This is a genomic window from Bradyrhizobium sp. I71 (genome assembly GCF_022354745.1).
GTDB lineage: Bacteria > Pseudomonadota > Alphaproteobacteria > Rhizobiales > Xanthobacteraceae > Bradyrhizobium > Bradyrhizobium liaoningense.
The window spans coordinates 4,919,830-5,033,891 of record NZ_CP059398.1 but is presented as its reverse complement, the minus strand read 5'-3'; the positions used below and the strand labels follow the sequence as shown (position 1 = coordinate 5,033,891).

The following is a 114,062-nucleotide window of genomic DNA, read 5'->3' as shown; positions in this document are numbered from 1 at the left end:
GAAGAAGCCTACCGCCGCAGGCAGGATGTAGGCGACCAGATAGATCGAGAAATGGCGGTTCAGCATGCTGGCACGGGACCGTTGGCGGCCATCAGGATTAACGAGACGTTAAGGCAGTTGGACTTTGGTGTGACAATCGGATTGCGCCGCTGGCATCGGCGAAGATAGCCGGACAAGCCTGCAAATCGGACCGCGAATGGAGCAAGCGCGCGGTTATCGCGCGTTAGCGTTAAATTTGCCCTGTCCTTGAAGCGGCCGGCGCGATCACGGAAAAGGAGCAATGATGGCGAAACGTCGCTCGACTCCTCCGATGCGCTGATGTGACAGACATGGACGTTGCCGAACCAACCCGGGTGAAACCGGCCTCGCTGCCGCGTCGCGGCACCAACGTGCCTGCGGTTCCTTCGGATGTCGGCGCAGGAGGCCGCGACGGGATGGTCCTCAACCTCTTTTTCGAAGAACGGGACGACCGCTGGTTTCCCGGCGACCGCCATCTCCGACCGCTGCTGCGACGCTTGCTGCTGGGCAAGTCCTTCGTCAGCGGCCAGCGGCGCGTCCTGCTCAATCTGTGCGCAGGCCTCGATCGGCTCGGCATCCGCTACCGCGTCAACGACTATCGCTACATCCAAAAGCACCCCGAGGAACTGGCCTGCATCATCGGCCGGCCGTTCGTGCTCGACTGGTTCAAGTGGAAGAACCCGCTCCTGCTCGGCGTCGCAATGTATGACCACCCGATCGATGCGCCGGAGAGCCTGAAGGATCTCGATGTGAGGCGCGTGCTGGTGCCGTGCGCCTGGTATGCCGACATGTTCCGTCCGCACTGGCCCCACGTCGGCGCCTGGCCGGTCGGAATCGAGACCGATCTCTGGACACCCGCGCCGGCGGATCGGAAGAGCGTCGACGTGCTGCTCTACGACAAGGTCCGCTGGGATCAGGGACGGTACGAGCGAGAGCTGATCGAGCCGATCCGCAGGCATCTCGAGGCAGGCGGACGTACCGTCGAAGTGATCCGCTACGGGCACTACAAGGAAGACGATTACAAGGCCGCGCTGGCGCGTTGCCGCAGCATGGTCTTCCTCTGCGAGCACGAAAGCCAGGGCATCGCCTGCCAGCAGGCGCTGTCGAGCGGCGTTCCCGTCTTTGCCTGGGATCGCGGCGGGCCGTGGCAGGATCCGAAATATTTCCCGGACAAGGTGAGGTTCGAAGGCGACGTGTCCTCGGTGCCCTATTTCGACGGGCGCTGTGGCATGACCTTCACCGATGCGAGCGGATTCACCGCCAGCTGGGACGGCTTCTGGTCGCGCGTCGGTGCGGGGGACTTCGCGCCGCGCGACTATGTGCTGGACCACCTGACGCTCGAGAAGGGCGCGCTTCACTATTACGAGATCGCGGAAGCGGCGATCCAGCGTCACGCGTGACCGGGCTCGACAGACGCGAATTTCTCCTCGGCAGCGCCGCGGCCCTCGCGGCGGGCTCATCCGCGTCCGCAGTACCGGCATCGAAACGCGCCCAGCGCCGGCCGGGCTATGGCGCTGCGGCGACGCTCTGGGACCTGCAAGCCGATCCCAGGCTTGGCGAGGCCATCAGCACCTATTGCACTCAGGTGGTGCCGGTGCTCGAGCTGAAATGGCCGATGCTGCGGCCGGACGCGCATACGTTCGCCTTCGAACGCGCCGACGCGATCCTGGATTTCGCGCGAGACAACGACCTGACGATGCGCGGCCACGCGCTCGCCTGGTATCACGACATTCCGGACTGGACCAAGCAGATCAAGGATTCCAAGGGCGTCGAGCGCGCGTATCGCGATCACATCGGCACCGTCGTCTCCTACTACAAGGACAAGCTGACGTCGTGGGACGTCGTGAACGAGCCGATTCCGGACAATCCCCGCAGTCCGAAGGATCGGCGTGACACGTTCTGGACGCAGCATCTGGGTCAAGGCTGGATTCCGTTGGCGTTCCGCACGGCAGCTGCGGCGGATCCCTTCGTCAAGCTCGCGATCAACGAATACGACATCGAGTCGGCAAAGGACTCGTTCATCGCCAAGCGGGCGGCCTATCGCAACCTCATCATGGACCTGCTCGACCAGGGCGTTCCGCTCCACGCCGTGGGCCTGCAATCGCATCTGCACGCCGAGCTCGAAATCGACACGCACGGGCTCGCCGAGTTCGTGGCCGAGCTGCGTTCCTGGGGACTCGAGGTGCTGGTCACCGAGCTCGACGTCGACGACCAGAAGCTGGCGGGCAATCCGGCAGAGCGCGACGCCATCGTCGCCAAGCGCGTCGACGACCTGCTGACGGCGATCTCGACCAGCGGCCCGGTGCGCTCGATCCTGACCTGGGGCATCTCGGACCGCTACAGCTGGATCAACGGCACCTTCGCCCGCAAGGACAAGCAGCCGAACCGCCCGCTGCCGCTCGACGGCGAGTTCAAGCCGAAGCCGTTCATGGACGTCATCAGCAGGTTTACGAAGGACGCCTGAGGCTTCACCTCTCCCATCGGGGAGAGGTAACCCGGGATCAACAGCTTGCAGACTTCAGCTCTGGCGCGTCTTGGGCACTTCGAACGCGGCAGCCTCGCCCATATGGTCGGGAGCCAGGCTCGGACTGCGACGGTCGCGCGAAGAGAGGCGGAACACGTCGCGGATGTCGTCGATCGAGGTCGACGAATAGGACTGGATGCAAAGCGCGACCTGCTCAGGCGAGGCCGTGCGCATCATGGCCTCGATCGCCGGGCGGTCGAGCGGCGTATCGTCCCAGTGCGAGACCGCGATGCTGTCTTCCGTGACGCGATGGGCCGCCAGATGCTCAGGCGAATTGGCGACGAAATTGCCGTACAGCAGATATTCCGAGAACTTCTTCTTCCGGCACAGCGCCAGCGCCCAGCTGAGGCCCGTCGCCGACTTGATGGCGTCGGTCATCGCACGCGCGGTGCCCTTGTCCCAGACCAGCGCGTTGCCGACATAATCGTCCGCCGGGAACGAGCGTTCCTTCATACCCAGAAGCTGATCGATGGTGCGGAGCCACACGCCATGCACCGGGTGATCCGCGCCGATCGCCCTGCGGGTGACGAAGAGCGGCGTCTTCTCACCGCCGGCATATAGGCCGACGTCGAATTCGCGGAAGAACAGATTGTCCGAATCCAGGATGCAGACGCGCTGCTCGGGCGCATTGAGGACCCCGGCGATCTTCAGGATCTGCTGGATGTGCCAGCCATGCACGGGTGACGACAGCAGCGAGAGCCAGACACGCCGGTTGCTGAGGAACTGGAGGGCCGGCGGCACCGCGAACAGCCATTTCGGCAGGTAGCGCGAGGCCGGAACGATGACCCGCCTGTCGGAGGCGAACCGCGCGAACAGCGGAACGTCCTCATCGTTAACGAGAACATAATGCCGCGTGTATCCCGAGAGCCAGGTATCGATGCTCTCGCTGAGCAGCGAAAAGCGCTCGATATCCTTGGCGTAGCTGGCAGTCAGCAGGGCAACGGAATGCATGGCGCGCGCTCGAATGGCAGTCAGGCCGCACTCATAGCGGCAATGTGGGGCGTTGGAAACCTGCGATCGCAATCAGGGTAAAATGAAACGAAGCATTAGCCATCCGCCGGCAGCCCCTGCGCGAGGCTGCGAAAGCGCAGCGGTGCCAGGGCTGATGCTCGCTGCCACCAGTCGGCGACGCGGTCGTCGAGGGCGGTCGTGCCGCGGCCCCGGCCGGGAAAGATCCGGATCTGCTGGATCGCCTCAGCTTCAAACCCCCTGCCCTTGCGCGTGATCCTGAGCGCGGCGCCTTCGCGATCCCGCTGCGTCAGCGGCACCAGAAGACGGCCGCGCGGACGGAGCGACTGGAGCCAGAGCGGGTGCGGCTGCGGGAAGCCGGCATGCACGATGATCACATCGGCGGGCTCGCCGACGTCCTTGCATCCGTCGCCGTTGACGACCGTGACGTTGCGATATCCGCGCAGGTGGCTCGCCGCTCGGGCCGCGAGCCGCTCGTCGCATTCGACCGCACGTACGCTGCCCCTTGGAGCGACCATCTTCGACAGCACCGCGGAGAAATAGCCAAGTCCGCAGCCGATCTGCACGACGCGGTCCTTCTCCCTGACGTCGAGAATGTCGATGAGATGCGCCCACAGGCTCGGCAAGCCGGTGTCGAGCTTGCGGCGGGCGTCGATCGCGACCAGCACATTGTCGTAGAGATGAACGGGATCCGCGTCGGGCGTCAGCCGGTAGCTGCGCGCCCCCTCGCTCTTGATGCGCCAGGGCCCCCTCGGCAGAAAATCCTCGCGCGGAACAGTGGCGAGCGCCTCGAGCAGGCGGGGCGAGGAAATCCGCTCGCGCCTGGCAATCCGCTCCACGTAGCGCGCACGCGCGGCGGCAAGATCGCGCATGTCACAGATCGGCCTGTTCGCGCGCGGGCGTGTCGGTCCCGAGCTCGGTCACGAGCTGCATCGCCTGCTTCAGGTCCGGTGTGTAAAAACCCTCGCTGAACTTGCCCACGACCGGCGCGAGCAGGAGACTTGCGTGCTCGCGCTTGCCGGCTTCCAGCGACAGGCGCGCGAGGCTGACGGCGGTGCGAAGCTCCCAGGACAACGCACCCTGCTTGCGCGCGGTCGCCAGCGACTGGGCGAACAGGTCCTCGGCCTCCCGCACCGAGGCGGGATCGCCATCCGACAGGGTGATCTCGCCTTGAAGGCGATAGACCTCGGCGAGGTAGGAATGATCACCGGTCCGCCGCGCGGTTGCGAGCGCGCCGTCCAGCGCGCGCAAGGCGGCATCGCGCATCCCGACCTTGGCGTAGGCTTCCGCGAGCAGGCAGCGGAACCAGCAGCCGGCGAGCCAGGAATCCATCGCCTCGTACTCGTCGAGGCCGAAGCGCATCTGGCTGAGGCCTTCGTCGGCCTCGCCGAGCTGCGTCAGCGCCCAGCCACGCAGGATCGTCGCCTGCTGCTTCCAGTGCAGGAAATTGTGCTCGCTGGCGATGATCATGGCGCGGTTGGCGTGGTCGCGCGTACCCTCGACGTCGCGCAAATGCTGGCAGAGATAGGCGCCGAACACGAGCGCGAAGGCGAGCGTGAAGGGATGGCGGATCTTCTCGGCATTGGCGATCGCCTGCTCGCTGTGCTGGCGCGCCGCGTCGGGCCGGCCGAGGAACCAGAGGAGATAGCCGAGATAGGACAGCGAGACGACGCCGGGATCGGTGCCGTGCCGCTCCATCAGGTCGGAGTGCAAATCGGGGCTGTAGAGATTGATACAGCGGTGCAAATGATGCTGCGAGGCGGCAAAGCGGCCGCGATAGAGCATGGTCATCGCGATCGAACGGTGCGCCTCGATCAGATACCCGGTCTGCTGCGCCGGCTGCGAACGCTCGCTCAGCCGCTGCCGCTTGGCGAATCTCAACAGCTCGACGCTGAGATCGTGCGCGCGGGTGAGATCGGCGCGGATGAAATGGCACACCCAGAGTCCGCGAGTGGCTGCGAAGACCTTTTCGTCGTCATCAAGCTGATGGCCGAGCTCCAGCGCGCGGATGTAGTTTTCCTCGACTTCCTGCACCGCATAGCCCTTGGCGGCAATCAGCGAATTGCCCAGTGCGATGCGCAGCTCGAGCTCCATCTCGTCGGCCCCCGGTATGCCCGCGCTGGCGTGCACGACGCTGAGGCCGCGGCGCAGATGGCCGATCGCCTCCAGATTGGCGCCGCTCCTCGCCGCCTGCTTGCCGGCCTTGAGCCAAAAGCTGGCGGCGCCCTCGCTCTGGCCGGATTCGGTCAGGTGATGGGCGAGCAGCTCCGGCTCGCGCTCGGACTTCTCCGGATACATTTCGGAAAGCACCTGGACGATCCGGGAATGCAGCTTGCGCCGCTCGCTGTGCAACAGGCTCGCATGCGCGGCGTTCTGGATCATCACGTGCTTGAAGGAGTAGATCGCGTCCGGTGGGTGGCCGCGGCGCATGATCAGCCCCGCGTCCTCCAGATGGTTGAGTGCCGCCACGATCTGCTCGGCCGGCGTGTTGGCGACGGCGCGCAGCGTCTCGTAGGAGAACTCGCGACCTATCGTGGCGCCGATCTGCGCGATCCGCTTGAACGGTCCCATCCGGTCGAGCCGCGCCATCAGCGAGTCGGTCAGGGTTGCCGGGATTGCTAGCTGCCGCCACGGCCCGGACAGCACATAGCGCCCGTGCCGCTCGGTCAGGAGGTCGGATTCGAGAACCGTCTTGGTCAGCTCCTCCAAGAACAGCGGCACGCCGTCGGTCTTGACGATGATCTCCTCGACGACCTCCTTGGGCAGCTCGCGTCCCGCAACGCGCTCGACCAGCGTCGTGCGCAATTGCCGGCTCAGGCGGTTCAGGACCACGGTGGTGATGTGCGAATGCGCGCTCCAGCTCGGCTGGAATTCGGAGCGCGCGGTGATGATGACCAGGATCGGCCGGTTCTGCACCCGGTCGACCAGAAGGTCGATCACCTCGCGGGACGTCGGGTCGATCCAGTGCAAGTCCTCGAACGCGATCACCAGCGGCATCTCGCGCGCAAGGCCGAGGAAATGATTGACCAGCGCCACGACGGTCGCATCCTTCTGCTGCCGCGGCGACAGTTCGAGCGGCGGATAGCGGTCTCCGGTCGGTATCGACAGCAGCGCGGCAAACAGCGGCATGACCTGCTCGATGTCGCCATGAGCGGCGGCGATCGCGGTCTCGAGGCTCGCCAGCGACAGCGCGGACGACTCCTCGCGATCGAGGCCGAGGGAGAATTTGAGCTGGTCGACGAACGGATGGAACGCCGTGGAGGTGTAGTAAGGCGAGCATTGGAGCGAGACTTGTCCATGGCGGTCGCCCGATATCCGCTCGAAGATTTCCTGGATGATGCGCGACTTGCCGATGCCGGGCTCGCCGAACTTGACCACGACCTGGCCGTCGCCGTCCTTGGCCTGCTGCCAGCGCCCCATCAACAGCGCGATCTCCTCCTCGCGGTTGACGAGCGGCGTCAACCGCGAGCCCCTGGCGGCGGCGAAGCGGGTCTCCACCCGCGAGGCGCGCACCACGTGCCAGGCCTGTGCCTTCTCGGGGATACCCTTCAGGACATGGACGCCGAGATTGCGGTAGTCGAACTTCCCCTTCAGCAGCGACTGCGTCGAGGCCGAGATCACCACGCCATTGGGCGGCGCCAGGGCCTGCAGGCGCGCAGCGAGATTGACGGTTTCGCCGACCGCGGAGTCGCGTTCTTCGGTGCCCTGGCCGACGAGGTCGCCGACCACGACGAGGCCGGTCGCGATCCCGATACGGACGGCGGGTGAATGGCTGAGCGCACCGCGCTGCTCGACCACGTGCGCCGTCGACAGCACCCGCACGATCTCGAGCCCGGCGCGCACCGCGCGCTCGGCATCGTCCTCATGTGCGGTCGGATAGCCGAAATAGACCAGGATACCGTCGCCGACGAAACGGGCGGCAAAGCCCTCGTAATGCTTGACCACGCGAACGCAGGTTTCGCGGAAGCCCGCAATCATGTCGCGGACGTCTTCGGGATCGAACTGCGCGGACAGCGAGGTGGAATCCACCATGTCGCAGAACATCGTGGTGAGCTGGCGCCGTTCGGCTCCGACCTCCGCCCGTGCTTGCGGACGCACCGCCTCGGTTGGCGCCTCCGCCGTTTCCGCTTGAAACAGCGCCGCCATCGCCCGCTGGATCCGCTTGCGATCGCCGAGCGGCAGTCCGAGGTCGACCAGGTCGGATTCGGTCAGGTCCCCGATCACGTCGAGATCGAGACGGTGCTGCGCGAAGAGATCGGTGTAGTGACCGAGGCCGATACCGTCGAGCCAGCGCTTCAGCTCGCCTTCCGTCCCCGTGCCCGGCTCATTCTCCAGCATGGTGATTCTGCCCGACCATCACTCCGTCGAAGGGCTCTGGGGCCCCTCAACCACAGATTTTGGGGCTCAAACTTCACCTCAGACTGGACGCGTTCCCCAACTTTTTGGAAGAATAGCCCAATCGGATCAAAAGGGAATGGCGTTGTCGGACATTGCATCCGGAGCAGACGAAGGATCAGCCGGTGCCACGGCCGAAACGAAGATATTCGCGCATATCAGCGGCCTTCTCGAATTCTACGCGCGCAGGACGCCGGCGGCGGCCGCACTCCTCGCCCCTGGCCGGCCGGTTCTCACCTACCGCGCCTTGGCCGACCGGACGCAGGATCTGATCGGCACGCTACGCGGGCTCGGCATCGCGCCTGCGGACCGCATTGCAGTTGCACTGCCGCGTGGCGCCGACAGCGCGTTGGCATTGATCGCGGTCGCGTCGGCCGCCGTATGCATCCCCGTCAGTCCGGATCTGACGGCGGACGAGCTGCAACGCTATTTCAGCGAACTGAAGTTGGCGGCGCTCGTGACCCGGGCCGACATGAATTCGGCAAGCCGCGACGTCGCCAGGGCGCTCGATATCGCGGTGATCGATTTCGTGCCGGGGCCGAAAGACGATCTCGGCGGTTGCGCGTTCATCGGCCCGCCGGTCGGGCCGGCAAGCACCAGTGGTCCCTCGCGCGGGGACGACGATGCGTTCATCCTGTTGACGTCAGGCACGGCGGCGCGGCCGAAGATGGTGCCGCTGACGCATCGCAATGTCTGCCTGTCCGCTTACAATGCCGGCCATGTGCTGTCGCTCACGTCGCGCGATCGCCTGCTCAACGTCCTCCCGCTGTTTCATGCCCATGGCTTGATCTCCGGCCTTCTCACGGCGCTGGCCGCTGGCTCCAGCGTGATCTGCACCGACGGCTTCGATTCTTCGTCCTTCTTCGGCTGGATGCGGGAGCTGCAACCGACCTGGTACACGGCGGTGCCGACCATTCATCGCGCATTGCTGACGGCGGCGGAAGCGAACCCGGACCGTGCCCGACCGTCGTCGCTGCGCGTGATCCGCTCGGCCTCGGCCTCGCTCGCGCCTGCGATTCTTCGAGGGCTGGAGGCGACGTTCGGCGTTCCCGTGCTGGAGACCTACGGGATGACGGAAGCGGCCTCGCAGATCGCGGCCAATCCGTTCGAGCTGCGCAAGATCGGATCGGTTGGCCGCGCCGCCGGCCCCGAAATCGCGATCATGGACGAGACGGGCCGCACGCTTGCAAGCGGCGCGCGCGGCGAGATCATGCTGCGCGGGCCCAACATGAGCCGCGGCTATTATAATGACGAGGCGGCGACGCAGGCTGCGTTCCGCAATGGCTGGTTCCGGACCGGCGATCTCGGCTATCTCGATGCCGGCGGCTATCTTTTCATCGTCGGCCGCATCAAGGACGTCATCAACCGCGGTGGGCAGAAGATCTCGCCGCTGGAAGTGGAAGAAGTTCTGCTCAGCCACCCGACGGTGCTGGAGGCCGGCGTGTTTGCCGTGCCGCACCCGAAGCTCGGCGAGAACGTCGCCGGCGTCGTGGTGCTGCGGCCGAATTCCGAGGCCACTTCCGATCAGTTGCGCCAGTTCGCACGACAGCGGCTCGCAGCCTACAAGGTACCGAGCCTGATCCGCAGCGTCGCGGCACTGCCGAAAGGCGCCAGCGGCAAGGTCAAACGCGGTGCGCTGGCCGGACTGATTGCGGCAGTGGACGGCCGTGACGAGACCCGGCTGCCGCGCAATGCGATGGAGACCCAGCTCGCCGAAATCTGGGCTGGTCTGTTGGAGCTGCCGCAGCTCGGCGCCGACCAGGACGTCTTCGCGCTCGGCGCGGACTCGCTCGCGGTGACGCAGATGCGCTCGCGCCTGCGCGAACGCTTCAATGTCGAGTTCTCGTTCGAGGACATCTTCGATTGCACCACGGTCGCAGCACTTGCGGCCCGGATCGAAACCGCCGCAAGCCGGCGCGAGGCGGCGCTGCCGGCCTGGCGCCACACTACGGGCGCAGACGCACCGCTGTCGTTCCAGCAGCAGCGGATGTACGTCCTCTCGCGGCTCGACCCGACCCGCTACAATTACAATGTCGTCGAAGTTGCGCTCTTCGACGGCCCGGTCGACGTCGCCGCGCTCTCTGCGAGCCTCACTGCGATGTGCACACGCCATGAGACGCTGCGCACAATCTTCATCGAACGTCGGGCGGAGCCGGTGCAGCTTGTGCTGTCATCGCCGCCGCAACTCGCGCGCGTCAAGCTCAAGCCCTGCCCTGCCGGCAAGCGGCTCGCGGTTGTCCGGCGCGAGGCGCTCAAGCTCGCGCAATATCCGTTCGACCTGGCTCACGAGCCGCCGCTGAAGGTCACGTTGCTGTCGTTCGACGGGAACAGCCATGCGCTGTTGGTCAACGTCCATCATCTCGTCACCGACGGCTGGTCGCAGCGGCTGTTCTGGGAGGAGCTCGCCGTCCACTACGCCGCGGCGCGCAGGAAGCACCCGGCCGCGCTGCCTCCGCCTGCCTTCCAGTATCGCGACTTCGCGCTCTGGCAGCAGAGCTGGGCGCAGACGCCGGCGGCGAAGGAGCAGCTCGATTATTGGAGGACCCAGCTCAACGGCGTCACCACGCTGCCGCTGCGAACGGACCGGCCCAGGCCGGAGGTCTGGAGCGGTCACGGCGCGCGCCACTATCTCGAATTTTCCAAGACGCTGTCGGGCGATCTGCGCGCACTGAGCCAGAGCCAGGGCGTCACACCGTTCATGACGCTGCTGGCGGCCTTCCAGTGCCTGTTGTTCCGTCACACCTCGCATGAGGATGTCGCGACCGGCTCGCTGATCGCCAACCGCAACCAGATCGAGAGCGAACGCCTGATCGGGCTGTTCGCCAACACCCTGGTCCTGCGCAACGATTTCAGCGGCGATCCGAGCTTCGGCGAGATGTTGCGGCGGGTGCGACAGGTCACGTTGGACGCCTACCGCAACCAGGACCTCCCGATCGAGGAGGTGTTGCGCACGCTCCAGATCGCGCGCCGCAGCGACGGCAATCCGCTGTTCCGGATCATGTTCATCCTCCAGAACGCCTCGATCGAGGCGGCACGCTTTCCCGGCCTGTCGGCACGGCGGCTGGAAATCGATCCGAAAGTGGCGCGCTTCGACATTACGCTCGAACTGGTCGAGGCCGATGGCCGCTTCAGCGGGTTCTTCGAATACGCCACCGATCTGTTCGACGCCGCGACGATCGCAGGCATGGCCGCCCAGCTCAGGACGTTGCTCAAGGCCATCATCGCCAATCCGGAACAGCGCATCTCGCGCCTGCCGCTGCTGACCGAGGCCGAACGCCGGCTGTTGCTGGCGAAAGGCCGGGGCGTGCCGGCCAATTTCACCACGCGCGGCAATTTGAGCGAACGCTTCGAGCGCCAGGCGAGGAAGACGCCGAACGCTATTGCGGTGTCGGACGGCCGCACGTCCCTGAGCTATCGCGAGCTGGCGCACCGCAGCCTGGCAGCCGCGCGCTGGCTGGCCCGTGAGGGTATCGGCGCCGAGAGCGTCGTCGCCTTGCTCGCGGAGCGCGGGCCCGACCTGCTCGCCGCGATGATCGCGGTGCAGCGCGTCGGCGCGGCCTTCCTCAATCTCGATCCCGACCAGCCGACGGCCCGGCTCACGACCATGCTCGGATCGAGCTGTGCCCGCGTGCTGCTGACCGGACGGGCTCAGTTCCCCATGGTCGAGGCACTGCTCGAGCCGCTGGTCGAACGCATGCAGGTGGCCGCGCTCGAAGACGCGATTGCCTCGGGGGTGACCAAGCCGGCTCGCGCCGCACCGCGGGCCGCCTCCAGCCTCGCCTATCTCGTCTATACGTCCGGCTCCTCCGGCGCGCCGAAGGGCGTCATGATCGAGCAGCGCGGCCTGTCGAACCACCTCGCTTCGCTCATCTCCGAGCTCGACCTCTCCGCCAGCGACGTGATCGCGCAGACCGCGCCGCAGAGCTTCGTCATCTCGGTCTGGCAATTCCTCGCCGGGCCGATGGTCGGCGCGCGCGTGCATGTCTGCGGCGACGCGATCGTGCGGGACCCGATCCTGCTGGCGCGGGAGATCGAGCGTGAGGGCATCACCGTGCTCGAGATCGTGCCTTCGCTGCTGCGCGTCATTCTCGATCGCCTGGACGAAGTGCCGGTGTTGCGTGCCTTCTCTGAATTGCGGCTCCTGATCTCGACCGGAGAGCCATTGCCCGTCGAGCTTTGCCGCGCCTGGTTCGCCCGCTGTCCAGGAGTGCCACTGATCAATGCCTATGGCGCGTCGGAATGTTCCGACGACGTCTCCCTGCATCGCCTGACCAAGGCTCCGGCGATCGCGACCGGCAACGTTCCGGTCGGCGCGCCGCTGCCGAACACCCAGCTCTACGTGCTCGACGCAAACCTCCAGCCGCAGCCGATCGGCGTGACCGGCGAGCTCTGCATCGGCGGTGCCGGCGTCGGCCGCTTCTATGTCAACGATCCCGCGCAAAGCCGGCAGCGCTTCATCCCCGATCCGTTCTCGCGCCAGCAAGGCAGCCGGCTCTACCGGACGGGCGATCTTGCCAGGCGCCGCGCCGACGGGACGATCGAATGCCTCGGCCGTGCCGACCATCAGGTCAAGATCCGTGGCCATCGTATCGAGCTCAAGGAGATCGAGAACGCGCTTGCCGATCATCCAGGCGTGCGCGCCGGCATCGTCGAGCCGCGCCGCGAGACGAGCGGCGATATCAGGCTGATCGCCCATATCGTCGCAAAGCCCGGCAGCCGGAGCAGCGCCAGCGAGCTGCGCGAATTCCTCAAAGCCAGGCTGTCGGCCCACGCCATCCCGTCGGCCTTCCTGTTCCTGGATCAGGTGCCGCTCAACGCCCATGGCAAGATCGACCGCTCCGCGCTGCTGGCGCCCGTCCAGCAGGAGACGTCCGGGCCGGACGCGGTCGTGCCGGCGCGGCGCTTCACCGAAAAGGTGCTCTCAGACATCTGGATCGACCTGCTGAAGCTCGAGAGCATCGGTGTGACCGACAATTTCTTCGATCTCGGCGGCCATTCGCTGCTGGCTGGCCAGGCGATGGCGCGCATTGCCCGCGCGCTTGGCGTGTCGCTGCCGATCAAGACCATCTTCGAGGCACCGACGATCGAGGAGCTCGCTCGGCGGGTCGACGAGGCCGTGGCGGCAAAGCCGCACAAGCCTGCCGCAAGCATGCCGCGATTGGCTGCGAGCGGGCCTCCCGCGCTTTCCATCGCGCAGGACCAGATGCTGCGGATCGAGCGGAATCTGCCGGAGTTGCCGTTGTTCAACCTGCCCTTCGCCTTCCGTCTGCGGGGCCCGCTCGATCCAGCCGCCCTGGCAAAGGCGATCGATGATGTCGTGCGCCGGCACGAATCGCTGCGGACCGCGTTCACCTGGAACGGCGAGGAGCCCGAAAGCCGCATCGTCGCGCCTCGCGCCCTTGGCCCCGTCATGACCGTCGAGACGATCGGCGACGGTCAGCCCCACAACAACAAGCGGCGCAGGGCGCTCGAACTCAGGAAGATCAATCTCCTGATCGAGCAGGAGACCCATACCCCGATCGACACCACGCGCGCGCCGCTGCTGCGCGCCCGGTTGTTGCGGCTCCACGACGACGACCACGTGCTCTTGCTGACGCTGCATCATGCCGTTGTCGACGGCTGGTCGATCGGCGTGCTGTTCGAGGAATTGTCGAGCCGGTATGCGGCGCTCGCCGGATATCCGTCGGTGCCGCTGCCGAAGCCGCCGGCGGCTTATTCGGCTGTCGCACGCTGGCAGCGCTGGTGGTGTGATACCGACGCCGCCCGCCGCCAGGCGTCCGACTGGACGGAGAATTTGCGCGGAGCGGGCCCGGTCTTCGACGGCGAAGCGCGCCCGGGCGCCTCCACCGGGCACCATCCGGTCAACGTCGAGCGTGAACTGGTCGGCCGGCTCACGGCGTTCGCCGGCCGGCACAATTGCACGCTGTTCATGTGCCTGCTCACCGGCCTGAAGGGCATGCTGCTGGCGCGGACGGGCCGCACCGACATCGCGGTCGCGACCGCCATGGCCAATCGGGCCCAGCCGGACACCGACCGCATCATCGGCCCGTTCGAGAACACGGTGATCGTCCGTACGACGATCACGCCGGAGCTGTCGTTCGCACAGGCCCTGATGCGGGTGCGCCAGAGCGTGCTCGACGCGCATGGGCGGCAGGAGCTGCCGTTCAGCATCCTGGCCGACCATCTGGAGCAGGAGGGGATCGATCCGGCCTCGCTGCTCCAGGTCTATTTCACGCTGCAGAATCCGCTGCGCCAGCCGCTCGATCTGCCGGATCTCGCGACAGGATCGATCGGCAACATCGCGCGCGAAGGCCAGCCGGTGCTGCCGATCGACCAGACCCGGCTGTCGCTGATGCTCAAGGAGCGGCCGACCGGCATCACCGGCTCATGCAACTACAAGCGCGAGTTGCTCGAGGGCCGAACGGTCGGCGAGTGGATGGACGATCTCGTCGCGCTGCTGACGGCGGCCGTCGCGCAGCCCAACACACCGCTCGGCCGGTTACTCGCACGCAGGGCAGCCTGAGCGGGTTGCGTCGCGGACAAGTACGGATTCACGCGCCGAGGCTGTGAATGATCAAGTTGCGTCTTGATTATTTGGCGTCGCCGCGCAAGATTATTCCCACGCTTCGATTTGGACGATTATTTTCAACCGGGGGAGTGTTATGGGTTTCATCAAATTTACCAAGGGCACCTCGTTGAGCGACAAGGACCGCAAGGCCCTCCAGAAGCTGCTGACCAACGAGAAGAAGAAGCTGCAATCCGCGCTGAAGGACGTCGACGCCAGCCTTTCGATGCTGGGTGGGTCGAAGAAGACCAAGAAGAAAAAGAAGTAAAATTCGCCGGCCGGGACGCCGCAGCAATCTTCAGACTTCAACGTTCGAGCTTCAGTTTTCGGACCTTGGATTTCAGTCTTTGACTTTCGGTCTTTAGTTTTCGGCCTTTAGTATTCGGTCGTAGGCCGCTCGCTGGTCGAGTTGGGGTCTCGCACAAGCTTGCGCCTGTAAACCGGCCTGCAAATCGACAAGAATTCGCCTGGGTGGGCCATTAGGAACGGTCCTCCTGGTGATTCTTGCTCAGTTGAATCTTCCGTCAGGACCGGGGATTTGGCCTCGCCTGACGTCATGGGCCCAAGTGATGGCGGACGACAGAATTGAACTCTTTGTCGGGCTGATCGAGGCCATTGACAGGCCGGGCGCGGTCGAGGCGTGCCGGCGTCTGCTCTCGGTCGACGAACGAGCCCGGGCCGATCGCTTCATGTTCGAGCGGCACCGGCGGCAATACATCTTCGCACACGCCATGTTGCGCCTCGCACTATCGCAGGTCGCGCGCAACGTCGCGCCCTCCGACTGGTCCTTTGCCGCGGGCCGCTATGGGCGGCCGTTTGTCGCAGCGCCGGTCAGCTCGACCGCGCTGCATTTCAGCCTGTCGCATGCCGACGGATGCGTTGCCTGCGTGGTGTCGCGGCATGAGGCGGTCGGGGTCGACGTCGAAACCGTGTCCCGGCGCGTCGCCCCGCTGTCCACCGCGCTCCGCTTCTTTGCGCCGGAGGAGGTCGAAACGCTGCGCGGACTGCCCGAGCCCGCGGCCATCGAGCGCTTCTTCGACTATTGGACGCTCAAGGAGGCCTATCTGAAGGCGAGAGGCTTTGGACTCAATTTGCCGCTCGACGCCTTCGCGATGCAGGTGTCGCGCGAGGCCATCGAGATCAGCTTCAAGCCCGACATCGCCGACGATCCGGACGGCTGGCGCTTCTCGCTATGCTCGCCATCGCCCTCGCATCGCCTTGCGATCGCCGACGGCTCCCGTGCGGACGGCGGCCTTCCCATCAGCCGCCATGCCTGGCCGCTCCAGCAAGCGGCTGAATGATGCCGCCGCGGCTGCGTGTCTTTCCGGCGATTTCACGCAACCGCGATCCCAAGGCCTATATCGGCGAGCTGATGCGGGTGGCCCGGTTCGCCGACCGCAACGGCTTCGAAGGCATCCTGCTGTTCGAAGGCAATGACGTGTTCGTCGAGCCCTGGGCGATGGCCCAGCACATCATGGCAGAGACGACGCGGAGCTCGCCGCTGATCGCCGTCAATCCGCTCTACATGCACCCGTTCACCGCCGCGAAATTCGTTTCGTCCTTCGCGCAGCTCTACGGCCGTAAGGTCTATCTCAACATGATCACGGGAACGGCGGTCAGCGACTTGGAGGGGCTGGGCGACGACCAGTCGCATGCCGATCGCTACGTTCGGCTCGGCGAATACGCCACGCTGATGCGCCAGTTGCTGGCAAGCCCGCGACCTGTCAATTTCGCGGGCCGGTTCTACCGCGCCAGCAATCTGCAACTTCGTCCGCACCTGCCCGCGGAGCTGATGCCGGAGTTCCTGATCGCCGGCCAATCCGAGGCGGCCCGGTGCGTCGCAGAGGAGACCGGCTGCATCAAGATGCAGATGCTGCCGCCCGACCTCGATCGCGGGCTCGACGCAGCAGGCATGAACTTTGGAATTTTCGCGCGCGCGGACCGCGACGAGGCCCGGCAGGCCGCAAAGGCGCGCTTCCGCGACAATCAAGATGATCGCGAGCTGCTCGCGCTCACGGTGGAGAACAGCGACTCCGTGTGGAGGCGCCGGCTCCATGAGGGGCAAAGCGGAGAGCTTCAGGACAACGGCTACTGGCTGCTGCCGTTCCTGACCTTCCAGGCCGACTGCCCGTATCTCGTCGGCAGCTACGAAGAGATCGGCGCGAGGCTGAAGCAGTTTTCGGCGAAAGGCCTGACCACGATCATGCTCGACATGGTCGCCGAGGAGTCCGAGATGCAGCACGTCCGCAAGGCGCTCGCGGCGAGCGGGATGTTCGATATCTAATTGCTTTAGGTTGAACCGATTGCGGATGCGGCTCGTTCACCTCTCCCGCAAGCGGGAGAGGGAGCGCACTTCCGTTGTCGCAATCAAGGCTGATCACATCACGCTCTAGATATTTGCGAGTGGCGCTCTCTCCGCTGTCTTGGTCAGGCCTGTCCCGGGCATAACGATCGACGCGGGGAGAGGCGAAAGAGACCTCATCGCGCTTCTTCGAATCCTGCCAGCACCGAGGTCAGGTTCGTGCCGAGGATATCCGAGAGATAGCCGCCCTCCTGCACGAACACGGTCGGCAGGCCCATCTTCGCGATGGCCTGGCCGATGCGGCGGAAGCCGGGCGTGGTGACGGCCAGTCCCTTCAGTGGATCGTGCTCGGAGGCATCGAGACCGAGTGCGATGACGAGGGCGCCCGGCGCAAACGACTCGATCGCCTTGCGCGCGAGGTCCAGCGCCTGAATGTAGCCGTCATCGCCGGTGCCGATGGCGAGGGGAATGTTGAGATTGGTGCCGAGACCGGGGCCTTCGCCGCGCTCATGCGCATAGCCCCACACGAAGGGGTAATAGACGGTCGGATCGGCATGGATCGAGATCGTGTAGACGTCGGGCCGGGCATAGAAGATGCCTTGCGTGCCGTTGCCGTGATGGACATCGACGTCGAGGACCACGACACGCTCGTGCTTGAGCCGAAGATGCGCGGCGGCAATCGCGCTGTTGTTGAGAAAACAGAAGCCGCCGGCCATGTCGCGATAGGCGTGATGGCCGGGCGGACGGCACAGCGCGTAGGTCGCGTCCTCGCCGTCCATCACCATCTGCGCCGCCGTGACTGCCACATCGGTCGCGGCACAGGCGGCCGCCCACGTGCCCGGCCCGATCGGCGCCGCGGTGTCGGCGGTGTGCCAGCCGAGCTTGCCGACGATGTGGGTGGGATAGGTCGCGGCATGGCGCACCGGATGGATGTTGCCGATCATCTCCGAGCCGGAATCGCCGAGCGCCGTCCAGGCGTCCCAGGCTTCGCTCAGGAACGACAGATATTCCGGACTGTGAATGCGCGCGCGCGGCCCCTGCCCGAAGCTGGTCGGCTCGACCAGTTGATGCTTTCCGTCCTTCAATCCCTTGAGCAGGCGGTCGGCGCGCTCGGGCTGCTCGGTGGTGCGCTTGACGACACCGCGAACCAGGAAGAATTGCGGATCGTGGCTGCGGTGCAGTTCGGTATGGACGGCTTTCACTCAAACACTCCGTGGTCGCATGCTCTTGAGGGGTGCCACAGATGTCTTGATGCCTGCGACCGCCCGATGCAAGCAAGAAGAATGCCGCACCCATCGCGCGGCTCTGCGCCGGAAGCAGATCGCCCGTGACGCTCAGCAACGCCCGCGCTGGAGGCAGTGCTCGCGCCCCTGCTGGTCGGTGCGGAAGGACTCGATGTAGCCACCCTGGCGCTGGGTGACGAAGACGGTCTTGCCGTCGCTGCCGCCGAAGGCGAGGTTGGTCGGCTCCTTGCCCTTCAGCGCGATCTCCCGCTCGACGGCGCCACTGGGTTTCACCAGCGCGATCGTGCCTTTGAGAATGCGCGCGACGTAGAGACGGCCGGCAACGTCGGTGCGCAGACCGTCGACGGTGTCGGGCTGAAACGACTTGACGAGTTTTGCGCCGGTGAGCTCGTTGCCGCTGATCGCATAGGACCAGATCTGGCCGCTGCTGGATTCGCCGACATAGAGCGTCTTGCCGTCCGGACTGAGATCGATGCCGTTGGTGGTGCCCATCGCGCGCGGCGCAGCCATGACCCGGCCCTGCACCGTGCCGTCGGCTTCCTTCGCGATGCGCCAGACGTATCCTTCGCGGCCCTTCCAGTTCGGATCGCTCGCATAGATCGTGCCGTCGCGGGCGATGGTGATGTCGTTGGGCTGGTTCATCTCCTCGGAGTGAAACCAGACGGCCGGCTTGGTCGCACCCTTCGGGATCGCGAAGATATTGTGCTTCTTGTAGTCGGCAATGAACATGGTGCCGTTCCGATCGAAACGGATGGCGTTGCCGACACTGCCTTCGGGAAGCACGGTGAACGGCTCCGACGCCGCGCGGCCGGCCGGCAGCCTGCCGATGGTGCCGGGCTTGCCGAGATTGACCACGAAGAGGTTGCCGTCGATGTCGGCGGCGGGCCCTTCGATGCCGAACGTGTATTCTCCCGCAGGCGTCACCTGCACGCTTTCGAACAGCTTGGTCTCGGCCCGGGCGGACGCGGTCGCAATGACGAGAAGAACGCTACCGCACAGGCACCAGAAATTCCTGCCGGATGTAATAGCCATCGCCGTCGGTGCACTCGCCACTCAGATAGGGATCGGCCGGCCGGAAGAAGCGGCTGAAGCCGGGTTTGTCTACAGCGCTCCTTTGTGTCACGACGACGACCTTGGCGGCCGGTATTTCGCCGCATTCCTTGTTGGTCCTGCCGTAGAACTTGCGCTGCGGTGGACCCGTCTTGATCCGCATCCGCGTGCCCGGAACCATGTTCGCGACGAGCAGATCCGCAGCGTCCAGCAGACGTTTGTAGCCGGGCTCGGTCTTCGGCAGGCTCTCGCCGCCCGGCGGCATCAGCTTCTCCGCGCCCAAGCCGCGCAGGCGCGTGCGCAGCTTGCCGGCGTCGGGATCGCCCGGATAGATCCAGCCGTCCTGCGACAGCATGAAGCGCAGCACGGCCCCGTCCTTCTCCGTCTCCGATTGCCCCGGCGCCAGACCGAAATCGGAGTGGCAGCCGACACAATACTTCTCGACGAGGCCCTTGCGCAGCGTGGTGAGACGGGCGCTGTTCTGCGCGTCCCTGGCGACGAAGGCCGCGAGCTGGTCGATCATGGCCTGGCTGCGCATGTCGCAGGGTAGCGGCTGAGGCGCATCGCCCGTCGCGCGATCGATCCGAATCACGGTCTTGTTCTTGTCTTCGACCAGCCAGATCGCGCCGTCCTCGGCGACCGTCATGCCGACGGGCGCACCTTGCGGCCGGGCGCCATTGACGCGGTGCCAGCCTGCAATCAACTCCTCGAACGGCGCCGCAGCGACCTCGCCGGCATCGGTCTGGAAGCTGCGGGTCGGGTCGGGGGCGCAACTCACGTGATAGCGCACCGGCGCCGGGGCAGGTTTGGGAAAGCCGTGATCGTCGACGTCATAGACGAGCAGGCGGCTGCCGGTCGGGCGATAGCCGTGCAGGCCGACCAGCAGCTTGCCTTCGAGTTCCGGGAATTTGCCGCCGTGATAGTACAGCATCGCGAGCGGCGCGCCGTGCGGCGGCAGCAGCGAGAACGGCGCCTTGTAGAGCGCATTGGCCGTGCAGAGCGATTTGTAAATCCCCGATTGCAGCACTCGCCTGAATTCGGGACTCGGCGTCGACAGGTCGTAGCAATAGGGCCAGCCATAGTGCCGGCCCTGCTCGACCGCGTTGATCTCCTCGTTCGGCTTGAAGATGTCAGGCAGATCGCGACCGTTCTCGCCCTGCAGGAAGGCGTAATCAGCGTCCGGAAACATCGGGTGCAGCACCAGCGCCATCGAATTGCGCAGGCCGCGCGCATAGACGGTGTGCGGCGGATCGGGATCGTTCGGCTTCAATGCCGGAAAGACGCCGCCCGGAGGCGGCGTGAACAGCCAGATCGATGCCAGCGCGGAGGCGCCTTCGGCGGCCGCGCAGGGCTTTGTGATCGGCGAGGGTGTGACGCAGTCGTCGCTGTGCGAGCCGACATTGACGAACAGCCGGCCGGTCCTGTCGAACACGAACTGCTTGAACGGGTGCGCACTCTCGCCGAGCCTGGTGCCATCCGGCAGCGTGATCCGCCGGCCGGGCATGTGACGGATGATGGTCTCCACCGTGCTTCGCGGATTGTCCGCAAGCGGATCGAACCGGAAGATCGCCTCCGCGGTCGAGGCATAGAGCTTCTTCTCCGGGCCGATGACGAGGCCGAACGGATACTCGATTCCGGTCAGCAGCTCCTTGAAACGCCGGTCCTGTCGCGCGTGCGGGTCGAGCAGCAGCAGCCGTCCATCGGCATGACCCCAGCCGCCCATGTCGGCCACGACGAACAGGTCGCGGCCGGGCACCTGGACGATTGAACGCGGAAATTTGAGATGGTCCTCTTCGCTGGCGACGAGCCCGGCGCAGAATCCCGCCTTCATGTCGATCTGGATCCTGGGAAAAGCGAGATCGCCGCTGCCGCAAATGTCCGTGCCGATCGCATAGCCGCTCTTCCTGACCGGTTCGGAAGAAGCCGGGGCGAAGGCGAGCAGCGCTCCGGCGACGACCGCCGCAAACACGCGCAAGCTTCGGCGTTCGCTCAGGAATGTGAACTCGTTCACGGCGCCCCCGGCTTTCCCGGAAGACTTGTTCCATGTCGCCGGAACGCCGTCCAGTTGATCATCACCCGCCTGTGATAAAACCTGTAGCGGCTTCCGCAGCGACCAATCTCCGTAGATTCCCTTACCGGGCTCGACCCGAATGTTTCGCAAATGCCTGGGGTGGTATCGATATGCCTTCCCAATCGCTTTCTAGGAGGCGTTCATGGTCCAGGTCTATTTTCACTGCTCCAACACCGAGGGCACGCTGATCGACCGCTACGGGGCCGCCGTCGCCAATCTGACCGAGGCGCGCGACCGCGCCGCCCAGATCATGAACTCGATGATCCAGACGCCCGGTGCCGAAGACTGGCGCGACTGGGTCATCCATATCAGCGACGATGACGGCGAGGAGATTTTCGATCTCCCGTTCACCGCCATTCTCGGCAAGCCGCATTGAGGTGACGCCATGCTGCTGTCGTCACTGAACCTGCTCCGCCAGCCCCTGACCTTCGTCACCACCAAATGGCAGACGCTGATCCGAGTCGCGGGCAACCCCTATCGCCCCGAGCTGCACTACATGCGCGGGCCCGGCCCGAAATGGCGCGCCAAGCATCAGGCCAGCCGGCTGGACCGCTCGCTCTGAGGACGCGGCCGTAGAAATCTCACTAATCGTCGTCATGGCCGGGCTTGACCCGGCCATCCACGTTTTCGGATGCGGATATGAAGACGTGGATGCCCGGGTCAAGCCCGGGCATGACGAGACTGGGGACATGTACCCACCTCACCGCCCCGTAAACCTCGCCTTGCGCTTCTCGATGAAGGCATTGCGGCCTTCGATGGCGTCCGCGCTTTTGCGGATCGTCGCCTGAAGCTCGATCTCGCGGCGGAACTGCGCCTCGTAGGTCGCATGCTCGCTCTCCTCGACCAGCACGCGCGTTGCCACCAAGGCGCGCGTCGGACCATCAGCCAGACGGCGTGCCAGCGTCAGCGCCTCCTCCATCAGCTTGGCATCGTCGACGACCTGCCGCACCAGGCCGATCTGCTGGGCGCGTTCCGCCGTCAGCGGCTCGTTCAGCAGCATCAGCTCGAGCGCGCGCTGCCGGCCGACCAGCCGCGGCAGCAGCCAGGTCGAGCCGAGATCGGGCACCAGCGCGATGCGGCTGAACACCTGGATGAAGCTCGCCGACCGCGCCGCGACGATCAAGTCGCCGGCCATCGCCAGACTGAAGCCGCCGCCGGCCGCCACGCCATTGACGGCGACCACGACGGGCACGCGGCACTCGCGCAAGGCCTTGAAGGCCGGCCAGTAGAAGCGCATGACGCCGGCGGCGATATCCTCGCCGAGCGCCTCCGACGCCTTCAGGTTCTGGCCCGAGCAGAAGCCGCGCCCGGCCCCGGTCAGGATGAGGGCGCGGACGTCATCGTCCTTCGTCATCTCGGCGAGGGCGGCGGCGAGCGCGCCGAGCAGGTCCGGCGTCATTGCGTTCAGGCTCGCCGGCTCGTCGAGGGTCAAGATCCCGACCGCGCCATCCCGCGCCTGTTTCACACCAGCCATGTCGCTCCTCCCTTTTGATGTTCTCGTTCTCCGCAATGTGCCATGGTCCGCGCGCTCCGCCAATTGCGGAGCCTCGATCTCAACGCAGCACAAGACGACATCATGCATCACCAGTTCAGCCGCACCCAAGCCATCCGCAAACCCGCCGTCAGATCCAAGGGCGGCATCGTCGCCGCGCAGTCGCGGCGGGCGGCCGAGGTCGGCGCCGAGGTGCTGGCGGCGGGCGGCGACTGCGTCGATGCGATCATTGCGACCACCTTCGCGCTGAACGTGCTGGAGCCCTGGATGAGCGGCATGGGCGGCGGCGGTGCGATGGTGCTCTACCGCGCCAAGGAAGATCGCTACGAGGTGATCGACTACGGCATGTGCGCGCCGCAGAGCCTGCGCATTTCCGACTATCCGATCACGGGACAGGGCGCGGCTTCCGACCTGTTTCCCTGGCCGCGGGTGAAGGACGACCGCAACATCCACGGGCCAGGCTCGATCGCGGTGCCCGGGGTCGTGGCCGGCATGGAGGAGGCGCATCGCCGCCACGCCCGGATGAAGTGGAAGGATCTGGTCGATCCCGCCGCGACGATCGCCGGTGAGGGCCTGCTGGTCGACTGGTGGACGACGCTGATGATCGCGAGCACGGCCGCCGATCTGCGCCGGTATCCCGCCAGCGCCGAGACCTTTCTCAAGGACGGCCTGCCCCCGAATGCGCCCTGGGGTATCAAGGCCGAGACGCGGCTGCCGCAGGACAAGCTAAAGGCGACGCTGGCTCACCTTGCCGCGGCGGGCGCGCGTGACTTCTACCAGGGCGACCTCGCCAAGAGCATCGCCTCCGACATCAAGGCCGACGGCGGCTCGCTCTCGGTCGAGGATCTCGCCGCCTTCCACGCACATCTGCGCGATCCGCTCGCGATCCCCTATCGCGGCGGCAAGGTGTTTGCGACGCCGGAGCTCACCGCCGGCCCGACCATGGCGCATGCGTTGCGCCTGCTGCAGCAGAATTTGAAGCCGGCTAGCACGCCGGACGCGGCCGCCTATGCCGAATATGCGCTCGCTCTGCAATCGGCCTATCGCCAGCGGCTCGACGACATGGGCGATGCCGACGGCAAGCGTTCGCTCGGTGCGGAATATCTCGCGCCGGCCTGCACCACGCATTTCTCGGTGGTGGACCGTCACGGCAACATGGCCGCGGTGACGCAGACGCTGCTCTCCACCTTCGGCTCGAAATACGTGACGCCGCACACCGGCATTCCCATGAACAACGGCATCATGTGGTTCGACCCGACGCCTGCTACCACCAACTCGCTCGCCCCCGGCAAGCGCTGCCTCACCAATTACACGCCGGTCATCGCCGAGACCAAGGACGGCAAGCGTCTCGCGGTCGGTGCCTCCGGCGGCCGTCGTATCCTGCCGGCGGTGACGCAGCTCGTGTCCTTTGCGATGGATTTCGGCATGGACCTGGAGGCCGCCATCCACCAGCCGCGCATCGACGCCAGCGAAGGCGCGGTCGTGATCGGCGATGCGCGTCTGCCGGCGGACGCGCGCAAAGCCCTCGCCGAGCGCTTCGACTATGAAGAGGCGCTGGTGCAATCCCTGCCGATGAAGTTCGCCTGCCCGAGCGTGGTGATGCGCGAAGGCGGCACGAATTTTGGCGCGGTCGAGATCTTCCAGCCGTGGGCCGAAGCGGTGGTGGAAAGCTGAGCGTTCGCCAGACAAGCGACAACGACGCGCGGATCAATGCGCGACGGCGCCAGCGCGCGTTGAGCCGATGCGCGATGGCGTATCTCCGCGAGCGTCACGACTCCTCCACATTTGCAGGAGACCTAGCTATGCGCCGTTCGTTCGCCGAACGGACAAATGCGCTCGCCCCATTGGAGGACACGATGAAGAAACTAGCGCTCGCCGCCTCGCTGATCGTTGCGGCCGGCCTTACGTTTGCCGGCCCCGCGGCCGCGAAGGGTGGACATGGACATGGTTATGGTCGCGGCCATGGCCACGCAATGGGCCATCATTACCATGGCACGCCGCCGGGATGGCACCACGGGCGCAAGGTTGGCTGGCGCGGCATGGGATGCCCGCCCGGCCTGTGGAAACAGGGCCGCTGCTGACGCCCGCTCTGCAATGCCTGCAAGGCGTCGCCCGCAACCGGGCGGCGCCTTTCTTCAAATGCCGAGCCGGTCCCGCACGCGGCCCGCAATCACTGCGGTCGTCACGCCGACCGGCCAGAACGCGTGCATCGGGATCGGCTTGATGGCCGTGATCGGCATGTCGATCTCCACCTTCGTCCCGCCGATCAGCCGACGCGCGAGCTGAGCGCCCATCGCGGTCGAGAGCGCGACGCCGCGGCCGTTGCAGCCGAGCGAGATCAGCACGCTTTCCGCAGGCTCGTGCACGTGCGGATAATGATCCCCGGTGATGGCGAGCCGGCTGTTCCAGCCGTGGGTCCAGGAAGCGCCCTTAAGCTGCGGCCAAAGCCGCTCGGCATAGCGGATGAGATAGGCGACGTCATACGGCGACTTGATCCAGCGCATCGGGCCGCGGCCACCCATCAAGAGACGGTTCTGCTGATCGATGCGGTAATAGACGGTGATGTGGCCGCTCTCGTAGAGCACGGGACGCGTCGGCATGATCGAGCGGGCGACCTCGTCGGAGAGCGGCGCGGTGGCGGCGATCGAGGAGAACACGGGCACGATAGTGCGGCGAAGCGCCGGCCAGAGGTCGTCGGTGAAGCCGTTGGTGGCGAGCAGCACCTTTTCCGCGTGCACCACTGCGCGCGGCGTCTCGATGCGCCAGCGCGTGCCGTCGCGGCGCAGCGACAATGCCGGTGTCTCGCCAAAGACCTTTGCGCCGGCGGAGATTGCTGCGCGCGCGAGGCCGCGGGCGTAGCTGAGGGGATGCAGATCGCCGCCGCGGCTATCCAGCATGGCGCCGATGTAGCGGTCGGTGCCGGTCATCTCGCGGAGCTGCTCGCGGTTCAGATATTGAACCGGCATGCCGCGGCGGATGCATTGCTGCGCGGTCTTCTCGATCGCCGCTGCGCTGGCCTCGTGATAGGCCGCGCGCAGCGTGCCGTTCTGCCGCGCCTCGCAAGGAATCTGATAACGGCGGATCAGGTCGTGGGTAAAATTCGTGGTGCCGTAGGAGAACTCGATCATGCGGCGACCGAGCTCCGCGCCGAAATCCGCTTCGATCTGATCGGGATCGTGCTTCAGCCCGGGATTGGTGTGGCCGCCATTGTTGCCGGACGCGCCCCAGCCCGGCTCCTGCGCCTCCAACACCAGCGCCTCGACGCCCTGCTCGGCCAGATGCAACGCGGTGGACAGGCCGGTGTAGCCGCCGCCGATGATCGCGACCGAGACGCTCTTGTCGACGTCGAGCGGCGGCGTGGCCACCGGTGCGACGGCGGTGTCGGCATAGAGCGAGGGCGGCAAAGGCAGGCGCGTCATTGGCGAAGACCGATCAGAGCGGATGCAGCACGCGGCGCAGGAAGTCCTGCGTGCGCGGGTGCTGGGGTTGGTTGAGCAGCGCCTTGGCCGGCCCCTGCTCGACGATGACGCCGCCGTCGATGAACAGCACGCGGTCGGCGACGTCGCGGGCAAAGCCCATCTCGTGGGTGACGACGACCATGGTCATGCCGTCGTCGGCGAGCTTGCGCATGACGCCGAGCACGTCGCCGACGAGCTCGGGATCGAGCGCCGAGGTCGGCTCGTCGAACAGGATGGCCTTGGGCTGCATCGCGAGCGCCCGCGCGATCGCGACGCGCTGCTGCTGGCCGCCGGAGAGCTGCGGCGGATGCGCATCGGCCTTCTCGGCGAGCCCGACCTGGGCGAGCAGCGCGCGGCCGCGCTCGAACGCCTGCGCACGCGACTCTTTCTTCACATAGAGCGGTCCCTCGACCACGTTCTCCAGCGCCGTACGGTGCGGAAACAGATTGAAGCGCTGGAACACCATCGAGACCTGGGTGCGAATGTCCACGATCGAAGGCGCGTCGCGGTTGACCCTCAGCCCCTCGACGCTGATCTCGCCGCGGTCGTAGCTTTCCAATCCGTTGATGCAGCGCAGGATGGTGGACTTGCCGGAGCCGGACGGACCGATGATGCAGACCACTTCGCCCTTCTGGACGGAGGCCGTGATACCCTTGAGCACCTCGACCTTGCCGAAGCTCTTGTGGACGTCGCTCAGCTCGATCATCGCTTGCCGGCCCGCTTCTCGAAGTGACGGACCAGCAGGATCAGCGGGATGCTCATGGTGAGATACATCAGCGCAACAAGCGTGAACACGCTGGTGTTCTTGAAGGTCGACGAGGCGATCAGCTTGCCTTGCAGCGCGAGCTCGGCGACCGTGATGGTCGAGGCCTGCGACGAGTCCTTCAGCATCATAATCATGACGTTGCCGTAAGGAGGAAGCACAATGCGCACGGCCTGCGGCAGCACCACGCGCCGCATGGTGAGCCACCAGCCCATGCCGATCGACTGCGCCGCCTCGATCTGGCCCTTGTCGATCGCCTCGATGCCGGCGCGGAAGTTTTCCGCCTGGTAGGCCGAATAGGCGATGCCGAGCCCGAGGATCGCGGCCTGCAAGGCCGACAGCGTGACGCCGAGATCGGGCATCACGAAGTAGAGGTAGAACAACAGCACGATGATCGGGATGCCGCGGATCACGTTGATCAGGCTGGCGCTGAGCATCGACAGCGCCTTGATGCCGGAGACGCGCATCATCGCCCAGAGCAGGCCGAGCACCGTCGAGAGCAGCAGCGAGCCGATCATGACGACGATCGTCAGCGCGACGCCGTTCATCAGGATCGGGAAGAACTCGACGGCGTCGTGCCAGAAGCCTTTCATCGGGCAGCCTTCGGTGAGCCGTTATCAGCCCTGGGCCTTCAGGCCCCATTTATCCAGGATCTTGTCGATGATGCCGTTGGCCTTCAGCTTCGCGAGCGAGGCGTTGATCTTGCCGAGCAGCGCAGTCTCGCCCTTGCGCACGCCGATGCCGACCGAGCCGACCGTGACCGGCTTGTAGCCGTCAACGAGGCGCACTTCGGGAAAGCCGCCCTGCTTCAGATTGTAGGCGAGGATCGGATAGTCGGCGTAGCCGGCCTTGAGGCGTCCGGTGTTCACGTCGCGCAGGATGTCGGGGATGGTGTCGTAGGCCTTCACCTCGGCGAACAGGCCGGATTTTTTCAGCGCGTCGACGAAGGCGGTGCCGACCTGGGCGCCGACCGTCTCGCCCTTCAGATCCTCCTGCGTGGCATAGGCCTTGGTGTCGGTCTTCGGCACCACGAGGCCTTCGCCGTAGCTGTAGATCGGGTCGGAGAAGTCGACGACCTCCTTGCGCGGCGGCGTGATGAACATCGCAGCCGCGATGATGTCGATCTTGCTCGAGGTCAACGACGGGATCAGGGCCGAGAACTGCATCGGCTCGATCTGAACGTTGAAGCCGGCATCCTTGCCGACCTCGGTGATGAGATCGACCATGATGCCCTGGATGGTGTTGGTCTTGGTGTCGAGGAAGGTGAAGGGAATGCCCGTCGGCGTCGAGCCGACCTTCAGCACCTGTTGCGCCGAAGCCGGCACCACGGTTGCAATTGCGAGTGCCGCGATCGCGGCCAGACCAAAACGCTTCATCGCATCCCCCTTTGGGCCCGGCCGGTGGCGGCGCTCGTGATCAGACGTTGCGAGCCAAGCCATTTCAGCCTATTTTCACCAATATGAAAATTTGGTCATACTTTCACGGACGATGCAAGCGGTTTTCATGCACATGAAGGAAGCGGTTTGACGTGAGCGGTGGCAAAAGAATGCGCAAACCGGCCGCCGCAAAGCCGGCGAAGCGGGTGAAATCCAAAGCCGCGACCAAACCGGCCGAGCCCGCGATGGACGTCGCCGTCGGCCGCCGCATCCGGGATCTCAGGCGCGTCAGGCAATTCTCGCTGGAGACGGTCGCGGCGCGCACGGAGCTTTCGATCGGCTTTCTCAGCCAGATCGAGCGCGGGCTGTCGTCGCCATCGCTGCGCGTGCTGGCAACGCTCGCCGACGTGCTCGGCGTCGGCATCGCCGCGCTGTTCGGCGCGAGCCCGAGCGCCGACGGTGCATCCGACCAGGTGGTGACGCGCGGCCTGCAACGGCCGGAGCTGAAGCTCTGGCGCACCGGCGTATCAAAACAGCTGCTGAGCCCGGCCAGCGCCGACAACAAGCTCAACCTGTTCCTGGTGCATCTGGAGCCCGGCGGCTCCACCGGCGACGAGCTCTACACCCATGACGGCGAGGAAGCCGGCCTCGTGCTCGAAGGCGAGATGATGCTGACGGTCGACAGCGAGACGTGGTCGCTCAAGACGGGTGACAGTTTTCGCTTCGCGAGCCGAAGGCCGCACCGGTTTTCCAATCCGGCGAACGATGCGAAGGCCGTGGTGCTGTGGGTGAATTGCGTGACGGGAGCGTGAGCCTCCCTCCTTCCACGCGCACACACTCTCAACCCGTCATCCTGAGGCGCGAGTGGCGCGATGCAATCGCATCGCGCAGCGAGCCTCGAAGGATGCACGGCCCGGATGCAGCCGGGCCGTCGCCCTTCGAGGGCCGCTGAAGAAGCGGCCACCTCAGGGTGACGGTGATAGATAAAGGGCGAGCCGTCTCAACACCCGTCATTGCGAGCGCAGCGAAGCAATCCAGAGTCCAGACGTGGAGACTGTCTGGATTGCTTCGTCGCTTCGCTCCTCGCAATGACGCGGGGAGAGGGTCTTACCCGAAGCGGTGATTATACCTGTCCACCGTCAGCGCACTGACGTCGATCTCCGGCTTCTTGCCCGACAGCATGTCGGCGAGCACGCGCCCAGAGCCGCAGGACATGGTCCAGCCGAGCGTGCCATGGCCGGTGTTGAGATGGAGATTGGCGTATTGCGTCGGGCCGATCACGGGCGGGCCGTCCGGCGTCATCGGGCGCAGGCCGCTCCAGAACGTCGCCTTGGCGAGATCGCCGCCGCGCGGGAACAGGTCCGTCAGGGAATGATCGAGCGTGGCGCGGCGCGCATCGTAGAGCTTGTCCGAGAAGCCCGAGATTTCGGCGGTGCCGCCGACGCGGATGCGATCGCCGAGGCGCGTGATCGCGACCTTGTAGCTCTCGTCCATCACGGTCGATTCCGGCGCGCCGGAGGCGTCCTTGATCGGCACCGTGATCGAATAGCCCTTCACCGGATAGACCGGCAGCGAGATGCCGAGCGGCGCGACGAGCCGCGACGACCAGCTGCCGAGCGCGAGCACGTAAGCGTCCGCCTGCAACAGGCCGGCGCTGGTCGCGACGCCGCTGACGCGGGCGCCCTCGGTGACGATGCGATCGATGCCGGTGTTGAACATGAAGCGCACGCCGAGCGCCTGGGCGTGCTTGGCGAGCGACTGCGTGAACATGTGGCAGTCGCCGGTCTCGTCCTGCGGCAGGCGAAGGCCGCCGACGAACTTCTCCTTCACGCCGCCGAGCGCCGGCTCGACCGCAATGCAGCCCTCTCGGCTCAGCACCTCGAAGGGCACGCCGTATTGCTTGAGCACCGCGATGTCTTCGCCGCTGCCGTCGAGCTGCGCCTGGTAGCGGAACAGCTGCAGCGTGCCCTGCGCGCGGTCGTCATATTGGATGCCGATGTCGCGGCGCAGGTCGCGCAAGCAATCGCGGCTGTACTCCGCGATCGGAATCATCCGGCTCTTGTTGACGGCGTAGCGCTCGCTGGTGCAGTTGCGCAGCATCTTGAGCAGCCAGACCCACATCACGGGATCGAGCTTCGGCCGGATCACCAGCGGGCCGTGCTTCATCAAGAGCCACTTGACCGCCTTCACCGGCACGCCGGGACCGGCCCAGGGCGAGGAATAGCCGGGCGACACCTCGCCGGCATTGGCGAAAGAGGTCTCCAGTGCCGGCTCCGGTTGACGGTCGACGACCGTCACGTCATGGCCGGCACGAGCGAGGTAGTAGGCAGAGGTGACACCGATGACACCGCTGCCGAGGATCAGAACTTTCACGCTTCGTCAAACTCCCGCGGCATCACGCTCGCCGCTGCAAGGAAACAACTCGCAACGGCGAGAGCAATTATCAGGCCACCCGCTTGATGGCGTCGCCCAGGATCGAGACGATATCGTCGATGTGGCTCTTCTCGACGATGAGAGGCGGCGACAGCGCGAAGGAGTCCCCGCTCATGCGGAAGTAGAGCCCGCGATTGAAGCAGTCGACCATGACGTCGTAGCCACGCGCTCCGACCGCGCCGTCGCGCGGCGAGAGCTCGACCGCGCCCATCAAGCCGCAATTGCGGATGTCGATGACGTTAGGCAGGCCCTTCAGCGAATGCAGCGCATCGCGCCAATATTCGGCAATCGAGGCACCGCGCGTGAGCAGGCCCTCGTCCTTGTAGATGTCGAGCGTCGCGATGCCCGCGGCGCAGGCGGTCGGGTGCGCCGAATAGGTATATCCGTGGAACAGCTCCATGACGTTCTCCGGGCCGATCATCATGGCGTCGTGCACCTTGCGATGCGCAAACACCGCGCCGCACGGAATGGTGCCGTTGGTGATGCCCTTGGCCGTCGTCATCAGGTCAGGCGTGACGCCGAAGAAATTGGCGGCGAACGGCGTGCCGAGGCGGCCGAAGCCGGTGATGACCTCGTCGAAGATCAGGAGAATGCCGTGCTTGTCGCAGATCTCGCGCAGGCGCTGCAGATAGCCCTTCGGCGGCGGCAGCACCGCGGTCGAACCGGGCACCGGCTCGACGATGACGGCGGCGATCGTCTCCGCGCCGTGCAGGGCGACCAGACGCTCGAGGTCGTCGGCGAGCTCGGCGCCGTGCTCCGGTTGATCCTTGGCGAAGGCGTTGCGGGTGAGGTCGTGGGTGTGGCGGATGTGGTCGACGCCCGGCAGCAGGGTTGCGAAGGCGCGGCGGTTGGCGACCATGCCGCCGACCGAAGTGCCGCCGAAGCCGACCCCGTGATAGCCGCGTTCGCGGCCGATCAGCCGGGTGCGGCTCGCCTGGCCGTTGGCGCGGTGATAGGCGAGCGCGATCTTCAGCGCGGTGTCGACCGACTCGGAGCCGGAATTGGTGAAGAAGATGCGGTCGAGACCCTTCGGCGCAATCTCGGCGAGCCGCTCGGCGAAGTCGAACGCCAGCGGATGGCCCATCTGGAACGACGGCGCGAAGTCCAGCGTCATCAGCTGGCGCTCGACCGCAGCCGCGATCTGCTTGCGGCCGTGGCCGGCATTGACGCACCACAGGCCTGCGGAGCCGTCGATCACCTTGCGGCCGTCGACCGTGGTATAGTGCATGCCTTCGGCCGAGGAAAACAGGCGCGGCGCCTTCTTGAACTGCCGGTTGGCCGTGAACGGCATCCAGAACGAGTCGGTCTTGATAGTGTTCGGAATCTGATGAAGGGTCACGGCCGCGCTCCTTTGCTGACCCAATAGCTGAGACACGGTTTCGGAACCGCAACAAGTCCTTTTCTGGTGACCTGCAAGCCATTGATTCGACTTGGCCCTCCGGTCCATATTTGTGCGATCCGCAACACCTGCAACAGGGGCCAGGGGGCATGAGCGTCGACATCGGTGGACGGCTGCGATTCATCCGGGCGCGCCACAAGCTGTCGCAGCGCGAGCTCGCCAAGCGCGCCGGCGTCACCAATTCGACGATCTCGCTGATCGAATCCAACCAGATGAACCCCTCGGTCGGGGCGCTCAAGCGCATCCTCGACGGCATCCCGATGGGACTCGCCGAGTTCTTCGCGCTGGAGCCGGAGTCGAGGCGCAAGATCTTCTACCGTGCCGAGGAGCTGACGGAGGTCGGCAAGAAGCCGATCTCCTACCGGCAGGTCGGCGACAATCTGTTCGGCCGCAGCCTGCAGATCCTGAAGGAGCGCTACGAACCGGGCAGCGACACCGGCCGCGTGCATCTCGTCCATGACGGCGAGGAGGGCGGCATCGTGATCTCGGGCAAGCTCGAGGTCACCGTCGAGGACGAGCGCCGCATCCTCAATCCCGGCGATGCCTATTATTTCGAGAGCCGCCGGCCGCATCGCTTCCGCTGCGTCGGCGGCAAACCCTGCGAAGTGATCTCGGCCTGCACGCCGCCGACGTTTTGAAGGCGATAGAATATCCGGACTCCTACGGAGTCACCGGTTTCTTACGGAGCTTGAGCCATCTCAATTTCCCCGGGCCGCACCGCTATATATTGCGAACCATCGCCGAACAGCCTGGCGCAAAAGGTGCTGAGGTTATCGCCCGGAGTTCCAGGCACGCCGGGGCCGCTTCGTAACAGGGCTCGCAGATGAAGATCACGCTCGCCAATGCAGAAGCCGCGCTCGACGAAGTCCAGCGCGACGCCGACAAGCTCCATTCGCGCGAGCTGCGCAAGGTCATCGCCGAATACATCGAGACGCAGCGAGAGGCGCTGAAGGCGCTCCGGAAAAAGCTGCATTGACGAGTTGCGGCGGAGCGAGAAGATCTCGCCCCGCCTTTTGCCTCAAAGCTGCGTCAGCAGCTCCTCGATCCGGATCGGAAAGCGGCGCACGCGCGCGCCGGTCGCGTGCCAGACCGCGTTGGCGACCGCGCCGGCGCTGCCGGTGATGCCGATCTCGCCGACGCCCTTGATGCCGAGCGCGTTCACATGCGGATCGTGCTCCTCGACCGTGATCACGTCGAGTGGCGGCACGTCGGCATTCACCGGGATGTGGTACTCGCCGAGATTGGCGTTCATGATCCGTCCGCTGCGCCGGTCGGTGATGGCCTCCTCGTGCAGCGCGAACGACATGCCCCAGATCATGCCGCCGAACAGCTGGCTCTGAACCATGCGCGGATTGACGATGCGCCCGGCCGCGAAGGCGCCGACCATGCGGGTGACGCGGACCTGGCCGAGATCGGGATCGACCTTCACTTCCGCGAACACCGTGCCGTGGGCGTGCATCGCATATTCCTCCATCGCGGCAGGGTTCGGCGCGCCGGTGCCGCGCGCCTCGACCTCGGCGACGCCGGCGCGCGCGAGGATCTCGGAATAGCTCTCGCCGCGGCTCTCGTCGTCACGACGGATCAGCCTGCCATCGCGCGCGATCACGCCGGCATTGCCGGCGCCGAACAGCGGCGAGCGTTCGTCATTGGTGGCAAGATCGGCAAGCCTGGCAATCACGGCCGCTCCGGCACTGTGGATCGCGGCACCGGCGGTGGCCGTGTGCGCCGAACCACCGGCAATGCCGGCATCCGGCAGGTCGGATGTCCCCGCCTTGAACTCCACGCGGTCGACCTCGAGGCTAAGACCATCGGCCGCGATCTGGGCGAGCGCCGTCCAGGCGCCCTGCCCCATGTCGTGCGCGCCGATCTCCATCACGCCGGAGCCGTCTCGGCGGATCGCCGCGCGGGCTTCGGCCTGGAACATCAGCGCCGGGAAGGTCGCCGTGCCCATGCCCCAGCCGACCAGGAGGCCGGCATCGTCGCGCATCTGCCGCGGCCGGAGCGAACGCTTCGCCCAGCCGAAGCGCGCCGCGCCCTGCTCATAACAGGCCCGCAGCGCTTTTGAAGAGAACGGCTTGCCGGTGATCGGCTCGATCTCGGCGTAGTTCTTCAGGCGGAAGGCCAGCGGATCCATGCCACAGGCCCAGGCCATCTCGTCGATCGCGCTCTCCAGCGCAATCGAGCCGGTCGCCTCGCCCGGCGCACGCATGAACAGCGGCGTGCCGGTATTGACGCGCACGGCGTCATGCGAGGTGCGAATCGCCGGCGCCGCGTAGAGCGTGTGCGAGGCATCGGCGGCGGGCTCGTAGAAATCGTCGAACGTGCTCGACACCGTCCGCGCATGGTGATCGAGCGCGGTCAGACGCCCCTCGGCATCGGCGCCGATGCGCAGTCGCTGCCGCGTCGGCGCGCGATGGCCGACCGGGCCGTACATCTGCTCACGGCGCAGCACCAGCTTGACCGGCTTGCCGACCAGCTTTGCGGCCATGATTCCCAGCACCTGCGGGCCGGCCATCAGCCCCTTGGAGCCGAAGCCGCCGCCGAGAAACGGGCTGCGGATGTGGATCTTGTCGTGTGCGATGCCGAACAATTCGGCGATGCGCGCCAGCGACAGCATCAGGCCCTGGGTCGGCATGTCGACCGACAGATTGTCGCCGTCCCACGACGCGACGATCGCATGCGGCTCCATCGCGTTGTGATATTGCGGCGGGGTCTCGTAGACCGCCTCGATCTGCTTCTCCGCCGCGGCAAGGCCCTCCTCGACATCGCCGTGGTGATGCGCCGCGGGGTTGCCGACACCGACGACCGGCGGCACGAAGCTCTCGCCGGCATCGAGGCCGACGAGCGCGGGCAGCGCTTCGTAACGCGGCGCCAGCAGCACCGCGCCTTCCGTCGCGGCCTCCAGCGTCTCGGCGATCACGACGGCGATCGGCTGGTTGGCGTAGCGGACCTCATTGCTCTGCAACACCTCCATGCGGAACACGAACGGATTGGTCTTGATGTCGGGATCGATCGCGAGCTGCGGCTTGTGGTCGGGCGTCATGACGTCGACGACGCCGGGATGGCGCTTTGCGGCGGCGACATCGAGCGAGACCACGCGGCCGCTTGCAACACTCGAGACGGCCATCACCGCGAACAGCATCCCGGGCGGATGATTGTCGGCGGCATAGGTCGCCCGCCCCGTGACCTTGAGGATGCCGTCACGGCGGGTCAGCGGCTGGCCGATGTTCGAGCCGTGCCGCAGATGGGCGGGCGCGCTGGTCAGGTTGAGCTCAGGCATGGATGGCTCCGGAAGTCGAGGCAAAGGGAGAGGCCGGCAGCGCGGGGATACGCGCAGGCGTACCGGCGGCGGCGAGTAGCAGCGCGCGCACGACGATGCGCCGCGCGAGTTCGATCTTGAAGGCATTGTCGCCGGACGGTTTTGCGTCGGCGAGCGCCCGCCAGGCCGCCTCCTGGAACGCGTCTGCCGTGGGCGCAACGTCCCTGAGCACGTCCTCCGCGGCACGGGCGCGCCAGGGCTTTGCGGCGACGCCGCCGAGCGCGAGCCGCGCCTCCGCGATCTTGCCGTTCTCGATCCGCAGCGCAGCTGCGGCCGATACCACGGCGAAAGCATAGGACGTACGCTCACGGACCTTGAGGTAGCGCGCGTGTGCGGCAAAGCCGCGCGCGGCGGGCGGCAGAAGCACGGCGACGATGAGGTCTCCGGGTTCGAGCACGGTGTCACGCTCGGGCGTATCGCCGGGCAGGCGATGCAGTTGATCCAGCGCGATCTCGCGCCGGCCGGCCCTGCCCTCGATCTCGACGACGGCGTCGAGCGCGACCAGCGGCACGCCGAAGTCGGACGGATGCGTGGCGATGCAGTCCTCGCTCCAGCCGAGCACGGCATGGCTGCGGTTCTCGCCGTCGCGGGCGTCGCAGCCGCTGCCGGCCTCGCGCTTGTTGCAGCGGCTGGCGGTATCGTAGAAATACGCGCAGCGTGTCCGCTGCAGCAGATTCCCGCCGACGGTTGCGGCGTTGCGCAACTGAGCCGACGCGCCGGAGAGCAGGGCCTCGGCGACGGCGGGATAGGACCTTGCGAAGTCCGCATCGTGCGCGAGATCTGCGTTGCTGACGAGTGCGCCGATACGCACACTGCCGTCGGCGAGACGCTCGATCCGATCGAGGCCATCGAGATGCGTGACGTCGACCAGCCGATCCGGACGGCTAACGCCGCCCTTCATCAGATCGAGCAGGTTGGTGCCGGCAGCGAGGTAAACGGCGCCCGGCAGAGCGGCGGCGGCAACGGCCTCTGCGACCGTGGCGGGCCTGACATAATCGAACGGCTTCATGCGGAGCGCCTCTGATTGGATTCGTCCATATGTCCTTGCGCCTCCAGCACCGCATCGACGATGCCGGCATAGGCGCCGCAGCGGCAGAGATTGCCGCTCATGCATTCGCGGATGCGTTCGGGATCGTTGCCGGCCTGCGCCTCGCTCATCATGCCGATGGCGCTCATGATCTGGCCGGGCGTGCAGAAGCCGCATTGAAAACCGTCATGGGCGATGAAGGCGGCCTGCACGGGATGCAGCTGGTCGCCGCGCGCGACGCCTTCGATGGTGAGGATGTCGGCACCGTCGTGGCTGATGGCGAGCGCGAGGCAGGAATTGATGCGCTTGCCGTCGACGAGGATGGTGCAGGCGCCGCACTGACCGCGGTCGCATCCCTTCTTGGTTCCGGTCAGATCGAGGCGCTCACGCAGGAGATCGAGCAGCGTGACGCGTGGATCGTCGAGGACGAAATCGCGCCGCGCACCGTTCACGGTGAGGCTGATGGAGTGGTTCATACAAGGCTCCGATCAGATATGGACATGAGTCATCGCGCAGCGCGCCACCTCCGTGGCCGCCGTCGATACCGCGCCGCCCGGACACGATGCGGGCCGACGCTCGAGCGAAGATACGGAGGCATCCTCCGCTTAACAAGGGTCGCCCGCAAATATTTGGAATTCGTCAAAAGCCCTTGCGCCACCAACGCGATGCGGCCCTTTTGGGTTCGACGAGGGTTCAATCTAACCAATTCGTGATCTACATTGCCGCCATGGACGACCACGCCGATCACACCCGCAAGCCCCGCGCCGATGCCGTGCGCAATCGCGAACGCGTGCTCGAGGCCGCGAAGGCCGTGTTCAACGCCGGCGGACCCGAGGCGAGCCTGGAAGCCGTCGCAAAGCGCGCCGGCGTCGGCATCGGCACGCTCTACCGGCATTTCCCGACGCGCGAGGATCTGTTCGAGGCGGTGTACCGGCGCGAGGTCGAGCAGCTCAGCGAGCTCGCCGAGCAATTGAAATACGCCAAGGACCCGGTGGACGCGCTGCGTCGCTGGCTGCGCTCCAACGTCGAATTCGTCGCCACCAAGAAAGGCATGTCGGCCGCGCTGGCGCTGACGTTCCAGAGCTCATCCGAGCTCGCGGCTTTCTCCATGGACCGGCTGACCAAGGCGATCGGCTCGCTGCTCGACCGCGCGGTCGCGGCGGGCCAGATGCGCGGCGATATCAGCCCGGAGGACCTGCTGCGGACGCTCGTCGGCATGTGCTACATGCACGACCAGCCCGGCTGGCAATCCTCGGTGCTGCGGATGCTCGACGTATTCGTCGACGGCCTGCGGATGCAGCCGGCCGGCAAGGCCAAGGCGCGCGTCGCCAAGCCAGCGAAGCCGGCCGCAAAGCGGAAACGATAGCCGAACGGAAACTGCGAGATCCGGCTGTTCGCTGCTGAAGGGGCAAAGTCGGCCTATGTCGCGAAACCGGGACCGGTCTTCGTCGCGCTCATCCGCGAGCGGATCAGCAGCAGCACGACGATGCCGATGTTCAGCGCATTCCACGCCACGCCGTTCGCGAACGCCGCGGCATAGGAGCCGGTCGCATCGAAGATGACGCCCGACACCCAGCCGCCGAAGGACATGCCGAACACGGACGCAAAGATCACGATGCCGACGCGCGTCGCCGCCTCGCTCGCCGGCATCGCCTCACGCACGATGATGGCGTAGCTCGGCACGATGCCGCCCTGGAACAGGCCGAACATCGCCGAGATCAGATACAGCGAGGTCAGGCTGTCGAAGAACAGATAGAACACCAGCGCGAAGCCCTGCGCCAGCGACCCGACCAGGAGCGTGCGGATGCCGCCGATCTTGTCGGCGAGATAGCCGGAGCCGATCCGGCTGACGATACCGCATGCCATCATCAAGGACAGCATCTCGGCGCCGCGCGCCACGCCATAGCCGAGATCGCCGCAATAGGCGACGATATGCACCTGCGGCATCGCCATGGCGACGCAGCAGGCGATGGCCGCGATCGAGAGCAGCACCGTCAGCGTGTTGGTCGAGAGCTTGAGATCGACTTGCGGCGGCGGCGCATTGGCGTGATCGCGAACCTTGTCATGGCCCATCTGTGCGCGCAGGACGAGGACCAGAAGCGTCATCGTGCAGACGCAGACCATGCCGATGCCGATATGGGTGTAGCGCCAGCCGATCTCCTGCGTGCCCCAGCTCACGATCGGCGGCCACATCGTGCCCGCGACATAATTGCCGCTGGCGACGATGGTCACGGCAAGTCCGCGGTAGCGCTCGAACCAGTGCGAGGCTTCCGCCATCAGCGGCGCGAAAGTCGCCGAGGTGCCGAGCCCGATCAGGAAGTAGGCCGCCACGAACTGCCAGAGATGGCTCGACAGACCCGCGAGCACGTTGGCGACGCCGAGAAAGGCGATGCTGATCGCCATGGCCGGTACGATGCCGAACCGGTCGGTGATCTTGCCGGCGATCACCCCGCCAAGCCCGAAGCCGAACATCATGAGGGTGAAAGCCAGCGACACCGCGCCGCGCGTGGCGCCGAATTCGGCCTGCACCACGGGAATCACCACCACGACCGCCCACATGCCGACGGCGCCGATCGAGCCGATCAGAAGCGCAATGATCAGCCGCGTCCAGGCCTGACGAGAATCAGGGCTGAATGATTGAGGCGTCTGTCCTGGATGATTTGGCGCGTGCACGGGCCGGACCATGGCCCGCGGCTCGCCACAGGGTCAAGCATTGTGGCGCGATATTGGGCATGCGCTGTGCACTGCGGTAAGAAGGAGCTTGGCGATCGCGCAATTTGCTACTAGTTTGCAATCCGCGTGTGCACCTTTGCCGCGCGGAGAGCATGCCGGCGGAATGTTGCTGCGATTGACGCGATCGATGCGGATCAGGGTGGGGCGGATCATCGCCCTCGCCTACCTGTTCTGCGTGCTCGCGCCCGCTGCGGCGCTTGCCTGGGGCGATGGCGCTGCGCCGTGCCTTGACGACGCACTCCTCGCAGACCCCGTGCCGGCGCATCACCAGATGCCGACGAGCCATCTGCATGGCGATGCCTCGCATGAACACGCGGGAACCCACGCTCACCCCCAGACGGCCGCGCAGGACGCGCCGGCTCCGCATCATCACGGCGGCAAGGGAACAGTGGGACCGTGCTGCGCGATGATGTGCGTGAGCGCGCTGCCCGCCGACCTGCCCAGCGTCGCCAAGCCCCTGCTGCCCGTCTCCGCCTGCGCGCCCGAGCTCGTGGCCAGCCTGCACAGCGCGGCGCCGCCCCTGCACTACCGCCCCCCCATCGCCTGATCTGACGCGACGATTTCGGGCCGAGCGCGCTTTTGCGCGCGCGAACCTGTGGTCTCCAGATCAGGGATGAATCATGTTTACGCTTTCCGGGGCGAAGCCCGCCGCCGCATCTGCGGTGGGTGAACGACAGTGCCGAACCAATTGGCTGCTGCTGGCCTTTGCTGCGCTGGCGCTGTCCGGCTGCATGCCGGCAACGACACGAATCGCCAGCGCCGATCCCGCCGATCCGGCGGCGAAGGTGGCGCGCATCGGCTATCGCTCGACCATTGCGCCCTATACCAGCCTGCGCCCTGCGACGCCGGCGCCATGGCGTGGCCGCAACGACGCGGTGACGCCGCAGCCGAAGCAAGACCGGTAGGAGCGCGCCATGACACGCCATCTTGCGCGGGGCCTGCTCGTCCTCATTGCGCTCAGCGTTTCCGGCTGCGCCGCGTTCTCGCCCGACAGCGGGATGACTGATGTCTCTGATCTGACAGGCCAGGCCATCAACAAGGACGTCGCCTTCGTGCGAACGGCCGAGGGCGCCAACGCGGTCGAGGCGCGCGTTCGCCAGCTGCTGTCGCGGACGCTGAGCGCGGAGACCGCCGTGCAGATCGCGTTGCTCAACAACAAGGGACTGCAAGCCGCCTATAACGAGCTAGCGCTGGCCGAGACCGATCTCGTCGAGCAGAGCCTGCCGCCCAATCCCGTCTTCGCGATCTCCCGCATATCGGGCAATGGCGCCAGCGAGATCGAGCGCCAGGTGGTCGGCGACATTCTCGCACTCGCCACCCTGCCGTTCCGCTCCGACATCGCCCGCGACCGATTCCGCGGAGCGCAGCTGCGCGCGGCGCTGGCGACGCTGCGGCTCGCCGCCGACGTCCGCCGCGCCTATGTCCGCGCCGTCGCCGGCAACGAGATGGTGGGGCTGCTGACCGACGCGAAGGCGACGGCGGAATCGACTGCGCAGCTCGCGGTCAAGCTCGGCGAGACCGGCTCGCTCAACAAGCTCGACCAGGCCCGCGAGCAGGTGTTTTATGCCGAAACCACCGCCGACCTCGCAACGGCGCGCCAGGCGGCGGCGAGCGCGCGCGAAAGGCTGGCGCGCCTGATGGGGCTGTGGGACGACGGTCTCGACTTCCGTCTCCCTGATCGACTGCCGCCGCTGCCGCGTCGGCCGCAGGCCTTGCCCTCGATCGAGGCCGACGCGGTGGCGCACCGCATCGACCTGCAGATCGCACGGCTGGAGCTGGCCGCGCTGGCGAAGGCCCTGAACCTCACCGAGGCGACGCGCTTCGTGACGCTGCTCGACCTCGCCGGCATCTCCCGCCGCACCCAGGATCCGGAAGGGCCGCCGTTCCGCGAACGCGGCTTCGACGTGCAGTTCCAGATCCCGATCTTCGACGGCGGCGAGGTGCGGGTGCGGCAGGCCGCCGAGACCTACAATCTCGCCTTCAACCGCCTGACCGAGCGCGCCGTGAATGTGCGCTCCGAGGCGCGCGATGCCTATCGTGTCTATCGCTCCACCTACGACATCGCCGGCCATTACCAGCGCGAGATCATCCCCTTGCGGAAGATCATCACCGAGGAGATGCAGCTGCGCTTCTCCAGCATGCAGGTCGACATTTTCGCGCTGCTCACCGAGGCGCGACAGCGTTTGGCTTCGCTGCGCGGCGCGATCGACGCAAGGCAACGCTTCTTTCTCGCCCAGGCCGATTTGCAGACTGCCGTCAACGGCGGCGGCGTGCCGGCGGCCGGCGGCGACAATCCAACCACCATCGCCGCGGCAGCGCCTGCCGGCGGCGGCCACTGAGATGGAGGCCAGCATGTTTTCCCGCCGAGGATTCCTGGGGACCGCCGCGCTTGCCAGCGCGTCGGCCATCAGCGGCCGCGTCCAGGCCGCTTCGATTCCGGAAGCACCCACCATGGACAAGGTGGTGATGCAGCCGCCGCTGCATCCGGTCAGCGGCCCCGACTATCGCCCCGTGGTCACGCTCAACGGCTGGTCGCTGCCGTTCCGCATGAACGGCGACTGGAAGGAATTCCATCTCGTCGCCGAACCCGTGGTGCGCGAATTCGCCGAGGGCATGAAGGTGAATTTGTGGGGCTACAACGGGCAATCGCCGGGCCCGACCATCGAAGCCGTCGAGGGCGACAAGGTCCGCGTCTTCGTCACCAACAGACTGCCCGAATACACCACCGTGCACTGGCACGGCATGATCATTCCGAGCGGCATGGACGGCGTCGGCGGATTGAACCAGCCGCACATCCAGCCGGGCAAGACCTTCGTCTACGAATTCGAGATGAAGAAAAGCGGGACCTTCATGTACCACCCGCATTCCGACGAAATGGTGCAGATGGCGATGGGCATGATGGGCATGGTCGTCGTGCATCCGCGCGACCAGAGCTTCCGGCCCGTCGACCGCGACTTCGTCTTCGTGATGAGCACCTATCGCGTCGACCCCGGCACCTATCTGCCGCATGTCAACGAGATGACCGACTTCAACATGTGGACCTGGAATGCGCGGGTCTTTCCCGGCATCGATCCGCTCCCGGTCAGGCTCGGCGACAAGGTGCGCGTGCGCATCGGCAATCTCAGCATGACCAACCATCCGATTCACCTGCACGGCCACAGCTTTGCGGTCACCTGCACCGACGGCGGCTGGATCCAGGAGAGCGCACAGATCCCGGAAACGACCACCGACGTCCCGGTCGGCGCTGTCAGGGTGTTCGACGTGCTCGCCGACAATCCGGGCGATTGGGCGTTCCACTGCCACAAGTCGCATCACACCATGAACGCGATGGGACACGACGTGCGCAATCTCATCGGCGTGTCGCGCAAGGATCTCGCCAAGGCCGTCGGCAAGCTCGCGCCCGACGGCATGGCCATGGGCTCGACCGGCATGGCGATGGGCAACATGGAGATGCCGACGCCAGACAACACGCTGCCGATGATGACCGGCACCGGCCAGTTCGGGCCGATCGAGATGGGCGGCATGTTCACGGTGATGAAGATCCGCGAGGGCCTCGCGCGCGACGATTACCGCGATCCCGGGCCGTACAAATTCCCGCAAGGCACCGTCGCCTACGAGGTTACGGCCCCGGCCGCAGAGCCTGCCCGGCAAAAACCAGGCAGCCCGCCGATGAAGAACATGAAGATGTGAGCGTTTCGATGAATGAACAACTGGAGACCACGATGAAGACCACTATCAGGCTCGGCCTCGCGCTGGCTGCGCTTTCGACCGCGCCGGCCTTTGCTCACGACAAGCACGGGCACGGAAATTTTTCCGCCGGCGAACCCGGCGATCCCAAGAAGCCCGCCCGCACGATCGAGATCCTGATGAGCGAGATGGACTACACACCCGCCCGGATCGAGGTCAAACGCGGCGAGCAGATCCGCTTCGTGCTGCGCAACGTCGGCAAGGAGGACCACGAATTCCTGCTCGCCACCCCTAAGGAAAATCTCGCGCATGCGGTGGAGATGAAGAAGCACCCGCACATGGAGCACGACGATCCCAACGGGGCCCGGCTCGCGCCGAACAAGACGGCCGAGATCCTCTGGAAATTCAGCAAGGCCGGCACGTTCGAATATTCCTGCCTGATTCCCGACCATCGCGACTACGGCATGGTCGGCCACGTCACCGTGAAGTAAGCAATGGAGACTCCCATGAACCGCCTCATCCGTATCACTGCTTCGCTCGCGCTTGCTGTCGGCCTTGCGACCGGAACCCTCGCAGCCGAGGGCGCTGCGATCAGCGGCGAGGTGAAGAAGATCGACGAAGGCGCCGGCAAGATCACGCTCAAGCACGGACCGGCCAAAAGCCTCGGCATGGAGGACCCCATGACCATGGTCTACCGCGTCAAGGACCCCGCCATGCTCAAGCAGGTGAAGGTCGGCGACAAGGTGACCTTCGAGGCCGAGGAGGCGGCTTCCGGGTATACGGTGACGAAGATGGACAAGGCGAAGTAGCTTCCACTGTCATTCGGGGCGCGCCGCTTGGCGCGAACCCGGAATCTCGAGGTTCCGGGTTCGGCTCTGCGAGCCGCCCCGGAACGACGGCGCCTGCGCCGCGCTGCCCCGAACTACCCTGTCCCGCCCCCTCCCCACCCTCCGTTAACCCTTTGCTAACCATACACCCGGCAAGAATTGCCGGGTGAAGTCGAGTGTCGTCAGCCGCGTAGAACGGGAGCTCCCGTGGACGCCAGTGCGGTGCCTCACTTTCGGAACGGCGGCCCGTCGGCCGCCGCGCAGACGTTTGGGGCGCGCGGACGGCAGTCGCGCGGGGAGGCAGCTACCATGGTCGACGTCACGGCGGGACAGGGCGTAGGCAGCGCGAAGCCCGGCATCCCCTCCCTCAACGAGATCGTCAACATCCTCAAGCGCGGCGACATCGCGCTGGCGCTCGGCATCCTCACCATCCTGGTGGTGCTGATCCTCCCCTTGCCCGCGATCGTGCTGGACCTGTTCCTGGCGATCTCGATCACGCTCTCGATCCTGATCCTGATGACGTCGCTGTTCATCCAGGCGCCACTCGAATTCTCGGCCTTCCCGACCATCCTCCTGATCTCGACCATGCTGCGTCTGTCGCTCAACATGGCCTCGACCCGCCTGATCCTGTCGCACGGGCACGAGGGCACGGCCGCCGCCGGTCACGTCATCGAGGCCTTCGGCAACTTCGTGATGGGCGGCAATTTCGTCATCGGCATCATCGTCTTCGCCATCCTGATCATCGTCAACTTCGTCGTCATCACCAAGGGTTCGGGCCGTATCGCGGAAGTCGCGGCGCGCTTCCATCTCGACGCCATGCCCGGCAAGCAGATGGCGATCGACGCCGACCTCTCCGCCGGCCTGATCGACGAGAAGGTCGCCAAGGAGCGGCGCAAGGAGCTGGAGGACGAGAGCGGCTTCTTCGGCGCCATGGACGGTGCCTCCAAGTTCGTCCGGGGCGATGCCATCGCAGGCCTCCTGATCGTCTTCATCAACGTCGTCGGCGGCATGATCATCGGCGTGGCGCAGCAGGGCATGTCCTTCGCCGACGCCGGCCGCACCTACACGCTCCTGACCGTCGGTGACGGCCTCGTCACCCAGGTGCCGGCGCTGATCGTCTCGACGGCGGCCGGCCTGCTCGTCTCCAAGGCCGGCGTGTCCGGCGCCGCCGACAAGGCGCTGATGAAGCAGTTCTCCGGCTATCCGCAGGCACTGGCGATGTCCTCGGCAGTGATGCTGGTGCTGGCGGCCCTGCCGGGGATTCCGACCCTCCCGTTCCTGGCGCTCGGCACCGGCGCCGGCGCGCTGGCCTGGAACGCCCGCAACCGCAACCGGGCCACCGCCAGGGCCGAGGAAGCCGCCAAGTCCGCACCCGCGGCAGGTCAGCCCGGCGCGCCGGGGGCCGCTGCGACCGAAGAGCCGATCTCGGCGGCGCTCAAGATCGACGACCTCAAGATCGAGCTCGGCTATGCGCTGCTGCCGCTGGTCAACGGTCCCGACGGCACCGATCGCCTCACCGAGCAGATCAAGGCGCTGCGCCGTTCGCTCGCGATCGAGATGGGTTTCGTGATGCCGGCGGTGCGTATCCTCGACAACGTCCAGCTCGAGGCCAACACCTACATCATCAAGATCAAGGAGGTCGACGCCGGCACCGGCAAGATCTGGCCCAACCAGTTCATGGTCATGGATCCCGGCGGCGGCCAGGTGCAGGTGCCCGGCATCCACACCACCGAGCCGACCTTCGGCCTGCCCGCGACCTGGGTCGATGCCAGCCTCAAGGAAGAAGCCTCTCTCAAGGGCTACACCGTGGTCGACGCAGCGACCGTGCTCTCGACCCACCTCACCGAGCTGCTCAAGGCCAACATGTCGGACCTGCTCTCCTATGGCGAGGTGCAGAAGCTGCTCAAGGAGCTGCCGAAGGAGCAGAGCGAGCTGGTTAAGGACATCGTCCCCGGACAGGTCACGGTCTCCGGCATCCAGCGCGTGCTGCAACTGCTGCTCGCCGAACGCATCTCGATCCGCGACCTCTCGACCATCCTCGAAGGCATCGCCGATTCGCTCGCCTTCTCGCGCAACCCCGCCACCATGGTCGAGCACGTCCGCGCGCGTCTGGCGCGGCAGATCTGCGCGCAGAACACCTCCTACAACGGCTATCTGCCGTTGATCGCGCTGTCGGCACGGTGGGAGCAGGCCTTCGCCGAATCCATCATCGGCCAGGGCGAGGAGCGCAGCCTCGCGATGCAGCCCTCGAAACTGTCGGAGTTCATGACCGCTGTGCGTGAGGCGTTCGAGCGCGCCGCCCGCGAGGGCGAAGCACCGGTGCTGGTCACCTCTGCGGCAATTCGTCCGTTCGTCCGGTCCCTGGTGGAGCGGTTCCGAGCTCAGACGACCGTGCTGTCGCAGGCGGAAATCCACCCCAGGGCGAGGCTGAAAACGGTCGGAAGCATCTGATTTGCCTTAAGAAGCCGTGTGTTTTTCAGCCACAGGCAAATGGTTTTTGAGTTCCTGGCGCCTTGTCGACCGAATGCTGCCGGGACGCCCAATCGGCGCATTACATCATTGAAATAATTACATAATTGCACGATTCAGGATCATTTTCGATCGCGACCTTTCACGTCCTGTCACGCTCTTGTGACCGCCTCTTGGGAACGAATCCCGCCAATACTAGGTTGTTGGGCACCGGAAGCATGAACCTGCCTTAACGGGCTGGCGACTACTTCGGGTAGATGGCGGCAGGAGGCTTCCATGAACCACTCGATCTACAGCGCTGATCGCTCGACCCACTTGAAAATCGTGGTCGTGGCCCTCGTCGCGGGGATCGCGCTGGCAGGCCTCGGCATTTCGGCGCGTTCGGGTTCGGATGAAGGTTTGACCCAGACCGCCCGCGTCATCAAGGCCGGCAAGCCGGTCGTTGTCACCAGTTCGGACGTATCCCTTGTTCGATAAGGAGATCTAGAGTTTCAGGAATTCACGCGGCTCTTTACCAGCCCCCCAAAGTCGCCACGTGGATATGTAGACGACCCCAACCCCAAGTCGACTACAGAAAGCGCCCGCCCCCCACGGGCGCTTTCTCATGTCTGGAGGTAGCTCGCGAGACGCTCAGCCGTCGTCCTCCAACCAGCATCAATCAGATTGTCACCGCCCCCCATAAGTCGGCGGCGGTGCCTGCACGGTCGGCGCTGCGGCAGCGAACAGCTCGTCCTTGCTGCCGGTCAGCGGCGGATAGATCCGTCTGCGGTTAATGGTCTCTTTGGTCGCCTTTGCGGCCGCGCCGGTGGTACGGACTTCGCGATCCCACCCCTCCGTATAGAGCGCACCCCAGCCGCCGAGATCGAGCACGGTGACGTACCAGTCGATCCGCAGCGGCAGCATGGGCAGGCCGGCGAGATCGGCCACCACGTTGTGGCCTGCGAAGCGGCCCATGGGACGGGCGAACTGACAGGACATCACGGTCGGATGCAACCCGTCGATCACGCTCGAGGCAACGTCGCCGGCCGCGAACACGCCGCCGACATCCGCAACCCGCATCAAGGGATCGACCAGAAGGCGCCCGAGGCGATCGCGTGCGCCCGGAAAGCTCGCTGCCAAGGGGCTTGCACGCATGCCCGCACACCAGATCACCGTCTGCGCCGCAATGAACTCGCCCGAGTTCAGGCGCATGCCAGCGGCCTCGATCGACACGACACGCACACCGAGCCGCGTGTCGACATCGAGCGAAGCCAGGGCCGTCTCGACGACGGGGCGCGCATGCGTGCCGATCGTGGCGCCGACCGCTGGATTGGGATCGACCAGGATGATGCGGCGGCTGCCGCTGATGCCCGCCCGCGCCAGCCGGTCAGGCATCTCGGCTGCGACCTCGATGCCGGTGAAGCCGGCGCCGACCACCACCACCGTTGAACGTCCCGGAGACGGCGCGCTGCGTCCAAGCGAAACCAGATGTTCTTCGAGGCGGAGCGCCGCGGCATAGGTGTCGACGTCGAAGCCGTGCGCGGCAAGGCCGGGAATGTCGGGGCGCATCACCTCGCTGCCGAGCGCCAGCACGAGGCGATCATAGCCCAGCGTCTCCTCGCCGCTGCTGGTGACGAGCGAGATCTCGCGCCGTACCGGATCGATGGCCTCGACCTCGCCGAGGCCGTGGCTGACACTGATCGGATCGAGCAGTTGCGGCAGCGGCAGCGCGACCTCGCCGAGATCGGCCTCGTAGTTGCGCACGCGGATATTGTGATAGGGGTTGCGGTCGATGACCCGGATCTCGATGTCGCGGTCGCTCGCGCCGATCTCGTCTCGCTTGCGCGCAGCACCGATGGCCGCCCACAGGCCTGCAAATCCGGCACCGAGCACGACGATACGCGCCATGTCCGCCTGCGCACCTTCCAGAGGATCCTGCGGTCTCCCCGCCCGGACAGACTAGCTCAACGGCCGGCGTCGACCAAATGCGGCAGCGCACGCGCAGCCGCACGAAATCGCGACTTACGCCTCACGCAGCTCCGACGGCGTCGCCCCGAAGCGCTTGCGAAAGGCGCGATTGAAATAGGACAGATCGGAGAAGCCGGACGAATGCGCGATGTCACTGATCTTGCGCGCCCTGGCGCGGGGATCACCGAGCAGCTTGCGCGCATGGAGCAGGCGCTGCTCCAGCACGAATTCGGTGAAGGTCGTGCCGGCCTGCTCGAACAGGCGCTGTGCCTGGCGCGGGCTCAGCCCCGAGCGCGTCGCGACCTCGGCCAGACAGAGATCGTTGCGGCCGAGTGCGGCCATCACGTCGGCGCGCATCAGATCGAGGCGAGCCGCCGCCTGGCCGCGGCCGCGTGCGCGGCTTGCATGCTCCGCATCGGTGCCGAGCAGGAGACCGACGAGATCGACCATATGCTGCGCCGTCAGGCGCTGGCCTACCGCATCGAGATGCGGCGCGTGGTTGGCGGCGAGCGTTTGGTAGCGGAAGATGGTCTCGGCGACCGCGCCGTCGCACAGCACCTGCGAGAGCTTGTCCTCGGCGCGCGGATTGATGTCGAGCAGCGCACGGCGCGGCATGCGAATGGTGGTGAAGCGGTCTTCGTCGGTGTGGCCGACGGTGCCGGTGATGCTCATGTCGACGAGCACCATCTGGGCAGGCGTGAGCTCCACGGTATGCCCATTCTGTCCGACGCGGACGAGCCCCGCATGCGCCGCGATCAGGACGAGGTCGTCGCTGCCGTCGGCGAGGTGGCTCTGCGTACGGGAATATTGCGCGGAGGCGCCTTCCGGAATGGCGAGCACGATGTTGTCGATGACGCTGACCTGGAGCCGGCAATCGATGCTGTCGCCATGGCTCGGCCCGATGTCGAGGCCGCAGCGACTGAAGGCCCGCTCGCGCCAGTCTTCGAACGCCGGGCCGTGCGGCAGCCCCGCATATTGGTGAAGGAAGATGCCCGGCGTTCTCGCTGCATCCATCTGATTCTCTCGCCCTCTCCGGCATCGCCGACTTCAAATTCCGGGGATTTGACGCCGCGGCTTGCGGGGAGGTTCAAAATCGGGGGCGGATTTGGCCGGGCTTGTCGAAATGCGACGACCGGATGGACCGCGGCGACAAGGCGCGCCCTTCCAGCCCGAATGGAGCGCAGCTCCATCCGGCCACGATGCTTCGATATTACTTCTTCGCGGGCGCCTGCGGCTGCGTGGGCGGCACGGTCTCGATCAGCTTGCCGGAAAACACCGGCGCCGATGTGGGCTGGCCGTCGGGTGAGCCGCCGGCCTGCTCGACGGTGACGGCGAAGGTGGCGCCGTTGACGACCTCGGCATCATAGGAGGCGAGCAGCGGACGGGCGGTGAAATCGCTGGCCCCGATGACGCCGAGCGAGCGCGGGCGCGGCAGCTTGTCCGAGATCAGCCAGAGCTCGAAACTCTTGCCGGGCTCCGGCGTCGCGCCGACTTTCCGCACCGTGAAATTCCGTGTCGCGCCGTCGATGGTGAGGATGAACGCGGGGCCACCGCCCTGGCCCTGCAGCAGCGCGACATATTGCGCGGAGGCGGCGAGCGGCGCGGCCGGAGTTTTCACCTCGACCGTCTGGATGCGGGGCGCAGGACGCAAGCCGCCCGGCAGCGCGTCGGGCAGGAATATCTGAAGCGACAGCGTCACGAGCAGCGCGGCCGCGAGCGCGCCGACGGCGGATGCAATGTTGCGCCAGCGCTTCACGCGCCCCTCGAGGCGGATTACGTCACCATCGACGACCGGCGCCAGCTGTGCGCGCAAAACACTGATATCCGGAGCATGGACCTGCGGAATGAATTGCGGCGCGATGTCCGGGATGGCATCGGGTTCGGGGCGCGACGACCCGGGCTGCTCCGCGGCGGGATGCGATGTTTGCGGGGGCCCGTTCTCCGCGGAAGATTCCGACGTCGCAGCTTCCTCCGCGGGCAGGTCCGGCATGGGCGCAGGCGGCGGCGAAGCTTCGGCAGGTGCAGGCGGCTCCTGCGCAAGCGTGGTGCGCGCGATTTCGGACTTGATGTTCTCCCACACGACCGGACGCGGCTCGACCGAGCCGACCATCTGGTTGAGCGCGCCAAGTCGATACGACCAGGACTGCACGATATCGGCGAACGCCTCGTCCTCCGCCATCATGGCCTCGACCTGCGCACGCTCATCGGCGTCGAGCGTACCGAGCGCGTATTCCGCGGCGAGCGCGATATGATCCTCCGTGTAGGCCATCAATTGCGGTCCAGAACCATCCTCATCATCAGGCCATCACAGCCCGAGGCACTCCCGAATATCCAGCATGCTGCGCCGGAGCCACGTCTTCACCGTATTGACGGGCGCGGCGAATTTCTCCGCCAATTGCTCGCGGCTCCAGCCGTTGTAATAGGCGAGAAGCACGAGCCTCTGACGGTCCGGCTCGAGCCGGCCGATACATTCCAGGAGCCGCTTCAGCTCCTCGGTCATCTCGCGGCGCGCCAGCGGATCGGGACTCTCGGCCGCGACCTCCATCGCCTGAGGCTCTTCCTCGATGGAGACTTCCGACTTCTTGCGCACGATGTCGATCGCACGGTTGCGCGCGATCGAGGCCATCCACGTGATCGGCGACGACAAGGCCGAATTGAACTGGCCGGCGCTGTTCCAGATCTTGACGTAGGTCTCCTGAAGGACCTCCTCTGCAAGATCCTGTCGGCGCAAGATACGGAGCACGACGCCATAGAGTTTCGCGCGCGTGGCGGCGTAGAGGCGCTCGAATGCGGCCTGATCGCCCTTCGCCACTGCCTCGATCAACTCGACCAGCTCTGCTGGCGTCAGCATTCAGCCCCCCAACGCGCGGCGCCGTCATCGCCTTCACCTCTCCCCGACGGGACGAGGTCGATTTGCGCAGCAAACCGGGTGAGGGGGCTCGGGGCTGACGGGAGACCGGAACCCCTCACCCCGCGCTCCGCGCCGACCTCTCCCAAGGGAGAGGTGGACGCCGCCGTCGCTGGCACAGCATTCATCGCGGCCACCATAGCGCGCGGCAAAGCCGACCACCAAGGGGCGCGGTGCCCCGCTGTGGACAGCACATACGAAAACCCGGACCTTGCGGGTCCGGGTTTGGCAAATTCCAACGTGGTCTGGCTGCCGGCCGGCTCAGGCTACCGCGCCGATGCGGGCCCGCATCAGGCCGATGCTGTCGAGGTCGGCCTGCTCACGGGCGTTTTCCTCGGCCCGCTCGCGGGCCTGGTCGCGCTCGTCGAGGAGCTCGACCTTCTTCAGCTCTTCGAAGGCCTCGGCCAGTGCGGCCTTGGCTTCGTCGAGCTGGCCCTTCAGCTCGTCGGCTGAACGGGTCAGGTTCTCGCGGCGCTGGATCGCGGCCTTGGCGTAGGTCGGATAGGCGAAGTGCGAGGGATCGTTGATCCCGGCACGGTCCTGCTCGGTCTGGATCTCGCGTTCGAGATCGACCGACATCCGCTGGAAATCGGCGATCATGGTCTCGATCTGGGTGACCCGGCGGCGCTTCTCGTCGACCTGAAACTTTTTCAGGCGGATAAGCGTATCTCGTGACTTCATCGACTCGTACTCCCCAGAAGTCCCCCCGCTGCACGTGGGACGGCACCGGTCGCCCCCCAGGCCCGATTGAGGCCAAGACCGGCTCTGCTACTCTGTGGGAACGGATGATGACCTGACAAAGTTAGCGTTCCGTTTCCAAATTGCCGAGGATCTGCGCCAATTGGCGGTAGCCGTCCGCCAGGGATGCATTCTCGTCCTTGCGCTGGCGCAGGAAGGCCTCCAGCGGCTCGTGCAGCCGGATCGCCTCGTCGACCTCCGGGCTGGAGCCGGCGCGGTAGGCGCCGAGCCGGATCAATTCCTCCATGTCGGCATAGGTCGCCATCACCTGGCGTGCCCGCTGGATGACGGGCCAGAACTGCGGATCCGCCGATTTCGGCATGGTGCGAGAGACGGATTTGAGGATGTTGATCGCGGGGTAGCGGCCGCGCTCGGCGATCGAGCGCTGCATCACGATGTGGCCGTCGAGGATGCCGCGGACCGCATCCGCGATCGGCTCATTATGGTCGTCGCCGTCGACCAGCACCGTGAAGATCGCGGTGATGGCCCCCTCCCCCAGGCCCGGCCCGGCCCGCTCCAGGAGCTTCGGCAACTCCGTGAAGACGGTCGGCGTATAGCCCTTGGCTGTCGGCGGCTCGCCGGCGGACAGGCCGATCTCGCGCTGGGCCATGGCAAAGCGCGTCACCGAGTCCATCAGGCAGAGCACGTCCTTGTCCTCGTCGCGAAAATATTCGGCGATCGCGAGCGTCAGATACGCCGCCTGGCGGCGCATCAGCGCGGGCTCGTCGGAGGTGGCGACCACCACGACCGAGCGCGCCAGGCCCTCCTCGCCGAGATCGTCCTGCAGGAATTCCTGAACCTCGCGCCCGCGTTCGCCGATCAGCCCGATGACACTGACAGCGGCATCGACGTTGCGCGCGAGCATCGAGAGCAGCACCGACTTGCCGACGCCGGACCCCGCGAAGATGCCCATGCGCTGGCCGCGGCAGCAGGTGAGAAAGGTGTTCATCGCGCGCACGCCGAGATCGAGCGGCGCGCCGACGCGCTTGCGCGAATGCGCCGGCGGCGGCGTATTGCGGAACGGCATCGGCGAAGAGCCCTGCGGCAGCGGCCCCTTGCCGTCGATCGGCTCGCCCAGCGCGTTGACGACGCGGCCGAGCCAGGCTGCGGACGGCCGCACCTGATTGGCGGCATTGGCAATGACCGCCTTGCAGCCGCGGCGCACGCCGTCGAGGCCGGCGAACGGCATCACGACGGCATTGTTGCCGGAGAAGCCGATCACCTCGCAGGGAATGGTGCGGTTGGCGCCGGTCTCGATCACGAGCCGTGCGCCGACCGACATGGCGTGAATCGGACCGGCCACCTCGACCATCAGGCCGCGGACCCCGACCACGCGGCCGTAAATATTGACGCCGTCGATGTCGCCGATCTGTTCGGCAAGAGCCTTCATTGGGAGCACGCCTTCATGTGAGAGCCTTCATGAGGTGATCGCCTTCGTGATGCCCGGGTCGCTCTTGTGATCCCCGGGTCGCCCTGGGCGATCCCGGGACGTCACGGTGAAAGCCTTAAGTTTCGCCACATTTCTGAACGGCGCTTAACCTCGTGTTTACCCGCATCATTAATCATTGCGTCACTGTCTTTGTGACTGAGCGTGACTTCCCTTCAGAAGAAGGCTGAGTCGCGGGAGTCGGTTAAACCCGTCTCTTAAAGTGGAGCTTGAACGGAATCGGGTAACGAAAGCTGCTTCATACGCAAGACCTTAGGGCGATTCGGCAAAAATTGCACCGTGGGGACTTGCGTTCCAGAATCAGAGTTTGTTAACCATCTGTCGTCAGGATCCGAATCAGTTGTTCAAAGGCGTTTTGTTGAGTGCCGCGAATGCGGCCGACCTGACGCCCAGGAGCGGCGACTATGGGGAACTGGCATGCGCGTTTTGCTGATTGAAGATGACAGCGCCGTCGCGCAGTCGATCGAGCTGATGTTGAAGTCGGAGAGCTTCAACGTCTACACGACCGATTTGGGGGAAGAAGGCGTCGATCTCGGTAAATTATACGATTACGACATTATCCTTCTCGACCTCAATCTGCCCGACATGTCCGGATACGACGTGCTCAAGCAGCTCCGGGTCTCCAAGATCAAGACACCGATTCTGATCCTCTCCGGCCTCGCCGGCATCGAGGACAAGGTCAAGGGTCTCGGCGTCGGCGCCGACGACTACATGACCAAGCCCTTCCACAAGGACGAGCTGGTGGCCCGCATCCACGCGATCGTGCGCCGCTCCAAGGGCCATGCCCAGTCGGTCATCCAGACCGGCGACCTCGTCGTCAACCTCGACACCAAGACGGTGGAAGTCGGCGGCCAGCGCGTGCATCTGACCGGCAAGGAATATCAGATGCTGGAGCTCCTCTCGCTCCGCAAGGGCACGACCCTCACCAAGGAAATGTTCCTCAACCATCTCTATGGCGGCATGGACGAGCCGGAGCTGAAGATCATCGACGTCTTCATCTGCAAGCTCCGCAAGAAGCTCGCCAACGCCTCCGAGGGCCGCAATTTCATCGAGACCGTGTGGGGCCGCGGCTACGTGCTGCGCGAGCCGCACGAGCACGAAGAGCGCATTCCCGCCTGATCTCCTGGGTTACGTCGCGAGCCTCGGGGCTCGCTCCTCCCAGCCTGGACCCCGCCGCAAATGGCGGGGTTTTTGTTTTTGGGCACGTATTCTCCCTCTCCCGCTTGCTTGCGGGAGAGGCGCGACAGCCGCTGTCGATACGACTTCATCCCTCCCTAACGTTTGAACCACTACCCTTCCCCTGCCGACGAATGGTCGCTGCACGATGGGGGAACGATGATCCTGCAATCACTCTCCGGCCTGCCCGCCTTCCTGGTCTATTTCTGCACCGGGCTGATCGCGATCGTGGCCTATCTGTTCGTCTACACCCGCATCACGGCCCATAACGAATTCCAGCTCATCCGCGACAACGAGCCGGCGGCGGCGATCGCGCTCGGGCTCAGCCTGCTCGGCTTCGTGGCGCCGCTGGTGAGCGCCATCGCGCATTCGGCCAACGTGCTGGACTGCCTGATCTGGGCGACGATCGCGCTGGTCGTGCAGGTCATCGTGTTCTTCCTCGTCAAGGTCCCGGTCCCCAAGCTTTCGGAACGGATCTCCGCCGGCGAGCTTGCCCCGGCGATCTGGCTCGGCCTGTCCTCGCTCGCCGCGGGGCTGCTCAACGCCGCCAGCATGATCTACTGACATGGCCGACAGACCTACCAAGAAGGAGTTCGGCAAGCGCCGGCCGGTGGCCGAGCCAGCGCCGCGGCCGCCGGTGAAGCGCTCGGGCCATGTCGCCCTCCTCGTGATGGGCACGATCGCGGTGGGCACCACCGCCTACACGCTGATGCCGCGGCAGACTTGCGAGCCCTCTCCCGGCGCCATACCGGGCCAGACGACGACGACCTGCAGCAGCAGCGGCAGCAGTTCATCAGGCGGCAGCGGCTCGCGCTGGTCGTCGCGATCGAGTTTCTTTAGCAGCGATTCCTCGAGCCATTCCTCGTCGGGAACGTCGTCCGATTCGGGCTCCCATAGCGTGAGCCGCGGCGGCTTCGGCTCGTTCGGCCATGGCTTCTCCGGCGGCGGCTGATCCATGCAGCGCATCGCCTGTCCCGAGCGCGACGACTGGCGGCACACCGCCGAGCAATGTGGCTTCGTCTTCCACACCATCGACGGCGAACGCTATTGGGACGAGAGCGCCTATTACGGCTTCACGCTCGACGAGATCGAGCGCGGCATCGAGACGCCGACCGGCGAGATCGACGCGATGTGCCTGGAGCTCGCCGGCCGCGTCATCGGCGACGAGCGCTGCCTGCGGCGCTTGAAGATACCGGAAGCGTTCTGGAGCCTGATCGCCGAGAGCTGGGAGCGCGACGACCGCAGCCTTTACGGCCGGCTCGACCTGAAGTTCGACGGCAAGGGTCCGGCAAAGCTGCTCGAATACAACGCGGATACGCCGACCTCGATCTTCGAGGCCGCGGTGTTTCAATGGACCTGGCTCGAGCAGGCGATCGAGCGGCGCATCATCCCGTCGCGCGCCGATCAGTTCAACTCCATCCATGAGCGGCTGATCGCGGCGTGGAAGGAGATCGCGGCCGGCCACCACGTCCATCTCACCGGCATCACGGGCAACGAGGAAGACGCCGGCACGCTCGCTTATCTCGAAGACACCGCGCGCCAGGCCGGGCTCTCGACCAGGCTGCTCGACATCGAAGAAGTCGGCTGGCGCGACGAAGGCGGCGGCTTCGTGGATCTCGACGATGGCGACATCGCGCTGGCCTTCAAGCTCTATCCCTGGGAGTGGATGTTCCAGGACGCGTTCGGTGCAAAGCTCAAGGATGCAACCACGCGCTGGATCGAGCCGCCGTGGAAGGCGGTGCTCTCCAACAAGGGCATCCTGCCGCTGCTCTGGGAGATGTTTCCGAACCATCCCAATCTGCTGCCGGCCTTCTTCGAGGACGATCCGCGCGCCGCGGAGCTCGGAACGTCCTATGTCCGCAAGCCGCTGCTGTCGCGCGAAGGCGCCAACGTCACGCTGGTGTCCGGCGGGATGCCGCTCGACGAGCAGGCGGGTCCCTACGGCGCCGAAGGTTTCGTGCGCCAGGCATTGTCACCGCTTCCGAACTTTTCGAGCTTCTATCCGGTGGTGGGAAGCTGGCTGGTGAACCACGAGCCGTGCGGCCTCTCGATCCGCGAGGACGAAAGTCCGATCACCGGCAACCGCTCGCGGTTTCTGCCGCATGCGATCTTGTGAGATGCGCTCGCGACCTCGTCGGAACGGGACGCGAGCGCACATGCTGACCTAGGGTGTCTTGACGATGAATCTTCCATCGTACAGGAATGCGCCCTTGAACCCGCTTTGAACACTTTCGAATCCGCCGGTGCCCGTCGCGTTCGCGTACGTACCAGTGCCCGACAAGATCGTATATTCGCCCTTCGCTTTGCCGTCCTTGACCGCGCCGGCGTAGCGCGCCGTGATCGAGGAGCCATCGTCGAAGGTGTAGGTGCTGTAGCCAAAGATAGGTCCTGAGCCCTTGAGCAGGTCGGAGGAATTGACAAAATCTTTCACGGCAATGCGTCCATCCTTGAAGAAGGCAACGCCAAACATTTTGCCGGACATGACCATCTGGCCTTCGACGTTCGCGACCTCGGTGACTTTGACATCCATCGGCTTGGTGACGAGCTTGAACTCGAGCACCTGCTCACCGGCGAGAGCAGTGGCGGGTAACGAAAGCGCTGCCAACAAGAAATACGAGGCACAAGACATTCGCATGGTATGTCCTCCCCAGTATGGTTCATGATGGAATGGAATCCCGCCTCGGTTCGGCGGGACGATCGGCAGCATAGCACAACCGTCAGAGGTTGATCAGGGCCGCGATTGCATTGCATCGCGGCACGCCCCTCCTGTTGCGCCGGTAGCTGAGTAGTCTGCAATGCGCAAACGCGTGGGAAGCGCCTCGCGCATGATCCGGAAAAGTGCGCAGCGGTTTTCCGAAAGGATCATGCTCAAACAACAGCGCGATGACGATTCATCCTAATCCCATCGCGCTTTAAGGCGAAGCGATGTCCGTCAGTTGTTGCCGATCATTTGCAACGACAACGCTCGGTGAGATCGCCTGCCGTTCGGCCAATCACCTCGCCGCTGCCACCTTCAATGTCGGCGGCATCAATCCGCCCATCGCCCGGCCGGAGCGCGCGGGGTTGAGCTGATAGAGACCGCGACGGTCGGTCATGGGGCGGAACGCGTCAGTGATGCCGACGACGGACTCGGCAGCGCCAAGCAGTAGCGTGCCGTCGGGCTCCATCGCCTTCGCCATGCGCTCGAAGATCACCGCCTTGGTGTCCTGATCGAAATAGATCAGCACGTTGCGGCAGAAGATCACGTCGAACGTGCCGAGATGCGAGAAGTCCTGCAGCAGGTTGAGCTGGCGGAACTGCACCATCGCGCGAATGTCGGCATTGAGCTGCCAGAGTTCGCCGACTTGCGTGAAGTACTTCATCAGGTGCTGGATCGGCAGGCCGCGCTGCACCTCGAACTGGCTGTAGACGCCGGCCTTGGATTTCTCCAGCACCTCCTGCGACAGGTCGGTGGCGACGATCTCGATGCGCCAGCCGGCGAAGGCCGCGCCCATCTCCTTCACGCACATCGCGATCGAATAGGGCTCTTGCCCGGTCGACGAGGCCGCCGACCAGATGCGCAAGCTCTTGCGCGCCGCGCGCGCCTGGATCAGGCCCGGCAGGATGGTCTCGCGCAGATGGTCGAACGGAATCTTGTCGCGGTAGAAGAAAGTCTCGTTGGTGGTCATCGCTTCGACCACGTCGGTCGCAAGGCGGCCGTCGCCGTTCCTGATCTTCAGCACGAGGTCGGGGATGCCGGGAAGGCTTGCCTTGCGGGCGAGCGGCAGCAGCCGGCTCTCGACCAGGTACTGCTTGTCGGCCGAGAGATCGAGGCCGGAGCGCTCCTTCAGGAACTTGCGCAGGTAGTCGTAATCCGTCGGCGTCACGAGCGGTCTCCCGCGAACAGGCGATTGACCTTGGCGCCGATCTGATTGAGCGGCAGGATCGCCGCGCAGATGCCGGCATTGGCCGCCGCCCCCGGCATGCCCCAGACCACGCTCGAGGCTTCGTCCTGTGCGATGACGCTGCCGCCGGCGGCGACGATGTCCTTGCCGCCGCGCATGCCGTCCGAGCCCATGCCCGTCAGGATCACGGAGAGGATATTGCCATGCCAGACGTCGATGGCCGAGGTGAAGAGCGGATCGACCGCGGGTTTGCAGAAATTGACCGCCGGCCCGTCATCGAGCGAGATCGCGGCATCCGCACCGCTGCGCACGACGCGCATATGCTTGCCGCCGGGCGCAAGGTAGATCCGTCCGGCCTTCACCGGCTCGCCGTCGACTGCCTCGCTCGCCGGCCGGCGGCTCGAACGCGCCAGATGCTCGGCAAGGATGGTGGTGAAGGTCGGCGGCATGTGCTGGGTGATCAGCACCGGGAAGCGGTCGATCACCGGGCCGAGTTCGGTGACGAGCGACATCAGCGCCTGGGGACCGCCGGTCGAGGAGCCGATCAGCAGCACCTTCGGCGCCTGGGTCGAGAACGGACGCGTCGACAGCGGTCCTGACGACGGGGCATGCACGGCCGGAGTGGGCGCAGGCACGGCAGGCCGCGCAACAGGACCGCGCGCGGCCGGAGCCGGGCTTGCGGGCGCCAGCGGCGGGCTCGCAACCGCAGCCTTGCGACGCAGCCGCGCGCCGAGATGGCGGATCTTCTGGATCAGGTCGTGATGAAAGATGTCGGCCGCCGATGCCTCGCGCGTCGATTCCGGCTTCGGGATGTAGTCGGCCGCGCCGAGCGACAGCGCCTTGAAGCTGATCTCCGCGTTGCGGCGGGTCAGCGTCGAGGCCATGATGATGACGAGATCGCGCTTCTTCGCCAGCAGTTGCGGCAGCGCCGAGAGGCCGTCGAGTTCGGGCATTTCGATGTCGAGCACGGCAACGTCGGGGTTGATGCGTTCGATCTGGTTGACCGCCTCGAGCCCCGTGCGCAGCGAGGCCGCGACCTCCATGTCGTGCTCGGCGCCGATCCAACGCGAGATCAGACCGCGGATGACGACGGAGTCGTCGACGACCATCACCCGCAGCGGCCCCGCTTCGCGCGACGGCGTCGTGGTCGAATTCCCTGCGAACGCAACACTCATTACTCACCAACTCAGACTGAAACGGTATGGTTGAAAGCAGGCGCCGAAGGATCCGTTCAGCCTCCGGGCGATCGCTCAGATAAGGCCGACTTCCTGGAATTTCGCCGTCACGATGTCCTTGTCGAACGGCTTCATGATGTACTCGTTGGCGCCGGCATGCAGCGCGCGCGCGATATGAGCGACGTCGTTCTCGGTGGTGCAGAACACCACCTTGGGCTGATCGCCGCCGGGCATGCGCCTGAGATGGCCGAGGAACTCATAGCCGTCCATCACGGGCATGTTCCAGTCGAGCAGCACCGCATCGGGCAGGCCGCGCTTGCAGGCCTCCAGCGCCTTCTCACCGTCCTCGGCTTCGAGGATCTGGAAGTCGAGGCCCTCCAGGATCCGCCGCGCAACCTTGCGGATGACGCTGGAATCATCAACGACGAGACAAGTGCGCATGTGAACCTCTGCTTCCTCCCCTTTTGCGGGGGCACTTCCAATTGCAAGTCCGTCGGCGACGATGCCGCCGTATCAGGCCGCCATCATCTCGGGTGCGAGCTCGAGGACGCGATCGACGTCGAGGACGACCATGAGCTGGCCGTCGAGGCGGTGGACGCCGCCGGCGAGCTTGGCCATGCGGGGGTCGAGGTTGACGGGGTTCTCTTCCATGCCGGCCTCGGGCAGGCGCAGCACCTCGCCGATCTGGTCGATCAGCAGGCCATAGGATTCGCCGCGCAGGTCGACGCCGACCGCCATCGGCACCTTGCCGTCCTCGGCCTTGGGCAGGCCGAGACGGGCGCGCATGTCGACCACGGTGACGATGCGGCCGCGCAGGTTCAACACGCCTGCGATCTCGCGCGAGGACAGCGGAACGCGGGTGACGCGCTCGGGCATGAACACGTCCTGGACGCGGGAGATCGGCAGGCCGAACAGCTGGCCGCCGATCATCGCGGTGACGTATTCGACCATGGCGCCTTCGCTGGACTGGGTCTTGTTGCTGGCCATAAGCCTATCTCCTGATCCCCTGGGTTACGCCGCGGCCCGGCTCAGCTCGGAAGCGCCGGCGGCGCCCGCGGTCTGCTCCTTCAGCGCCGCGATCAGCCCGGGACGGTCGAACTTGGCGACATAGTCGTGGAAGCCGGCCTGACGGCCGCGCTCGATCGCCGCCGGCGACACCAGCGCCGACAGGCCGATGATCGGCGTCGCGGCGAGGTTGTTGTCGGACCGGATCACTTCGGCGAACTCGAACCCGTTCATGTCGGGCATCTCGATGTCGGTCAGCACCACGTCGAAGCTCTGGGCGCGGAGCGCAGCTAAGCCCTCCTGCGCGGTCGGCGCGGTGCGGACGCGGTAGCCGGCGGCCTTGAGCACCGGAGCCAGCATGTTGCGGAAGAAGGCCGAGTCGTCGACCAGCAGCACCGACTGCGAATGCATCGACGGCTTCATCTCCTTGCGGGTGAACCAGTCGGAGAACGCCATCGGCAGGAAGTGGCCGACGTCGATCACCTCGGTGGCCTGGCCCTTGATCACGGCCGAGCCCAGGATGCCCGAACTTGAACCGCCGACCTCGATGTTGAGCCGTTCCTCGACGATGTCGATGATCTCGTCGACGACGAGGCCCATGGAGCGGCCGTCGTCGGCGAACACCAGGATCGGCTGGACGCCCTGGCTGGCAATGGTGACGCCTTCCATGGCCACCAGCGGCATCAGCTGCTCGCGGTACTGCACCATGTAGCGGCCGTTGCTGAACTCGATCTTGTCGGCCGGCAGCTCTTCCAGGCGGGTGACGAGCCCGAGCGGGACCGCCTTGGGCTGGGACGAGCCGGCGCGGAACACCAGCAGCGAGGTGGTCTGCTCGCCCGAGCCGATGTGATGGCCGGCCGCGTCCTCGCCCATGTCATGAGCCGAGGAGCCGGCGGCGCCGAGCGCCTTCGCAATGCCGTTGGGATCGATGATCATGATCACCGCGCCATCGCCCAGAATGGTGTTGCCGGAGAACATGTCGATGTGGCGCAGCTTGGTCGACATCGGCTTGACCACGATCTCCTCGGTGTGGAACACGCCGTCGACCACGATGCCGAAGGTCTGGCTGCCGACCTGGGTCACCACGATGAAGCCGTTCTCGGGATCGGAGGCCGCGCCGTCGTCGATCTTGAGCAGCTTCTTCAGGTGGATCAGCGGCAGCAGCTTGTTGCGCAGCCGAAGGACCGCGGTGTCCTTGATGCGCTCGATGCGGTGCTCGGAATTGGCGCGGGCACGCACCAGCTCGACCACCGAGAGCTGCGGGATGGCGAAGCGGTCGCCGGCGGCTTCCACGATCAGCGCCGAGACGATGGCGAGCGTCAGCGGGATCTTGATGGTGACGCTCGAGCCTTCGCCGGCCACGCTCTTGATGTCGATGGTGCCGCCGATCTGGTCGATATTGGTGCGCACCACGTCCATGCCGACGCCGCGTCCCGACACCGAGGTGATGGCGGCCGCGGTCGAGAAGCCCGGCGCGAAGATGAACTTGTGGATCTGGGCTTCGCTCATCTTCTCGAGCTCGGCCTCGGTGACGAGACCCGAGGAGATCGCCTTGGCCTTGATCTTCTCGGTGTTGAGGCCGCGGCCGTTGTCGGCGATGCAGATGATGATGTGGCCGCCCTCGTGATAGGCGGACAGGCGAATGGTGCCCTGCTCGCCCTTGCCGGCAGCCAGCCGCTCGGCGGGGGTCTCGAGGCCATGATCGGCGGAGTTGCGCACCATGTGGGTGAGCGGGTCCTTGATCAGATCGAGCACTTGGCGGTCGAGCTCGGTGTCGGCGCCGTGCATCTCCAATTCGATCTGCTTGCCGAGTTCGCTCGACAGATCGCGGACGATGCGGGGCAGCTTCTGCCAGGCATTGCCGATCGGCTGCATGCGCGTCTTCATGACGCCTTCCTGCAGCTCGGCGGTGACGTTGGAGAGGCGCTGCAGCGGCACCTTGAACTCGGTGTCCTCGTTGCGCCTCGAGATCTCCAGCAGCTGGTTGCGGGTCAAGACCAGCTCGGAGACCATGGTCATCAGGTGCTCCAGCGTATCCACGTTGACGCGGATCGACTGGTTGGCGATGCGGTCGCCCTCGGAGGCGCCCTCGTCGGCCATCGACTTCTTCGGCGCGGCCTTCTCCTTGGGCGCCTTCTCCTTGGCGGCTTCCTTCGCAGCAGGAGCCGGGACTTCGGCAGCCGGCGCGGGCTCGGCCTTGACTTCAGATTTGGCAACGGGCGCGGGCACCGGCGCTTCGATCGCGGTCTCGCGGAAGGCGCGCTCGAGCTCGTCGAGCGAGACTTCGCCCGGACGCAACGGACGCTCCAGCGTCTGCTCGATCAGCATGCCCGTGGTCAGCTCCTTGGTGGGCGCAGGCGCAGCGGCAGCCGGGGCTTCCGGCACCAGCGGCGGAGCCTCAGTGACGGGAGCAGCAGCACCGGCCGACGGCATCGGTTGCGCCGAGCCTGCCGCGATCGGCGAAGCCGACGCTGACATCGCCGCCATGCCCTGCTCGACCATCGCTTCCAGCTTGTCGATGAGGTCGCGGTCGTTGCCCTCCGGCTCGGCTTCGGTCGCCTCCAGGCCCGCCAGGATCTCCTTGATGCGGTCGATCGAGGACAGGATCACCGTCACCGCCTGCCCGGTCACCGGCATGCCGTCACGGAACTTGCCCATCAAGGTCTCGCCGGCATGCGCCAGCGCTTCGAGCCGGGGCAGGCCGAGGAAGCCGCAGGTGCCCTTGATGGTGTGGACCAGGCGGAAGATGTTATCCAGGATCTTGGCGTTGTTCGGCTCCTGCTCGAACTTCACCAGCTGATTGTCCACGGTGTCCAGGCTCTCGCTGGTCTCCGTCAAAAACTCCCGCAACAGATCATCCATGAAAACAGGCCTTCATACAGGAAGGGCGCGCACGAGGCGTGATGCGCCATTTCGGAATGGGACCAGCTTCACCGCAAAGCGTTTAATATTGGTTGAGTATGTGCAAAAGAACGGGACCAACAAAGAGATAAGGCGCCCCGGACAAGCCGAGGCGCCTCGTAAAGATTCGATTAAGAAGCCGGGCGCGACGCGTATGTTTACGAAGCGGAAACGATGATGGCTTCGCCTTCCGGCTTGAGCGTCACCGTGAGCCCGCAGGCCTGCGCGAGCAGCCGCGTATAATAAGGCTGGATCGCATGCGCATCCGCGGCGGGGCCACGCTCGCCGCTCAGGAGCTCGGCGATGTTCTGCGGCAAACGCGCATTGTGTCCGGTCGCAGTGATGCGAAAGCTCATCGTCTCGCCCTCGCCGATCGGGTCGATCGTCAGCATGCCGCCGCGCGGGATCGTATGCTGGGCGACGACCAGCATGTTGAGCAGCAGCTTGACGCGATTCTTCGGCAGCAGCAGCCGCGGCAAATTCCAGGTGATCGCGCACTTGCCGTCCTCGATGTGGCCGCGCGCCATGGTCTGGGCATCGCCGAGATCGATCTGCGCGCCGGAGGAGCCGGCGGCGCCGAAAGCAAGGCGGCAGAACTGGAGGCGGGCCGAGGCGGTCTTGGCGCTCTTGCGAATCAGATCGAGCGCGAACTCGCGGTCTTCGGGCTTGGGATCGTCGTCGAGCACTTCGAGCCCGTTGACGATGGCACCGACGGGGCTGATGAGATCGTGGCAGACCCGCGAGCACAGGAGCGCTGCGAGTTCGAGCATATCGGGAGCAGTAACGGGCGCGGGCGACGAGGCGTCAGACATATAAAGGGGTCCTGGAGGGTTCCTGGAATTGCACGGCGCTGGAGCCGCGAATCACGCATGCTTGACGGATGCTGTGGGTTCTAACATTCGCAAGCCCGCGGCAGCTAGCTTGCGATCGGCTCGGGGAGGCCATAAAGCGAATCAGTGGACGGGGAACGGAATTGCCGATGAATGAGGCATGCAGGTGATGCGGATCATCGACGGGGCGGCCGCATCCGGCCTGATGGAGCCGCTGACTGCGCTGGTGGTGAAGGCGGGCCAGGCGATCCTTGCCGTCGACCGCGCCGCCATGCGGATCGAAGGCAAGCAGGACGGCTCGCCGGTGACCGAGGCCGACCTTGCCGCCGACCGCATCATCGCCGACGGCCTGGCGCAGCTCGCGGGCGACGTTCCGACGCTGTCGGAAGAGCGGGCCCAGCTCGCCTCCCCGCCGTTTCAGGGCAGCTTCTTCCTGATCGATCCGCTCGACGGTACCAAGGAGTTCGTCGCCGGCCGCGACGAGTTCACCGTCAACCTCGCCCTCGTGACATCGGGCGAGCCGCTGCTCGGCATCGTCAGCGCGCCCGCGCTCGGCCTGCTCTGGCGCGGCATCGTCGGCCGCGGCGCCGAGCGGATGAAGGTCAACGGCGCAACCCTCGGGGCGGCCGAGCCGATCCAGACCCGCAAGCTGCCGACGCGAGGGGAGCCCTGGATCGCGGCGGTGAGCCGCTCGCATGGCGATCCCAAGAGCGAGGCGTTCATCGACGACAGGCCCAATGCCGTCCGAAGGACTATCGGTTCAGCCGTGAAATTCGGCCGGATCGCGGAAGGCAGCGCCGACATCTATCCCCGCTTCGGGCCGACCTCGGAATGGGATGTCGGGGCCGGCTGCGCGGTCGTGACCGCGGCCGGCGGCAGGGTGACCGACGGCAAGGGCGGTGAGCTCCGCTTCGGCCAGCGCAGCGACACCGGCTTCATCGTCCCCGAGTTCATCGCCTGGGGCGATCCGCAGGCGGTAGGCTGCTACTGACCGAGCTGTTCCTGGAGCGCCGGCCAGCGCTTGCCCACCTCATAGAGGAAGCGCTCGGGATTGGCGATGAAGGCGTCGCGATTGGCTTCCCGGCTGAACAGATAGAGCCGCTGCGCCACGATCGCGAAGAAATAGGGATTGCCGGCAACGGTGACGCCGCGGGCGATGTCCGCCGGGTCATAGCCGCCGAATTGCGGTCCGTAGATCTCGGGATGGGCCAGGAAAGAGGCGCGGTTGCCCTCGTTCCGGAAGCGCCAGACGGCGCCCCAGAGATTCGCCTCGAACTCCGCCCTCCCCTGCTCGGCCGTGCCCGTGACGAAATAAGCGACGGGGTCGAAGCCCTCGATGGCGACGCCGGTGAAGCGGTTGACGACGATCCGCTCGGTGGTGGCGGTCCATGCCGGCGCCCCCGAGCAGATGATCCAAATGCCGGCCAACAGGCAGACGCGGCGGCCGATCAAGGCAATTCCGGGGCGCAAAGGGCTATCTTCCTGCCGTTGTGCCGTCATAGTTGCTGCGGATAACATCCGAGTCGAGGGGACATCCGGCGCAACCTAGAGCCGTGCCTGTTGGCGTCAGGTTAAGGAAGCGACCGGATTCGGTACCAGGGGTTCTTTATGACTTTCGCATCACGCCTTGCTGCGCTCGCGCTTGCCGCGATGGTCGGCTGGATCGTGCCGGCTTCCGCCCAGCAGGCGCCGCCGCCCGACCTGCCGCCGCCGCAGCGGACCCCGACGCCCAGCACCTATGGGCCGGACGAACTCGTCACGGCCGGCCACCGATTCTTCGGCAACGTCTCGCGCGGGCTCGCCTCGATCATCGAGAAGGCGGTCAGCCAATGGGGCCTGCCCAACGGCTATATCCTGGGCGAGGAAGGCTCCGGCGCTTTCGTCGCCGGCCTGCGCTACGGTGAAGGCACGCTCTACACCAAGAATGCCGGCGACCTCAGAGTCTACTGGCAGGGCCCCTCGCTCGGCTTCGACTGGGGCGGCGACGGCGCCCGCACCATGACGCTGGTCTACAACCTGCCAGCCACCAACGCGATCTACCAGCGCTTCGGCGGCATTGACGGCTCGGCCTACATCATCGGCGGCTTCGGCATGACGGCGCTCACCGCGAACAACATCGTGCTGGTGCCGATCCGCTCCGGCCTCGGCCTGCGGCTGGGCGCCAATATCGGCTATCTCAAATTCACCCCGCGGGCGACCTGGAACCCGTTCTAAGGTCCACTTCCTCCCATCCACCTAGGGATCAAGGTTAACGACAGGCCAGGGCTGGCTTTTTGCCGGCCCCGCATGCATTGTCGTTGGTAAATTTTTCCTTAGCTCTGGGAGTTCTGGCCCATGGTCGAACCGATCATGTACCTGGCGATCGGTTTCCTGCTTTCGATGCTGTGCGGGCTCGCGATCGTGCCGCTGGTGCATAACCGCGCCGTGCGCCTGACCACGCGCCGGCTCGAGGCCGCCACCCCGCTGTCGATGGCCGAGATCCAGGCCGACAAGGACCAGCTCCGCGCCGAATTCGCCATGTCGGCGCGGCGGCTCGAGATGAGCGTCGATCAGCTCAAGAACAAGACCACGAGCCAGCTCGCCGAGCTCGGCAAGAAGAGCGACGCCATCAACCGCATGAAGATCGAGCTCGGCGAGAAGAACGCCACGATCTTCGCGCTGGAGGCGCGCGAGAGGGCGGTGAAGGAGCAGCTGCGCGCCACGGAGGAGGAATTCAACGCCAAGACCGAAGCCTTGCGCGCCGCCGAAATTGCGCTGGCCGACAAGCAGGCCGAGCTCGCCAAGATCAACTCCGAACTGTCCGACCGCTCGATGATGGCGGAGAGCCGCCAGGTCGAGCTCATCGCGGTGCGCGCGCAGATCGAGGAATTGAAGAGCCGCGTCGGCGATGCCGAGAAGGAATTTGCCGCCACGCAGGCGCGCCTGGCGCAGGAACGGACCGAATCCGAGACGGCCTCGCGCCAGCTCAGCGAGGCCCGCGGCCGCGTCGAGAATCTGAGCCAGCGCGTCACCGAGCTCGATCGCCAGCTCATCGTGCAGGTCAAGGAAGCCGAGATGCTGTCCGGCCGCGTCGCCGACCTCGAGGGACGCCTCGCCACGCAAGGCAAGCTGCTCGCCGAGCGCGACTATGAGAACAACCAGCTGCGCCAGGCCAATGAGAGCAACGAGCACACCATCAAGGAGCTGCGCGTCGAGATCGCCGCCTTGAGCGGCGGCAAGTCGTCGGCTGCAATGGAGTCGCTGCGCGCCGAGAAAGCCGCGCTGGAGGAGCAGCTGCGCACCGCACGCGACGAGCGCGCCAAGCTTCAGCGCGACATCAACGCGATCCAGCAGCAGGCGGAGAGCTCCTGGGCCACCGAGCGCATGGAGAACGCGCTGTTGCGCGAGCGCATCAACGACATCGCGGCGGAAGTCGCAAAACTCGCGATGCAGCTCGAAGGCCCGAACTCGCCGATCGAGGCCCTGCTCGCGGCCGAGGCCGGCCAGCCGGCGAAGCCGGCACCGCGCCCGGCCAACGACGCCAAGACGGGCGGCGCTCCCGCGGCCCGCCTGCCCGAAGGCGGCGGAACGCTCGCCGAGCGCATCCGTGCGCTCCAGTCCCATGCCTCCCGCGCCCGCCAGCAGGGCGCGTAACCGGCCCAGAATCCGGCTTCCGTTGCGGATCGCGTGACCTGCCGAAGGTTTTCCGCGCCCGCGGCGCCTGAAAACTTGACACCTTCGGCCCGCACTTCTAAATCGCGGGCTCCGATGTGACGGCCGGCCGAAATCCGGCCGCCTGCATGATGGTCCCGGGCGCATAGCTCAGCGGGAGAGCGTTCCCTTCACACGGGAGAGGTCCAAGGTTCGATCCCTTGTGCGCCCACCATCCATCTTCCTGCCACCCTGCAGTATCGAACGATCCCGGACAGTTGACGGGCTCAGTTTGCGCTTGCCGAGAGCGTTCCTGCAAAGTCGAAAAACAACCCCATGCACAGTAGGCGGCACCAGCCGGATCAATGGGTTACGCCTTTTCCGAATTCGAATTTGACTTGTCGGGCAAAACAGGGGCAGGATGGCATGATCAGGGGAGAGGGTCACCGGGCGGTCGATCGTGCCTGAACGGGCCACTCGCCTGCAGACCTAGCGGGCCAATTTGCATCGCCCCGCATCAACGCTCGCGGAACGCCCGGGCAACCTGGTCCAGGAGGGGTTTGGTGAAATACGACAGGATGCTGCGATCGTAGGTCTTGGCAAAGACTTCCGCCGGCATGCCGGGCACGAGCTTGACATTGCCGAGTCGCGCCAGCTCCTCGGGCAATATCGAGACACGGATGGTGTAGAAGTTCTGGCCGGTGCGTTGATCCGGCATCACGTCGGCGGAGATGCGGCTGACCTTCCCCTCGATCTCCGGCGTGGTGCGCTGGTTGAAGGCAGAGAACCGCAGGCTTGCCGATTGACCGACGTAGAGCTGGTCGATGTCGGCCGGAGAAACCTTGGCTTCCACCATCAACAGGTCGGCTTCCGGCACGATCAGCATGACGGGGTCGGCCGGGCTTACCACGCCGCCCACCGTATGGACGTTGAGTTGATGAACCACGCCGGCTTGCGGAGCGCGTATGTCAACCCGCTTCAGTTGATCTTCGGCCGTCACCTTGCGCTCGACGAATTCGCCAATCTTGCCGTCGATCTCGCGCAATTCCTTGGCAACTTCGCTGCTGAGGTCCTGGTCGATCTGCAGGATCTGCAGCTCGATTTCGGTGACCTTGCCCCGGACCTGGGCCGTGGAGGCGATCGACTGCGCCAGCTCGCCCTTGAGCCGCGCGGCTTCGCGCTCCAGGAGGGTGAGACGGTTTATCTGGACGAGATTCTTCTCCCAGAGCCCACGCACTCCGGTCAGCTCACGCTGAATCAATTCGATCTCTTCCGCCTTGGCCTGCTGCAAGGCAGCATAGCCGCGGATCTCATCCTCGAGCTGCGCGATTCGCTGGCGAAGCTGGGACTTCTGGCCGCGACGCGCGGTGGCGCGCAACTCGAACAGCTTACGTTCGCTGCCAAGCGCAACAGCGAATTCCGCAGAAGCGTTATCCAGCAGCTCCTGCGGAACGACGAGATGGTCGGCACCGTCCCGCTCGCTGGCAAGACGAGCCTTGCGGGCGCGCATCTCGTCCAATCCCTTCGTATAGATGGCGAGGCCGGCACGCAGGGCGGTTTCGTCGAGCCGCACCAATGTCTCACCGGCGCGGACATGGTCGCCTTCGCGAACCATCAGCTCGCCGACGATCCCGCCGGTGAGGTGCTGGACTTTCTTGACATTGGAGTCGACGACCACCGATCCAGCGGCGGTGACCGCTCCCGACAGCTCGGTTGTCGCGGCCCAGCCGCCGATGCCGCCGGTCAACCCTGCCGCCAGAATGATTCCGGCAAGCAGATGATGACGCATGCTGCGATCTTCGCCGTGTATCGCGGTGGTCATGTGGATGCGGCCGATTGAGGGACAACGACCTTGAATGGCGCGGCCGGCGGCCCGGCTTCCCGCCTCGCCAGCAGCGACTGCACTTCTTCCTTGGGCCCGAAGGCCTGCTGCCGGCCATGGAACATCGTCATCACAAAGTCCACGGCAGCCAGCGCGCTGGAGCGATGTGCGACGATGACGACGACACCGCCTCGGGCCCGAACGGCGAGAATTGCGCGCGTCAGCGCCTCTTCGCCCTCGATATCCAGGTTGGAATTTGGTTCGTCGAGCACGACCAGGAAAGGATCTCCATACAGCGCCCGCGCGAGCGCCACGCGCTGTCTCTGGCCCGCCGACAATAGTGCGCCCTGTTCGCCGATCTGGGTGTTGTACCCATCGGGCAGGCTGACGATGAGCTGGTGGATGCCGGCGGCATTGGCAGCGGCAAGGATCTGCTCCATCGAAGCATCAGGAGCAAACCGTGCGATGTTCTCGGCGATGGTACCCTCGAACAATTCGACGTCCTGAGGCAGGTACCCGATATGATTTCCCAGTGCGTCAGGCGACCATTGCTCGAGCGATGCGCCGTCGAGCCGGACAACGCCGCGTGATGGCCGCCATGCGCCGACCAGGGCGCGCACCAACGAGGATTTTCCCGAGCCGCTGGCGCCGACGATGCCGAGCCCGCTGCCTGCCTTCAGATGAAAGCTGACATCGGCAACAAGGAGCTTTTCCGATCCAGGAGCCGGGACGGACAACTTGTCCACGACGAGGAGCCGTTCCGGCGGCCGCAAAGGCAGCTTGTCGGCTGACGCCGGCAACGCCGACATGAGCCCGGTGAGGCGCTGCCAGCTTTGGGCAGCTGCGATGAAGTTCTTCCAGTTGCCGATCGTGACGTCGACGGGCGCAAGTGCGCGACCCGTCAGGATAGAACTGGCAATGATGATTCCGCCGGATGCTTCCTGTCGTATGACGAGATAGGCCCCGACTCCGAGCACGGCCGATTGCAGCATCATGCGCAGTATCCGTCCCGTGACGCCGAAACCTCCCGAGATATCGTTGGCGATCCTTTGCTGCCTGCGATGAGCATCGCCCAGCTTGCGCCATCGCTCCAGAAACCGAGACGACATCGACATTGCGATCAGAACTTCCGCGTTGCGACGACTGGCTTCCGCAAGGCGATTGCGTGCGGCGGCATAGCTCGACGCTTTTCGGACGGATTGCCGCGACAGTCGATCGGTGACCAGCGTCAACATCACCAGCACGAGTGCACCGCCGAGCGCCGTCACGCCAATCAGCGGATGGAAAGCAAAGCAGATGGCGAGGTAGAACGGCAACCAAGGCAGATCGAACAGGGCTGGCAAGCCAGGGCCCGACATCACCGATCGAACGGTGTCGACGTCGCGAACCGGCTGCAGCCCGTCTCCGCCGCCGCGTGTGCGCAGCGGAAGGCGAACCACCAGATCGTAGATGCGGTCACTGATGCGCCAGTCGATCTGGTTCCCGATGCGAACCAGCATACGGCCGCGAACCACTTCCAATGTACCCTGAAAGACGAACAGCAGGGCCGCAATGATCGTCAGGCCCGCCAGCGTGGATACGCTTCGGCCAGGCAGCACGCGATCATACACCTCCAGCATGTAGAGGGAGCCGGTCAGGCTGAGGATATTGATCAATCCGCTGAACGCTGCAATGCCCGCAAGGGCCGTGCGGCACGATCGAACGGCGGCACGCAGTTCCGATCCTGCATCCGTGGAAGGGCCTGCTTGCGTAGCCAACATCACACGCAATTACTCCGCGGCTTACGATGAGGTGATTGTCCCGAACCGATCGCCCTTCACCGAAGAAGCGATAAAACTGCTCCTAACTGTCGATGATTCATGACAGCCGTTTGACAATGACAGAGGTGCCGGCCGGGGAGCCGACACCTCCGCATTGAGCAACATCCTCGTCGGGCGACTGGCGTCAGACGAGATATTGGTGGATCAGTTGCAGCTGGCCGCCTTCGACGAGCTCCCCTCCCACGTTGAGGTGAGACTGGGTGTCGATCAGGTAGACGTTTTCCCCGGCGCTCCCGAGGATGTGCGAGACGTCGATGACGCCCGATGCCTCTTCGTCCTGGGTCTGGAAGTTCGCAGCTCCCGTAACGAAACGGCTCGGATCGTGCTCGGCAAGCTGTGTGAGCGAGTCGGTCGCAGGATCGTATTGCCAGACCTTGCCGAGGTGGGCGTTGTTGCCGACGTCCTCGGACAGAATGAGCTTGCCGTGCGAATCGACGGCAATGTTGTCGAGCATCTTCTGACCTTCGCTGCCGTTGAGCAGCAGCTTGATGGTGCCGCCGAGCTCGGGGTGCGACGCGTCGGTGAAGTCCAGCGCCCAGAGCTGGCTCGGTGCGTTGAACGCATTCGTCGACACGAAGTAGAAGCGGTTCGGGTTGAGTGTATCCCATGCGCCGTCCTCCGGCCGCAGGAAGCTCGTTACGCCCGCAGTCTCGCTGTCCGCGTCGATTTGCGCGCCGGTCTTGCCGCTGACGTCGCCGAGATCGATCATGGTGAAGGCGGACTTCTCGTCGGTACCCAGCGCACTGGTGCTGCTCGGCGCATTGTTCGCGGAACCTTCGAACTCGCCGACGTGAATTCCGAGCAGATGGCCTCCGGTCAGACCGGCCTTTTCGACGACATTTCCGGTCGCCTGCTTGGTGCCGGAATAGAAGTAGACCTGGCCGTTCTGGCCGTCATCCATCATGGCGACGACGGTCTTGTCCCCGGTATGCGCATTGGCGACCACGTTCTCGTAGGCCATGTTGCCGAGCCAGGCCAGCTCGTAGCTGTTACCGTCCTGGGAGCCGCCGACGACGTGAGCGAAGGCCCGTCCCTCGACACCCCCCTCTTCACCGGTGAGATACAGCCTGCCGTCGAAGCCGAGACCCGTCTGCGCATTGTAGAACGCGCCGGAATCGGCAAGGTCTGCCGAACAGAACCGGTTGAACGTCACCGGGCTGTTGCCGGCGTTGTGGTCGACATAGGTGCCGCCCTCGTACATCCAGACGTCATGGATGAGGTCCTTGCCCGAGACGACCTGCAGCGTCGTCTTGTCAATGACCCACTCCGACACGAACGAGCCGGTGCCGCCATGCGCCCGGGCAATTCCGGCCGCTCCGGGAAGCTCATGGTTCATCAGGACGGTGAAGGTGCCGTCGCCGTTGTCGAACGCGCCGAGGCCGTCGGGAATGCCGGCCATCTTGTAGCCGTTCACGCTGTCGCCGGTCGTCAGCAGCGACTCGGTATAGACGTGCGAATTGCTGCTGAGCAGGTAGGGCGTCTGTGAGCTCGAGGCGCCCGTCACCTCGTTGGAAAGAATGAACTGCTCGGCGTGAAGATCGGAAATGCGGGCATGCTCGATGATCAGCGTGTCGCCATGGCCGAGATCGATCTGCACGTGATGACCGACCTGGCGCGCGGAATTGATGATCGTCTGAAAGGATGGAATGCTGAAGTCGCGAACGTCGATGCGATCGCCCGCTTCAAGCCGCTCGATCGTGTCCACGCCCATGCCCTTGCGGAGCAGGAACTTGTCGTTGCCGTCGTCGCCGCTCAGATGATCCCGGCCTGCGCCGCCAAGGAGCAGATCCCGGCCGCGGCCGCCGTGCAGGCCGTCATTGCCATCGCCGCCGATCAGGGCGTCATTGCCGCTTTCGCCGAACAGCGCATCGTTTCCCTTGCCGCCGTCGATCCAGTCATTGCCGCGGCCGCCGAAGACGATGTCATTGCCGAGGCCGGCGACGACGGTATCATTGCCGCCGAAGCCAAGGATGATGTCGCTGTGGTTCGACCCTGGAATGGCGTCGTCTCCGTTGGTCCCGAACTTGATCTTTTTGAACGGACCGACGTGGCGATGATCGTCGTGGTGATTGTGCGACATGCTTGCTCCCTGGCTGTTTGGCTTGGTACTGGCACGAACGCTCCGTTAACCAACGGCTGTGACGTTGACACGACATTGATATGAATGGGCCATGCCTGCATTTGGCTCGAATGGACGATTCGGCGACCGGTCAGAGCACGGGTTTGCCCAGGCCGACGCCGAGGCCGCACAAGCGCAGTGGCGCAATGTCGCCGGTCAACTCCGCCCCAAGCCGCCCACGCCCGCAGGCTTGCGCGACGAGGCCGAAACCGATGCACGCGACTCTGTGGCCTGCCGGCATGCGGCCGTCGGCGGGGCACGCACCGCGAAGCCTGGGTTGCTTCGCTTCCGCCGTCGCTCGTCGAGCTATGGCGGACGGGCCGCTCGCAATGCCGGAGCAAGCCTCAAGCGGCCCTTGCCGGCCGCCAGGCCGCGTAGAGACCGACGAGGGTGCCGATGGCGACCAGCGCTGCCGCCAGCAATACCTGCAATCGCCCGTCATCGGTGGGACCTACGGACGACACGAGTCGGGTCACGATGACGAACAGCACGCCCACGGAGGCTGCAGCACCCAGGCAAAGATGGGCGAGCTCTCGCGTCAGGTTTCCGCCGAGAAGTCCGAGTGCCGTGAAATACATCGAGCAGGCGTTGGGATGAACGAACAAGGCGACGCGCGCGTAGGGACCGTAGGCGTGAAGAAGGGACTCGCATCGACGCAGCGCCGCTCTTGAGGCAACCCGCTGCAAAAGCGGCCTGAAAAAACGAGCCTGTCCGTAACTCAGAACGGCACCGACCATGATCGCCAGCCACGCCACGGTAAAAACGGAGAGATCCGCGGACTTCGGATTGAGCGCCACCGACATCAGGATGAGGGCGGTCCCGGGAAAATAGCCGAAATACGGAAAGATCGACTCCAGGAGCACGCAGACGAACATGAAGACCAGAAACCATGTTGAACCGGTCGCACCCTGGACGATGGCGTTCAAGTCGAAGAGGTTCGTCCTGTACAGGACGAGGTACATGCACATGGCCAGTCCAGCCAGCGCGTAAAACGGCAACGCTCCCGCCAGAAACCGCCTCATCCAGCCATCGCGCCCTGTCTGGCGGACACAGCGGAGACCATCGGCATCAACAGAAGACAACCGAAACGTCTCGCAGGCCGAATTCCGGCACGGCTGCCGGGGCTCTGCTTCCTTCGTGCTTCAGGTATCATGGTCTCCGTTCCGGACAGCTCTGGCGCGATGGACATCAGGTCGGGTCGACTTCGCGCCTCAGCTTCCTGTTGGCGCAGGATATTTCCGGAGAACCGCTTCGCGCTTTGCGCTAACGCGGACCTTCGGGTCCGGATCATGCTTTAGGCGAATGAGATTGCTCCTGTCGAGTGCCGTTTGCTCATGCGATTCTCGCCTCACCCTGAGCGCCGTTACGCAATCGACAAGATCTCGATCTCTTGCGCGCCTGCCCCCACGACGTCTCCGACCGCCTTTCCCATCAGCGACCTCGCGACCGGCGAGACGAACGAGATCGACCCCGCTTTCGGATCGGCTTCGTCCTCGCCGACGATGCGGTAGGTCTGCACGCGGCCATCGGTGCGGCTGAACGTTACCGTGCTGCCGAAGGCGACGACGTCGGTCGAGGTCGGATCGGGCATGACCTGCGCCGTGCGCAGCCTTTCGGTGAGATAACGGACGTCGCGCAAGGGCACGGCCGACTGCCGGCGCTTCTCGTTGACGTCATCGACGCGTTGCGCGGCTTCATAGGCCTCCCGCGCTTCGGCAAGCTGCGTCTGCAACGCCTTGTGGCCTGCTTCGGTCACGAGGTTTGGATGCGGCGAGATCGGACGATCCGGCAACAGCGTCTCGGACGCGGTTTCGGCGCTCTCTTCCTTGGTAAAGGCGACGCTCAATTGAAGATCCTGTCGAGCTGTTTTGGATGGCGGCGCCGCGCGCCGCCGATTGCACTGAACTATATCTCAAGTTCGACGAAACGGCGCAGCTTGAAGACAAGGTCCGGCATGGCTTGGCGGAACCGCGTTGCATTCTGGAACGTGGTCGAGAACGGCGCGAAGGTGAGCATGGCGTTCCAGTTCCGGAAGCCATAGACCGTGACCGAAACGCCAGAGCTCGGGAAATCCTCCAGCTTGCGCAGCTCGCCGAGCACGAGATCGGCGATCGCCTCCGCCGGCAGCAGGCGCTTGCCGTCCCGCGTGGTTGCGATTTGCGCGGGCGGCTCGACCGGTATCGTGGCAGCCGGCGCGTCATCGGGCGCGTTCCCGGCCGTGGCCGGTGCCGGATCGGAGCTGGACGTCTCGCCCGGCTCCAATCCATCCGCCGGCACAGTCGGCGGAACATCGGCGAGCGGTGCAAAACTGTCTGCGCGCCTGTTTCCTCCCAGGATGCCGCTGATCATCGCCACAAGGCCGGCGTCCTTCACCTCGTCATTCATTGCTCCCCCCGGGGCTTCGGCCTACTCTAGCACCGCTCCCGCAGACCGCCACCGGCGATGTGGGACCGGAAGCCTTCCGGCCAAGACCTCATTACCAATGACCTCATCACCAAGACCGGATTGGCAAGACCGTATCATCAACGCCGTATTCCAAGTGCGCCTCTCGATGGCACCGGCGGCACGACGTTCGATCGCGTCACGCCGCTTGCGATCCGCTACCGCTTGTCGAACGGAATATACTGCTGGTACTGCTTCGGCACTGAGCTGCGGTAGCGCGCCGGCACGGTGCCGGTGTCGATCGAATGATCGATCTCCTGCTGCCGGGTCATCTTCTTCTTCGCAGGCTTCTTCGATGCGCTCTTCCTGGCGTCGGTCGGCTGGCTGGAACTGTCGGTGGTTGCGCTTGGCGCTGTCGTCGTCGCGGCAGGCGCAGCGGTTGTCGCGGGAGGCGTAGCGGTTCCGCCGGCGGCCGGGGCACTTTGCGCCAGCGCAAGCGGCGTCTGCATCCCGAACAGCAGCGCGGCCGTCGCAGCCAGCAAATATGAATTCTGCATCAGAACCTCCAAAATGCCTGATCCGAATGAAGGCAAGCCTAGTCCCGCGGGATCGAGGCGTGCAAGTTCGTCGAATAGCCCGGAACCCGCGCGCGAACTGTGGTGGAGATCACATTGCCCGCCACCGGCTGCGGTCACGATGATCTCCCCTCGAACGCATCCGGCGTCGCGGACACCAATATAGGCATGACCGTGCATCAGACAGTCCAGCGGGAACGCCAAGCACGGCCGTTCCATCCTCGAAGGAGATTGAAATGCGTCGCACCATCCTCACCCTTGCATCGTTCGCGACCTTGATCGCCGCTTCAGTGTCGGCGGTCCCGGCCCAGGCCGCAAACGACAGGTACTGCCTGCAAGGCCGCCACTGGGGTTACCCCGGCAACTGCCAGTTCGCGAGCTACCAGCAATGTGCCGCCACCGCCTCCGGCACATCGGCCTATTGCGGCATCAACCCGCGCTACGCCTACTCGCAACCCTATTACTATTGACGAGGCAGCGGCGCGCGCACCACGCGCGCCCCCCTCGATCATACCGTTCTCTTGGTGACGGTCTGGGGCTGCTTAACCCGCAGATCGGGCGAACTTCGGACAAGGGGTCCAAGCGGGAACGGTCGGCCGCGGAGAACTGTGCATCGCGCACTTCATTGCCGCAGCCAGGAACCTTTTCAGCGCGGCGCGGTTGGCGTCGCGATGGCGACCGGAGTTCGGCCGCCACCCATGAAGACCGCGCGGACGAGTGCCCTGAGCGGCCGTCCTCTGCAGTGTCGTCCTGCGCCCTTGCAGCTGACATCGGTGCACGCTCAGCGGACGACGGGACAGGGACAGCAAATGAGGCCTGTAGCGCGACAGCCCTTCAAACCACGCACCACCGAAGAACTGATGGCGCTGCTCAGCGCAGTCGCGACCGCAATTCTGACCGTCATCATCATCTCGATGCTCTATTTCGGCCGGGATATCTTCGTACCCGTTGCGCTTGCTATTCTCCTCAGCTTCGTGCTGGCGCCGCTGGTCGGAATGTTGCAGCGCATCCGTGTCCCGCGGGGTTTGGCGGTCGTCAGCGTGGTCGTCGTTGCGTTCATGCTGATCTTCGCGATGGGAAGCCTTCTCGCCGCTCAACTGACGCAACTCGCGGGTGACCTGCCCCGATATCAATCGACGATCAGCGAGAAGATCCAGGCATTTCGGGATACCAAGGCCGGCAGGGGCACGCTCGAGCGTGCGTCCGACATGCTGAAGGATCTCAGCAAGGAGCTCGATAAACCGAAAGACGCCCCATCCGCGCGCAGCCCCGGCATGATCGCGGGCTCGAATCCCTCCGCACCACCGGTGCCGGTCGAAGTACGCCAGCCCGATCCCGGCGCGTTGGAAAGTCTGCGAACCTTGATTTCACCGCTCATTCATCCGCTCGCGACCACCGGCATCATCATCATCTTCGTCGTCTTCATTCTCATTCAACGCGAGGATCTTCGTAACCGCTTCATCCGGCTGGCAGGCTCGTCGGATCTGCAGCGTACGACCGCTGCGCTGGACGATGCAGCGAGCCGCCTCAGCAAGCTGTTTCTGACCCAGCTCATCCTGAACGGCGCATTCGGCGTGGTGATCGGCAGCGGCCTCTGGTTCATCGGAATTCCAAGCGCGATTCTCTGGGGCATCCTTGCGGCTGCGCTTCGCTTCGTGCCCTATGTGGGCGCCGTCATCGCGGCCGCATTCCCGCTGGCGCTGGCGGTCGCCATCGATCCCGGCTGGTCGATGCTGCTTTGGACTCTCGCTCTGTTTCTCGTCGTCGAACCGCTCGTGGGCCACGTCGTCGAGCCGATGGTCTACGGCCGCAGTACGGGGCTCTCCCCCGTCGCCGTGGTCGCGTCGGCAACGTTCTGGACAGCGCTTTGGGGACCGATCGGGCTCGTCCTCGCGACCCCCCTTACGATTTGCCTCGTGGTCCTCGGGCGGCATGTGGAGCGATTGGAGTTTCTCGACGTCATGTTCGGAGACCGACCGGCGCTTTCTCCTCCGGAAATATTCTATCAGCGGATGCTGGCGGGGGATCCCACGGAAGCGGCCGAAAAGGCCGAAGAGTTCTTGAAGGAGCGTTCGCTGGCTTCGTACTATGATGAGGTCGCCCTGAAGGGTTTGCAGTTGGCGCAAGCCGACGCCGAGCGCAATACGCTCGACCAGGAACGTCTCACGAAGATCAGGGACGCCGTCAGCGAATTCGCCGCCGATCTTGCCGATCAGGACGACCGGCCGCCGGCGAAGAGCAGTTCAACCACCGATGCCGAAGCATCGTCCGCGGTGGAAGGCGTTGCGGAGAATACCGCCAACGAACACTTGCCTTACCTCCGCAGGGATACTCTCCCGCCGGATTGGCAGGGTGAACACCCCGTCCTGTGCGTGGCCGGACGCACCCTGATCGACGAGGCGGCCGCGATCATGCTGGCTCAGCTCTCGACTGAGCACGGCCTCGCTGCGCGGGTCGAAGCGGCAGCATCGCTTTCCACGACGAACGTCTTTCGCCTGGATACGACGGGCGTTGCGATCGTCTGCCTGGTCTATCTCGATGCCCGCGCCGCGGCACACATGCGGTACTCCGTCCGGCGTCTGAGACGGAAATTGCCGAAGGCAACCATCATCCTGGGCTGCTGGGTCAAAGACATGGACCCGGCGGCCCTGGAATTGCTGCGCGAAGGCGCTAAAGCTGACCTCGTTGCGACGAGCATCGGCGAGGCCGTCAGACTGTGCATCGAAGCGACGGGGGCAAGGGAACACGGCCACGAAGCAGGGACGGATAAATCCACAACGGCTGCAGCGTGAGGCTGCCATCGATGTCGGCTCCGGGCGACAAGGGGGGACGCTGCCAGACGGAGCGACCTCCGCCTCATCCTCGAAAGCTGACCTTATGTGAGTACGCGTGCTACGGCGCGGCGCCGAGCCCGACCTCAGCGAGCCGCGCCGCGAACCAGCGCGACAGCGGCTGATCCACGATGCTGCTGACATACACTTCCGAGATCTTGACGCCTTGCATGTCCAGCACCAGCAGCAGACCGATCCAAAAGGGAAACCAGACATGCACGTCGGTCAGCGCCCGCAGCTTGTGCTCGTCGTGCTCGAGCGGCGTGTGATTGCTTGCCTTGCGGATCTCGATCGCGAGCAGATTGTTCGGGATCTCGCGCTGATGCACGACGACATCGGGGTAGATCGACTTGCCGAGATGGTCGTCGGTCGAGATGATGGTGCCGTGCGGCAGATGCAGCGTGCGCTCGCCGAGCCTGTCGTAGTTGCAATCGACTGACCAGCCCGGAAACTGCTTCTCCAGATGCACGGCGAAGCGGTGGGTGACCGCCCGCTCGCCGACGTCCTTCTCGAACAGGAAACCCTCGTGGGCGTAGAAGTCCTGGAGCGCCGCGATCACCTTGTTCAGCTCGGTCTGCATCGTGCCTCCGGGCTCGCGGCGCTTTGTCTGGTGACGTCCTACATCTGGACTTCGATCAGCCGCGGCCCAGGCTCGGCGACCGCTTCGGCCAGCGCCTTGTTGAACTCGTCGGCATTGGTGACGGCGCGGCCTGGCACTCCCATGCCCTTGGCCAGCGCCACGAAATCCAGCGTCGGACGGTCGAGCCTGAGCATGTCGTTGGCGCGCTGGCCGGGTTCGCCGGCGCCGACATTGTCGAACTCGCCGCGCAGGATCTGGTAGATGCGGTTGGCGAACACGATGGTGACGATGTCGAGGTTCTCGCGCGCCTGCGTCCACAGCGACTGGATCGTGTACATCGCGCTGCCGTCGCCGACCATGGTGATCACCTTGCGATCCGGGCAGGCGATCGCGGCGCCAATCGACAGCGGCGTGGAGAAGCCGATCGAGCCGCCCATGTTCTGGAGCCAGTCGTGCGGGGCGGCCGCCGCCGTCGGCGGGAAGAAGCCCCGGCCGGTGGTCAGGGATTCGTCGACCATGATTGCGTTCTCGGGGATCGCACAGGCGATCGCCTGCGCGATCGAGGCGAAGGTGAGCGCGCCGGTCGGCTTGACCAGTTCGGCCAAAGCCTGCGGCTGGACGTCCCTGGCGCTGGCCTTCACCGCGCCGGCGAGCGCCTCCAGCGCCGCGACCGAATTCTCGCCCCAGGAGGTCATGCGATGGACCTCGCAGCCTTGCGGCTTGAGCATGCTCGGCTTGTTCGGATAGGCGAAGAAGGCCACGGGATCGTCGGACTCGACCAGCACGATGTGACGGAACTTTGCCAGCATCGGCAGGGCCTGATCGATGACATAGTGGATGCGGTCGATCGAGAAACGGCCGCGGCCGCGCGCCATCTTGGGACGGAAGGTCGGGCCCATCACGGTGCAGCCGGTCTTGCCGGCGATGCGCTCGGCAAGCGCCAGGCCCTGCTCGCTCAGGGCGCTCCCGGTCATCAGGAGCAGCGTGCCCTCGCCGTCGCCGTGCAGGATTCTTGCGGCCTGCTCGACCGCCTGCGGCGAATAGCTCGCGCGTTGCTGCTCGGCCGGAACCTCGGCAATGCCGTCGGCCTCGTTCCAGGCGGTGTCGGCGGGCAGGATCAGGGTCGCGATCTGCGGCGGCGCGCTCTTGGCGGCGGCAATCGCCGCGGCACCGTCGGCGGCGACCGATTTGGCGTCCGGCGAGGTGCGGACCCAGGACGACATCGGCCGGGCCAGGCCCTCGATATCGGACGTCAGCGGCGCATTGTATCCGATATGGTAGACGGCGTGCTGGCCGACGATGTTGACGATGCCGGAGTTCGCCTTCTTGGCATTGTGCAGATTGGCAAGCCCGTTGGCGAGGCCGGGGCCGAGATGCAGCAGCGTCGAGGCCGGCGTTCCCTTCATGCGGAAATAGCCGTCGGCAGCGCCCGTCGCCACGCCCTCGAACAGGCCGAGCACGCAACGCATGCCCGGCACGCGGTCGAGCGCTGCGACAAAATGCATCTCGGAGGTACCGGGGTTGGTGAAGCAGACGTCCACCCCACCCTTAACCATCGTCCGCACCAGGCTTTCCGCACCGTTCATCCCAAAGCTCCCGCAACCGGCCATGTCCAGATATCCGTCCGATCAATCATTGTTCGCGCGTCCCGTCAAAGCAATAGCCGGCATCGCCGCCCTGCCCCGCGCGACGATGCGCCGGTTTGGCTAATGGTTTTCGGCAAATTGTGGTTGCCGATTTGGTAACGCCGATCGTCAAGCATGGCATCCCTCACGGGCCCGTGGCTTGCGGAATGCCTGCAAATATGGCCTGTGGCATTCATTGAATCGATTTCTTTCTGGGGGAGACAATGATCCGGTTTTTTGCCGCGCCGATCGCCGCCATCGCACTGCTGTCGGCCACGGCGGGTGGCGCGTTCGCCGAAGAGTTCGACACGCGCGACATCATGGGTGGCGGCCCGAACTTCTTCCGTTCCGGCGCAAATCCCGTTCCCCGCACCACCGTCATGTACAACGGCAACTACGCCCCCGGCACCGTCGTCGTGAACACCAGCGAGCGCAGGCTCTACCTGGTTCTCCCCAACGGCCAGGCCCTGCGCTACGGCATCGGCGTCGGCCGCGACGGCTTCCGATGGGGCGGGGTGCACAAGATCACGGCCAAGAGGGAATGGCCGGACTGGACGCCGCCGTCGCAGATGCTGGCCCGCCGGCCCGACCTGCCGCGCCACATGAAGGGCGGCGTCGACAATCCGCTCGGCGCCCGCGCGATGTATCTGGGCTCGACGCTGTACCGCATCCACGGCTCCAACGAGCCGGAGACGATCGGCCAGGCGGTCTCCTCGGGCTGCTTCCGCATGACCAATGACGACGTCACCGACCTCTACAGCCGTGTCGCGGTCGGCACCACCGTGGTGGTGCTGAACAACTGAAGCGAGACCGGGGGCTTGAACGCGACGGAACCCGCAGGGCGCGTGAATTTGCGGACTTGTGTGCGCGAGGCGAATGCGGCAGCGTCGGGCAACGATGAACGCATTGACTCCGTCCTCGCCCGCCCTTCGCTTCGCCCTATTGGCGCTCGCCGCGTTCATATTGGTGCCTGACACCGCCTCCATGGCTGCCGCGGGCGAATTGCCCGCGGTCTCCTCGCGCCAGCGCGCCGAGAAGAAGAGCTTCACCGACGGCGAGATCATCGAAGGCTTCCTGAAGACGGCATTCGGTGCCGAGTATCACCTCGCCGGCCGCGTCGACCGCATCCGCAAGTTCGACGGGCCGGTGCGCGTGTTCGCCGAGAGCGACCGCGCCGACCGCAAGACGCAGCTTGCGAGAGTGGTGAGCGATATCGCCAAGCGCGTGCAGCATCTCGACATCGCCATGACAGACACCAACGAAGCGGCGAATGTGCGGGTCAAGCTGGTGCGCGACCGCGATCTCTACCGCACCCTCACCAGCTTCTACGGCGCCGAGAAGGCGCGCGAGATCCGCACCTCGCTCGACCCGCAATGCCTGTCCGGCTTTCGCAAGAACGACGATTTCGAGATCGAGCATTCCGATGTCATCCTCACCGTCGACAACGGCGATTTCGTCTTCCTCGACTGCGCCTATGAGGAGCTCCTGCAATCGCTCGGGCCCATCAACGACACCGCGAGCGTGCCGTGGACCATGTTCAACGACAACGTCTCGATGGGCTATTTCGACGTCTACGACCAGTACATCCTCAACCTACTCTACGATCCCCGCATCAAGGCGGGCATGACCGTGGCCGAGGTCAAGGCGGTGCTGCCCGCCGTGCTCAAGGATGTGCGCGCCTGGGTGAAGCGGGTGAATGATCTGAAGGAGTGAGGCGCCCACCCAAACGCTGAAGTCGTAGGATGGGTAGAGCGAAAGCGAAACCCATCGAGCTGCTGCGACGGCGGCGAAGCTGATGGGTTTCGCTGCGCTCTACCCATCCTACTGCCCTACTGCACCAGATCGGCGACGGTGGTCGCCGCCTTCAGGCCCGTGCCGGTGAGGACCGCGACCGTGGTCTCGGTCGCCTTGATGGCGCCAGCGGCTGCGAGCTTGTCCAGTGCCGCCGCCGCGCTGGCGCTGGTCGGCTCGGCGAACAGGCCCTGTCGCGCGAGGCGGCGCAGCGCGGCGACGATCTCGTCCTCGGTGAGCGCGACGGTGCCGCCACCGCTCTCGCGCAGGGCGCCGATGATCTCGCGCAGGCGCAAGGGATGCTTGATCGCAGTGCCTTCGGCGATGGTCTTGTGCGCCTCGCGCGCGACGGGCGTATCGACGCCGGCCTTGAAGCTCGCATCGATCGGCGAGCAATTCAGCGGCTGCGCCGCGAACAGGCACGGCAGCTTCGATATCTGCCCGGCCTTCAAAAGCTCGCGGAAGCCGAAGGCGCAGCCGAGCAGGCTGCTGCCGGCGCCCACGGGAACGATGACGTTGTCGGGTGCGCGAAAGCCGAGATCCTCCCAGATCTCGTAGGCGAGCGATTTGGTGCCTTCGAGAAAGAAAGGCTGCCAATTGTGGCTGGCGTAGAATGTCTGGCTCGACTGGCGGATGGCCTCGGCTTCCGACTCCTCGCGTGGCCCTTCGACGAGTTGCACCTCGGCGCCATAGGCCCTCACCTGCGCGATCTTGGCCGGCGACGTGGACGCGGGCGCGAGGATCTTCACACGCATGCCGCCGGCGGCGCCCAGCCCTGCCATCGACGAGCCGCCATTGCCCGACGAGTCCTCCAGAATGGCACCGACACCGATCTGCCGCAGGAAAGACAGCATCACGGAAGAGCCGCGGTCCTTGAAGCTGCCGGTCGGGTTGAACCATTCGAGCTTGAAGAAGGGGCGCTGATCCCCCCAGGCCTGCTGCACCAGCGGCGTGCAGCCTTCGCCGAGCGTGATCGGGTTCACGATTTCGACCGGCAGCGCCGCCCGGTAGCGCCAGAGCGAGCGCGTGCGGCTATCGATGTCCTCGCGCGAGATCCCCGCCCCCGGCGTGATCAGCAGCGGCGTGCGCTCGTCCGAGCACCAGCGCGGCTGGTCGAGCGGATAGAGCTGTCCGTTGCGGGGGTCGATGTAGCTGGCGGCGGGCATTGGGGGTCTCCAAGACAAGGACGATCTGCGATCGGACGGATGACACGTTTAGTCCGGGATTCGGCGCGGGCCGAGCGGAAGGATGCTCAACCTCTTGAAAACATGAAAAATACAAATATTTCAATTCCTTAAGCCGAGTACGCCGGCAGGGCGGGCACGCTTGGCCCGCGCGAGGACCCGGCGCGGAAGGCGACCCTGCAAGCCCGCCAATGACGGGAATGTGGTCGCAAACGGCCCTGCCCGCCCGGCACGATTAACTTGTCTGTCGTCGCCGGCCGCTACAATATGTTGGATTGAGCTTGCGCCACCGCTGTTCTTCGGCAGGCAACGCAAGCGAGCCAGGCCCGTCCGAGCGGCGGGCCGTTGGCTTTTTGGGAGCCTGGACATGAGCCGTGCCAACCGTACCGACCACATCCGCCTCACCTCCCATCCGGAGCCGGGCAGGAAGGCCGCCTTTCCGATCCACTGGGGCGCCACTGACGCGCGCGCCCGCGGACCGATCATCGGCACGGTGTCGCGCGCCGGGGATCGCAACGTGATCGGCAGCCATGGCGGGTCCTACGCGATGTACCGCGCGCTCGCCGTCTCCGCCGGCGCGCTCGATCCGATTCGCAGGCCCGATCTCACCAACACGTTTCCCGCCGCGACCATCGGACCGTTCGAGCAATGGCGCGATCCCGCCAAGATCGTCGCGCTCGATCCCTGGGGACATCTCGTCGCCGAGAACTTCCACCAGGAGATCGCCGAAGGCGCCGACATCCGCCCGAGCATCGCAGTGACGCGGGCGCGGCTCGACCTGCCGGAGATCCGCGAGGCCCTGGCCGCAAAGCGGCTGCGCGCCGACGGCGAGGTCGTGCACGCCAATGGCAGCGTATCCGTGGTGAAGATCGCGATCGATCCGGTCTGGTACCTGCCGGGCCTTGCGGCACGCTTCGGCACCGGCGAGACCGAGCTGCGGCGCACGCTGTTCGAGCAGACCGCCGGCATGTTCCCCGAGCTGGTGACACGACCAGACATGAAGGTGTTTCTGCCGCCGATCGGCGGCACCACCGTCTATTTGTTCGGCGACGTCACCAAGCTGCCGGACCATCGCACGAAAATCACCTGCCGCGTGCATGACGAGTGCAACGGCTCCGACGTGTTCGGCTCCGACATCTGCACCTGTCGTCCCTACCTGATCCACGGCATCGAGGAATCCGCGCGCGGCGCGCAGGAGGGTGGGCTCGGGCTCGTCGTCTACAACCGGAAGGAGGGCCGCGCACTCGGCGAGGTCACGAAATTCCTGGTCTACAACGCGCGCAAGCGCCAGGAGGATGGCGACGCGGCCGCCGCCTATTTCGAGCGCACCGAATGCGTCGCCGGCGTCCAGGACGCACGCTTCCAGCAATTGATGCCGGATACGATCCACTGGCTGGGCCTCAAGCGCATCGACCGCTTCCTGTCGATGAGCGACATGAAACACGACGCGCTGACCTCGCAGGGCATCGACATCGTCGAGCGCGTGCCGATCCCGCCGGAGCTGATCCCGGCCGACGCCTATGTCGAGATCGCCGCGAAGAAGGCCGCCGGCTATTACTCGACCGACATCGCGCCGGAGCAGGACGTGAACGGCGTGGTCGGGCGTTCGCTGGAAAAATACTGATCGCGCGATGGCGGACGCTTTGGAACTGCAGGCACGCTCGCTGCTCACCGCAAAGGCGGTGCGCGCTCGGGCGGGCCAAATGCTCGAGCTTGGCCTTGCCGGCAAGCTCTCACATTTCACGATCGATCTCGACCGCATGGATGGCATTGCGGAGGCGGTGCTTGCGGTCACGCGCAAGGCCTATCCGACGCTGGATATCCCCTTCCACGCGCGCTGGCGGCATTTTGTGCTTGGCGGCGTCGACCGCTGGGCGCGGCTCGCCGATCCAGCGTCCTGGTCGGATCGCGCTGCGCGGGCGCGCGCGGAATTCGATCTTGCGATCGTCAGCGTGCTGCTCGATGCCGGCGCGGGCGCGGCATGGCGATACCGCGACGCCGTGACCGGCGAAGCCATCGGCCGCTCCGAGGGACTTGCGATCGCGAGCCTCGACATGTTCGCGGGCGGCCTCTTCTCGCGCGACGCGCGTGCACCATTCAGGGCCGATGCGGATGTGCTCGCAATGCTGCCGCCCGCCGCACTCACATCCGCCTTTCAGGCGAGCGACGCCAATCCGCTGCTCGGCCTCGAAGGACGCACCGATCTGCTGCGACGACTGGGCAAGCAGGTCGCCGAGCGGCCGGACGTGTTCGGCCTGCACGACACGCCGCGGCCGGGCGGCCTGTTCGATCACATCGCGGCGCAGGCGGATGGCGGCGCCATTGCCGCGCCCGCAATTCTGTCCGCGGTGCTGAACCAGCTCGGACCGATCTGGCCGTCACGGCTCGAACTCGCCGGCATCCCGCTCGGCGATTGCTGGCGTCATCCGGCGATCAGGACCGATGATGCGACCACGGGCCTCGTGCCCTTGCACAAGCTGTCGCAATGGCTGAGCTATTCGCTGATCGAGCCGCTCCAGCGCGCCGGCTTCGCGGTCACCGACATCGACGGCCTGACCGGGCTGGCCGAATACCGCAATGGCGGGCTGTTCGTCGATCACGAGGTGCTGCGCCTGCGCGACGCCGCCGATTCCGGGCGCGCGCATGCGGTGGATTCGCTGCTGGTCGTGGAGTGGCGCGCGCTGACGGTCGCGCTGCTCGATCGGCTGGCCGACCTGGTTCGCACCAAGCTCGGCCGCACGGCCGAGACATTGCCGCTCGCCAGCATCCTCGAAGGCGGCACCTGGGCCGCAGGCCGCACGATTGCCTTTTCGCGCCGTCCCGATGGTTCGCCGCCGCTCAAGGTGATCAGCGACGGTACCGTGTTCTAACCCTCTCCCCTTGCGGGAGAGGGAGGCTTCGCGACAGCGAAGCCGGGTGAGGGGTTGTCTCCGCGGGCATATCTCTCGCTTGAGTTCGTGGAAGCAGACCCCTCATCCGGCGCTTCGCGCCACCTTCTCCCACAAGGGGAGAAGGGAAGAAGAGAGCATCCCATCATGCAAGGCGTCACGATCGTCGATCATCCCTTGGTGCAGCACAAGCTGACGCTGGTGCGGGACAAATCCATCTCGACCAAATCGTTTCGGGAGCTGATCAAGGAGATCGGCATGCTGCTGTGCTACGAGGTGACGCGCGACCTGCCGCTCGCCGACACCGTGATCGAGACGCCGCTGGCGACGATGCACTCGGCCAAGATCGCCGGCAAGAAGCTCGTTTTCGTGCCGATGCTGCGCGCCGGTACCACCTTCGTCGACGGCATGATGGACCTGGTGCCGACCGCGCGGGTCGCGCATATCGGCCTTTATCGCGAGCCGCATAGCTTTGCCGCGGTGGAGTATTTCTTCAAATCGCCGTCCGATCTCAGCGAGCGCCTGGCAATCGTGGTGACGCCGGTGGTCGCCACCGCCAACACCGCCGTCGCCGCCATCGACCGGCTGAAGGAGCGCGGCGCCAGGGACATCCGCCTCGCCTGCCTGATCGCCGCGCCGGAAGGCCTTGAACGGCTGCGCGGATTGCACCCGGACGTGCCGATCTGGACGGCGGCGGTGGACGAAGGCCTCGACGAGAACGGCTTCATCCTGCCCGGCCTCGGCGATGCCGGCGACCGCGCCTATGGGACGCGATAGGCAGGAGCATGATGGTGTCAGGTTCGGTCGGCTGGCCGTGAGTCACCTCTCCCCAGCGGGGAGAGGTCGGATTGCGCAAGCAATCCGGGTGAGGGGCCGCAGCCTTCGGTGAGACTGTAACCCCTCACCCGGATCGCATCTGTCGATGCGATCCGACCTCTCCCTGCGGGAGAGGTGATTTGCGTGCTGGGCTCGCACCAATTTAACCAAGACTCATCCTGCTCACACCCTCCCGCTGCCGCAAATCAGCTTCAGCGACTGCCATTCCTTGTCCGTCAGCAGCGGCGGGCCGGAGGCCGGGCGATCTTCCCTGGTCATGCGGGCGAGACGGTCCTCGGTCAGCGGGTGGCTGGCGAGGATCGTGGTGAGACCGGAACCGCCCTCCTTGCCGGTGATGCGGAACATCAATTCGGCGGCAGGCTTCGGCGAGCGGCCGAGCTTGTGCATGATCTCGATCGCGAACGTATCGGCGGCGGTCTCCGCCTCGCGCGAATAGGAGGCTTCGACCAGGCTGCGCGAGGCGAAGATCACCGCGGACGAGCCGGTGACGTCGCCGAACAAGAGGCCGATCAGGAACGAGGTGCCGCCGTTGTAGATCAGCCCGCGCATGTTGTCGTAATGCTTGAGATGACCGAGCTCGTGCGCGAGGATGCCGGCGAGCTCGTCGGGGCTTTCGGCCTTGTCGAGCAGCCCCTTGAGCAGGTAGACCTTGCCGCCCGGCAGCGCGAACGCGTTCGGCACCGAGGTCGGCAGCACGCCCGCGGTCATGGAATCGTCGTCGAGGCCCGCGGCATCGCGCAGGCGGTTGACGAGCTTGGTGAAGGCGGCCTTGCCTGCGGGGTCTTCACAGACGCTGCGGCCGAAGATGGTCTTCACCTGCACTTCGGCAGCGTCGCCGATGCGCCGTTCGACCGGCTTCGGCACCAGCGGTGCGAGACGATCGGCGGCAAGCGGCACGCCAAACAAGACGACGCAGACGATGGAAACGGCGGCGGCCACCGACCAGCCCACAATCTTTGCAGTGCCGCGTCGTGTGGTCCGGTGCTCGTCGAGGTGCAGGCATCGCGCGGTCACATCTGCCGCCACTGCCGCGTCGCGGATCTCGAGCCGCGCCAGGGGCGGGGCCGACGTGCAGGCCAGACGCAAAACGCCGGCCGGGCCGTCGGCGCGGCGGATATCGGCATAGGCCCAGCGAACGGGTGCTTCGCCGTCCTCAGCGATTTCGAGCGCATCAGCGAGCGTCAGCATCACCTGACGCCTGCGGCTAGAGACGCCGTCGAAGAAGATGGTCGGCTTTGAGGACCCTGCCGGGACCCCGGTGGACACGTCATTCACGGCTCAGAATCCTGCAACATCCAGTCCATCGGCAAACCCTTCGCCGAGCGCGCCGGCGAGTTCGCCGCGCCCCTGCACATCCGCCGCGGCCGCGATGTCGTGCACCTCGACGGTCTCCAGCACCTTCGCCCAGAGATCGCGCTGGAGATAGACGCGCATGACGATGTTGATGGCAAGCGCTACGGCGAAATAGCCGATGATCATCATTGCCACCACCGGGATGCTCTTGGCGCCGTCGCCAGGCTCGAATACCTCATCGACCGGCACGCCGGTGAGCTGAACGACGAGCAAGGTACCGACGACCATGTAAGCACCGAATGCGGCCGAGAGCAGCGCCCACCAGCCGACCACCTTCCAGTACAGGCCGTAGAAGGCGTCATGAGGCAGGTTCGAGGACAGGCTGACGCCGCCGATGCGGATGCCGTCGAGCCACCAGCGCCACTCGCGGGCCTTGAACTCGGCGTAGAAGAACGGTGCGAGCGGGAAGATCACGAGCGCAACCGGGCTGAGCAGCCACAGCCACCAGCCGCGCTTGAAGAAGGTCCAGCCGTCGCCTTCGAAGTCGCCGGAGAGATCGCCGTAATGGGTGTGCTGCATCTTGTAGCGCTCGAGCGCGGCCTCGCGCCATGGCAGTGCCAGGCCGAGCGTCAGGAACACCAGGAGGCCCCACAGCATGGCGCGGAGCGAATAGGCCCAGCCCGAGCCGTCCATCCAGAACCGCACACCGCGCCAGACCGTGCGCGTCAGCCGGTAGCGCCGCGCGCGAAAGATCGCGAACTGACCGAAGGCGTAGAAGCCGATGAACAGCGGCAACGAGGCGAATCCCTGCCAGCGCTCGAACTCGATGCCGATCAGAAAGTAGGCGAGGTAGATCGGCACCAGGATCGCGAGCGCGACCAGGAAGCCGATCAAAAGCTCCTTGGCCCGCCCGGTATATTCGGCCGCATCGCCGTCGATCGCAGTGTTGGCCCACAGATTGCGGCGAATGTCGGTGACCAGCCAGAACCGGTAGAAGCCGAAGGTGACGAGCTCCAGCATGGCACCCTTGGTGACCATTCTGCGGAACTCGGAGCGGTTGCCGGAGAAATCGACCCGCGTGGGCGGCAGCGGCGGCGGTAAGGGTTCGGACCCAATGGGGGTCCATTGCATGTCGTTCACGTCAGCAACCTCGGGGTGCGGATCTGTTGCGGTCAAACTGTAGATCAGAGGTTAGTAGATCCCCAAGCTGGGCGGGTTCGATTTACCTCGATTCCGATAGGCTTCTTGCACGATTCTCCACCCCGCGGCGTGCGGGAGGTCACGATCGCGTGGCGGCGTGACGGCCGTCCGACGCTCTCGTGAAGGTTGGATGTGGCAAAACTCTCCCTTGCCCCGACGCAGACAACCGGCTGTAATTGCAAATCAAATACCGCAGCGCAGAATTCAACGAGAACGCGCGGTTCATGTCAGGGAGAACGGTCATGCATGGGACCATCGAGAGCGCGACCAAGCTCGACGAACTGCGCGCGCGCGCCACGTCACTGCCGCTGGAGCAGTTCGATCCGGGCGACCCGGAGTTGTTCAGGACGGATGCGTTCTGGCCCTATTTCGATCGCCTGCGCCGGGACGATCCCGTGCACTACTGCAAGGACTCGATGTTCGGGCCGTATTGGTCGGTGACGCGCTACAACGACATCATGGAGATCGAGACCAACCATGCGGTGTTCTCCTCGGCCTCCGCGCTCGGCGGCATCACCATCCGCGACATCGATCCGGACTTGCGCCGCGAGAGCTTCATCTCGATGGACCCGCCGCGTCATGCAGCCCAGCGCAAGACCGTGGCGCCGATGTTCACGCCGACGCATCTGGACAATCTCGCGATCAACATCCGCAAGCGCTCGGCCGAGTGCCTGGACAACCTGCCCCGCGGCGAGGTGTTCGACTGGGTCGACCGCGTCTCGATCGAGCTGACGACGCAGATGCTGGCGGTGCTGTTCGACTTCCCCTGGGAAGACCGCCGCAAGCTGACGCGCTGGTCGGACATCGCCACCACCATTCCCGGCCCCGACGGCCTCGTCGCCACCGAGGACGAACGGATGGCCGAGCTGACGGAATGCGCGGCCTATTTCTCCCGCCTCTGGAAGGAGCGCATCGAGCAGCCGCCGAAGAGCGATCTGTTGTCGATGATGGCGCACAGTGCCGCCACGCGCGACATGGACGCCAGGAACTTCCTCGGCAATCTCATCCTTTTGATCGTCGGCGGCAACGACACCACCCGCAACACCATGTCGGGCTCGATCTACGCGCTGAGCCAGCATCCGGAGCAGTATCGCAAGCTGCGCGAGAACCCTGATCTGCTCGACAGCTTCGTGCCCGAGGTGATCCGCTGGCAGACGCCGCTCGCGCATATGCGGCGCACGGCGCTCTCCGACTTCGAATTCCGCGGCAAGCAGATCAAGAAGGGTGACAAGGTCGTAATGTGGTACGTTTCGGGCAACCGCGACGAAGAGGTGATCGAAAAGCCCTATGATTTCATCATCGATCGCGCCCGCCCACGCACGCATCTCTCCTTCGGCTTCGGCATCCACCGCTGCGTGGGCCTCAGGCTCGCCGAACTCCAGCTCAAGATTATTTGGGAAGAAATTCTCAAGCGGTTCGACCATATTGATGTGGTCGGCGAGCCCAGGCGGGTCTATTCGAGCTTCGTGAAGGGTCTCGAGACGCTGCCGGTGAAGATTGCGGCGTAAATTCGCAGTAAGATGAACTTGAACTAGATCCACACGGAAGCTGCGCCCCGTCCCCCGCTTGCGGGGGAGGGTCGGGGAGAGGGTGCCTCAACAACGAAGGCTCGCCAGGAAGAAAGAGCCCTCACCCGGCGCCATGCCATAGCCGAGGCTTGCCTCGGCGTCCTTAAGGAGACGGCCGCCCTGGGCGGCCTATGCCTCTCCCGCCAGCGGGAGAGGTTAGAAACCAACACTGGAGCTAACATCATGAACATCCAAGCGCCGGTTACAGTGGACAAGGCCGAACGCATGCGCAGGGCGCGCGAGGAGGCCTATGCGACGCCGCTTTCGCAATTCCACCCCGGCGCGCCCAGGCTGTTCCAGGACGACACGCTGTGGCCGTGGTTCGAGCGGCTGCGCAAGGAAGAGCCGGTGCATTACTGCACCAACGCGCCGATCGAGCCGTACTGGTCGGTGGTGAAGTACAACGACATCATGCATGTCGACACCAATCACGGCATCTTCTCTTCGGATTCGAAGCTCGGCGGCATCTCGATCCGCGACGTGCCGGAAGGCTACGACTATCCAAGCTTCATCGCGATGGACCAGCCCCGGCATTCGGCGCAGCGCAAGACGGTGTCGCCGATGTTCACCCCTCAGCATCTGGACGAGCTGGCGAGATTGATCCGGCAGCGCTCGCAGACCGTGCTGGACAATCTGCCGCGCAACGAGACCTTCAACTTCGTCGAGCGCGTCTCGATCGAGCTGACGACGCAGATGCTGGCGACGCTGTTCGACTTCCCCTGGGAAGAGCGGCGCAAGCTGACGCGCTGGTCGGACGTCTCGACCGCGCTGCCCAAGAGCGGCATCGTCGCCTCCGCCGAGGAGCGCCGCCGCGAGATGGACGAGTGCTACGCCTACATGTCGAAGCTGTGGAACGAGCGCGTCAACTCCGCGCCGCGCAACGACCTGCTGTCGCTGATGGCACACAACGAGGCCACGCGCCACATGGACCCCGACAACCTCATGGGCAACATCATCCTGCTCATCGTCGGCGGCAACGACACCACGCGCAACACCATGACCGGCTCGGTGCTGGCGCTGAACGAGAACCCCGAGCAGTACGACAAGCTCCGCGCCAATCCGGCGCTGATCGATTCCATGGTGCCCGAGGTGATCCGCTGGCAGACGCCGCTCGCACATATGCGGCGCACCGCGCTAGAGGACACCGAGATCGGCGGCAAGCCGATCCGCAAGGGCGACCGCGTCGTGATGTGGTACGTCTCGGGCAACCGCGACGAGGAGATGTTCGAGAAGCCGAACGAGTTCATCATCGACCGTCCCCGGCCGCGCACCCACCTCTCCTTCGGCTTCGGCATCCACCGCTGCGTCGGCATGCGGCTTGCCGAACTGCAGCTGCGGATCGTCTGGGAGGAGATGCTGAAGCGGTTCGACCGGATCGAGGTGGTCGGCGAGCCGAAGCGGATCTATTCCAGCTTCATCAAGGGATACGAGTCCCTGCCGGTGCGGATACCGGCCTGAGCTCTCTCCGCCGTCATTGCGAGGAGCGAAGCGACGAAGCAATCCAGACTGCCACTGCGGAAGCAGCCTGGATTGCTTCGCTGCGCTCGCAATGACGGAGGATTTGGATGCAGCTGCCTGCCTCTCCCGCAGCGCGGATCGCGTGAATACCTTCCAGCTATAAAATTTCGGCATGACAGCTCGCGCCAGATGCGAAGGCAAGACGGCGCCTGACTGTTCTACGACACGAGCGCATCTAACTCAATTTGATGTCCCACAGGCCTTCCTTGCGGCAGGCGGCGACTTCCTCACGCAGGAGGGCGGTGATGGCGAGCGAGGCCGTCGAGGCCGGGCGATCGATCGGAGAGGCAAAGATGAGCTCGCGCGTCATCGGCCTGGATACGGGCGCGGTTTCAAGCCTCCCGTCCGCGACCTCGCCGTGGACCGACGAGGGCGGCAGCAGCGCGAAGCCGAGGCCCTCCTCGACGAGGCTGGTCAGCACGCGGAAGGAATCCGCCTCGAGCTGGACGTTGAGCTTGATCTTGCGCTGGGCCGCCGCATGCTCGATCAGCGCGCGGAGACCGTGGGAATGAGAGGGCAGCACCAGGCGCTGGCGCAGCAGCCAGCCGATGTCGACGCTCTTCTTGCGCGCCAGCCCACAGCCGCGCGGGCCGACCGCGACGATGTTGTCGCGCCCCAGGCTCTGGACATTGAGATGCAGATCGGCCGAGCGGCCGTAGAGGATGGCGAGATCCATCTCGCCGCGATGCAGCCATTCGACGAGATGGCCGCTGTAGCTCTCGACGATGCGCAGCGAGATGCCGGGGAATTTTTCGACGCAGCGCCGCGCAAAGCGCGCCGACAGCACGCAGCTCACGGTCGGAACCAGGCCGAGCACCACCTGGCCCGAGGGCGGCCCCTTGGCCGACTGGATGTCGTCGCGGATCTGGTCGATCTGCCGCACGATGCCGGAGGTGCGCGCGAGCAGAAGCCGGCCGGCCTCGGTCAGCACCATGCCGCGGCCGTTGCGGGTGAACAGATCGGTGCGCAGCTCGTGTTCCAGGAGCTTGATCTGTCGGCTGAGCGCCGGCTGCGCCACGCGCAGCGTGTCGGAGGCCTTGGAGAGGCTGCCGAGCTCCGCCACGCAACTGAAGGTCCTGAGCTGCCGGAAATCCATGCTTGCCAATCCTGGAAGGCTACTCCATACGCTATAGCAAATGAGCATAGGGGGCTGGCGTTGTTTTCACAACGCCAGGGGATTGGCCGGCGTTATCTTAACTGCCGCTACCGAATGGAAACGCCATGAGTCAAGAACACCACACCGAAGATCACGCCGACATTCGCGAGGCCGTCGCCAAGCTGTGCGCGCAGTTTCCCGGCGAATACTGGCGCAAGCTCGATCGCGAGATGGCCTATCCCAAGGCGTTCGTCGATGCGCTGACCGAGGCCGGCTATCTCTCGGTGCTGATCCCCGAGGAATATGGCGGCGCCGGCCTGAAGCTTTCTGCGGCCGCCGCGATCCTCGAGGAGATCCAGCGCGCCGGCTGCAACGGCGGCGGCTGCCACGCCCAGATGTACACGATGGGCACGGTGCTGCGGCACGGCAATGCCGAGCAGAAGGCGAAGTACCTGCCGAAGGTCGCGAGCGGCGAGCTGCGCCTGCAAGCCTTCGGCGTCACCGAGCCGACCAGCGGCACCGACACCTCCTCGCTGAAGACCTTCGCGCGCAAGGACGGTAACGACAGCTATATCGTCAACGGCCAGAAGATCTGGACCAGCCGCGCCGAGCATTCCGATCTGATGATTTTGCTGGCGCGCACCACGCCGAAGGATCAGGTCAAGAAGCGCACGGACGGCTTGTCGGTGTTCATCGTCGACATGCGCGAGGCCAAGAACAACGGTCTCGAGATCCGCCCGATCCGCACCATGATGAACCACGCCACCACGGAAGTGTTCTTCACCGACATGAAGGTGCCGGCGGAGAACCTGATCGGCGAGGAAGGCAAGGGCTTTCGCTACATCCTCTCCGGCATGAATGCCGAGCGCATCCTGATCGCGGCCGAATGTGTCGGCGACGCCAAATGGTTCATAGCCAAGGCCACGAACTACGCCAAGGAGCGCAGCGTTTTCGGCCGGCCGATCGGCCAGAATCAGGGCATCCAGTTCCCGATCGCCAAGGCCTACGCCTCGATGCGGGCGGCCGAGCTGATGGTGAAGGAAGCCACACGGAAGTACGAGGCCGGCCTCGACTGCGGCGCCGAGGCCAACATGGCCAAGATGCTGGCGGCGGATGCATCCTGGGAAGCGGCCAATGCCTGCATCCAGACCCATGGCGGCTTCGGCTTCGCCGAGGAATACGACGTCGAGCGCAAGTTCCGCGAGACGCGGCTCTACCAGGTAGCGCCGATCTCGACCAACCTCGTGCTGTCCTTCGTCGCCGAGCATGTGCTCGGCATGCCCCGCTCGTACTGAGGCGGCCAGCATGGGAGCACTTGACGGGATCAGGGTGATTGCGGTCGAGCAGGCGGTCGCGGCGCCGTTCTGCTCCTCGCGCCTGGCCGATGCCGGCGCCGAGGTGATCAAGATCGAGCGGCCCGAAGGCGATTTCGCCCGCGGCTATGACGCGGCGGCCAAGGGCCAGAGCAGCTATTTCGTCTGGCTCAACCGCGGCAAGCAGTCGGTGGTGGTCGACCTTGCAACGAAAGAAGGCTGCGCCGAGCTGGAGAAGCTGATCGCCAGCGCCGACGTACTGATCCAGAACCTCAAGCCCGGCTCGATGGACAAGCTCGGCTTCTCGCGCGAGCGGCTGTTGAAGGACTATCCGAAGCTGATCTCGTGCACGATCACCGGCTACGGCGACGAGGGCCCTTATGCGCATCGCAAGGCCTACGACTTGCTGATCCAGGCCGAGAGCGGGCTTGCCTCGATCACCGGCAATCCCGACGGCGCCTCGCGCGTCGGCATGTCGATTGTGGATGTGGCGACCGGCGCCACCGCCCATGCGGCAATCCTGGAAGCGCTGATCGCGCGCGGGCGCACCGGCAAGGGCGCCGACATCCGCATCTCCATGTTCGACGTGATGGCGGACTGGTGCACCGTCCCCCTGCTCAACTCCGAAGCCGGAAACCCGCCCAAGCGCATGGGCCTGCGCCATCCCTCGATCGCGCCCTATGGCGTGTTCACCTCCAAGGACGGCAAGGACATTTTGATCTCGATCCAGAGCGAGCGCGAGTGGAAGACGCTGTGCGCGAAGGTGCTTGTCCAGCCCGATTTGCCCGCCGATCCGCGCGTCGCCAACATGGTCGAGCGCGTGCGCAACCGCGACTTCACCGACAAGACGGTCGCGGATATCTTCGGCAAGCTGACGCGCGACGAGCTGTTGAAGCGGCTGTCTGACGCCGACATCGCCTTTGCCGAGGTCAACACCATGGCCGATCTCGCCAAGCATCCGCATCTGCGTCGCATCGAGGTCGACACGCCGAACGGCCGTGTCAGCTATCCCGCTCCGGCGCCGATCATCGTCGGCGAGACCCGCAGCTATGGTGCCGTGCCGGCGATCGGCGAAAAGCCCCAGAAGAAGTAGCAGAGCGAGGCGTCATGACCGAGAAGCTCGATATCGACCACTTGCGGCAATGGATCGGCCGTAGCACGGAAGCCACTGACACCGTCACCGCGCAGCTCGTGATGGGCCTGCGCGCAACGCTGTTCCAGGAGGTCGGCGAACCCAAGAAAGGCGACGCCGCGCCGTTCACGGTGCATTGGTGCCTGGCGCAGCCGGTGTTTCCGATGTCGATGCTCGGGCCCGACGGCCACCCGACCCGCGGCGGCTTCCTGCCGCCGGTGCCGCTGCCGCGCCGGATGTGGGCCGGCGGCGAGATCGAATTCCTGCAGCCGCTGCAGGTTGGCGATGAATCGACGCGGACCTCGCGCATCGCCGACGTGCAGGTGAAATCAGGCTCGACCGGCACGCTGTGCTTCGTCTCGGTCGAGCACAGCATCTCCTCGCCGCGCGGCACGGCGATCCGCGAGCGGCAGGACATCGTCTATCGCGAGATGACGAGCAGCGCGCCTGCGACGGCGAAGGCGCCACCCCCGCCGCCGAAGGCGCAGCACCGAGAGACCCATGTGTCGGATCCCGTGCTGCTGTTCCGCTACTCCGCGCTGACATTCAACGGCCACCGCATCCATTACGACCGCGACTACGTCACCAAGGTCGAGGGCTATCCGGGCCTGATCTTCCACGGGCCGTTGCAGGCCGCGCTGATCATCGAGATGGCGGCGAAGCTGCACGGCGGCAAGGCGCCGAAGAAGTTCACCTATCGCGGCCTGCAGCCGCTGTTCGAGGGCACGGAGTTCTCCGTCAACGCCAACGAGACCGCCGATGGCATGGAGCTGTGGACCGCGAATGCCGAGGGGCAGCCGACCATGAAGGGCACGGCGGTGTGGTGAACTCCGTCCGCATCGTTGCGAACAGCGATGTAGGAAGTTAGACCCTCACCCTGAGGAGCGCGCCCTTCGCGCGCGTCTCGAAGGGCGAGGCCACCAGCCGGGCCTTCATCCTTCGAGACGCGCGAAGACGCGCTCCTCAGGATGAGGAATAAGAAGGGACCGGAAACCATGGCCAAGAACGGCAAGACCGGCAGCAAGTCCGTCACCGTGAAGCAGGCGACGCTCGACCTGCTGCGAGCCTTCGGCGTCACAAAAGTGTTCGGCAATCCCGGCTCGACCGAGCTGCCGTTCCTCAGCGACTGGCCCGACGACATCGACTATGTGCTGGCGCTGCAGGAGGCGTCTGCGGTCGGCATGGCCGACGGCTATGCGCAGGCCACGCGCAATGCCGGCTTCGTCAATCTGCATTCGGCCGCCGGCGTCGGCAATGCGCTCGGCAATATCTACACCGCGCATCGCAACCAGACGCCGCTGGTGATCACCGCGGGCCAGCAGGCGCGCTCGATCCTGCCGCTGCAGGCGTTCCTCTATGCCGAACGCGCGTCGGAATTCCCGCGGCCTTACGTCAAATACAGCGTCGAGCCGGCCCGGCCCGAGGACGTGCCGGCCGCGATCGCGCGGGCCTATTACACCGCGTTGCAGCCGCCATGCGGGCCGACCTTCGTGTCGATCCCGATCGACGACTGGGCGCATGCGGCTGCTCCGATCGAAGCGCGCAAGGTCAGCCGGGAGATCGGCCCCGAGCCTGACGCGATGAAGGCGCTGGTCACAGCGCTCGGTTCCGCAAAACACCCTGCCCTCGTCGTCGGCCCCGGCGTCGACCGCGCCGGCGCGGTCGACCTGATGGTGCGCGTCGCCGAGAAGGCTAAGGCCAGCGTCTGGGTCAGCCCGTTCTCGGCGCGCTGCTCGTTCCCCGAGCGGCATCCGCAATTTGCCGGCTTCCTGCACGCTTCGCCCGCGCAGCTCTCCGATGCACTGCGGGAGCACGATCTCGTCGTCGTCATCGGCGCGCCGGTATTCACCTTCCATGTCGAGGGCCATGCCGCGATCTTCGATGGCGGGACGACGATCTTCCAGATCACCGATGATCCGGATGCCGCCGCCGTGACGCCGGTCGGCACCAGCATCATCACGACGATGAAGCCGGCGCTGACCATGCTGCTCGAGTTGCTGCCGGAGAGCAAGCGCGCGGCGCCGAAGGGCCGGACGCTGCCGCCGGCCCCGCAAGCCTCCGATCCGCTGCCGGTCGAATTCCTGCTGCACTCGCTGTCGCAAGCGATGCCGGACGGGGCGTCACTGGTCGAGGAAGTGCCCTCGCACCGGCCCGCGATGCAGAAGTTCATGCCGATGCGCGGCCAGGACAGTTTCTACACCATGTCGAGCGGCGGGCTCGGCTACTCCCTGCCCGCCGCCGTCGGCATGGCGCTCGGCAAGCCGAGCAGCCGCACCGTCTGCCTGATCGGCGACGGGTCGGCGATGTATTCGATCCAGGCGCTGTGGACCGCGGCGCAGCGCAAGCTGCCGCTCACCGTCGTCGTCATCAACAATTCCGGCTACGGCGCGATGCGCTCGTTCAGCCAGGTGATGCAGGTGCGCAACGTGCCCGGGCTGGAGCTGCCGGGAATCGATTTCGTCCGGCTCGCCGAGGGCATGGGCTGCCATGCGGTCCGGGTGACGAAGGCGGCGGAGCTGGGCGAAGCGCTGAAGCGCGGCATGGCCCATGCAGGCACGAGCCTCGTCGAGGTCATCGTCGATTCAGCGGTGCCGGTGTTGTACGGGCAGAAGCATTGAGGTGCCGTAGCCCGGATGAGCGAAGCGATATCCGGGGGGCTGCACCAAAGGTCCCGGATGTCGCTTCGCTCATCCGGGCTACGGAGCTACGACGCCAGAAATCCGCCGTCCGCCGCCAGCACATGCCCGACGACATAGGATGACGCGTCGGACGACAGCCACACCACGGCTTCCGCCACCTCCTCCGGGCTTCCCATCCGCCGCAGCGGCAGGCCGGCGCTGACGGTTGCGACGTCGCCGACGCCGGCACGCAGCATCATGTCCGTGACGACGCGGCCGGGGGCGATGGCGTTGATGCGGATGCCGCGCGGGGCGTTCTCCATCGCCGCCGAGCGCGTCAGCGAGATCGCGGCGGCTTTCGAGGCCGAATAGAGCGAGAAGCCGGGATTGGGATTGCGCACGCCGCTGACGGAGGCGTTGACGACGATGCTGCCGCGGCCTTGTGCGAGCATCGCCGGCAATTGGTGGCGGAGGCAGAGAAACAGCGCACGGACATTGGTGTCGAACACGCTGTCGTAGGTCTCGGTGCCCTGCTCCTCCAGCGGCGCGCGGCGCTCCTGGAATCCGGCGTTATTGAAGGCAACGTCGAGCCTGCCGCAGCGCTCGACCGCCGCGCGCACCATCCGCGCGACGTCGTCCTCCTCAGTGATATCGGTCTTGACCGGCACGGCCTCCGCACCGAGCTCGCGGCACGCCGAGGCGGCGGCGGCGATCTCGGCTTCGCGCCGGCCGGCGACGAAGATCGCGTCGGCTCCCTCGGCCGCCATCCTGAGCGCCGTGGCGCGGCCGATGCCGCTGCCGCCGCCCGTGACGAGGCAGACCTTGCCCCTCATCCGCATCCCGGTTGGCAAAGTTCCGCTCATCGCCCACTCCAAAACGCTTGCGCGCGGCGTTGCGCCCATATAGTTGTATGATACAACTATATGCCGGGAGTCAAGCGGTGAACCAGCTTGCGCTGATCGACGACATCCGCGCCGCGTCGCGCCTGATGGTGCGCGAGCTCGGCTTCATGGACGCGACGGTGGCGGCATCGGACTATCCGCCCTCGGCAGTCCACACCATCCTGGAAATCGGCATCCGCGGTCCGATGACGTCAGGCGAGCTCGGTGATTTCCTGCGTCTGGAGAAATCGAGCGTCAGCCGCATGGTGCGCAAGCTGATCGACTGCGGCGAGCTCAGGGAGACGCCTGACGAGCTTGATGCACGCAGCAAGCTCTTGTCGCTGACGGCGAAGGGCCGCCGCACGCTGGACGCGCTGCATGCGTTCGGGCGGCAGCAGGTGCGTGGTGCGCTGGCGGCGTTGACGCCGGCCGAACAGCGCATCGTGCGCGAGGGCATGACGCTCTATGCGCGGGCGCTGCGGCAGAGCCGGGAGGAGGAGGGGCGGAGTGCGGCGTAGCTGCACTCTCTGTGTCATCGCCCGGCTTGACCGGGCGATCCAGTACTCCGGGACGGTCGCTGTTCAATCGATAGGCCGCGGCGTACTGGATGCCCCGCCTTCGCGGGGCACGACAGCGTCAGGTGTGGCGGTCACTTCCCGAACTCTTCCCGCATCTTCGCCTGGATCTTGGCCATGCCGCCGATCCAGCGGTCGTAATTCTCGGTCTTCTTGCGCATGTAGCCGAGCACCTGGGGGTGCGGCAGGATCAGGAACGTTTCCTGCTCGAGGCCGGCGAGCACGTCTTTCGCGACCTGCTCCGGCGTCAGGTCGCCGTCGCCGGATTGCGGGCCCTTGGGGATCGAGCGCAGCATGTTGGTGTCGACGCCCTGGGGGCAGAGGATCGAGACCTTGATGTTGTGGGCCTTGTGCGAGATCGCGAGATTTTCGGCAAAGCCAACCGCAGCGTGCTTGGTCGTCGAATAAGCGGGGCTGCCGACCTGCGACAGCAAGCCTGCGGCCGAGATCGTGTTGAGGAAATAGCCGCCGCCACGCGCCCTCATGCGCGGGACGAGATGCCGCGCCGCGTAGACGTGCGCCATGACGTGGATCGCCCAGCTGCGCTGCCAGGGTTCATCCGAGGCGCCGCCGGCATTTTCCGACATCGGATCGAAACCGCCGCCGATGCCGGCATTGGAGCAGAACAGCTCGATCGGCCCGAACTGACGTTCGGTCTCCTCGATGACGTGAGCGATGTCCTTTTCCTGAGCAACGTCGCATTTGAAGGCGGCGCCATCAACCATGGCCGCGACCGCCCGCGCATTGGCGGCGTCCATGTCCGCGACCACGACCTTGGCTGCGCCCGCGTGATGAAAGGCCTCGCACAGCGCCTTGCCGATGCCGTTTGCGCCGCCCGTGACGACCACGACCTTGCCGGTCACCTGCATGCGACGTCTCCTCTTGTCTTGGACCGCGTCTCTTATACCGCTTCGCGGAAAGCTCGCTCAGCTCAACACGAGGTCGAGCACCGCGGTATAATGGCATGCCGCGCCGGCCAAGACAAAGCCGTGCCAGATCGCATTCTGGAATCGCAGACGCCGCCAGGCGTGGAAGATCACGCCGAAGCTGTAGAGCAGGCCGCCCGCAACGATGAAGCCCAGCACCAGCGCGGGCAATGCCCTGACCACGGCGTCGTAGAGCATCATGCCGCTCCAGCCCATCGCGAGGTAGATGCCGACCGAGACGCGGTCGAACCGGCCGGGATAGAGAAGCTTCAACACGATGCCGAGGATTGCCACGCACCAGACCCCGGCGAGCAGCACCAGCGCGAACACGCTGTCCTTCACCTCCAGGATGAACGGCGTGTAGGTCGCCGCGATCAGCAGATAGATCGCCGAATGGTCGAACCGGCGCAGCAGCCATTTGGCCGGCGAGACCGGCCAGAGATTATAGGTCGCCGACAGCACCAGCATCGAGAGCAGGCCGGCGACGTAGATCGAGACGCCGACGACGTCGGTCGCATCGGCATAGATCGCCGTCAGCACCACCAGCACGGTCGCGGCGACGATACCGGCGAAGACGCCGATCGCGTGGATGACACCATCGGCGATCAGCTCGGCACGGTCGTAATGCCAGCCGACCATGTCGGCTGCGGCGTGGACGGAGCTGGATGCGAACTCTTTCAATTGGAAGACGGTCATGGGCAATCCGCTAACGTGAGGCAATTGTCCTCTGGTATGGGTGTTTCGGGATCGGCACGTCGTTCAAACGGCTGACTGGCCGACAAAGGCGGTGGAAGTATGGAGCTTGATTTTCCTTATGCAATTGCCACTTTTGTGAACGGCCGCACATTCCTTCCGCCCCGGATCCTCTAACGTTCATATGGCATTCAGTTTCCAGGATATGGTCGAAGAGGCGCGGCTGTCGGCAAGGGCGCTGATCGACTATGGCGAGCACTTCTTCAACCCGACGGTGCGGCTCGGCGTCACCGGGCTGTCACGGGCGGGTAAGACCGTATTCATCACCGCCCTGATCCACGGACTGACGCGCGGCGGCCGGTTTCCGGTGTTCGAAGCCTATGCCTCCGGCCGGATCGCGCGGGCGCATCTGGCGCCACAGCCGGACGACGCCGTGCCGCGCTTTGCCTATGAGAACCACCTGCGCGCGCTGGTCGAGGAACGGCGCTGGCCGAACTCCACCGTCGACATCAGCGAGCTCAGGCTCGTGATCGAGTACCAGCGCCCGAACGGCGCGGACCGCATGTTGACGCTCGACATCGTCGACTATCCCGGCGAATGGCTGCTCGATCTGCCGCTGCTCCAGAAAAGCTATGAGCAATGGTCGGCGGAAAGCCTGGCGCTGTCGCGCGAGACGCCCCGGGCACATCTCGCGGCGGACTGGCACGCGCATCTCGCAACGCTCAAGCCCGAGGCGCGCGAGGACGAGCAGGCGACGCTGACGGCCGCAAAGCTCTTCACCGACTATCTGCGCGCGTGCCGCGAGGAGCGGTTCGCGATGAGCCTGTTGCCGCCGGGCCGCTTCCTGATGCCCGGCAACCTCGCAGGCTCCCCCGCGCTGACCTTCGCGCCGCTCGATCTGCCCGCTGGCGGACAGGCGCCCGACGGCTCGCTCTGGGCGATGATGGTGCGGCGCTACGAGGCCTACAAGGATGTCGTGGTGCGGCCGTTCTTCCGCGATCATTTTGCGCGGCTCGATCGCCAGATCGTGCTGGCGGATGCACTCGCCGCATTCAACTCGGGCCCCGAGGCGCTGCACGATCTCGAAGCCGCGCTTGCCGGCATTCTCGGCTGCTTCAACATCGGCCGCAGCACCTTGCTCTCCAGCCTGTTCCGGCCGCGCATCGACCGCATCCTGTTTGCGGCGACCAAGGCGGACCATCTGCATCATTCCAGCCACGACCGGCTCGAGGCCGTGCTGCGCCGCGCCGTTGCGGGCGCCGTCGCGCGCGCGGAAAATACCGGTGCGGCGATCGACGTCGTTGCACTCGCCGCCGTCCGCGCCACGCGCGAGGCGCAGGTGTCCCGTGGCCGCGACAAATTGCCGTCGATCCTGGGAACTCCGGCCGCGGGCGAAAGCGCCGGCGGCGAGTTCTTCGACGGCAACACGGAAGTCGCGACCTTTCCGGGGGATCTGCCCGTCGATCCCGAGCCGCTGTTCAACGACACGGATGCATTCCGCGGGCTCTCGACGGAGGCGGCCGAGACAAGCGACTTCCGCTTCCTGCGCTTCCGCCCGCCCAAGCTCGAACGCGAGGGCAACGACGAGCCCGCGCTGCCACACATCCGCCTCGACCGTGCCCTGCAGTTCCTGATCGGAGACAAGCTGTCATGACCGAGCGATCCCAGCAGCGGCGGCCGGCGACGTTCCGGCTCGACGATCCCGGCGTCGTCGTCACCGAAGCCGACGAGACGGGACGGCTCGGTCGCGGCACCATCCAGATCACGCCGGAGAGCGATCCATCGACGCTGCCGGTGCCGATTCAGGCCACACTTCCCGCGCGGCGCCGCTTTCCCTGGGGCGCGCTGTTCTGGTCCGGCCTCGCCGGGTTGACGCTGCTCGGGGTCGGGCTCGGCGTCGTCCATCTGATCGAGGATTTGTTCGCGCGCAGCGAGAGCCTCGGCTACGTCGGGCTTGCCTTTGCGCTCGTCACTGCGTCGGCGCTTGCCGTCGTGATCGGACGCGAGGCGTTTGGACTGGCGCGCCTCGCGACAATCGAGAAGCTGCATCAGCGCGCCGCCGACGTGCTCGCCAGTGACGATCGCGCCGAGAGCCGCGTCATCGTGCAGGACCTGCTGAAGATCGCGCACCAGAACCCGCAGCTCGCGCGTGCCCGCGCCACGCTGGAGAGCCATGCCGGCGAGATCATCGACGGCGCCGACATGATCCGGCTCGCCGAGCGCGAACTGATGTCCCCGCTGGATGCCGAGGCGCGGCGGCTGGTGTCGTCAGCCGCGCAAAAAGTCTCGATCGTCACAGCGGTCTCGCCCCGCGCGGCGATCGACGTGCTGTTCGTGTTCGTCGCCGCGCTGCGCCTGATCCGCCAGCTTGCCTATCTCTATGGCGGCCGCCCTGGCGCGCTCGGCATGATCCGCCTGCTCCGTCACGTCATCGCCCATCTCGCGATCACCGGCGGCATGGCCGCGAGCGACAGCCTGGTGCAGCAGATGCTCGGCCACGGGATCGCGGCGAAGCTGTCGCAGCGGCTGGGCGAGGGCGTGCTGAATGGATTGCTGACGGCGCGGCTGGGGCTGGCGGCGATTGATGTGACGAGGCCATTGCCGTTCGCCGCGCTGCCACCGCCGAAGCTGTCGGACCTCGCGACGGATTTGCTGCGGAAGAAAGATGGGGAAGAGTAGCCTCTCGCCACGCGCTCGCTGTCCCCTCTCCCCTTGTGGGAGAGGGTGGCTCGCAAAGCGGCGAGGCTGGTGAGGGGTATCTCTCCGCGTACGCAGCTTTTGCCGTGTGAATAGATACCCCTCATCCGTCGCTTCGCGCCACCTTCTCCCACAAGGGGAGAAGGGAAAGAGGAGTCTGCCGCTCTATCCGAGCGAACGCTCTTCAAACTCCCCCGCCAGCACCTTCCACTGGAACAGCGGCGAGTCCTTCGGCGGTGACAGCTCCGGGGTCCAACCGGTGAGCTTTTCAAGCACATAGGTGTCCATCACGAGGCCGCGCCAGCGGCGTTCGACGTCGCCGAGCTGCTCGCGCCTGGCCGGGATGTTCTGCCACAGCGACGAACGATCGTCCGGCGCGCGCCCGACATAGACGCCAGCGTGTCCCCTGATCCTGTCCATGCCGGGATCGCGAAAATCCTGGAAGCGGCCGCGCTCGTTGATCTCGATCACGGGCACGCGGCCCCTGAACAGCCAGCGCATCATGGCATAGGTGCGGTAGTCCGTTGTCGCGATCCAGGTCGCGCCGGTCTCGTCGAGCGCGGCCTGCGCGCGCGCGGCGACCTGCTCGTAGCCGGCCTCGGCGCCGATCGGATCGCTCTTGCCGAGGAAATTCCAGGGCGCGGCGACGTAATAGAGAAACACGATGACGACGAAGGCGATGCCCGAGACGATTGCGGTCCTGACCCAGAACAGTGACGATTCCAGCATCCGGGCCGACCATCCCTCCTTTGTCATCGTTGCGAGGTTCACCGCGGTAGCCGCGAAGCCGACCGGCCACATGAACATCGGCCAGGTGTCGCCGACCCGGAGCGTCATCGACTTCGCAAGGAAATAAAGAAACGGCACCAGCACGGCGGTCGACAGCAGGATCGCGACCGGCTCGCGCGTGCGATAGCCGCGCCACGCCGTCAGCACCAGGCCCGTCAGAACCACCGGCAGCATGACGAAGCCGACCAGGCCGAATTGCAGGCCGATGTAATCGCCGATCGTCCGCAGCGAGATGCCGTAATTGGCGGTGGCGCGCACGCCCTGGAAGCGGAACGAGGCCCAGTCGTGCTGCGCATTCCAGATCAGCACCGGCGAGAACGCGGCGATCGCAACCAGCACGGCGAGGTAAGGGTAAGGGCTCCGCAACCAGCGCCAGCGCCAGTCCGGCACCAGCAGAAAGGCGGCAACCGCCGGTGCGAACATGATCGCTGTGAATTTCGACAGCATCGAGAGGCCTGCGAACAGGCCCGCCGCGAGCCACCAGCGGCCGTCGCCGCCCTGTGCGAGCCGCACCAGCGACCACACCATCGCCATCGCACACGGAATCATCGCGACATCGGGCGCGACCTTGGCCATCAGCAGGCCGTAATAGAGCGCGGCCTCCGGCATCAGCACCGCGAACATGATCGCACGCGCATCATGGGTGAGGCGGCGGACGATGTCGGCGAGCAGCAGCTGCGTCACCAGCATGGCGACGATGCCGCCGAAGCGGACGCCGAGCGCGGTGTCGCCGAAGATCGCGGTACTGAGGCGGATCATCCAGGCGATGCCGGGGGGATGATCGAGAAAGCTGAGCGCCGCTTCCTTTGACCAGGTCCAGTAATAGGCCTCGTCCGTGCGCAGCTCGATCGCGGAGGCGTAGACGATGCGCAGCACGGTCATCGCGGCGATGATCAGCACGGCCATGACGAGAGGCCGGCGCGCGGCGCCGCGGAGGGGCACGGAGATGTCAGGGGCTGTCGTCACGGCCGCGCTTTTCGCCAACCTGAGAGGGGGAGTCAATGCGGGGGGTAGCGCCCCGAAACGCCGCTGTCGTCCCTGGCAAGCGTAAGCGCAGACCCCGGGACCCATGGCAACAGGACGGAGTTTGCCGATGACTCGTAGTTACTAACCGGCCCCAAACCGCTCCCTGGGATTATGGGTCCCGGATCTGCACGCGCCTACGGGCGCGCTTGTCCGGGACGACGGCGGTGTGTGTGGCTCCTTGCCGCGCAAGTGATCCCGCGGCCTGTCCACATCAGGAATTAAACGCTACGCTGGCTGTTCTCCCTGGTGAACTGATACAAGCGAATCATGGCCACCGCTCCCGTACACATGCCCGAACTCGTCCGCGCCACCGGCGTGCGGCAGCTGCGGCTCATCTGCGGCGTCATCCTGTTCGCCTATGTGGTCAGCCATTTCCTCAACCATGCGCTCGGCAACATCTCGGTGGATGCCATGGAGGTCGGGGTCTACTATCATACCCTATTCTGGCAGTTCCTCCCCGTCGCGATCGTGTTCTACACGGCTGCACTCACCCATATGGGCCTCGGCATCTACGCCCTGTATCAGCGCCGGCAGTTCCGCTGGCGGACGATCGAGCCGCTCCAGCTGGTGCTGGGCCTGAGCATCCCCGCCCTGGTCATGGGGCACGTGGTCGGGGTGCGGCTCGGCTACACGCTGTACGATCATCAGAAGCTCTATCCGCAGGAGCTCTATCTGTTCTTCGTCGCAGCGCCGGGCCGGCTTTGGCAGATGACGATCCTGCTCCTCATTGCCTGGGTGCACGGCTGCATCGGCATCTTCTTCTGGCTTCGCCTGAAGCCGTTCTTCACGCGCGCGGCGCCCTATCTGCTCGCGGCCGCCGTGCTGATCCCGACGCTGTCGCTGCTCGGCATCTATCAGGGCGGCCGCAGCGTCGCCGTCGAGAGCGAAGATGGAGAATGGCGTAGCCAGAACCTCACCCGCCGTCAGGTCGGAACGGTCGCTGAAGGCAATATGCTCGACCGCATCGCGGGCGGCCTCACCATCGGTTATTTCGGTCTGCTGGGACTGGCGCTGGCGGCACGCGGCGCACGTGCGTTGCGCGAGCGGCGCGGCGGCATGATCGCGCTGTCCTACGGCAACGGCAAGACGGTGCGCGTGCCAAAAGGCCTCTCCGTGCTGGAAGCGAGCCTGCGCCACAACGTGCCGCATGCCAGCGTCTGCGGCGGCCGCGCGCGCTGCTCGACCTGCCGCATCCGCATCATCGGCGATCATGAGGCCCTGCCCGAGCCGTCGCAGCGCGAGGCCTTCGTGCTCACCCGCGTCGGCACCTCAGATCCCTCGATCAGGCTCGCCTGCCAGCTGCGGCCGACCTCCGACCTCTCCTTCTTCCAGCTCTTCACACCGCACACAGTCTCCGCGAACGCGCAGGCTTCGACGCCCGCCAGCATCGGCCAGGAGCGCTATCTCGTCAGCCTGTTCGTGGACATGCGCGGCTCGACGCAGCTTGCCGAGAAGCGGCTGCCGTTCGACACGGTCTTCATCGTCAACCGCTTCCTCGGTGCGGTCTCGCAGGCCGTCATCGAGAATGGCGGCCTGCCGAACCAGTTCGTCGGCGACGGCATGCTGGCGCTGTTCGGGCTGTCGGCCGACCCGCAAACCGCGTGCCGGCAGGCGCTGAAGGCCGCCGGCGGAATCGCCACGCATATCGACGAGCTCAACGAGCTCCTGAGCCACGATCTTCGCCAGCCGATCCGCTTCGGCATCGGCATCCACGGCGGCGAGGTCATCATTGGCGACATCGGCTATCGCGATCACATCGTCTTCACGGCGCTGGGCGATGCCGTCAACGTCGCCGCCCGCCTGCAGGACATGACCAAGACCCTGGCCTGCGAGGCGATCGTCTCGGAGGAAATCCTCCGCACCGCGGACCTCGCCGACGACGCCCTGCCGCAGCAGGAGGCCGCAATCCGCGGCCGCGACGAGCCGATGGCGGTGCGTGTCGTGGCGGATGCAAGAACGTTGACGGCGCTGGTCGATCGAAGCGAGCGCGTCGCGGCGTAAGGCGAAGCCACGGAGGCGGTGCGCTCCCTCCCCCGCTTGCGGGGGAGGGTTGGGGAGAGGGTGTCTCCGCAACGGGAGAGCCCCCTAGAGGAGAGAGCCCTCACCCGGCACTTCGTTCCGACCTCTCCCGCAAGCGGGAGAGGTGCACCACCGTCGCGGCTACAGCTTGGGCTCAATCTCATCGCCGCGTAAACACCGGCCCGCTGCAACACAGCGGCATGGGCTTGCTGCGAAAGCACCAATTGACATCATCCAGATCGTTGCGACAGATGAGCGCAGGATCGCGGTGATGACCGCGCTCCAACGAAAAGCTCCGGGAGGAGACCAGAATGTTCGACCGACGCAACCTGCTCAAAGGAGCGGGCCTTGCCGCCGTTGCGGCGACACTGAACTCCACCAAGGCGCTGGCGCTCGACACCGTCACCCTGCCCTTCGCCAATGGCGAACGACCGCTGGTGAAATATCCGCAGAAGCGACCGATGATCGGCCTGACCAGCCGGCCGCCGCAGCTCGAGACGCCGTTTGCCGTGTTCAACGACGGCCCGATCACGCCCAATAACGCGTTCTTCGTGCGCTATCACCTCTCCGACCTTCCTTACGATCTCGACCCCGACAAGTTCACGCTCGAGGTCAAGGGCAAGGTCGACAAGCCGCTGAAACTTTCGCTGAAGGACATCAGGAAGATGAAGGCGACGGAGATCGTCGCCGTCGCGCAGTGCTCCGGCAACAGCCGCGGTTACTTCGAGCCGCGCGTCGCCGGCGGCCAGCTCGCCAACGGCGCGATGGGCTGTGCGCGCTGGCGCGGCGTGCCGCTGAAGTCCGTGCTGGACATGGCCGGCGTTCAGAGTGGCGCCAAGCAGGTGACGTTTGGCGGCATGGACGGACCGGTCAGCGACAAGACGCCCGATTTCGTCAAGGCGCTCGATCTCGATCACGCCACCGACGGCGAGGTGATGCTGGCCTATGGCATGAACGGCGAGGACCTGCCGTTCCTCAACGGCTTCCCGCTGCGCCTGATCGTGCCCGGCTATTTCGGCACCTACTGGGTCAAGCACCTCAACGAGATCACCGTCATCGACAACGTCTATGACGGCTTCTGGATGAAGTCGGCCTATCGCATTCCCGATACGCCCAACAACGCGGTCGAGCCGGGCACCGCGCCGAAGGCGACCATCCCGATCAACCGCTTCACCATCCGCTCCTTCATTACCAGCGTCCCCGATGGCGCCAGGCTGAAAGCGGGAGCGACGACCCTGCGCGGCATCGCCTTCGACGGCGGCAAGGGCATCAAGGAAGTCCAGGTCTCCACCGACGGCGGCAGGACCTGGACCCGCGCAAAGCTCGGCAAGGACCTTGGCAAATACGCCTTCCGCGAATGGAAGCTGCCGGTGAAGCTCGCCGCCGGCAGCCATGAGCTCAAGGTGCGCGCCACCGGCAATGGCGGCGAGACGCAGCCGGACACGCCGCGCTGGAACCCGGCGGGTTATCTGCGCAACGTCGTCGAAACCGTCCGCGTGACGGTCGCCTGAAGGAGAATGATCATGCAGCGCACCGTTCTCCTCGCCGTGATGCTCGCCCTCGCCGCCGTGGCGGGTTCGGCACTTGCCGCGCCGGTCAATTACAAGACTCCCGACGAGGTCGCCGCCTTCAAGCCCGGTCCCAATCTCGAGGTCGTGCAGGGCAATTGCAGCGCCTGCCACTCGTCCGACTACATCGCCACGCAGCCGCCGATGAAGGACAAGAAAGGCTTCTGGCAAGCCGAGGTGACCAAGATGATCAAGGTCTATGGCGCGCCGATCGACGATGCCGATGTCGGCAAGATCGTCGACTATCTGGCTGCGACGTATTGACGGATGCGGGACGCGTACGGGCATTTGACCGCGAAACGGGCAAAACCGGCAAAAACGCCGCGAAGTTGAGCGGAATTCAGCGAAATGCCGATGTGGTTTGAGCTACCAAGCCTGCCACATTCCGCGTATCCTGTAGGACCGAACCGGCCGGTTGGCGGGGACTGGCGGTTCGGAGATCTCGGAGGAAGACCCGCGGAGAAGTCGTGATGGCTAAAGGTACGGTCAAGTGGTTCAACCCGACGAAGGGTTATGGATTTATCCAGCCTGCGTCGGGGGGCAAGGATGTGTTCGTGCATATCTCGGCAGTGCAGAAAGCCGGTCTGTCGACCCTCAACGAGGGACAGACGGTGGAATACGAAGAGATCGCAAACCGGGGCAAGACCTCCGCAGAAAACCTCAAAGTATAAGCCCGCCAGCATTTGCTGCCTCCTGGACTAATCCGGGAGCCGGGCCAAGAAATTTAAAAGACGGCCAGTGCAGTCGACGACAGGCGTTGCGATTGCACGGGGATAGTTATTTTTCCTTGGAAGACCGCTCGTCCACGCCACAGCAATGACAATCGCGACGGCATGTCGTCAGCCTACCGGCAACGGTGCGTCGCGCTTGATCTCCTCCATCACCGCATAGGTCCGCGTCTCGCGCACGCCCGGCATCGACAGCAGGGTCTCGCCGAGAAAGCGTCGATAGGCGGCCATGTCCGCAAGCCGCGCTTTCACAAGATAGTCGAAGCCGCCGGCAACCATGTGACACTCCAGTACCTCAGGCGCGAGCTTCACCGCGCGCGCAAAGCGCTCGAAATTGTCGGGCGTGGTCTTGTCGAGCAGCACCTCTACGAACACCAACAGGCCAAGTCCGAGCCGGTGCGGGTTGAGCCGCGCACCATAGCCTTCGACAAAGCCCTCGCGCTGCAAGCGCTTCAGCCGTTCGCCGATCGACGTTGGCGACAGCCCGATACGCTCGGCGAGCTCGACATTGGCGATGCGCCCATCTTCCTGGAGAATCGAGAGGATTCTGCGGTCGATTCGATCAAGTTCCATATTATATCTGACAAAATTGCAAGATGTCTTCATTTTCTAAGGCAATTCGGCTTATTTGTCTATCGAACTACGGTAACGTTGGCCTTATCCTGTCATTCAGCCACAGGACACGCCATGCCGAACACCCCGCCTCCCTTCTCCGCTCCTTACGCACCCGATGACACCGAGATCGCCGCGCGCCTCTTGCCGGCGTCGCAGCTGTCCCCGCCGCAGGAGGCGCGGATCGACCGCAGCGCAACGCGGCTGGTCGAGGCGATCCGCAAGCGTGACGACCGGCTCGGCGGGGTCGAGGACATGCTGCGGGAGTTCGCGCTCTCGACCAAAGAGGGGCTCGCGCTGATGGTGCTGGCCGAGGCGCTGCTGCGCGTGCCGGACGCGCGCACCGCCGACCAGTTCATCGAGGACAAGCTCGGCGAAGGCGACTTCATCCACCACGAGACCAAGTCCACCGCGTTCCTGGTCAACGCCTCGGCCTGGGCGCTCGGCCTCTCCGCGCGCGTGATCCAGCCCGGCGAGACGCCCGACGGCACCATCGGCCGGCTCGTGAAGCGGCTCGGCGCACCGGCCGTGCGTACCGCCACGCGCCAGGCGATGCGGCTGATGGGCAATCATTTCGTGCTGGGCGAGACCATCGAGCAGGCGCTGGAGCGGGGCCGGCCGCGCTCCAGCCAGAAGACGCGTTATTCCTTCGACATGCTCGGCGAAGGCGCGCGCACCGCGGCGGATGCGAAGCGCTACTTCGACGCCTATGCCAGCGCCATTGAAACGATCGGCAAGGCGGCAGGCAACCATCCCCTGCCCGACCGGCCCGGCATCTCCGTCAAGCTCTCGGCGCTGCATCCGCGCTTCGAGGCGATCAGCCGCGGCCGCGTGGTGGCCGAACTGGTGCCGCTGCTGCTGGACCTCGCCCAGCGCGCCAAGGCCCATGACCTCAACTTCACCGTCGACGCCGAAGAGGCCGACCGTCTGGAACTGTCGCTCGACGTGATCGCGGCGACGCTCGCCGACCCCTCGCTCGGAGGCTGGGACGGATTTGGCCTGGCCATCCAGGCCTATCAGAAGCGCGCCGGCGCGGTGATCGACTATGTCGATGCGCTTGCCCGCGCACATGATCGCAAGCTGATGGTGCGGCTGGTCAAGGGCGCCTATTGGGACACCGAGATCAAGCGCGCGCAGGAGCGCGGGCTCGGCGGCTATCCCGTGTTCACGCGCAAGGCGATGACGGATCTGAACTACGTCGCCTGCGCGGCGAAGCTGCTGGCCTTGCGGCCCCGCATCTTCCCGCAATTCGCCACCCACAACGCGCTGACGGTCGCGACCGTGCTGGAGCTTGCCGCCGGCAGCGGCGGCTTCGAATTCCAGCGCCTGCATGGCATGGGCGAAGCGCTGTATGAGCAACTGGCAAAAGATCACCCGGACATCGCCTACCGCACCTACGCGCCGGTCGGCAGCCATCGTGATCTGCTCGCCTATCTCGTGCGGCGGCTCCTGGAGAACGGCGCCAACTCCTCCTTCGTGGCGCAGGCCGCCGACTATCGCGTGCCGGTGTCGGCGCTGTTGCAGCGTCCGGCAGATGCCATCGTCCGGCCGCAGGCGGCGGCCCATCCAAAGATCCCATTGCCCTGCGATCTCT

Annotated in this window: 100 protein-coding genes, 1 tRNA gene and 1 pseudogene (2 of these 102 only partly in view); 51 read left to right on the top strand and 51 right to left on the bottom strand. The window is 65.5% G+C overall.

Translation table 11 applies throughout. The annotated features are described in order from the left end of the window. Positions 1–66 carry the 5' end (the start) of an oligosaccharide flippase family protein gene (locus tag FJV43_RS24255; protein ID WP_239621610.1) on the bottom strand. It extends 1,371 nt beyond the left edge of the window, so 66 of the gene's 1,437 nt are visible here — the first part of the coding sequence; its start codon is at positions 64–66; its stop codon lies off the left edge, out of view. A 263-nt stretch (positions 67–329) separates the two neighbouring features. Here FJV43_RS24255 and FJV43_RS24250 point away from each other — a divergent pair, with 263 nt between their 5' ends. Beyond that, complete coding sequence (locus FJV43_RS24250; protein ID WP_239621609.1) at positions 330–1,418, top strand: glycosyltransferase family 1 protein; 1,089 nt, start codon at positions 330–332, stop codon at positions 1,416–1,418. Beyond that, positions 1,415–2,482 (top strand): endo-1,4-beta-xylanase, encoded by a 1,068-nt coding sequence (locus FJV43_RS24245; protein WP_239621608.1) that lies wholly within the window; start codon positions 1,415–1,417, stop codon positions 2,480–2,482. Before FJV43_RS24250 ends, FJV43_RS24245 begins: the two co-directional genes overlap by 4 nt. A 54-nt stretch (positions 2,483–2,536) precedes the next feature. Here FJV43_RS24245 and FJV43_RS24240 read toward each other — a convergent pair whose 3' ends face one another. From FJV43_RS24240 to FJV43_RS24230, 3 genes are all read right to left on the bottom strand, one after another. Then, on the bottom strand, positions 2,537–3,493 hold the full coding sequence (locus FJV43_RS24240; protein WP_239621607.1) for a DUF6492 family protein: 957 nt from the start codon (positions 3,491–3,493) through the stop codon (positions 2,537–2,539). Between the two features lie 95 nt (positions 3,494–3,588). Next, positions 3,589–4,383, bottom strand: a complete 795-nt coding sequence (locus FJV43_RS24235; protein ID WP_239621606.1) for an rRNA adenine N-6-methyltransferase family protein — start codon at positions 4,381–4,383, stop codon at positions 3,589–3,591. A 1-nt stretch (position 4,384) separates the two neighbouring features. Then, complete coding sequence (locus FJV43_RS24230; protein ID WP_239621605.1) at positions 4,385–7,849, bottom strand: AAA family ATPase; 3,465 nt, start codon at positions 7,847–7,849, stop codon at positions 4,385–4,387. 136 nt (positions 7,850–7,985) lie between these two features. On the opposite strand from FJV43_RS24230, the gene FJV43_RS24225 reads away from it, so the two are divergent. From FJV43_RS24225 to FJV43_RS24210, 4 genes are all read left to right on the top strand, one after another. After that, positions 7,986–14,429: a non-ribosomal peptide synthetase gene (locus FJV43_RS24225; protein WP_239621604.1), complete on the top strand. Its 6,444-nt coding sequence runs from the start codon at positions 7,986–7,988 to the stop codon at positions 14,427–14,429. Positions 14,430–14,568: 139 nt separating this feature from the next. Further along, entirely contained in the window at positions 14,569–14,739 is a 171-nt protein-coding gene (locus FJV43_RS24220) for a hypothetical protein (protein WP_162832039.1), read from the top strand. 301 nt (positions 14,740–15,040) lie between these two features. Continuing rightward, complete coding sequence (locus FJV43_RS24215; protein ID WP_239621603.1) at positions 15,041–15,772, top strand: 4'-phosphopantetheinyl transferase superfamily protein; 732 nt, start codon at positions 15,041–15,043, stop codon at positions 15,770–15,772. Next, complete coding sequence (locus FJV43_RS24210; RefSeq protein ID WP_239621602.1) at positions 15,769–16,755, top strand: LLM class flavin-dependent oxidoreductase; 987 nt, start codon at positions 15,769–15,771, stop codon at positions 16,753–16,755. The genes FJV43_RS24215 and FJV43_RS24210 overlap by 4 nt, the downstream gene beginning before the upstream one ends. A gap of 194 nt (positions 16,756–16,949) precedes the next feature. On the opposite strand, the gene FJV43_RS24205 is transcribed toward FJV43_RS24210, so the two are convergent. From FJV43_RS24205 to FJV43_RS24195, 3 genes are all read right to left on the bottom strand, one after another. Then, positions 16,950–17,975: a histone deacetylase family protein gene (locus tag FJV43_RS24205; RefSeq protein WP_239621601.1), complete on the bottom strand. Its 1,026-nt coding sequence runs from the start codon at positions 17,973–17,975 to the stop codon at positions 16,950–16,952. Positions 17,976–18,107: 132 nt separating this feature from the next. Continuing rightward, entirely contained in the window at positions 18,108–19,049 is a 942-nt protein-coding gene (locus FJV43_RS24200) for an SMP-30/gluconolactonase/LRE family protein (RefSeq protein ID WP_239621600.1), read from the bottom strand. Continuing rightward, on the bottom strand, positions 19,006–21,078 hold the full coding sequence (locus tag FJV43_RS24195) for a PQQ-dependent sugar dehydrogenase (protein WP_239621599.1): 2,073 nt from the start codon (positions 21,076–21,078) through the stop codon (positions 19,006–19,008). Before FJV43_RS24195 ends, FJV43_RS24200 begins: the two co-directional genes overlap by 44 nt. 202 nt (positions 21,079–21,280) lie before the next feature. Between FJV43_RS24195 and FJV43_RS24190 the strand changes: the two genes are divergently transcribed. Both FJV43_RS24190 and FJV43_RS24185 read left to right on the top strand, forming a co-directional pair. After that, positions 21,281–21,514, top strand: coding sequence for a hypothetical protein (locus FJV43_RS24190; RefSeq protein ID WP_239621598.1), 234 nt, complete (start codon positions 21,281–21,283; stop codon positions 21,512–21,514). Between the two features lie 9 nt (positions 21,515–21,523). Then, positions 21,524–21,700, top strand: a complete 177-nt coding sequence (locus FJV43_RS24185) for a hypothetical protein (RefSeq protein ID WP_239621597.1) — start codon at positions 21,524–21,526, stop codon at positions 21,698–21,700. A gap of 138 nt (positions 21,701–21,838) precedes the next feature. On the opposite strand, the gene FJV43_RS24180 is transcribed toward FJV43_RS24185, so the two are convergent. Beyond that, a complete protein-coding gene (locus FJV43_RS24180; RefSeq protein WP_239621596.1) occupies positions 21,839–22,612 on the bottom strand; it encodes an enoyl-CoA hydratase-related protein in 774 nt (257 codons plus the stop codon). Positions 22,613–22,714: 102 nt separating this feature from the next. Here FJV43_RS24180 and FJV43_RS24175 point away from each other — a divergent pair, with 102 nt between their 5' ends. Further along, complete coding sequence (locus FJV43_RS24175) at positions 22,715–24,304, top strand: gamma-glutamyltransferase (RefSeq protein WP_239629580.1); 1,590 nt, start codon at positions 22,715–22,717, stop codon at positions 24,302–24,304. A gap of 182 nt (positions 24,305–24,486) precedes the next feature. Further along, a complete protein-coding gene (locus FJV43_RS24170; protein WP_239621595.1) occupies positions 24,487–24,711 on the top strand; it encodes a hypothetical protein in 225 nt (74 codons plus the stop codon). 54 nt (positions 24,712–24,765) lie between these two features. Here the strand turns inward: FJV43_RS24170 and FJV43_RS24165 are convergent, their stop codons facing one another. Genes FJV43_RS24165 through FJV43_RS24150 form a run of 4 tightly spaced genes read right to left on the bottom strand, consistent with a single transcriptional unit; the run spans position 24,766 to position 28,227 of the window. Next, positions 24,766–26,049 (bottom strand): FAD-binding oxidoreductase, encoded by a 1,284-nt coding sequence (locus FJV43_RS24165; RefSeq protein WP_239621594.1) that lies wholly within the window; start codon positions 26,047–26,049, stop codon positions 24,766–24,768. A 13-nt stretch (positions 26,050–26,062) separates the two neighbouring features. After that, positions 26,063–26,794 (bottom strand): amino acid ABC transporter ATP-binding protein, encoded by a 732-nt coding sequence (locus tag FJV43_RS24160; RefSeq protein WP_239621593.1) that lies wholly within the window; start codon positions 26,792–26,794, stop codon positions 26,063–26,065. Continuing rightward, positions 26,791–27,444, bottom strand: coding sequence for an amino acid ABC transporter permease (locus tag FJV43_RS24155; protein ID WP_239621592.1), 654 nt, complete (start codon positions 27,442–27,444; stop codon positions 26,791–26,793). The genes FJV43_RS24160 and FJV43_RS24155 overlap by 4 nt, the downstream gene beginning before the upstream one ends. Positions 27,445–27,468: 24 nt before the next feature. After that, the gene (locus FJV43_RS24150; protein ID WP_239621591.1) at positions 27,469–28,227 is read right to left on the bottom strand and encodes an ABC transporter substrate-binding protein; all 759 of its coding nucleotides are present in this window, start codon (positions 28,225–28,227) and stop codon (positions 27,469–27,471) included. 170 nt (positions 28,228–28,397) lie between these two features. On the opposite strand from FJV43_RS24150, the gene FJV43_RS24145 reads away from it, so the two are divergent. After that, the gene (locus tag FJV43_RS24145) at positions 28,398–29,039 is read left to right on the top strand and encodes an XRE family transcriptional regulator (RefSeq protein ID WP_239621590.1); all 642 of its coding nucleotides are present in this window, start codon (positions 28,398–28,400) and stop codon (positions 29,037–29,039) included. Between the two features lie 295 nt (positions 29,040–29,334). On the opposite strand, the gene FJV43_RS24140 is transcribed toward FJV43_RS24145, so the two are convergent. Together FJV43_RS24140 and FJV43_RS24135 are read right to left on the bottom strand one after the other, a co-directional pair. Next, positions 29,335–30,600, bottom strand: coding sequence for a D-amino acid dehydrogenase (locus FJV43_RS24140; protein ID WP_239621589.1), 1,266 nt, complete (start codon positions 30,598–30,600; stop codon positions 29,335–29,337). 70 nt (positions 30,601–30,670) lie between these two features. Further along, positions 30,671–31,999, bottom strand: coding sequence for an aspartate aminotransferase family protein (locus FJV43_RS24135; protein ID WP_063196885.1), 1,329 nt, complete (start codon positions 31,997–31,999; stop codon positions 30,671–30,673). 149 nt (positions 32,000–32,148) lie between these two features. On the opposite strand from FJV43_RS24135, the gene FJV43_RS24130 reads away from it, so the two are divergent. Beyond that, positions 32,149–32,697: a cupin domain-containing protein gene (locus FJV43_RS24130; RefSeq protein ID WP_018646206.1), complete on the top strand. Its 549-nt coding sequence runs from the start codon at positions 32,149–32,151 to the stop codon at positions 32,695–32,697. Between the two features lie 185 nt (positions 32,698–32,882). Next, positions 32,883–33,035, top strand: coding sequence for a hypothetical protein (locus FJV43_RS24125; protein WP_239621588.1), 153 nt, complete (start codon positions 32,883–32,885; stop codon positions 33,033–33,035). 42 nt (positions 33,036–33,077) lie between these two features. On the opposite strand, the gene FJV43_RS24120 is transcribed toward FJV43_RS24125, so the two are convergent. From FJV43_RS24120 to FJV43_RS24110, 3 genes are read right to left on the bottom strand one after another with little or no spacing between them, the layout of a single operon-like run. Then, positions 33,078–35,339 (bottom strand): xanthine dehydrogenase family protein molybdopterin-binding subunit, encoded by a 2,262-nt coding sequence (locus FJV43_RS24120; protein ID WP_239621587.1) that lies wholly within the window; start codon positions 35,337–35,339, stop codon positions 33,078–33,080. After that, complete coding sequence (locus tag FJV43_RS24115) at positions 35,332–36,387, bottom strand: xanthine dehydrogenase family protein subunit M (RefSeq protein ID WP_239621586.1); 1,056 nt, start codon at positions 36,385–36,387, stop codon at positions 35,332–35,334. The genes FJV43_RS24120 and FJV43_RS24115 overlap by 8 nt, the downstream gene beginning before the upstream one ends. Beyond that, positions 36,384–36,881, bottom strand: coding sequence for a 2Fe-2S iron-sulfur cluster-binding protein (locus tag FJV43_RS24110; RefSeq protein ID WP_239621585.1), 498 nt, complete (start codon positions 36,879–36,881; stop codon positions 36,384–36,386). The genes FJV43_RS24115 and FJV43_RS24110 overlap by 4 nt, the downstream gene beginning before the upstream one ends. 251 nt (positions 36,882–37,132) lie before the next feature. On the opposite strand from FJV43_RS24110, the gene FJV43_RS24105 reads away from it, so the two are divergent. Continuing rightward, a complete protein-coding gene (locus FJV43_RS24105) occupies positions 37,133–37,771 on the top strand; it encodes a TetR/AcrR family transcriptional regulator (RefSeq protein ID WP_239629578.1) in 639 nt (212 codons plus the stop codon). 53 nt (positions 37,772–37,824) lie between these two features. Here FJV43_RS24105 and FJV43_RS24100 read toward each other — a convergent pair whose 3' ends face one another. Then, positions 37,825–39,090, bottom strand: a complete 1,266-nt coding sequence (locus FJV43_RS24100) for an MFS transporter (protein ID WP_239621584.1) — start codon at positions 39,088–39,090, stop codon at positions 37,825–37,827. A 151-nt stretch (positions 39,091–39,241) separates the two neighbouring features. Between FJV43_RS24100 and FJV43_RS24095 the strand changes: the two genes are divergently transcribed. From FJV43_RS24095 to FJV43_RS24060, 8 genes are all read left to right on the top strand, one after another. Further along, positions 39,242–39,685, top strand: a complete 444-nt coding sequence (locus FJV43_RS24095; protein ID WP_239621583.1) for a hypothetical protein — start codon at positions 39,242–39,244, stop codon at positions 39,683–39,685. A 73-nt stretch (positions 39,686–39,758) separates the two neighbouring features. Next, on the top strand, positions 39,759–40,043 hold the full coding sequence (locus FJV43_RS24090) for a hypothetical protein (RefSeq protein ID WP_239621582.1): 285 nt from the start codon (positions 39,759–39,761) through the stop codon (positions 40,041–40,043). A gap of 9 nt (positions 40,044–40,052) precedes the next feature. After that, the gene (locus tag FJV43_RS24085; RefSeq protein WP_239621581.1) at positions 40,053–41,477 is read left to right on the top strand and encodes a TolC family protein; all 1,425 of its coding nucleotides are present in this window, start codon (positions 40,053–40,055) and stop codon (positions 41,475–41,477) included. 13 nt (positions 41,478–41,490) lie between these two features. After that, on the top strand, positions 41,491–42,828 hold the full coding sequence (locus FJV43_RS24080; RefSeq protein WP_239621580.1) for a copper oxidase: 1,338 nt from the start codon (positions 41,491–41,493) through the stop codon (positions 42,826–42,828). A gap of 32 nt (positions 42,829–42,860) precedes the next feature. Continuing rightward, the gene (locus FJV43_RS24075; protein WP_239629576.1) at positions 42,861–43,316 is read left to right on the top strand and encodes a cupredoxin family protein; all 456 of its coding nucleotides are present in this window, start codon (positions 42,861–42,863) and stop codon (positions 43,314–43,316) included. Positions 43,317–43,331: 15 nt separating this feature from the next. Then, a complete protein-coding gene (locus tag FJV43_RS24070) occupies positions 43,332–43,634 on the top strand; it encodes a copper-binding protein (RefSeq protein ID WP_239621579.1) in 303 nt (100 codons plus the stop codon). A gap of 327 nt (positions 43,635–43,961) precedes the next feature. Further along, entirely contained in the window at positions 43,962–46,103 is a 2,142-nt protein-coding gene (gene flhA / locus FJV43_RS24065; RefSeq protein WP_239621578.1) for a flagellar biosynthesis protein FlhA, read from the top strand. Between the two features lie 294 nt (positions 46,104–46,397). Further along, on the top strand, positions 46,398–46,598 hold the full coding sequence (locus FJV43_RS24060) for a hypothetical protein (protein WP_239621577.1): 201 nt from the start codon (positions 46,398–46,400) through the stop codon (positions 46,596–46,598). A gap of 189 nt (positions 46,599–46,787) precedes the next feature. Here FJV43_RS24060 and FJV43_RS24055 read toward each other — a convergent pair whose 3' ends face one another. The 6 genes from FJV43_RS24055 to fliI form a co-directional block, all read right to left on the bottom strand. Next, positions 46,788–48,008 carry an NAD(P)/FAD-dependent oxidoreductase gene (locus FJV43_RS24055; RefSeq protein WP_239621576.1) on the bottom strand — a complete coding sequence of 407 codons (1,221 nt, stop codon included), beginning with the start codon at positions 48,006–48,008 and terminating at the stop codon, positions 46,788–46,790. A gap of 114 nt (positions 48,009–48,122) precedes the next feature. Further along, entirely contained in the window at positions 48,123–49,082 is a 960-nt protein-coding gene (locus FJV43_RS24050; RefSeq protein ID WP_239621575.1) for an AraC family transcriptional regulator, read from the bottom strand. 196 nt (positions 49,083–49,278) lie between these two features. Continuing rightward, the gene (locus FJV43_RS24045) at positions 49,279–50,337 is read right to left on the bottom strand and encodes an anti-sigma factor (protein ID WP_239621574.1); all 1,059 of its coding nucleotides are present in this window, start codon (positions 50,335–50,337) and stop codon (positions 49,279–49,281) included. 36 nt (positions 50,338–50,373) lie between these two features. Continuing rightward, positions 50,374–50,919, bottom strand: coding sequence for a sigma-70 family RNA polymerase sigma factor (locus tag FJV43_RS24040; RefSeq protein WP_239621573.1), 546 nt, complete (start codon positions 50,917–50,919; stop codon positions 50,374–50,376). A 318-nt stretch (positions 50,920–51,237) separates the two neighbouring features. Continuing rightward, on the bottom strand, positions 51,238–51,657 hold the full coding sequence (fliJ, locus tag FJV43_RS24035; protein WP_008562039.1) for a flagellar export protein FliJ: 420 nt from the start codon (positions 51,655–51,657) through the stop codon (positions 51,238–51,240). A 121-nt stretch (positions 51,658–51,778) separates the two neighbouring features. Then, positions 51,779–53,104 carry a flagellar protein export ATPase FliI gene (gene fliI, locus FJV43_RS24030; RefSeq protein ID WP_239621572.1) on the bottom strand — a complete coding sequence of 442 codons (1,326 nt, stop codon included), beginning with the start codon at positions 53,102–53,104 and terminating at the stop codon, positions 51,779–51,781. Positions 53,105–53,578: 474 nt separating this feature from the next. On the opposite strand from fliI, the gene FJV43_RS24025 reads away from it, so the two are divergent. From FJV43_RS24025 to FJV43_RS24010, 4 genes are all read left to right on the top strand, one after another. After that, on the top strand, positions 53,579–54,280 hold the full coding sequence (locus FJV43_RS24025; protein WP_008138878.1) for a response regulator transcription factor: 702 nt from the start codon (positions 53,579–53,581) through the stop codon (positions 54,278–54,280). 216 nt (positions 54,281–54,496) lie between these two features. Next, the gene (locus tag FJV43_RS24020) at positions 54,497–54,901 is read left to right on the top strand and encodes a DUF350 domain-containing protein (protein ID WP_239621571.1); all 405 of its coding nucleotides are present in this window, start codon (positions 54,497–54,499) and stop codon (positions 54,899–54,901) included. A 1-nt stretch (position 54,902) separates the two neighbouring features. Next, entirely contained in the window at positions 54,903–55,289 is a 387-nt protein-coding gene (locus tag FJV43_RS24015; protein ID WP_239621570.1) for a hypothetical protein, read from the top strand. A 3-nt stretch (positions 55,290–55,292) separates the two neighbouring features. Then, positions 55,293–56,453, top strand: a complete 1,161-nt coding sequence (locus FJV43_RS24010) for a glutathionylspermidine synthase family protein (RefSeq protein ID WP_239621569.1) — start codon at positions 55,293–55,295, stop codon at positions 56,451–56,453. 48 nt (positions 56,454–56,501) lie between these two features. On the opposite strand, the gene FJV43_RS24005 is transcribed toward FJV43_RS24010, so the two are convergent. The 7 genes from FJV43_RS24005 to FJV43_RS23975 all read right to left on the bottom strand — a co-directional run bounded on the left by FJV43_RS24005 (position 56,502) and on the right by FJV43_RS23975 (position 64,114). Beyond that, positions 56,502–57,044: a hypothetical protein gene (locus tag FJV43_RS24005; RefSeq protein WP_239621568.1), complete on the bottom strand. Its 543-nt coding sequence runs from the start codon at positions 57,042–57,044 to the stop codon at positions 56,502–56,504. A 286-nt stretch (positions 57,045–57,330) separates the two neighbouring features. Then, entirely contained in the window at positions 57,331–58,203 is an 873-nt protein-coding gene (locus FJV43_RS24000; protein WP_239621567.1) for a protein-glutamate O-methyltransferase CheR, read from the bottom strand. Next, positions 58,200–59,396 (bottom strand): chemotaxis response regulator protein-glutamate methylesterase, encoded by a 1,197-nt coding sequence (locus tag FJV43_RS23995; RefSeq protein ID WP_239621566.1) that lies wholly within the window; start codon positions 59,394–59,396, stop codon positions 58,200–58,202. The genes FJV43_RS24000 and FJV43_RS23995 overlap by 4 nt, the downstream gene beginning before the upstream one ends. Before the next feature lie 75 nt (positions 59,397–59,471). Next, positions 59,472–59,837 (bottom strand): response regulator, encoded by a 366-nt coding sequence (locus FJV43_RS23990; protein WP_007600538.1) that lies wholly within the window; start codon positions 59,835–59,837, stop codon positions 59,472–59,474. Between the two features lie 72 nt (positions 59,838–59,909). Then, complete coding sequence (locus FJV43_RS23985; RefSeq protein WP_239620020.1) at positions 59,910–60,383, bottom strand: chemotaxis protein CheW; 474 nt, start codon at positions 60,381–60,383, stop codon at positions 59,910–59,912. A gap of 24 nt (positions 60,384–60,407) precedes the next feature. Further along, positions 60,408–63,263, bottom strand: coding sequence for a hybrid sensor histidine kinase/response regulator (locus tag FJV43_RS23980; RefSeq protein ID WP_239621565.1), 2,856 nt, complete (start codon positions 63,261–63,263; stop codon positions 60,408–60,410). Between the two features lie 197 nt (positions 63,264–63,460). After that, positions 63,461–64,114 carry a histidine phosphotransferase family protein gene (locus tag FJV43_RS23975; RefSeq protein WP_239621564.1) on the bottom strand — a complete coding sequence of 218 codons (654 nt, stop codon included), beginning with the start codon at positions 64,112–64,114 and terminating at the stop codon, positions 63,461–63,463. 178 nt (positions 64,115–64,292) lie between these two features. On the opposite strand from FJV43_RS23975, the gene FJV43_RS23970 reads away from it, so the two are divergent. Then, positions 64,293–65,123 carry a 3'(2'),5'-bisphosphate nucleotidase CysQ gene (locus FJV43_RS23970; RefSeq protein ID WP_239621563.1) on the top strand — a complete coding sequence of 277 codons (831 nt, stop codon included), beginning with the start codon at positions 64,293–64,295 and terminating at the stop codon, positions 65,121–65,123. Here the strand turns inward: FJV43_RS23970 and FJV43_RS23965 are convergent. Next, positions 65,117–65,602, bottom strand: coding sequence for a YHS domain-containing (seleno)protein (locus tag FJV43_RS23965; protein ID WP_239621562.1), 486 nt, complete (start codon positions 65,600–65,602; stop codon positions 65,117–65,119). The two genes, FJV43_RS23970 and FJV43_RS23965, sit on opposite strands and share 7 nt — an antisense overlap. Positions 65,603–65,740: 138 nt before the next feature. Between FJV43_RS23965 and FJV43_RS23960 the strand changes: the two genes are divergently transcribed. The 3 genes from FJV43_RS23960 to FJV43_RS23950 all read left to right on the top strand — a co-directional run bounded on the left by FJV43_RS23960 (position 65,741) and on the right by FJV43_RS23950 (position 67,997). Further along, positions 65,741–66,346 carry a DUF1134 domain-containing protein gene (locus FJV43_RS23960; RefSeq protein ID WP_035679986.1) on the top strand — a complete coding sequence of 202 codons (606 nt, stop codon included), beginning with the start codon at positions 65,741–65,743 and terminating at the stop codon, positions 66,344–66,346. A gap of 120 nt (positions 66,347–66,466) precedes the next feature. After that, a complete protein-coding gene (locus tag FJV43_RS23955) occupies positions 66,467–67,765 on the top strand; it encodes a hypothetical protein (RefSeq protein WP_239621561.1) in 1,299 nt (432 codons plus the stop codon). Between the two features lie 157 nt (positions 67,766–67,922). Next, positions 67,923–67,997, top strand: a tRNA-Val gene (locus FJV43_RS23950). A 282-nt stretch (positions 67,998–68,279) separates the two neighbouring features. Here FJV43_RS23950 and FJV43_RS23945 read toward each other — a convergent pair. From FJV43_RS23945 to FJV43_RS23910, 8 genes and pseudogenes are all read right to left on the bottom strand, one after another. Then, a complete protein-coding gene (locus FJV43_RS23945; RefSeq protein ID WP_239621560.1) occupies positions 68,280–69,584 on the bottom strand; it encodes an HlyD family type I secretion periplasmic adaptor subunit in 1,305 nt (434 codons plus the stop codon). Next, on the bottom strand, positions 69,581–71,344 hold the full coding sequence (locus FJV43_RS23940; RefSeq protein WP_239629575.1) for a type I secretion system permease/ATPase: 1,764 nt from the start codon (positions 71,342–71,344) through the stop codon (positions 69,581–69,583). Before FJV43_RS23940 ends, FJV43_RS23945 begins: the two co-directional genes overlap by 4 nt. A 184-nt stretch (positions 71,345–71,528) precedes the next feature. Beyond that, complete coding sequence (locus tag FJV43_RS23935) at positions 71,529–73,001, bottom strand: DUF839 domain-containing protein (protein ID WP_239629573.1); 1,473 nt, start codon at positions 72,999–73,001, stop codon at positions 71,529–71,531. 183 nt (positions 73,002–73,184) lie between these two features. Continuing rightward, positions 73,185–73,484, bottom strand: a pseudogene (locus FJV43_RS23930) (calcium-binding protein); the annotation flags it as partial. Positions 73,485–73,867: 383 nt separating this feature from the next. Beyond that, positions 73,868–74,545, bottom strand: coding sequence for a hypothetical protein (locus FJV43_RS23925; RefSeq protein ID WP_239621559.1), 678 nt, complete (start codon positions 74,543–74,545; stop codon positions 73,868–73,870). 341 nt (positions 74,546–74,886) lie between these two features. Next, positions 74,887–75,369 carry a transcription elongation factor GreA gene (gene greA / locus FJV43_RS23920; RefSeq protein WP_239621558.1) on the bottom strand — a complete coding sequence of 161 codons (483 nt, stop codon included), beginning with the start codon at positions 75,367–75,369 and terminating at the stop codon, positions 74,887–74,889. Between the two features lie 59 nt (positions 75,370–75,428). Then, a complete protein-coding gene (locus FJV43_RS23915) occupies positions 75,429–75,908 on the bottom strand; it encodes a hypothetical protein (RefSeq protein WP_239621557.1) in 480 nt (159 codons plus the stop codon). Positions 75,909–76,123: 215 nt separating this feature from the next. After that, the gene (locus FJV43_RS23910; RefSeq protein WP_239621556.1) at positions 76,124–76,462 is read right to left on the bottom strand and encodes a hypothetical protein; all 339 of its coding nucleotides are present in this window, start codon (positions 76,460–76,462) and stop codon (positions 76,124–76,126) included. 254 nt (positions 76,463–76,716) lie between these two features. Here FJV43_RS23910 and FJV43_RS23905 point away from each other — a divergent pair, with 254 nt between their 5' ends. Together FJV43_RS23905 and FJV43_RS23900 are read left to right on the top strand one after the other, a co-directional pair. Then, entirely contained in the window at positions 76,717–76,950 is a 234-nt protein-coding gene (locus FJV43_RS23905) for a DUF3551 domain-containing protein (RefSeq protein ID WP_239621555.1), read from the top strand. Between the two features lie 390 nt (positions 76,951–77,340). Then, complete coding sequence (locus tag FJV43_RS23900; RefSeq protein ID WP_239621554.1) at positions 77,341–79,272, top strand: AI-2E family transporter; 1,932 nt, start codon at positions 77,341–77,343, stop codon at positions 79,270–79,272. 100 nt (positions 79,273–79,372) lie between these two features. Here FJV43_RS23900 and FJV43_RS23895 read toward each other — a convergent pair whose 3' ends face one another. Then, a complete protein-coding gene (locus FJV43_RS23895) occupies positions 79,373–79,891 on the bottom strand; it encodes a hypothetical protein (protein ID WP_131869357.1) in 519 nt (172 codons plus the stop codon). 38 nt (positions 79,892–79,929) lie between these two features. Next, positions 79,930–81,477 (bottom strand): acetolactate synthase large subunit, encoded by a 1,548-nt coding sequence (locus FJV43_RS23890; protein WP_239621553.1) that lies wholly within the window; start codon positions 81,475–81,477, stop codon positions 79,930–79,932. 263 nt (positions 81,478–81,740) lie between these two features. On the opposite strand from FJV43_RS23890, the gene FJV43_RS23885 reads away from it, so the two are divergent. Next, a complete protein-coding gene (locus FJV43_RS23885; protein ID WP_061878977.1) occupies positions 81,741–82,319 on the top strand; it encodes a L,D-transpeptidase in 579 nt (192 codons plus the stop codon). Positions 82,320–82,413: 94 nt separating this feature from the next. Then, the gene (locus tag FJV43_RS23880) at positions 82,414–83,229 is read left to right on the top strand and encodes a DUF2927 domain-containing protein (RefSeq protein WP_239621552.1); all 816 of its coding nucleotides are present in this window, start codon (positions 82,414–82,416) and stop codon (positions 83,227–83,229) included. A gap of 116 nt (positions 83,230–83,345) precedes the next feature. On the opposite strand, the gene FJV43_RS23875 is transcribed toward FJV43_RS23880, so the two are convergent. After that, positions 83,346–84,473: a pyridoxal-phosphate dependent enzyme gene (locus FJV43_RS23875; protein ID WP_239621551.1), complete on the bottom strand. Its 1,128-nt coding sequence runs from the start codon at positions 84,471–84,473 to the stop codon at positions 83,346–83,348. A gap of 385 nt (positions 84,474–84,858) precedes the next feature. On the opposite strand from FJV43_RS23875, the gene FJV43_RS23870 reads away from it, so the two are divergent. The 3 genes from FJV43_RS23870 to upp all read left to right on the top strand — a co-directional run bounded on the left by FJV43_RS23870 (position 84,859) and on the right by upp (position 88,156). After that, complete coding sequence (locus tag FJV43_RS23870; RefSeq protein WP_239621550.1) at positions 84,859–86,115, top strand: GTP cyclohydrolase II; 1,257 nt, start codon at positions 84,859–84,861, stop codon at positions 86,113–86,115. 7 nt (positions 86,116–86,122) lie between these two features. Then, positions 86,123–87,361, top strand: coding sequence for a URC4/urg3 family protein (locus tag FJV43_RS23865; protein WP_239621549.1), 1,239 nt, complete (start codon positions 86,123–86,125; stop codon positions 87,359–87,361). Between the two features lie 165 nt (positions 87,362–87,526). Further along, a complete protein-coding gene (gene upp / locus FJV43_RS23860) occupies positions 87,527–88,156 on the top strand; it encodes a uracil phosphoribosyltransferase (RefSeq protein ID WP_239621548.1) in 630 nt (209 codons plus the stop codon). A 222-nt stretch (positions 88,157–88,378) separates the two neighbouring features. Here upp and FJV43_RS23855 read toward each other — a convergent pair whose 3' ends face one another. Further along, positions 88,379–89,491, bottom strand: a complete 1,113-nt coding sequence (locus tag FJV43_RS23855; protein WP_239621547.1) for a M48 family metallopeptidase — start codon at positions 89,489–89,491, stop codon at positions 88,379–88,381. Positions 89,492–89,494: 3 nt separating this feature from the next. Next, entirely contained in the window at positions 89,495–90,640 is a 1,146-nt protein-coding gene (locus FJV43_RS23850; protein WP_239629572.1) for a YjgN family protein, read from the bottom strand. Positions 90,641–90,951: 311 nt separating this feature from the next. Between FJV43_RS23850 and FJV43_RS23845 the strand changes: the two genes are divergently transcribed. Beyond that, entirely contained in the window at positions 90,952–92,217 is a 1,266-nt protein-coding gene (locus FJV43_RS23845; protein ID WP_239621546.1) for a cytochrome P450, read from the top strand. A gap of 243 nt (positions 92,218–92,460) precedes the next feature. Further along, positions 92,461–93,735, top strand: a complete 1,275-nt coding sequence (locus tag FJV43_RS23840; protein WP_239621545.1) for a cytochrome P450 — start codon at positions 92,461–92,463, stop codon at positions 93,733–93,735. A 235-nt stretch (positions 93,736–93,970) separates the two neighbouring features. On the opposite strand, the gene FJV43_RS23835 is transcribed toward FJV43_RS23840, so the two are convergent. Continuing rightward, positions 93,971–94,891, bottom strand: a complete 921-nt coding sequence (locus FJV43_RS23835; protein ID WP_239621544.1) for a LysR substrate-binding domain-containing protein — start codon at positions 94,889–94,891, stop codon at positions 93,971–93,973. A gap of 125 nt (positions 94,892–95,016) precedes the next feature. Here FJV43_RS23835 and FJV43_RS23830 point away from each other — a divergent pair, with 125 nt between their 5' ends. The 4 genes from FJV43_RS23830 (at position 95,017) to mdlC (ending at position 99,954) form a co-directional block, all read left to right on the top strand. Then, positions 95,017–96,186: an acyl-CoA dehydrogenase family protein gene (locus FJV43_RS23830; RefSeq protein WP_239621543.1), complete on the top strand. Its 1,170-nt coding sequence runs from the start codon at positions 95,017–95,019 to the stop codon at positions 96,184–96,186. Between the two features lie 10 nt (positions 96,187–96,196). After that, positions 96,197–97,297: a CaiB/BaiF CoA-transferase family protein gene (locus tag FJV43_RS23825; RefSeq protein ID WP_239621542.1), complete on the top strand. Its 1,101-nt coding sequence runs from the start codon at positions 96,197–96,199 to the stop codon at positions 97,295–97,297. Between the two features lie 14 nt (positions 97,298–97,311). Then, positions 97,312–98,163: a MaoC family dehydratase N-terminal domain-containing protein gene (locus tag FJV43_RS23820; RefSeq protein ID WP_239621541.1), complete on the top strand. Its 852-nt coding sequence runs from the start codon at positions 97,312–97,314 to the stop codon at positions 98,161–98,163. Positions 98,164–98,331: 168 nt separating this feature from the next. Then, positions 98,332–99,954, top strand: coding sequence for a benzoylformate decarboxylase (gene mdlC / locus FJV43_RS23815; protein ID WP_239629570.1), 1,623 nt, complete (start codon positions 98,332–98,334; stop codon positions 99,952–99,954). Between the two features lie 86 nt (positions 99,955–100,040). Here mdlC and FJV43_RS23810 read toward each other — a convergent pair whose 3' ends face one another. Next, complete coding sequence (locus FJV43_RS23810) at positions 100,041–100,817, bottom strand: glucose 1-dehydrogenase (RefSeq protein WP_239621540.1); 777 nt, start codon at positions 100,815–100,817, stop codon at positions 100,041–100,043. Positions 100,818–100,894: 77 nt separating this feature from the next. Here FJV43_RS23810 and FJV43_RS23805 point away from each other — a divergent pair, with 77 nt between their 5' ends. Further along, a complete protein-coding gene (locus FJV43_RS23805) occupies positions 100,895–101,353 on the top strand; it encodes a MarR family winged helix-turn-helix transcriptional regulator (RefSeq protein ID WP_239621539.1) in 459 nt (152 codons plus the stop codon). A gap of 131 nt (positions 101,354–101,484) precedes the next feature. On the opposite strand, the gene FJV43_RS23800 is transcribed toward FJV43_RS23805, so the two are convergent. Together FJV43_RS23800 and FJV43_RS23795 are read right to left on the bottom strand one after the other, a co-directional pair. Continuing rightward, positions 101,485–102,279 carry an SDR family oxidoreductase gene (locus tag FJV43_RS23800; RefSeq protein WP_131869338.1) on the bottom strand — a complete coding sequence of 265 codons (795 nt, stop codon included), beginning with the start codon at positions 102,277–102,279 and terminating at the stop codon, positions 101,485–101,487. A gap of 57 nt (positions 102,280–102,336) precedes the next feature. After that, the gene (locus FJV43_RS23795; RefSeq protein ID WP_239621538.1) at positions 102,337–103,032 is read right to left on the bottom strand and encodes a hemolysin III family protein; all 696 of its coding nucleotides are present in this window, start codon (positions 103,030–103,032) and stop codon (positions 102,337–102,339) included. A gap of 181 nt (positions 103,033–103,213) precedes the next feature. Between FJV43_RS23795 and FJV43_RS23790 the strand changes: the two genes are divergently transcribed. Then, positions 103,214–104,683, top strand: a complete 1,470-nt coding sequence (locus FJV43_RS23790) for a YcjX family protein (RefSeq protein WP_239621537.1) — start codon at positions 103,214–103,216, stop codon at positions 104,681–104,683. Further along, on the top strand, positions 104,680–105,708 hold the full coding sequence (locus FJV43_RS23785) for a TIGR01620 family protein (RefSeq protein ID WP_239621536.1): 1,029 nt from the start codon (positions 104,680–104,682) through the stop codon (positions 105,706–105,708). Before FJV43_RS23790 ends, FJV43_RS23785 begins: the two co-directional genes overlap by 4 nt. A 183-nt stretch (positions 105,709–105,891) precedes the next feature. Here FJV43_RS23785 and FJV43_RS23780 read toward each other — a convergent pair whose 3' ends face one another. Beyond that, on the bottom strand, positions 105,892–107,421 hold the full coding sequence (locus FJV43_RS23780; RefSeq protein WP_239629568.1) for a glycosyltransferase family 39 protein: 1,530 nt from the start codon (positions 107,419–107,421) through the stop codon (positions 105,892–105,894). Between the two features lie 387 nt (positions 107,422–107,808). Between FJV43_RS23780 and FJV43_RS23775 the strand changes: the two genes are divergently transcribed. From FJV43_RS23775 to FJV43_RS23760, 4 genes are all read left to right on the top strand, one after another. Continuing rightward, complete coding sequence (locus tag FJV43_RS23775) at positions 107,809–109,542, top strand: adenylate/guanylate cyclase domain-containing protein (protein ID WP_239621535.1); 1,734 nt, start codon at positions 107,809–107,811, stop codon at positions 109,540–109,542. 329 nt (positions 109,543–109,871) lie between these two features. Then, positions 109,872–111,071, top strand: coding sequence for a molybdopterin-dependent oxidoreductase (locus FJV43_RS23770; RefSeq protein WP_239621534.1), 1,200 nt, complete (start codon positions 109,872–109,874; stop codon positions 111,069–111,071). Between the two features lie 12 nt (positions 111,072–111,083). After that, positions 111,084–111,392 (top strand): cytochrome c, encoded by a 309-nt coding sequence (locus FJV43_RS23765; protein WP_239621533.1) that lies wholly within the window; start codon positions 111,084–111,086, stop codon positions 111,390–111,392. 206 nt (positions 111,393–111,598) lie between these two features. Then, a complete protein-coding gene (locus FJV43_RS23760; RefSeq protein ID WP_008563500.1) occupies positions 111,599–111,799 on the top strand; it encodes a cold-shock protein in 201 nt (66 codons plus the stop codon). Positions 111,800–111,967: 168 nt separating this feature from the next. Here FJV43_RS23760 and FJV43_RS23755 read toward each other — a convergent pair whose 3' ends face one another. After that, positions 111,968–112,429 carry an Lrp/AsnC ligand binding domain-containing protein gene (locus FJV43_RS23755; protein WP_028182007.1) on the bottom strand — a complete coding sequence of 154 codons (462 nt, stop codon included), beginning with the start codon at positions 112,427–112,429 and terminating at the stop codon, positions 111,968–111,970. A gap of 114 nt (positions 112,430–112,543) precedes the next feature. On the opposite strand from FJV43_RS23755, the gene putA reads away from it, so the two are divergent. After that, positions 112,544–114,062 carry the 5' portion of a bifunctional proline dehydrogenase/L-glutamate gamma-semialdehyde dehydrogenase PutA gene (gene putA, locus FJV43_RS23750; RefSeq protein ID WP_239621532.1) on the top strand. Its footprint extends 1,481 nt past the window's final position, so 1,519 of the gene's 3,000 nt are visible here — the first part of the coding sequence; it begins with the start codon at positions 112,544–112,546; its stop codon lies off the right edge, out of view.

What these genes read in the sequence shown, in the direction of transcription:
- FJV43_RS24250 (WP_239621609.1), top strand. Translation starts at nt 330, where the DNA reads ATGGACGTTGCCGAACCAACCCGGGTGAAACCGGCCTCGCTGCCGCGT.
- FJV43_RS24240 (WP_239621607.1), bottom strand. Translation starts at nt 3,493, where the DNA reads ATGCATTCCGTTGCCCTGCTGACTGCCAGCTACGCCAAGGATATCGAG.
- FJV43_RS24235 (WP_239621606.1), bottom strand. Translation starts at nt 4,383, where the DNA reads ATGCGCGATCTTGCCGCCGCGCGTGCGCGCTACGTGGAGCGGATTGCC.
- FJV43_RS24230 (WP_239621605.1), bottom strand. Translation starts at nt 7,849, where the DNA reads ATGCTGGAGAATGAGCCGGGCACGGGGACGGAAGGCGAGCTGAAGCGC.
- FJV43_RS24225 (WP_239621604.1), top strand. Translation starts at nt 7,986, where the DNA reads ATGGCGTTGTCGGACATTGCATCCGGAGCAGACGAAGGATCAGCCGGT.
- FJV43_RS24220 (WP_162832039.1), top strand. Translation starts at nt 14,569, where the DNA reads ATGGGTTTCATCAAATTTACCAAGGGCACCTCGTTGAGCGACAAGGAC.
- FJV43_RS24215 (WP_239621603.1), top strand. Translation starts at nt 15,041, where the DNA reads ATGGCGGACGACAGAATTGAACTCTTTGTCGGGCTGATCGAGGCCATT.
- FJV43_RS24210 (WP_239621602.1), top strand. Translation starts at nt 15,769, where the DNA reads ATGATGCCGCCGCGGCTGCGTGTCTTTCCGGCGATTTCACGCAACCGC.
- FJV43_RS24200 (WP_239621600.1), bottom strand. Translation starts at nt 19,049, where the DNA reads ATGGCTATTACATCCGGCAGGAATTTCTGGTGCCTGTGCGGTAGCGTT.
- FJV43_RS24190 (WP_239621598.1), top strand. Translation starts at nt 21,281, where the DNA reads ATGGTCCAGGTCTATTTTCACTGCTCCAACACCGAGGGCACGCTGATC.
- FJV43_RS24185 (WP_239621597.1), top strand. Translation starts at nt 21,524, where the DNA reads ATGCTGCTGTCGTCACTGAACCTGCTCCGCCAGCCCCTGACCTTCGTC.
- FJV43_RS24180 (WP_239621596.1), bottom strand. Translation starts at nt 22,612, where the DNA reads ATGGCTGGTGTGAAACAGGCGCGGGATGGCGCGGTCGGGATCTTGACC.
- FJV43_RS24175 (WP_239629580.1), top strand. Translation starts at nt 22,715, where the DNA reads ATGCATCACCAGTTCAGCCGCACCCAAGCCATCCGCAAACCCGCCGTC.
- FJV43_RS24170 (WP_239621595.1), top strand. Translation starts at nt 24,487, where the DNA reads ATGAAGAAACTAGCGCTCGCCGCCTCGCTGATCGTTGCGGCCGGCCTT.
- FJV43_RS24165 (WP_239621594.1), bottom strand. Translation starts at nt 26,049, where the DNA reads ATGACGCGCCTGCCTTTGCCGCCCTCGCTCTATGCCGACACCGCCGTC.
- FJV43_RS24160 (WP_239621593.1), bottom strand. Translation starts at nt 26,794, where the DNA reads ATGATCGAGCTGAGCGACGTCCACAAGAGCTTCGGCAAGGTCGAGGTG.
- FJV43_RS24155 (WP_239621592.1), bottom strand. Translation starts at nt 27,444, where the DNA reads ATGAAAGGCTTCTGGCACGACGCCGTCGAGTTCTTCCCGATCCTGATG.
- FJV43_RS24150 (WP_239621591.1), bottom strand. Translation starts at nt 28,227, where the DNA reads ATGAAGCGTTTTGGTCTGGCCGCGATCGCGGCACTCGCAATTGCAACC.
- FJV43_RS24145 (WP_239621590.1), top strand. Translation starts at nt 28,398, where the DNA reads ATGCGCAAACCGGCCGCCGCAAAGCCGGCGAAGCGGGTGAAATCCAAA.
- FJV43_RS24130 (WP_018646206.1), top strand. Translation starts at nt 32,149, where the DNA reads ATGAGCGTCGACATCGGTGGACGGCTGCGATTCATCCGGGCGCGCCAC.
- FJV43_RS24125 (WP_239621588.1), top strand. Translation starts at nt 32,883, where the DNA reads ATGAAGATCACGCTCGCCAATGCAGAAGCCGCGCTCGACGAAGTCCAG.
- FJV43_RS24120 (WP_239621587.1), bottom strand. Translation starts at nt 35,339, where the DNA reads ATGCCTGAGCTCAACCTGACCAGCGCGCCCGCCCATCTGCGGCACGGC.
- FJV43_RS24115 (WP_239621586.1), bottom strand. Translation starts at nt 36,387, where the DNA reads ATGAAGCCGTTCGATTATGTCAGGCCCGCCACGGTCGCAGAGGCCGTT.
- FJV43_RS24110 (WP_239621585.1), bottom strand. Translation starts at nt 36,881, where the DNA reads ATGAACCACTCCATCAGCCTCACCGTGAACGGTGCGCGGCGCGATTTC.
- FJV43_RS24105 (WP_239629578.1), top strand. Translation starts at nt 37,133, where the DNA reads ATGGACGACCACGCCGATCACACCCGCAAGCCCCGCGCCGATGCCGTG.
- FJV43_RS24100 (WP_239621584.1), bottom strand. Translation starts at nt 39,090, where the DNA reads ATGGTCCGGCCCGTGCACGCGCCAAATCATCCAGGACAGACGCCTCAA.
- FJV43_RS24095 (WP_239621583.1), top strand. Translation starts at nt 39,242, where the DNA reads ATGTTGCTGCGATTGACGCGATCGATGCGGATCAGGGTGGGGCGGATC.
- FJV43_RS24090 (WP_239621582.1), top strand. Translation starts at nt 39,759, where the DNA reads ATGTTTACGCTTTCCGGGGCGAAGCCCGCCGCCGCATCTGCGGTGGGT.
- FJV43_RS24085 (WP_239621581.1), top strand. Translation starts at nt 40,053, where the DNA reads ATGACACGCCATCTTGCGCGGGGCCTGCTCGTCCTCATTGCGCTCAGC.
- FJV43_RS24080 (WP_239621580.1), top strand. Translation starts at nt 41,491, where the DNA reads ATGTTTTCCCGCCGAGGATTCCTGGGGACCGCCGCGCTTGCCAGCGCG.
- FJV43_RS24075 (WP_239629576.1), top strand. Translation starts at nt 42,861, where the DNA reads ATGAAGACCACTATCAGGCTCGGCCTCGCGCTGGCTGCGCTTTCGACC.
- FJV43_RS24070 (WP_239621579.1), top strand. Translation starts at nt 43,332, where the DNA reads ATGAACCGCCTCATCCGTATCACTGCTTCGCTCGCGCTTGCTGTCGGC.
- flhA (WP_239621578.1), top strand. Translation starts at nt 43,962, where the DNA reads ATGGTCGACGTCACGGCGGGACAGGGCGTAGGCAGCGCGAAGCCCGGC.
- FJV43_RS24060 (WP_239621577.1), top strand. Translation starts at nt 46,398, where the DNA reads ATGAACCACTCGATCTACAGCGCTGATCGCTCGACCCACTTGAAAATC.
- FJV43_RS24055 (WP_239621576.1), bottom strand. Translation starts at nt 48,008, where the DNA reads ATGGCGCGTATCGTCGTGCTCGGTGCCGGATTTGCAGGCCTGTGGGCG.
- FJV43_RS24050 (WP_239621575.1), bottom strand. Translation starts at nt 49,082, where the DNA reads ATGGATGCAGCGAGAACGCCGGGCATCTTCCTTCACCAATATGCGGGG.
- FJV43_RS24045 (WP_239621574.1), bottom strand. Translation starts at nt 50,337, where the DNA reads ATGGCCTACACGGAGGATCATATCGCGCTCGCCGCGGAATACGCGCTC.
- FJV43_RS24040 (WP_239621573.1), bottom strand. Translation starts at nt 50,919, where the DNA reads ATGCTGACGCCAGCAGAGCTGGTCGAGTTGATCGAGGCAGTGGCGAAG.
- fliJ (WP_008562039.1), bottom strand. Translation starts at nt 51,657, where the DNA reads ATGAAGTCACGAGATACGCTTATCCGCCTGAAAAAGTTTCAGGTCGAC.
- fliI (WP_239621572.1), bottom strand. Translation starts at nt 53,104, where the DNA reads ATGAAGGCTCTTGCCGAACAGATCGGCGACATCGACGGCGTCAATATT.
- FJV43_RS24025 (WP_008138878.1), top strand. Translation starts at nt 53,579, where the DNA reads ATGCGCGTTTTGCTGATTGAAGATGACAGCGCCGTCGCGCAGTCGATC.
- FJV43_RS24020 (WP_239621571.1), top strand. Translation starts at nt 54,497, where the DNA reads ATGATCCTGCAATCACTCTCCGGCCTGCCCGCCTTCCTGGTCTATTTC.
- FJV43_RS24015 (WP_239621570.1), top strand. Translation starts at nt 54,903, where the DNA reads ATGGCCGACAGACCTACCAAGAAGGAGTTCGGCAAGCGCCGGCCGGTG.
- FJV43_RS24010 (WP_239621569.1), top strand. Translation starts at nt 55,293, where the DNA reads ATGCAGCGCATCGCCTGTCCCGAGCGCGACGACTGGCGGCACACCGCC.
- FJV43_RS24005 (WP_239621568.1), bottom strand. Translation starts at nt 57,044, where the DNA reads ATGCTGCCGATCGTCCCGCCGAACCGAGGCGGGATTCCATTCCATCAT.
- FJV43_RS23995 (WP_239621566.1), bottom strand. Translation starts at nt 59,396, where the DNA reads ATGAGTGTTGCGTTCGCAGGGAATTCGACCACGACGCCGTCGCGCGAA.
- FJV43_RS23990 (WP_007600538.1), bottom strand. Translation starts at nt 59,837, where the DNA reads ATGCGCACTTGTCTCGTCGTTGATGATTCCAGCGTCATCCGCAAGGTT.
- FJV43_RS23985 (WP_239620020.1), bottom strand. Translation starts at nt 60,383, where the DNA reads ATGGCCAGCAACAAGACCCAGTCCAGCGAAGGCGCCATGGTCGAATAC.
- FJV43_RS23980 (WP_239621565.1), bottom strand. Translation starts at nt 63,263, where the DNA reads ATGGATGATCTGTTGCGGGAGTTTTTGACGGAGACCAGCGAGAGCCTG.
- FJV43_RS23975 (WP_239621564.1), bottom strand. Translation starts at nt 64,114, where the DNA reads ATGTCTGACGCCTCGTCGCCCGCGCCCGTTACTGCTCCCGATATGCTC.
- FJV43_RS23970 (WP_239621563.1), top strand. Translation starts at nt 64,293, where the DNA reads ATGCAGGTGATGCGGATCATCGACGGGGCGGCCGCATCCGGCCTGATG.
- FJV43_RS23960 (WP_035679986.1), top strand. Translation starts at nt 65,741, where the DNA reads ATGACTTTCGCATCACGCCTTGCTGCGCTCGCGCTTGCCGCGATGGTC.
- FJV43_RS23955 (WP_239621561.1), top strand. Translation starts at nt 66,467, where the DNA reads ATGGTCGAACCGATCATGTACCTGGCGATCGGTTTCCTGCTTTCGATG.
- FJV43_RS23945 (WP_239621560.1), bottom strand. Translation starts at nt 69,584, where the DNA reads ATGACCACCGCGATACACGGCGAAGATCGCAGCATGCGTCATCATCTG.
- FJV43_RS23940 (WP_239629575.1), bottom strand. Translation starts at nt 71,344, where the DNA reads ATGTTGGCTACGCAAGCAGGCCCTTCCACGGATGCAGGATCGGAACTG.
- FJV43_RS23925 (WP_239621559.1), bottom strand. Translation starts at nt 74,545, where the DNA reads ATGAGGCGGTTTCTGGCGGGAGCGTTGCCGTTTTACGCGCTGGCTGGA.
- FJV43_RS23915 (WP_239621557.1), bottom strand. Translation starts at nt 75,908, where the DNA reads ATGAATGACGAGGTGAAGGACGCCGGCCTTGTGGCGATGATCAGCGGC.
- FJV43_RS23910 (WP_239621556.1), bottom strand. Translation starts at nt 76,462, where the DNA reads ATGCAGAATTCATATTTGCTGGCTGCGACGGCCGCGCTGCTGTTCGGG.
- FJV43_RS23905 (WP_239621555.1), top strand. Translation starts at nt 76,717, where the DNA reads ATGCGTCGCACCATCCTCACCCTTGCATCGTTCGCGACCTTGATCGCC.
- FJV43_RS23900 (WP_239621554.1), top strand. Translation starts at nt 77,341, where the DNA reads ATGGCGCTGCTCAGCGCAGTCGCGACCGCAATTCTGACCGTCATCATC.
- FJV43_RS23895 (WP_131869357.1), bottom strand. Translation starts at nt 79,891, where the DNA reads ATGCAGACCGAGCTGAACAAGGTGATCGCGGCGCTCCAGGACTTCTAC.
- FJV43_RS23890 (WP_239621553.1), bottom strand. Translation starts at nt 81,477, where the DNA reads ATGAACGGTGCGGAAAGCCTGGTGCGGACGATGGTTAAGGGTGGGGTG.
- FJV43_RS23885 (WP_061878977.1), top strand. Translation starts at nt 81,741, where the DNA reads ATGATCCGGTTTTTTGCCGCGCCGATCGCCGCCATCGCACTGCTGTCG.
- FJV43_RS23880 (WP_239621552.1), top strand. Translation starts at nt 82,414, where the DNA reads ATGAACGCATTGACTCCGTCCTCGCCCGCCCTTCGCTTCGCCCTATTG.
- FJV43_RS23875 (WP_239621551.1), bottom strand. Translation starts at nt 84,473, where the DNA reads ATGCCCGCCGCCAGCTACATCGACCCCCGCAACGGACAGCTCTATCCG.
- FJV43_RS23870 (WP_239621550.1), top strand. Translation starts at nt 84,859, where the DNA reads ATGAGCCGTGCCAACCGTACCGACCACATCCGCCTCACCTCCCATCCG.
- FJV43_RS23865 (WP_239621549.1), top strand. Translation starts at nt 86,123, where the DNA reads ATGGCGGACGCTTTGGAACTGCAGGCACGCTCGCTGCTCACCGCAAAG.
- upp (WP_239621548.1), top strand. Translation starts at nt 87,527, where the DNA reads ATGCAAGGCGTCACGATCGTCGATCATCCCTTGGTGCAGCACAAGCTG.
- FJV43_RS23850 (WP_239629572.1), bottom strand. Translation starts at nt 90,640, where the DNA reads ATGCAATGGACCCCCATTGGGTCCGAACCCTTACCGCCGCCGCTGCCG.
- FJV43_RS23845 (WP_239621546.1), top strand. Translation starts at nt 90,952, where the DNA reads ATGCATGGGACCATCGAGAGCGCGACCAAGCTCGACGAACTGCGCGCG.
- FJV43_RS23840 (WP_239621545.1), top strand. Translation starts at nt 92,461, where the DNA reads ATGAACATCCAAGCGCCGGTTACAGTGGACAAGGCCGAACGCATGCGC.
- FJV43_RS23835 (WP_239621544.1), bottom strand. Translation starts at nt 94,891, where the DNA reads ATGGATTTCCGGCAGCTCAGGACCTTCAGTTGCGTGGCGGAGCTCGGC.
- FJV43_RS23830 (WP_239621543.1), top strand. Translation starts at nt 95,017, where the DNA reads ATGAGTCAAGAACACCACACCGAAGATCACGCCGACATTCGCGAGGCC.
- FJV43_RS23825 (WP_239621542.1), top strand. Translation starts at nt 96,197, where the DNA reads ATGGGAGCACTTGACGGGATCAGGGTGATTGCGGTCGAGCAGGCGGTC.
- FJV43_RS23820 (WP_239621541.1), top strand. Translation starts at nt 97,312, where the DNA reads ATGACCGAGAAGCTCGATATCGACCACTTGCGGCAATGGATCGGCCGT.
- mdlC (WP_239629570.1), top strand. Translation starts at nt 98,332, where the DNA reads ATGGCCAAGAACGGCAAGACCGGCAGCAAGTCCGTCACCGTGAAGCAG.
- FJV43_RS23810 (WP_239621540.1), bottom strand. Translation starts at nt 100,817, where the DNA reads ATGAGCGGAACTTTGCCAACCGGGATGCGGATGAGGGGCAAGGTCTGC.
- FJV43_RS23800 (WP_131869338.1), bottom strand. Translation starts at nt 102,279, where the DNA reads ATGCAGGTGACCGGCAAGGTCGTGGTCGTCACGGGCGGCGCAAACGGC.
- FJV43_RS23795 (WP_239621538.1), bottom strand. Translation starts at nt 103,032, where the DNA reads ATGACCGTCTTCCAATTGAAAGAGTTCGCATCCAGCTCCGTCCACGCC.
- FJV43_RS23790 (WP_239621537.1), top strand. Translation starts at nt 103,214, where the DNA reads ATGGCATTCAGTTTCCAGGATATGGTCGAAGAGGCGCGGCTGTCGGCA.
- FJV43_RS23785 (WP_239621536.1), top strand. Translation starts at nt 104,680, where the DNA reads ATGACCGAGCGATCCCAGCAGCGGCGGCCGGCGACGTTCCGGCTCGAC.
- FJV43_RS23780 (WP_239629568.1), bottom strand. Translation starts at nt 107,421, where the DNA reads ATGGCCGTGCTGATCATCGCCGCGATGACCGTGCTGCGCATCGTCTAC.
- FJV43_RS23775 (WP_239621535.1), top strand. Translation starts at nt 107,809, where the DNA reads ATGGCCACCGCTCCCGTACACATGCCCGAACTCGTCCGCGCCACCGGC.
- FJV43_RS23770 (WP_239621534.1), top strand. Translation starts at nt 109,872, where the DNA reads ATGTTCGACCGACGCAACCTGCTCAAAGGAGCGGGCCTTGCCGCCGTT.
- FJV43_RS23765 (WP_239621533.1), top strand. Translation starts at nt 111,084, where the DNA reads ATGCAGCGCACCGTTCTCCTCGCCGTGATGCTCGCCCTCGCCGCCGTG.
- FJV43_RS23760 (WP_008563500.1), top strand. Translation starts at nt 111,599, where the DNA reads ATGGCTAAAGGTACGGTCAAGTGGTTCAACCCGACGAAGGGTTATGGA.
- FJV43_RS23755 (WP_028182007.1), bottom strand. Translation starts at nt 112,429, where the DNA reads ATGGAACTTGATCGAATCGACCGCAGAATCCTCTCGATTCTCCAGGAA.